Here is a 113025-nt window from a genome sequence, read left to right on the forward strand (position 1 = left end):
AGCATTTGCCGGCATGGTCGAGGCGGCGACGGCATGACCATCGGCGCCCCACTCCATGCCGGAGTCTTCGAAGGTGCGGGCGCTGCCGCCCAGGAACAGATGCTCGCGCACACCCAGGGCAGCCATCGCCTCGGCGATCTCTGATTCCCGCACGCGGGCCAGCCCTGCCCGATTTCCCTCAAGACCTTTGAGGTCGGCGGGAATCACCTCACCGTCCTCACCTCGTGTGGCGCTCAGGACCGTGACCTGCGCCCCCTCGCCGACCAATGCGGCGATCGTTCCTCCGGTCGTGATCGTCTCATCGTCGGGATGAGCGTGCACGAAGAGGATGCGGGGTACGACGGTCATGGGGTCCTGAGCGCTCGAGGTCATACTGTGCTGTTCGAACTCACGCGTTCTGTTTACGCATCTTGGCGTAGGTCTTCGCGCGTTCCTTCGGGTCGAGTTCCAGCTTGCGGATGCGCACTGTACCCGGCGTGACCTCGACGCATTCGTCCTCACGGGCGAATTCGAGGCTTTCCTCGAGTGTCAGTCTGCGGGGCGGAACGAGGTTTTCGAAGGAGTCCGCCGAGGCTGAACGCATGTTCGTCAGCTTCTTCTCCTTCGTGATGTTGACGTCCATGTCATCGGCGCGAGAGTTCTCGCCGACGATCTGGCCGGTGTAGACCTCAGAGGTGGGCTGAACGAAGAAGCTGCCGCGTTCCTGCAGGTTGATCATCGCGTACGGTGTCACAGAGCCGGGACGGTCGGCGACGAGGGATCCGTTGGTCCGGAACTCGATGTTGCCGGCCCAGGGGCCGTATCCGGCTGAGAAGGAGTTCGCGATGCCGGTTCCGCGGGTCTCGGTGAGGAACCGGGTGCGGAATCCGATGAGGCCACGTGCGGGGACGGTGAATTCCATCCGGACCCAGCCGGTGCCGTGGTTGGTCATGGTCGACATGACACCCTTGCGGCTGGCCAGGAGCTGAGTGACGGCGCCGAGGTAGTCCTCAGGAACGTCGATCTGGAGCTCTTCGAAGGGCTCGTGGACCTTGCCGTCTACCTTCTTGGTGACGACCTGCGGCTTGCCGACGGTGAGCTCGAAGCCCTCACGACGCATCTGCTCGACGAGGATGGCCAGCGCGAGCTCGCCACGTCCCTGGACTTCCCAGGCGTCGGGACGCTCAGTGGGAAGGACCTTGAGGGACACGTTGCCGACGAGTTCCTGGTCGAGGCGGTCCTTGACCATGCGCGCGGTGACCTTGGTGCCCTTTTCGCGACCCGCCAGCGGCGAGGTGTTGATGCCGACGGTCATCGAGATCGCGGGATCGTCGATGGTGATCGCAGGCAGGGGCTTCGGGTTGTTCAAGTCGGTGAGCGTGTCACCGATCATGATGTCGGGGATGCCTGCCACTGCGACGATGTCGCCGGCAGACGCCTCGGTGGCCGGCACCCGATCCAGGCCCTGGGTCTCCAGGAGTTCGGTGATCTTGACCGAGCTGATGTCATCGCCACGAGCCCAGGCGACCTGCTGGCCCTTGCGCAGGGTGCCGCCGAAGATGCGCAGCAGAGCAAGACGGCCCAGGAACGGCGAAGCGTCGAGGTTGGTGACGTGTGCCTGAAGGATGTCGTCATCGTTGATCTCCGGAGCCGGAATGGTCTCGAGGATCGTCTTGAACAGCGGCTCCAGGTCCGGATTGGACGGGGCCTCACCATCGGCAGGCTGTTCGAGCGAAGCGGCGCCGACCTTGGCGGCGGCGAAGACTGTGGGCACGTCGAGCACCGAGTCGACGTCGAGATCGGGGACTTCATCCGCAAGGTCGGAGGCGAGACCGAGGAGCAGGTCCTGGGCCTCTTCGACGACTCCGTCGATGCGAGCATCGGCACGGTCGGTCTTGTTGATCAGGAGGATGACCGGCAGCTTCGCGGCCAGCGCCTTACGCAGCACGAAGCGGGTCTGGGGCAGAGGGCCCTCGGATGCGTCAACAAGGAGGACGACTCCGTCGACCATGGATAGGCCGCGTTCGACCTCTCCCCCGAAGTCAGCGTGACCCGGCGTGTCGATGACGTTGATGACGATGGGATCGTCACCGGCTGAGGGTCCGTTGTAGAGAACCGAGGTGTTCTTCGCGAGAATGGTGATGCCCTTCTCGCGTTCGAGGTCGCCGGAGTCCATGACGCGTTCAGCAAAATCACCGTGTTCGCTGAACACACCTGTCTGGCGAAGCATGGCGTCGACCAGAGTGGTCTTGCCGTGGTCGACGTGGGCGACGATTGCGACGTTGCGACGGTTTTCCCGACGCGTGATGGCTTCAGTCATCAAGAACCTTATGAGCTAGAGAGATTGGTCCGGTGCGGACCCAACAGACCATTATACGGCCACACACTTACCGGAAATGACAGGTGGTGTTCAAAAACGGCTGAGAGGAATCCGAATGTGAATGCATTCGGTGGCCGCAGTGTCGAGTGAGTATCCGCTCGAAAGCGAATCCGACCCGTCCGCTGCGACCACCGAGTGGTCGCGCTGGCCGCTGTGCTGACCGGAGATCAGGCGTTGGCCGTGGCTTCTAGGACAGCGTCCCTGGCTTCACGACGCTTGCGCTGTTCGCGCGGATCCGGGACCGGCACCGCGGACAGCAGCCGCTGGGTGTAGGGATGGACGGGGTTGGCGACGACCTGCGAGCTCTTCCCGATCTCCACGAGGTAACCGTGACGCATCACTGCGATACGCGAGGCGATGCGTTCGATGACGGCCAGGTCGTGGCTGATGAACAGGCAGGCGAATCCGTACTCCTGCTGCAGCCCCTCGAACAGGTCGAGGACCTTCGCCTGGACCGAGACGTCGAGTGCCGAAGTCGGCTCATCGGCGATGAGCAGCTTCGGCCGCAGCGTCAGTGCTCGGGCGATGCCGATCCGCTGTCGCTGACCGCCCGAGAGTTCGTGCGGATAGCGGTTGCGCATCGATGTCGGCAGCTCCACCGCGGTGAGCAGCTCTTCGACGCTCTTGCTCAGCGCCGGTCCCTTCATCCCCTCGTGCAGATACAGAGGTTCGCCGATGGACTCGCCCACTGGCAGGCGTGGGTTGAGCGAGGAACCGGGATCCTGGAACACGATCCCGACTTCCTTGCGCAGCGGTCGCAGCTGCTTGTTGCTCAGGCCCTTGATGCTCGTGCCGTTGACGACCATATCGCCTTCGACAGTGGGCAGAAGACCCAATGCGGCACGACCGATAGTGGTCTTGCCCGACCCGGATTCTCCGACCAGTCCCACGACCTCTCCAGGAGCGACCATCAGGTTGATGTGATGGGCGGCACGGAACGCCTTCTTCCGTCCGATCGCCGGATACTCGATCGCGGCATCGCGCAGCTGCAGTGCGGAGGGCTGCGAGAAGTCAGCCTGAGATCCCGGATGGTAGTACGTCTCCGTCGAGTCCATCTCGATGTCGTCGTGGTCCTGCTCGGGCTGTCCGGCCGCCTCCGCGGCCTCGGCCAGACCCGAGACTCGGTCTGCTCCGCCCTCGGTCACCATGGGACTGAGAGTCGCATTCGGCGGGTGAGCCCCGTCATCGTTGCTGCCCGCCGTGACGTCATCGGCGGTGCCGTGGGAGGCTTCCCTCTCGTGCACGACCGTCGAGTCCTCGACGTTGGCGAGATCGGCCCCGAAAGCTTCTCCCTCAATGGCTGTGCCAAGGTGAGGCACGGCTTCGAGGAGCTGTCTCGTGTACGGGTGCTGCGGATTGTAGAAGATCTCTTCCGCATTGCCAGATTCGACGACGCGACCCGCCTTCATCACAATCATGCGGTCGGCCATATCGGCGACCACACCCATGTCGTGGGTGATGAGGATGATGCCGGCGTCGAGCTTCGACTTCAGCTCACGCATGAGTTTGAGGATCTCAGCCTGGACCGTGACGTCCAGTGCCGTGGTCGGCTCATCGGCGATGAGCAGCTTGGGCTGGCACGCCAGAGCCTGAGCGATCATGATGCGCTGGCGCTGTCCGCCCGAGAGCTGGTGCGGGAACGAGTGGAAACGCTCCTCCGGGTCCGGGATCTCGACGAGACGCATCAGTTCGAGAGCGCGCTCCTTGGCCTCAGTGGGGCCCACGTCCAGGTGCACACGCAGTGTCTCCACGATCTGGAAACCTGCCGTGTAGACCGGGTTGAGCGCCGTCATGGGCTCTTGGAAGATGACGGAGATCTCGTTTCCTCGGATCTGCTGCATCTTCTCCGGCGGCATGCCGATGAGTTCGGTGCCGCCCATCTTGGCCGAGCCGGTGGCCCGTCCGTTGCTGGGCAGCAGGCCGAGCAGTGACATGCTCGACTGCGATTTGCCGGACCCGGATTCTCCGACGATTGCGAGCACTTCACCGGCGTTGACCGTGTAGTTGAGTTCCTCAGCGGCCATCCACCATTCGTCGTTGACCCAGAAGTTCACTCCCAGGTCTTTGACATCGAGGACCGGTGATTTGGCTGTGCTTGTCTGTTCAGTCATCACTTCGCCTCCTCTTTCTGCGTCGTGTTCGCGACCTTCTTCTGGGTCATGCGCTCGGCCTTCTTCATCTTCCTCCAGCTGGGAATGGTCTTCATCCGCGGGTCGAACGCGTCGCGCAGACCGTCGCCGATGAAGTTCACGCACAGAGCAATGACGATGATGAACAGACCGGGCCACCAGAACAGCCACGGACGTGTGGCGAAGGAGGTCTGGTATTCGCTGATGAGCTGGCCCAACGAGATTCCAGGTGATTGGATGCCGAAGCCGAGGTAGCTGAGTGCCGCTTCGAGCACGATCGCCTGGCTCATCACCAGCGTTGTGTTGACGATGATGACGCCCATGGCATTGGGCAGCATGTGTTTGAACATGATACGGAAGTCGCTGGCTCCGGCCACACGAGCCGAGTCCACGAACTCTCGTTCACGCAATGACATGAAGTCACCGCGCACCAGTCGTGCCAGGCCCGTCCATAGAATTGCGCCGAGGGCCAAGCCCAGCAGCGGTCCGTTCGCGCCGCCGACCATCTTGCCGAGGATCGAACCGATGACGATGACGGGCAGGATGATGAAGCCGTCTGTGATGCGCATCAGCAGGGAGTCGATCCATCCGCGGTAGTAACCGGCGACTGCACCCACGATCGTGCCGATGACAAGGCAGACCAGGCCGATGATGACCATGACGATGATGGAGATCTGCGTCCCCTTCATCACACGCGCGAAATTGTCGCGACCGATTTCGTCCTGTCCGAAGGGGTGTTGGCCCAAGGAGAAGAAGTTCGAGAACGACCACGTGGGCGCGCCTCCCGGATTGACGACCGGTCCCGAAGCTGTGTGGTTGAAGATCCACCAGCCTGGCACCGGGCCGAAGCCCACCGATGAGAAGGCGAAGAGGGCGACGAATGCGAATACGCCGATGCTGATCATCGCGCCCTTGTGGCGGAGGAATTTCCGGAAGACGATCTTGCCCTGGGACAGACCTTCGGTTTCCTTGGCTTCGATCGCGTTGTCCCCGACGTCGTCGGGCGCGAGAGCATTTTCGTTGTCGTTGTTGGTACTCATGCGTTCACTCGGATTCTGGGGTCGAGGACTGCGTAGAGGAAGTCCGCGACGAGGTTGGCGATGATGGCGAGCAGGCCCGTGATGAGGATGTAGGCCATGATCGGATCGAGTTCGGACTGTCTCATCGAATCGATGAAGAGTTTGCCCATGCCGTTCCAGCCGAAGATCGTCTCAGTGATCACGGCACCGCCGATCATCGTGATGATGTCGACGGGGATGATCGATGCCAACGGCAGCAGAGCATTGCGCAGTGCATGGCGCATGACGACAGTTCGTTCGTTGAGCCCCTTGGCCCGTGCCGTGCGGATGTAGTCCTGACCCATGACCTCGAGCATCGAACCGCGTGTGTAGCGGGTGTACGAAGCAAAGGAGATGAGGATCAGTGCGATCGACGGCAGGAGGAGGTGGGTGAACGTGTCCAGGTTCGCTATCCAGAAGTCACCCTCGAGGTTCGGCGTCGATGCGCCGATCGTCGCGATCGGTCGATTGTTGATCGCAGGCTGGTCGGAGTAGTCGCCCCAACCCTGCAGCACACGGTCGGCAAAGATGAGCACAGCGATGATGACACCGGTGAAGAAGGTGGTGCGCACCGTGTCCCAGGGATCGGGTCCGCGGAACGCCAGACCCACGCCGACGGCCACACCGATCGTCACGATCAGGAGTCCGAACATCCACAGCCAGTTCATCTCCTGGTAGTAGAAGAGGTATTGCAGCGGCATATACAGCAGAGCCCCGATGACAGCCATCGCCAACGATGCATAGAGCACTCGCTTGTTCTTCAGACCTGTCGACAGGAAGGTCATGACCACAGCTGCACCGAGGCCGATGACGACGACTCCCACGATGCCGATGCTCGGCTGCTGCAGCCAACCGCTGGCAAGGATGTAGTAGATCGTCACGAAGGTGATGACCGTGGCTGCGAGGAAGGTGATGAGTCTGCGTCTGCGGCTGCCTCCCAAGGCACCCATCCAGAACAGTCCCAGCGCAACGCAGACGAGGATGATCGGCACCCAGCTGCTCAGCGTCGGATCGTTGATGAAGTTGTTGATCTCGATCGCGCCGTACTGCTTGAGCAGAACCGCAACCCAGAACACAGGCAGCGAGTACAGGAGGAACGAGACGAAGGTGATGAAGTAGTCGAAGCCCGAGTACTGGCGAATCGCCGAGACCATGCCGACAGCGATGCCGAGCACGATGGCCACAATTGTCGAAGCGGTGATGAGCTTGACCGTATTGACGATCGCTCCCTGCAGCTGAGAGGTGACCTCTTGGCCGGACTTCCAGGCGATGCCGAAATCGCATTGCCCGACCACACAGCCGCCCACGCCAGCCAGCCACTTGAAGTAGCGCACGATCGCAGGAGTGTCGAGGTCAAGCAGTCGGCGACGGGACTCGTAGAGTGACTCGATATTGGGAGATGTGCTCGAACGCAGGTCCCAGAAGAAGTCGAGGGCGACGTTGAGCAGGAGGTAGAGGACGAAGGTCACGACCAGGAGCACGAGTGCTGTCGAGAGGAGTCGTCTGAGGATGAATCTTGTCATTGGGTGGTGTCCGTTTCAATCTTCCGAAAACGCCGCTGTGGGGATCACAGAGTGATCCCCACAGCAGCTGGGGGTGAAGGAGAACCGACCGCGTCAGTCGCGGATCAGTTGGTCTCCCACTCCCAGTAGTTCCAGAACATGGTCGGTGACACGGCCGTGGACTTCACGTTCTTGACCTTGTCACGGTAGATCGTCAACTCAGGGAACTGGAAAATCGGTGCGCCGAAGGCGTCCTCGCTCAGCTGCTTCTCCATGTCGACGAGCAGCTTCTCCTGCTCGTCTTCCTTGGACACGAGCAGCTTGTCGAGGATCTTGTCCATCTTCTTGCTCGAGTAGCCGCCGTAGTTGTTCTGCGCGCCGGTGCGGAAGTTCGCATCGTTCTCGGTGACTCCGGTACCTTCCGACTGCCAGCCGAACAGCGAGACATCGTAGGTGCCGTCGCCGAGGCGGGTGCCCCAGTTGACGTCTCCGACGTCTTCGATCTTGAAGCCGGCCTTCTCAGCCGATTCCTTGATGAGCTGGAACTCCTGCTGACGACGCGAGTTCGTGTTGTCGTACATCACGCGGACCTTGGGTGCATCGGCGCCGGCCTCTTTGAGAAGCTTCTTGGCTGCGGCGATGTCGACGTCGGTGGCGTCGGCAACACCGTTCTCCTTGGTGATCGCGTCGTACATCGGCGAGCCGGGAACCTGCGAGTATGAATCGCGGGTGACGGCCTTGTCGTTGAGCGGCTTGATGATCTTGTCGACGATGTCCTTACGAGGAACGGTCTTGAGGAACGCCTGACGAACCTTCTTCGCCTTCTCCTTATCGCCGCCATGGGCCTCTGGGTCGAAGGGACCCTTGTTGTCGAAGGTGAAGTCGACGTGCTCGTAGGTTGCGCCGTCGGCCGCATCGACGCTCACACCGTCAAGGTCTTCAGCAGCGGAGAGGACGTCGGCCGTGGCCTGTGGCTGGGTCATGTCGACTTCGCCGTTTTCGATCGCCTGGATCATGGCCATCGGGTCGCCGTTGTAGCGAACCGTGACGGTGTCGACCTTCGGCTTGATCGGTCCCGTGTATTTGTCATCGAGTTCGAGAGTGACGTACTGGCCCTCTTTGAAGTCAGTCATCTTGTACGGACCGTTGTGGACGAGGAGATCCTTGTCCTTGGGCATCGAGGTGAAGTCGAAGCCCGTGTTCCAAGTATTCGAGATCTTGGACAGCTTCTTGGTGTCCTTGTCCTTGATCGCCTTGAGGATCGCCTGCTTGCCCTTTTCGGGATCGTCGACGCCCAGGGCCTTCTTGGCCACGATATGAGCAGGGAGTCCGACGCCGTCGGCACCTGTGCCGAATTCGGTCTGCCAGTCGGCATAGGGCTTGGAGTAGGAGAGAGTAATCTCCTTACCGTCTTCCGAGATCTCCGGGAAGTCCTTGACCAGTGCCGAACCGGCAGTGGACGAGTCGAAGTAGACCGTCTTCGCGTCGTTTTCCTTGACCGAACCGTCGTCAGCGTTGTTCTGCTCGACGGTGTTGAAGTTGGCCGAGGTGCCGGCCCAGGTCAGAGCCAAGTCGGCCGCATCGACCGGAGTGCCATCGGACCATTTGGCATCGTCGTTGAAGGTGTACTTGACCTTCAGCGGGTCTTCTGAGACTTGCTCGACCTTGCCCAGAGATCCGTCTTGGACCTCGAGTTCACCGTCGTAGTATCCGAAGTTGTCATTCATCATGTAGGTGAGAATGGCGTTCGATGTGGCGTTGCCGTTGGCCGTCAATGTGTTCATCGACCGGAAGGATTCGTTCCATCCGATGTTGATGCTTGATTTCTCTGACGACTTCTCATCGTCTCCGCCGCCGGGGGGTGTGCACGCAGTGAGCACCATTGCTGCTGCGGCAACTGAGGCTCCGGCCGCGAGGAAGCGCTTATTCACGTTCTCTCCTTGTTGTCATGAGGCTGTTTCGCCCGTGTAGCCACGCCCACAATCCGGGGCGTGATGCGCTCGATCACTCCCTGGTCGGGAGTGTGACCGCGTTCATGTTTTTCACATGGAATTCCTCAAAGTTAATTCACGCGACACTGTGACAGAGTCCACATGCTGAGCATATTTCACAATCGTTACTGTTTCGAGACCAAGGAAACATGCACGCAACCTGCAGTCTCAGTGGATAGGATGTTCAGGTGGTGAACAGTGAGATGGATCGCAATTCAGGGAACAATCAACCGACGATCGTGCGGACGACGAGCTCCACAGTGCTCTTCATCGTCATCGCGGGGCTCTGCGTGATCGGCTTGGGCTCAATCATCGTCGGAGACTTCACAATACGAGGCCTGGCCGTGGCGGGAATCCCGGTCGCCATCATCACCGTCGTCTACGCCCTCTACCGGTTTCCTCGCGTCGAGCTCAGGCACAAGGAGATCGCACTGATCAATCCCATGCAGTCCACACACATCCCGTGGAACCTCGTCGACGGGTTCGACATCCACTTCGGACTCGGGGTGCGCACCCATGAGAAGGTCTACTCGTCGTGGCCCTTGGCCGGCAGGGGTAAGAAGATGGAGAAGGACGAACACGGCATCCGCAGGCTGATGGACAATCCGAATCCCGCTGTCGATACCGTGCTCGACCGCTACTCCGGCCTCAGCGACGAGGAGCTGGCGAACCCTCGCGGCGAACGCACCATCACAACTTCGTGGAATTTCGGTATCATCGCCGCACTTGTGACTGCCATCATCTGGGCAGGCATCGGCTTCGCCGCCCTGCCCAGCTGATCACCAGCCGCGTTCGCGCCATTCGCTCAGCTTCGGGCGTTCTTCGCCCAGCGTCGTGGAATCACCATGTCCGGGCAGCACCTTCGTCTCATCGGGCAGCTGGTCGAAGACCCGCTCCTCCAGATCGTCCATCAGGGAGGTGAAGTCCTCTGTGCTCCAGGTCTTGCCGGGTCCACCGGGGAACAGCGAATCTCCTGAGAAGAGGATCGTCTCTCCCCCGTCGCGCAGCAGCAGGGCGATCGATCCCGGCGTGTGACCGCGGAGGACGATCGCCTGCAGGACGAAGCCGCCGAAGTCTCCGACGTCGAGGTGGTCGACCGTTCGCGTGATCTCTACGCCCTCAGCCGCTGTGATCGCCTCCGCATCATCGCTGCCTGCGATCGTCATCGCATCGGGGAACTCCGCCGAGGTGGCCGGAAGAGCCCGAATATGATCCCAGTGCTGGTGTGTGGTGATGATCGCGTGCAGCTCAGGATCTGCCGAGGTGTCCTCGGTCCCCGAGGCGATGAGATCCTTGATCGCCTCAGCATCGTCGGCTGCGTCGATGAGGACCTGGGACCCTGATTCCTTGGCCGTGATCAGGTAGACGTTGTTCGCCATCTCGGACACTGCGATGCTGCGGATGACGACGTGTTCGGTTTCGATAGTGTTCGTCATTGTCGGTTCACCATGCTCCTCTTGTGTACTGCGGTGGATACGGTCCCGGTTCGACTCCGAGATCGTGGGCTGCTCGCTGCGGCCAGGCCGGTTCGCGCAGTGCCGCCCGGGCCAGGAAGATCGCGTCGGCCTGTTCCGAGGCTAGGATCGTCTCCGCCTGTCCAGGATCGGTGATGAGGCCGACGCTGCCTGTTCTCACACCTTCTGCGCGGATCGCCGCCGACAGCGGCACCTGGTATCCGGGGCCGACGGGAACCTTGACCGGGAAGTTGCCTCCGGAGGAGACATCGATGAGGTCGACACCGCGTTCCTTGAGGTCACGGGAGACCACGACGGCCTCGGCGATGTCGAAGCCGCCTTCACGCCATTCGCTGGCAGAGAGACGGACGAATACGGGCACCTCCTCGCCCACGGCCGCGCGCACGGCCTGGTAGGTCTCGGTCAGCATTCGCGAACGTCCGGCGAGGTCGCCGCCGTACTCATCGCTGCGTTCATTCGACAGCGGAGACAGGAACGAATGGAGCAGGTAGCCGTGGGCGGCGTGGAGTTCGACGAGGTCGAACCCGGCATGGATGGCTCGGACAGCGGCCGCGGCGAAGGCATCGACCACCTCGGCGATGTCGTCCTTCGTCATCTCCTGCGGCGCGTCGTATCCGGGATAGGCGATGGCGCTGGCACCGAGGGTGGGCCAACCGCCCTCGGATTCGGGGACGCTGCCCCGAGGGTTGCCCTCGAAAGGACGGTAGGTGCTGGCCTTGCGGCCCGCGTGTGCCAGCTGCACACCGATGCGACTGCCCTGCGAATGGACGAAATCGGTGATCGAGGACCAGGCTTCTGCCTGATCGTCATTCCAGATGCCGGCATCTTGAGGTGAGATTCGTCCCTCGGGGAGGACAGCAGAGGCCTCGGTGAGGATGAGCCCGAACCCGCCCTGGGCACGCGCGCCCAGGTGAACGAGATGCCAGGTGCTGGGCATCCCATCTTCGGACTCGCAGGAGTACTGGCACATCGGGGCGAGCCAGATGCGGTTGGCGATCTCAGTTCCGCGCATTGTCATGGGTGAGAAGAGTTGAGTCATGCCACCAGTCTGCCAAGATTTCTCGTCGTTCAGAGCACGATGTTGAATACTGGTACGGCCAAGACATACACCGTGACCGTGATGAGGACGATTCCGATGACATTGAGCCACAGTCCGCCTTTGACCATCTGCGCCACCGTCACATATCCCGAACCGTAGGCCACGGCGTTCGGCGGTGTCGCAACGGGAAGCATGAATGCGCATGTCGCGGCCAGAGCCACCGGAATCGTCAGCAGCAACGGATCGAGGTCAAGTCCCAGCGCCACCCCGCCGACGACGGGAACGAAGGTGGCCGCGGTCGCGGTATTCGAGGTCAGCTCCGTGAGGAACAGGATGATCAAGGCGAAGATCGCAACGACGAAGACTGTGGGCAGGACTCCCAATCCGCTCGTGGACTTGCCGATCCACTCAGTCAGTCCCGAGGAGGAGAACTGCCCGGACAGGGCCAAACCACCGCCGAAGAGGAGGAGCACACCCCAGGGCAGCTTCTCGGCAGTGTCCCAGTCGAGGAGGCGGACTCCGCGATTGGCTCCGCCGGGAATGAGGAAGAGGAGGAGACCGATGACCATCGCGATGCCCTCATCGCTGATCGGTGGCTCCTCGAAGATCAGCGGCAGGGAGATCCAGCTGACTGCGGCGAGGACGAACATGCCCAGCACCAGCTTTTCCCCGGTCGACATCGGACCGAGCTTCTGCAATTCCTCACGGATGAGTTCCCGACCGCCGGGGATCTCATCGATCTCAGGCTTGAACAACACTTTGACCAGAAGGAACCAGGCGATGACCATCATCACGACCGCTAGAGGGACCCCGACGAGCATCCACTGGCCGAAGCCGATGGAGATGTCGTGGTTGTCCTTGAGGTAGCCGACGAGGAAGAGGTTCGGCGGTGTGCCGATAATGGTGCCGAGGGACCCGATTGATGCCGAATAGGCGATGCCCAGCATGAGTGCTGTGCCGAAGTTGGACTTCACCACTGCGTCGAGCCCGGTGTCGTCCTGACTGTCGTCCGAGTCCGCGGCGTCGGTGCCCGAAGCGTCGGTGACGGCTCCTCCGATGACCTTGCTCACGATCATCAGGACGGAGATTCCGATGGGCAGCATCATCACCGCCGTCGCCGTGTTCGATACCCACATGGAGACGAAGCCGGTGGCGATCATGAACCCGGCGATCATCGGTCCCGGCTTGTTGCCCATGACGGACAGCGTGATGAGGGCGATTCGCCGGTGCAGGTTCCATCGTTGCATGGCCAGGGCGATGAGGAATCCACCGAGGAACAGGAAGATGATCGGGTTGCCGTAGGACGCACCGACGGTGTCCATCTCGACCTCGGTGCCGAAGACGGGAAAGGCCACGAGCGGCAGCAGAGAGGTAGCCGCGATCGGCAGCGCCTCGGTCATCCACCACACAGCCATCAACACGGCGACAGCAGCTGTCAGCTTCGCGCCGTGCTCGACCCCGTCGGGCATGATCGCATAGACGAGGGTCGACAGGATGAGCCCGAGCAGGAACCCAGTCCAGCGAATGCGCACCGCCTGCTTGGACAACCCAGGGGCCCTCTCACCCGGTGAGAGTTCATTGAGCTCGACGGAGTTGTCGGTTCGTGAGTGCTGTTCCTGAGTCATCTGCGCTCCTCATTGAGCAAGATCGGATGCTGTGGACTACATCTACACCCTACTCAAGAACGCCTCGATGTGGTCGAAGACGATGTCGGGATGTTCGGCCATCGGCAGATGAGCCGCATCAGGGATGACGACCATCGCTGAGTCGGCCACCTGTGCCGACAGCTCGGTCATGGCCTCGGGGGTGCAGCCCGGATCCTGTGATCCGGCGATGAACAGGGTCGGCGTGGTCACGGCCTCAAGGCGCCCAGTCACGTCGTATTGCGTCACAGCCCTTGCACAGGCGATATAGGCAGCATCATCGATCATTGCCAGGTCCGTGAGGATGGCCGGTCCCGATGCGATGTCCTCGGTGAGGAAACCGGCGGCGAACCACCGGTCGGCGGTGTCGTCGAGCTGGCCGCGGGTGCCGTCCTCGGCGACGTCCTTGATTCGCTCGGCCCAGGATTCGTCGGTGCCGAACTTCGTCGCCGTCGCACAAGCCACAAGACCGGTCAGCGAGTCAGGGTGTTCGAGTGCCAACGTCAGTCCGATGCCGCCCGAGATCGAGACACCGCAGTAGGTGAACTTCTCCACGCCCAGTTCAGCCAGGCTGGTCACGAGCCCGGCTGCGAGATCGGAGACCGTGAAGTCCGCGCCGTCATCGGTTCGAGGAAGTGTGTGACCGGGAAGATCGCTGAGGTAGATCTGGTAGTCATCGGCGAATCTGGCCGCGACCGCGGCCCAGAGGGAGACCCTGGTGCCGAGGGCGTTTCCGAATACGATGGCCGGTGAACCCGGATTGTCATTGAGGGGGTGGACTGCAATGCGCAAGAGTGCTCCTAGCGAGGTTCGAGATCAGATGAGATGTTCGAGGTCAGGAGTGCTGTTGGAAGGTCAGGAGACCACCGCACTCAGCCTACCGCCCGAGTACTGGAGATAACAGCGTGGGCACAGTGATTCATAGGTCACCGCATTGCCGTCGATGGCCACCTGGTCACCGTCGAAGATGAATTGGCCGTCGACGAGCCGTCCGTTGAACATCGCCTTGCGTCCGCAGCGGCAGATCGTCTTGAGCTCTTCCAAGGTGTGAGCAATCTCAAGTAGTCGGGCAGAGCCGGGAAAGGCCTTGGTCCGGAAATCGGTCCTGATTCCGTAGCACATCACCGGCACCGAGGCGTTGGTGGCGATGCGCATGAGCGAATCCACCTGGAGCGGTTCGAGGAACTGAGCTTCGTCGATGAGCAGGCAGGCCACGCGGGCCTTAGGCGTGTCGATGGATTCGAGCAGAGCATCATGATCGACGTAGTCAGCGTGCTCACGGTAGATGGTCTCAACGTCGGAGCCTGCGGGGATGAGGAAGTCGACTTCTCTGGTCACACCGAGGCGGGAGACGATCTCACCGGCACCCTTCGTATCGATGTGGGGTTTGGCCAGCAGAACTCGCTGGCCGCGTTCCTCGTAGTTGAAGGCGGCCTGCAGCAGGGCGGTCGATTTTCCGGAATTCATCGCCCCGTAACGGAAGTAGAGCTTGGCCACCGTCGTCCTCTCACTGGTGTTCGTAATGATTTCTCAACTGTTCGTGATCATTGTCTAGTTGTGTGTGACGAAACAGAACCCTACCGGGAAGCTGAGCACAACCGGGGCAACGGTAGGATGGGGTGGTCAAACCCCAAGACGATGTGGAGTAGTCCATCACCATGGCCAAAATCATTTATACGCGCACCGATGAAGCGCCTCTCCTGGCGACGTACTCGCTCAAGCCGATCATCGAAGCATTCGCCACCTCAGCGGGCGTCGAGGTCGAGACCCGAGACATCTCCCTGGCCGCGCGTGTACTGGCACAGTTCACCGATCGCCTTCCTGCAGACCAGCAGGTCGCTGATTCTCTGTCGGAACTGGGCGATCTGGCCAAGAAGCCAGAAGCCAACATCATCAAGCTGCCCAACATCTCGGCTTCCGTCCCCCAGCTCAAGGCCACCATCGCCGAGCTCCAGTCCCAGGGCTATGAACTGCCCGACTACCCGGACGAGCCGTCGACCGATGATGAGCGCGATGCCAAGGCTCGCTATGACAAGGCCAAGGGCTCAGCAGTCAACCCGGTCCTGCGTGAGGGCAACTCCGATCGTCGCGCACCACAGGCAGTGAAGAACTTCGCGAAGGCCCACCCTCATTCGATGGGTGAGTGGTCTTCTGATTCGAAGACCAATGTCGCCACCATGGCCGCCGGGGACTTCCGTGACAATGAGAAGTCCGTTGTCATCCCGGCCGATGACACCCTGCAGATCCGTCTGCGTCCCGCCTCGGGCGAAACCGTCGTGCTCAAGGAATCGCTGCCGGTCCTCGCCGACGAAGTCATCGACGCCACCAAGATGGATGTGGCTGAACTCCACAAGTTCCTCAAGGCCCAGATCGCACGGGCCAAGGACGAAGGCATCCTGTTCTCCGTCCACCTCAAGGCCACCATGATGAAGGTCTCCGACCCGATCCTCTTCGGTCACGTCATCGAGGCGTTCTTCCCCGAGGTCTACGCCGAATACGGTGCAGCCCTCGCCGAGGCGGGTCTGACCTCGGACAACGGACTGGCCGCCATCCTCGGCGGGCTCGACGCTCTCCCGGCCGACGTGGCCGAGGGCGTCAAGGCCGGTATCGAGAAGGGCATCGCCGAAGGCCCCTCCCTGGCGATGGTGAATTCCGATAAGGGAATCACCAACCTGCACGTGCCCTCCGACGTCATCGTCGATGCCTCAATGCCGGCGATGATCCGCGTGGGCGGCAAGATGTGGAACAAGGACGACGCGACCCAGGACGCCCTGGCCGTCATCCCCGACTCCTCCTACGCCGGTGTCTACCAGACCGTGGTCGAGGACTGCCGTGCCAACGGCGCCTTCGATCCGACCACGATGGGCACCGTTCCCAACGTCGGACTCATGGCCCAGAAGGCCGAAGAGTACGGCAGCCACGACAAGACCTTCGAGATCGCCCAGGACGGCGTCGTCGAGGTCGTCAACTCCGCCGGCGAGGTCATTCTGTCCCATAGTGTCGCCGCCGGTGACATCTGGCGTGCCTGCCAGACCAAGGACATCCCGGTCCGTGACTGGGTCAAGCTTGCTGTGACCCGTGCCCGCCTCTCCGACACCCCTGCCGTGTTCTGGCTCGACGAGACCCGCGCCCACGACCGCAACCTGCGGGCCAAGGTCGAGGCGTACCTCGGTGACCACGACACCGAGGGCCTTGATATCCGCATCATGAACCCGGTCGAGGCGACTCAGTTCTCGATTGATCGCATTCGCCAGGGCAAGGACACCATCTCGGTGACCGGCAACGTGCTGCGCGACTACAACACCGACCTGTTCCCGATCCTGGAGCTGGGCACCTCGGCGAAGATGCTCTCCGTGGTTCCGCTCATCGCCGGTGGCGGCCTGTTCGAGACGGGTGCCGGCGGTTCGGCCCCGAAGCACGTCCAGCAGCTGGTCGAGGAGAACCACCTCCGCTGGGATTCGCTCGGCGAGTTCCTCGCCTTGGCCGAATCCTTCCGCCACGAGTTCAACGTCCACGGCAACGCCCGTGCCGGTGTTCTCGCCGACACCCTCGACGCAGCAACCGGCAAGTTCCTCGAAGAGAACAAGTCGCCCTCACGCAAGGTCGGCGAGATCGACAATCGCGGCAGCCACTTCTACCTCACCCTCTACTGGGCGCAGAACCTGGCCCAGCAGACCACGGACGAGCCTCTGGCCGAGGCCATCAAGCCTGTTGCCGAAGCTCTCGAGACCAACGCCGATAAGATCTCGGCCGAACTCCTCGAAGTCCAGGGAAGCCCTGCCGACCTGGGTGGCTACTACTACCCGGAGGAGGCCAAGCTCGACTCGGTCATGCGGCCTTCGGCTACGCTCAATGAGATCATCTCCACCCTGAGCGCAAAGGTCTGATCTGACTTCTTCAGGTCAGACGCAGCAACACCTCACTCATGCGCCCATCAGCGACTATGATGGGCGCATGAGTACTCAAGACCCACGTGGCGAATCACAGACGCCCGACGAGCTGCTGGCCGAGACGCAGTCCGTGCTCGGCGACGAGGATCCGGCGACCGGCAGCACCCGCGAGGTCGCACCGACTCAGCAGGTTGATCCGACACAGCGCATCGAATCCGAGCAGCAGACCGAACCGGCGCAGCGCGAGGACCCGACTCCTGCGGGCAAGGAAGCCGAACTGGCACAGCTCAAGGGCGGCTCCGGCATGTCGGCGGGAATGTGGGCATCCCTCATCCTCGGCGCCGTCATCGTCGTGCTCCTGCTCATCTTCATCCTGCAGAACAACGTCCCCGCCGACTTCCGGTACTTCGGTTGGCAGTTCCAACTGCCCCTCGGCGTTGCCATGCTCTTCGCCGCGATCGGCGGAATCTTCATCGCCGGCATCATCGGATCCGTGCGCATCTTCGTGCTCAACCGCAAGCTGAAGAAGATCTCGAAGGCTCTGGGCCGCTGATACATGGAGTCCCACCCCGGTTTCACACTCCTGCCCACCCAACTCGATTCGACCATCGTCCTCGCCGACACTGACGCCGAGGCCGAATGGGCGCGCATCGATCTCTCGTCGCTGACGAAGCAGGAAATGAATTATGCGACGGAATTCGAACCCGATGCCGCGGCCACCTGGGCTGCAGGTCGAGTCATCCTCCGTCATGTCCTCGGCACACACCTGGACCGCGACCCTGCCGACATCGAGATTCGCCTCGACTCGGCCGGCAAACCGCGAGTTGAGGAATGCGAATTCTCCGTGACTCGGGCCAGGCGCTTGGTTCTCGTCGCCGTCGCCGACGATCCCATCGGGGTCGACCTCGAAGCTGTGCCCGAGCATGCGGTTGCCGCCGAGGCGATGGCATTGCTTCACCCGAAGGAGCGAGTCGAACTCGAGCAGGTCGCAGCCTCCGATCTGGCAACAGACTTCGTGCGCGTGTGGGCCCGGAAAGAAGCCTTCCTCAAGGCTCTGAGCACTGGCCTGGCACGCGACCCTGGGATGGACTACATCGGCGCCGGGGCGTCACCCAGCTCTCCGCACCCCGACGTCGAGATCTTCGACCTGGAGTCAGGCCTGCCCGCGGGCTACCACGCCGCCATCGCGTTCAACCGCTGACGGTCACTCGCTGAGGGTCACACGCGGTCAGCCGCGTTCTCAGTGCCAGACGGTTTCAGTCACTCGCTGCGCCTTGTGGCAGCACCGGAAGCCTCGTCCTCGGCGAAATCGGGGCCATTGGCCCCGGTGGTGAACACGACGGCAATGGCCAACGAGCCGAGCGCCGTGTAGCCGAGCCAGACGAAGCCTGCCGCCGAGCTGCCGACGAGGGCGAGGATCACGGCGATGATCGTCGAGACCACCCAGAGCGAATCGAATATCGCCAGGTACTTCACATGGCTCTTCTCACCCTTGCGGGCGCCGTAGGAGATCTCCGTGGCAGCGCTGAGGAAGAGCAGGACGATCGCCGTGATCGCCAGCCACCTGGGCGCGAGCAGGAATGACTCGACCGCGGGAAGAAACGCCCAGAGTGCGACCGCGACGAGCAGTTTGAAGACGCCATCGGCGACGAAACCGAATTTCATCATTCCCCGATCCTACTCAACCACTCCTGCCGGATCATCTCTCGTCGGCCTCACCCAGTAGCGACTGCGCCGTCTCCAACGCCTGGTGCAGCACGGCGGCTTCGACGTTCGAGTGGGCGATGACGATACCGTGCCTGACGTCACTGTCCGCACTCCATCCGGCTGCCAGCGAAGCCACAAGGATCCCTCGCTCTGCCAGGTCGGTGCGAAGCTGTGCCGCGGTGGCCTCTCCTGTCTCGATGACGAGGGTTCGACCTTCGTGGACGAGACCGGGAATCGAACCGACCTGAGCAAGGACCGCCTCGGCGGCTCTGAGCCTGCGCCGACCACGCGAGATTCTGCGCCGCAGCCCTCCCGAACTCAGATACGACGCGATCGCTGTCTGCATGACCGGTGAGAACGCCGGGCCCAAGGCAGTGCGCATGATGCTCAATCGGCGGCCGAGCTCCCCGTGGGCGATGATGTACCCGGTGGACACGGCAGAGGTCAGCAAAGTTGAGAACGTGCCGATGTGGACCACCTGTGCCGGAGCGTCGGTGGACACCGCGAGATCGTAGAGGGTGGGCACCACTGTGCGGGCATAGCGGGCTTCGCTGTCGTAGTCGTCTTCGATGACGATGACGCCGGTCGCCTGTGCCCATTCCAGGAGTCTGACCCGTCGGTCGATGGGCATGGTGGTCCCATGCGGGAACTGGTGGTTGGGAGTCACGACGACCGCGCCGAGGTAGCCAGCGGTGCCTTCAGGCAGCTGTGTCGTGTCGATCGGCTTGAGATCGCGATCCGACATGGCCTGACGCAGTCCCGGAAATCCGGGGTTCTCGACGCCGATCGCACCCTCGACTCCCGTCGTGATGAGCAGGCGGAGCCCATCCCGGGATCCGCTGGTGAGGATGATGTCATCGGGGTCGACGCTCATCCCCCGCGTCAGGCGCAGGTGGTCGGCGATCGCCCATCTGGTCTGCGGCTGACCCAAGGGATCGATCGGACCCGGATCGATGTCGAGCGAATCACGCCATGCTCTGCGAAACGCGGGTTCCTGCAGCGGGTTGTCTCCGCCGAATCCGGGACGCAGGTCGACGAAGCTGCGCAGCCTGCGTCGTGGAACCTGCGGTGGGCGCAAACGCGGGTTGCGTGTGCGCGCGGTGTTCGGCAGCTCCGGGTTCACCCGTGTGGCTGAGCGTTCGGCCGTGGTGAGGAACCCTTCGACGACGAGTTGGGCGTACGCGGTTTCGACTGTCCCACGCGAGACATCGAGGTAGGCGGCCAGACGCCTGCTGGCAGGCACCGGCTCTCCGGGTCGAACCGCTCCGGCGGCGATGAGTCGTCTGATCTCCGCCACCAGCTGATCAGGCAGCGGCGTCGGCACATCCCGGTCGATGTCGATGGGCAGTGCGATCCCGTCGGCCCGGGGCAGGACTGTGTCCGGCGGTGCATCATCGGAGTGCGTCGGCTGAGTTGGAGGCATGCATCGATCATACTGGCCTAAAACTTTTCATGTTTTCTGGCACTCCTGGTAAGCCACTTGGGGATCTAGTGTTGTGGTGAACGGCCGTTCTCACCGATCAACTCGCCCATCACATCGGGCTCACCGCAAACTGAAAGCACGACAATGACACAGACACAGACCCTGCTCAACACCGGCCTGGCCCAGATGCTCAAGGGCGGCGTCATCATGGACGTCGTCAACGAAGAGCAGGCACGCATCGCGGAGGCAGCCGGAGCCTCGGCCGTCATGGCGCTCGAACGTGTGCCCGCCGACATCCGCGCTCAAGGCGGAGTGGCCCGAATGAGCGACCCCGACCTCATCGACGGCATCACCGCTGCCGTGTCGATCCCGGTCATGGCCAAGGCCCGTATCGGGCATTTCGTGGAAGCTCAGATCCTCGAGACTCTCGGTGTGGACTACATCGACGAATCCGAGGTCCTCTCCCCCGCAGACTTCGTCAATCACATCGACAAGTCCGTGTTCAAGGTTCCCTTCGTCTGTGGTGCGACCAACCTCGGCGAGGCTCTGCGGCGCATCACAGAGGGCGCGTCGATGATCCGTTCCAAGGGTGAGGCAGGCACCGGTGACGTCTCCGAGGCGATGCGCCACCTGCGGACCATCAACTCCGAGATCAGAGCCCTGGGCGCCAAGAGCGAGGACGAGCTCTATGTCGCGGCCAAGGAGCACGCGGCCCCGTACCACCTGATCAAGCAGGTCGCCGACCTGGGCCGACTGCCCGTCGTGACCTTCGTCGCCGGCGGCATCGCCACTCCGGCGGATGCTGCCATGATGATGCAGCTGGGCGCCGACGGCGTCTTCGTCGGATCCGGCATCTTCAAGTCCGGAAACCCCGAGGCCCGTGCCAAGGCCATCGTCGAGGCGACCACCCACTTCGACGATCCGATCGCCGTGGCGAAGGCCTCACGTGGGCTCGGCGATGCGATGGTCGGCATCAACGTCGCAGATGTTCCAGCACCCCACCGCCTGGCGGAGCGCGGCTGGTGAGAGTCGGCGTCCTCAGCCTCCAGGGAGCCTTCCGAGAACACCTCGGTGTCCTCGACTCCCTGGGGGCCGACTCCTGCAAGGTCACCAGACCCGAGCACCTTGAGAACATCGATTCCATCATCCTGCCCGGCGGTGAGTCATCGGCCATGGTGCGCATCGCCGCCACGACTGAGCTCTTCCCCGCACTCGGAGAGAAGATCAGTGCTGGACTGCCGGTCTTCGGCACGTGCGCCGGGCTCATTCTTCTCGCGGATCGACTCACGGATGCTTCGTTGGACGGTTTCGACCGCCTCGGCGGGCTTGATGTGACTGTGGCTCGCAACGCCTACGGCAGGCAGCGGGAATCCTTCCGTGCACCAGTTCAGGTCACCGGCCTCGACGGCGCATTCGACGCGACATTCATCCGGGCCCCGCAGATTCTGGATCTGGGGACCGGTGTCGACGTACTCAGCGAATACGCCGAGGTTCCCGTGCTGGTGCGGCAGGGAAATATCTGGGGCGGCAGCTTCCATCCGGAGCTTGGGACGGATCTGAGGATCCACGAAGAATTCCTGCACAGCCTCGGCGCGACCGTGTAAAGATTGAACCATGACGAATGAGACGCTGCAGAAACTCAAGTCCGGATACACCTTCGATGCGCAGACCTTGGATCTGGGGGTGGCGCTGAACGAGGACGGCCCCGACAAGGACACGCCCATCTCGATCCCTCTGTCGATGCTCAACCGGCACGGACTTGTTGCCGGCGCCACCGGCACCGGTAAGACGGTGACCCTTCAGGTCCTGGCCGAGCAGCTCTCTCGCGCTGGTGTTCCCGTCTTCGCGTCCGACATCAAGGGCGACCTGTCGGGAATCGGTGCGGCGGGCCAGGCTTCTGACAAGCTGAACACACGACTCGAGGCCTCGGGCCAGGAGTGGAAGTCATCGGCCAACCCCACCGAGTTCTACACGTTGGGAGATTCGGGACTGGGAACTCCGCTGCGGGCCACCGTCACCTCATTCGGACCGATCCTGCTCTCGAAGGTCCTCGAGCTCAACGACACCCAGGAATCGGTGCTCTCACTGGTCTTCCACTATGCCGACACTGCCGGTCTCGCGCTGCTCGATCTCTCTGACCTACGCGCGGTGCTGAACTTCCTCACCTCCGATGAGGGCAAGGCCGATTTGGAAGACATAGGTGGGGCGTCGAAGGCCACCGTCGGTGTCATCCTGCGAAAGATCTCCGAGCTCTCTGCTCAGGGCGGCGATGTGTTCTTCGGCGAACCCGAATTCGACACCGCCGATCTGCTGCGCCTTGACGACAACGGGGCTGGAATCGTCTCTGTCCTCGAGCTCCAGAAGCTCAATCAGTCCCCTGCGCTCTTCTCCACGTTCCTGATGTGGCTGTTGGCCGACCTGTTCCAGGATCTGCCAGAGGTCGGCGATGCCGACAAGCCCTCACTTGTGTTCTTCTTCGACGAGGCGCACCTGCTCTTCGCCGATGCCTCGAAGGCGTTTCTGCAGTCGGTGACGCAGACTGTGCGTCTTATCCGTTCGAAGGGCGTCGGGGTCTTCTTCGTCACGCAGACTCCGAAGGACGTCCCCGATGATGTGCTGGCCCAGTTGGGTTCGCGCATTCAGCATCAGCTGCGGGCGCATACTCCCAACGATGCCAAAGCGCTGAAGTCGACTGTGCAGACGTTCCCGAAGTCCGACTACGATCTCGAGGAGCTGCTCACTTCGCTGGGTATCGGCGAGGCGATCGTGACGGTGATGGACCCGGAGGGTGCTCCCACGCCCGTGGCTCCGACGAGGATGCGTGCACCCGAGTCGCAGATGGGACCGATGTCCGAGGATGAGATCAAGGCCGCTGTTGCGGCTTCTCCGCAGCATGAGAAGTACGGCACTGCCATCGACAATGAGTCTGCTCGCGAGATCCTCACGAAGCGCCTGGAGGCAGGTTCTGAGGCCCATGACGAGGAGCAGGTGGCCACGGACAAGGTTGCGTTCCCGGAGGACTCGCAGGGCTCCCGGTCGGGGTCAGGTTCGCGGTCGTCTTCGGGGTCGAAGCAGAAGGAGGACGACAGCATGTTCTCAAAGGTCGTGAAGTCCTCGGCGTTCAAGCAGTTCACTCGCACTGCGGTCCGAGAGATCACACGCGGAATCTTCGGCACCTCCCGTCGTCGCCGCTAGTTCGGCGCTAAGACCGCCAGCGAGGTCGTCCCGGCGCGCAGGTCCAGCCGGCGGCAGTCACCGATGAGGTCACCATCGAGCTGGACCGGGGCCGGAGCCTCAAGGCGGATGCTGAGTTCAGTTCCTCGCCAGTAGTGCATCGAGGGGTGAGATGCCGGTCGGCGGTTCACACTGGCCCAGCCGATCTGCGCCCATTCGACGAGGCGGTCACCGGGTTGTGTCGACCTCAGCTCTACAGCGAGAAATTCGAACTTACCTGCGCCCACCTCGGCGTGGTCGAATACCGGGATTGGTCCGGCAGGTCGAGAAGTCTTCGCTGCCATCACCGACCACACCTCGGTGACGGTCGTGCCCTCGAACTGTGGGCTGGCCGGGTGTGGGTCCTTGAGTCGGGCCTTGATCAGTGGGGTGAAGAGCGCCCGGCTGGCACCGTAGGCATAGCCGAGAACTCCCAACCTGAGGGCCGCCGGCAATCGCGCGTTCTCGGATATTGCGATCGCATCTCCCCCGATTCCTGCCAATGACACGAAGTGCTCACGGCGTGAACCAGTCGAGGTGAAACAGTCTGCTTCGTTCACGGGAACGTGGCAGACGGGCATCGACCGGGACCCCAAATGCATGTCGGCCAGCTTCAGCGCATACCCCGCCGATCGGATTCCGATGTGCTTGGACAGGACATTCGCAGTTCCGGTCGGAATGATGAGCACGGGCACCCGCGCGGCGGCCAGCACTGGAGCACTGGCTCGCAGTGTGCCATCACCTCCGAGCACGACGATGAGGTTCGCACCCCAGTCAAGCAGTTGCGAGGTCTGCTCGGTCCCCGGCCACTGCGGTGTAGTTGTTGCGCTGCGATACGTGATCCGTTCCCGTTTGAGGACCTCGACGAGTCGAGCGTAGGCCCGCATGGTTCGTGCGTGCTTCGGGTTGGCGAGGACTCCGACCTTCATCGCAGCCTCAGGCGAAGGCCGGATGAGAGGCGGCAACAGACTCGGCGCGGTCATAGTCGACAGCTTGGTTGTCGAAGGGCTCGATGATCAGACGTGGTCCGGTCTTGCGCGGTGAACGCTTCCACGTTGCCCGTGCCTTGGTGCCGTCGATGAGGGTGTTCTTGAACATGCCGTTGCCGCCGGGGACGACGAGCTTCTCATGCGCCGGATCCAATGTGGCACTGCGGTCCTTGTAGCCGAGGATGATCTCGTCGAATCCGGGCAGCAGCAGGAGTTCGTTCGCCTGTGACTGGGTCTCGTGCAGGCGATCGTCCAATTCGGGCGATTGGTAGTGCTCTCGGTCCTCGATGCTGACCTCGATGATCTCGCCGTCGGCGACGGCTGCGGCGATGGCTTTGCGCACCGGGGTCTTGGGCAGTCCCGTCCACCGTGCGGCATCGTCGATCGTCACGGGCCCATGGCTGAGGACGTAGCGTCGCATCCATTCGTGCAGAGCGGCCTCAGCGTCGAGTTCGACAGGGTTCGGGATCCATTGGTCGGTGAGGACGTATTTCATATCGTCTTTGCCTTCGACCATCGGTCCCTGGGCGATGATGTTGCGCAGTGCCAGGGTGGTGATGAGGTAGCGTTCGTGCCCGTATTCCTTGCCTGCCTGTAGGGGTGCGAAGGCATCGAGCAGTTCCTGGCGAGTGAGGGGCCCGCGGGCACGGATCGCCTCTTCGGCCAACTGCGCTGCGGCGTCGACCATGGCATCGTCGATGCCGAAGACCTCTCGCCGCTTCGCCACGGCTTTCAAGGTCCGCTGTCCGGTCAGCCCGAGAATCCATCCGAGATCTGCAGCTGCGGCCAGGTGGATCGTTCCTCGCTGCGTCCATGTGCGGATGATGTGCCCGGAATCCATCGCCTCACGGACGGCAGCGACCGAGGTTCCTGTGCGCAGCGCGATTGAGACCAGTGCACCACCGAGCGCCTGAGCTTGGACGCACCCGAGATCTCGGACCACCGACTGTGCCGTGACGTTGTCCGACCGTGCAGAATCGATGAGTCCCTGGGAGATCAGACGGGCGGCTGAGACCTGGTGTGAGTCCATGTGCCCACGATAGTCCACGGCACTGACGCGACCCGGAGCTGGATCACCCGAGGATGTCGATGAGTCCGGGCACAGGCACCCGCGGCAGTGCGCCGGAGGTCGTGAACCGTCCCCAGATTCTGCGCAGCTCCGGACCGGCGATCTGCGCCGATTCGCCGTAGTCGAGGAAACTGTCATGCCAGACGTCGCCCGGGAACAGCAGAGGAAGGTCCCCGGAGTGTGCTGCGTCGAAGAAGCTGCCATCGCCGCGGGAGACGATGAGGAGGCGTGTGCCTTGGCCGCCTGCCATGCGGTGCCGATCGTAGAATTCTTTGGCTGCACGAGTGTAGACCGCCGAGGTGATTCCGGAGATCAGCGATTCGAGCATCGGGGAGGTCAGGTGCCGATTATGGAGTCGACGGAAGGCCGGGACGAAACCAGCGAAGAAGGCGATCTCGCGTTCGGTGCGGGTCATGAGCACGTCGTATTTGCGTGCGGCTTCTGACCATGCGGCGTCGGTGTCGGATTTCGCCGGCAGCGGGTAAGCGCCGTAATGGACGCCGAAGCACATACCGGCGTGCAGTCCACCGACCAATGCCGCCCTGTGCACTTCGTCCTGTGCGGCGAGGATGTCGTCGACGCTGGCGTCGGGGTCGATCTTCTCTGCGACCTTCGCCATGGCCCAGTTCATCGGTTCGGTGCCACCGGCGAGTCCCAGTGGCGCCGAGGCCAGGATCACGCGGTGGAAGAGGTCATCGGTCGCCTCGGCGATCATCAGGTGCGCGCAGGCGTCAGCACCCGCGCTCTGCCCTGCGATCGTGACATTGTGCGGGTCTCCCCCGAAGGCCGCAATGTTGCGCTGGACCCAGCGCAGAGCCGAGATCTGGTCGAGGAGGCCGAGATTGGAATGTTCAGGTTTGCCCGTTCCCAAGAATCCCAAAACGCCGAGGCGATAGGTGACCGAGACGACGATGATGTTCTGTTCCTCGACGAGGGTATGCGGATCGTAGATCTCCGCATCCCCGGCGCCAGCGACATAAGCACCGCCGTGGATCCACACGAGCACAGGCAGCGTTGAGTGGTCTTCGTCTGTGTCCACGGGAGTTGTCACGCTCACCCGCAGACAGTCTTCACTGGTGGGCAGGCCGCCGAGCTGGTCAAAGGTCATTCCCGCGTTCGGGTCGCGCCGGTACTGCGGACTTCCGGGACCGGGCTCTCTGCCATCGATGACGTCTGCGGGCGGTTCATCGACGGGATGGGCGAAACGCCGCGCGCGGGCATACCGGATGCCCCGAGCGCGGATCACGTTGCCGTCGACGTAGGCTCGGACCCGACCGCACGGGGCATCGACGTCCCGCCAGGCGTTCATCATGGCCTGCAGCTTATTTGGAGGCGACGACCGGGGGCTCGGCCGACCAGGGGAAGACGATCCACTGATCCGTGCGCTTCCAAACGAAGTCCGGGTCGATGATGGATGCTGACTTTGCGTAGATCACTGCGGACTGGGCTTCGGCGCCGTGCTTCTTCAGCAATTCGAGGACCAGCGCGAGGGTGCGCCCTGAGTCTGCGACGTCGTCGACGACGAGCAGCTTCTTTCCTCTGATGGCCTCGATGTCGAGCATCGGTGCCAAGAGAATCGGATCGGGCAGAGTCTCATGGACATCGGTGTAGAACTCGACGTTGATGGCGTCGGAGAGCTTGAGGCCGAGTGCATAGGCCAGTGCACCGGCTGGCAGCAGGCCGCCACGGGCGATTGCGATGACGATCTCGGGGTCGTAGTCGGAGTCGGCGATGGTCTGCGCCATCTCCCTGGCCGACGTACCGAATGTGTCCCACGTGAGGATCTCTTTGTCGTTGAGATCGGTCGAATCGGCGTGGTATGCCTGGCCCATGAAGACTCCTAGTGAATGCCCGTTGTTTTCCCGAGCTTCAAGGATACGTGGTCACCGACTCAGCGCAGAAACGTCTCGAAGGCAGCCGTTTCCTGGACGAGGTTGACACTGCGCTCAGGCAGCGGATCGTTCACCCAGTACTGACCGGTGTGCCCATCGCGACTCAGGTATCTGTAATCGATGAGTTCCCGACGCAGTCGTGCAAAATCCGGATGGAAGGCTTCGAGGATCGAGTTGACGTCCTTCTCACGGTAGATCCGGTCGGTCTCGAACACTCTGAGAATCTCCAACAGGATGACGACGAGCGCCTTGCGCTTCGAAGGGATGGACACCAGGCGGCCATCGCTCATGAACGTTCTCACCGTTTTGGCCCTGAAGGCTTCTGCCGTGGGATCTGTCGGCGGTGATTCGCTGTGGCTCTGATGCTCGTGGACTCGGCCCTCCAGCAGTGCAGCGCGGGCGGAGGTGAAGTTCTCCCCCGTTGAACTCATGCGCTGACGAACGAGATGTTTGAAGTCTTTGTGCTTGGTCATGGCGTTTGATCCTCAACAACCAAGTCTCCCCCAGCACGAAACCTGGTCTGGAGATCACCGTGACAGGTTCGTCCGAGGATTCTCTCCCCTTCACCGGATGGTCAGTGAGCTGGGATCACGACCGAGGTTGGGCGATGGATGCGCCGCTGCCAACAGTATAGACACAGTTCGTTGGTGACGCCGATCAGTCGATGGCATCGAGGTAGACCCAGCGTCCGGCCCTGCGAACGAATGAGGAGTTCTCCTCAAGTGTGTGTTCGCCGAGGTGGTCTCTGCAGGTGACGCGAAAGTGCACCGTTCCCGTTTCCTCGGATTCCGATCCGCCTGTCGTGCCGATGATCTTCAGGCTCAACCAGGTGGTGTCGGTGTCGAGCCCGATGTCGGCCGGCCTGGTCTTGGCGTGCCAGGTGCGGAAGAGGTGGTCTTCGTTTCCGCGGGCGAATGCGGTGTAGCGGGAGCGCATGAGTGCCTCAGTAGTCGTTGGCCATGCCTGTCCGTCCAAGGCGGGACGGCAGCAATCGTCATAGTCGGCGCCGGGCGGCATTCCAGAACAAGGGCAGATCATGACTCGATGGTATCTCTGAGGTGCTTGCGGGCCGGTTACATGCCACTATGGACGCATGAGTTCAGTTTTCCTCTCCGGCAACTCCGATGCCGACGCCCTCCTTGCCGATGACCCTTTCGCCCTGCTGATGGGAATGCTGCTGGACCAGCAGGTGCCGATGGAGGTGGCGTTCGCTGGGCCTGCGAAGCTTGCTGAGCGTCTGGGCAAGCTCGATGTGGTCGAGATTGCTGAGATGAATCCGGATGAGTTCCTGGAGAAGTTCTCGATCAAACCGGCGGTGCATCGTTTCCCGAAGTCGATGGCCACAAGGGTGCAGAAGCTCGCAGCGGAGATCGTCGACGAATACGATGGCGACACTTCAGCTATCTGGACATCCGGAGATCCGACTGGCCCCGAAGTTCTCAAACGCCTGAAGAAGCTGCCTGGCTTCGGCGATCAGAAGGCGAAGATCTTCCTCGCACTCCTCGGCAAGCAGTTCGATTTCAACGCTGATGGATGGCGAGAGGCAGCTGGTGACTACGGTGATGAAAACAGCCGTCGTTCAATCGCCGATGTGGTCAATGAGGACACCTTGCTGGAAGTCCGCGCGTTCAAAAAGCAGCAGAAGGCCGCCGCGAAAGCCGCTAAGAAGTAAGTCCACTCACTTCCGGGCAAGTTATCCACAGATTCAACTTCGCCTGTTCTCAAAGTCACGGTTCTCGCATAATGTAGAGATTCCGGGCGCGATTCGTACATCTGCGCCGGAGTTCTCGACCACAGAGGCGTGGAATGAAGACTGGATATGGCGGACGTATCCGCTATCGAACGACGACAGCACTGACGTTGGCAGCGGCCCTTGCACTGCCCCTCGTACTCTCAGGATGCGAAGACCATTCCCCAGTCGCCGCACCGACATCGACACTGCCTGCCAAGGATTCTTCCCCGGTAACTGATCCGCAGCCGACGATCCCCGCGTACGAGACCGAACTCGATTTGAGCCCCGAGGAGACGGAAGCCGTTGAAGGTGCGTTGGTGGCGTTCGAAGGGTACATCGCCACCATCAACCGTGTGTTTTCTTCTGGCGGGAAAGACAATAAGAACACAGATAAATTCGCCCGCGATGGCTCACTAAAATCACTCGAAACCGAAGCCCAGACTATGCGCTCCAAAGACCAATACATGGCGGGAAACTACAAATTCTATGATGTCCAAATTGAGTCCGTTGCCTTACCTGATAGTGATTCCGACGATGACGCCGTAACTATCCTGTTCTGTACCCGAGACTCAGACTGGAGCGTGGTTAATCAGGGAGAGCCGCTTCCTTCGGTCTCGCCAAAGGGAATCACGATGCAACATGTAGTCACCAAAGTAGAGGGCGAGTGGAAAGTTGCGAATCAATATCTGCGGAGCAAAGAGTGCGCAGACGCCTAGAGAATACACAACTAATCATCTTCAGCGCAGTTATCTTCTTATCCATAGTTGTGCCGTTTCCTGTTTTCGCAGCCGGCCCGGACTGCGGTTCAATGGCAGGGCGCGACTGTAGTGTCGTTGAGCCACCTCCGCCGCCCGGCCCTGCCCCTGGCCCCGCAGGCGGGTCCGATGGCGGAGGTAGCGGTGGAGGAGGCGGGTCCGACGGCGGAGGTGGAGGCGGCGGCTCCGGAGGCGGCGGTAACGGTGGCGGAGGTTCTGACAGCGGGGGCTCCGGCGGCGGAGGCGGTCAACCCGATTGTGTCCTCGAAGAGGTCGGTCATATCTGTGCGAACCTTCCAGGTCCAGGCCCCGGCCCTGGCCCGGGTGGCGGTGGAGGCGGTGCTCCTGTCAGGCCCGAGCCACCCACCCGTATTCCTGAGTCTCAGTTCCAGACCTTCGACATTCCGGCCCCAACGATTCATGCCTGGCCAAAGGATTGGGCCGTCATCGGCAAGCCCGCTGCCTTCTGGACGGATGCCGACACCAGCTACATCGACATGACCCTGCTGACCTATGCAGTCACGGTGAAGGTCACCCCTGAAAAGTACTACTGGGACTTCGGCGACGACACCGGCGGCACCACATCGAAGACAGGGGCGAAGCCACGGCCAGGCGACGAACCGCAGATTGGTCATGACTATCAGAAGACCGGAACGAAAACTGTCGGCATGACCGCGACGTTCAGCGGCGAATTCTCCGTCGACGGTGGCCCATGGCTGCCCATCGACGGTTTCGCACACGTGGCAAGCAACGACATCTCCATCGATGTCTATCGCTTCCACCGCTACCTCGTTGATGAGGATTGCTACATGAACCCGCGGGGACCTGACTGCAATTGACCCTCCGCTCACAGTGGCATCGAATTCTTCACTGCTCGGAATCACCATCCGCGGCACTGGCCCGAAGGCAGGAATGGCAGGAACCTGAAACAATGGCAATATGGTGTGCCGCATTTCGGAGTTGCTGGTCGACTCCCATTGGCCGATCGTCATCATCGGCGCAGGTCAGGCTGGCCTTTCGGCTGCCCACTATCTCTGGCGCGACGGACTGGTGCCCGGCAAGGACTTCATCGTCCTCGATGCCGGTGCCGGCCCCGGCGGCGCGTGGCGTGAACGGTGGGATTCCCTGACACTGGGGTCGACGAACCATGTGGCAGACCTTCCGGGGTTCCCACTGGGCACACCGGATCCCTCAATACCAGCCTCGGCGGTGGTCTCCGACTACTACTCGCGTTTCGAACGCGAACTCGAACTCTGCGTCGTCCGCCCCGCCGAGGTGGTCACCGTGAAATCACCCACCCCCGGTTCCGGCCCCCTGAAAATCACCTCGAAAATCGACGGTGAACGTGTTGAGCTCACGAGCCGGTACCTGATCAATGCGACCGGTACATGGACTCATCCCTATGTTCCGTTCGTCCCCGGCATCGCCGAGTTCGAAGGCCGCCAACTTCACACCGCAAACTTCCGCGACGTCGAGGACTTCCGGGGCCTGAGGACTTTGGTCGTCGGCGGCGGCATCTCGGCAACCCAGTTCCTGCTCGAACTCGCGAAAGTCACCGAAACGCTGTGGGCCACGCGTCGGCCCCCGAACTTCACCTCACGAGAATTCGACGGCAGCTGGGGCCTCGAAGTCGAACGCGCTGTGCGTTCCCGGACCTTGGCCGGCCTCGCCCCTGCCAGCGTGGTTCGCACCACGGGCCTGCCCATACGAAAGGATTTCCGATACGGCGTCGAATCTGGGGTCCTCGTCTCACGCGGAATGTTCGATGCGGTGCTGCCTCACGGTGTCCACTTCCCCGGGCGAGCCGCCGAGGATCAGACGACTTCGGAGGGTCTTGGGCCCTCGGCAAGCGATCACTTGGCGATGCCGGAGTCATGGCAGCCTTTCGAACATGAACGTGTCGAAGAGATCGATGTCATCTTCTGGAACACCGGCTTCCGGGCCGCTCTCAACCATTTGGCACCGCTGCGCCTGCGCACACCAGATGGAGGAATCTCGATGGAAACCGAAGTCTCGGTCAAGAACGACCGACGGGTCTTTCTCGTCGGATACGGCTCGGCGAGTTCAACTGTCGGTGCCACCCGTGCGGGACGGATCGCGGCCAGAGAGCTGCTCAAACGCCGCAAAGGAGCACAGCCCACACGTACTTATGAGAGTGCTGGCGATTCCAGGATCTGATCGGCGAAGCTGACGGTCGGCAGCATCTGCGCGAATTGCGCGGCGGTGGCTTGGTCACTTGACACCGTGACCATCTCGACGCTGAGCTTGTACAGTCGACCGTTGTCCGAGATCCCGGCGATGGCTCCATAGAGCACGGACTCGGTTTCATCGATGGCCCTGATCTCCTGGCGAGCGAGCAGCCCGTGGACCGTCCAGTACGCACCACCGGGCACTGTCCCGGACTTCTCTTCCAGAATGCTTGATCGCGATTCCCCGAAGGTCTGTTCCTGTGCCGTATCGATGATGCTCTGGGCCGTTTCGTCGTCCGCTTCATAGCAGTTGACGGTGATGATGGCACCGTTATCGCGGCTGTAGAGCTGATAGCTGTCGTAGGCGAGGTCGCCGTTCCATTCGCTGTCCATGGCCATCTGCACCTTGATCGGGCATTCGGGACCCAGATCGACCGTCACCTGAGCCATTCCCGCAGGAATTGCAGGGGCATCGGACTCCTGGTGCGCCTCTCCTTCGGACCCATCGTCGATGCCGACGCTGACCGGACGCGAATCGCCCTCGTCTGTGCTCACACGCAGAGCTGAGCACCCGGAGAGGGACAGGCCCAACACCATCAAACTTGCCAGGAGGAGACTCCGATACATGGGCCCGCTTTCCAATTGTGGAGCGGCGCTCTTTCAACAGCGCCCCTCATATCGTACCCATCGCGACCCCAGCCTGCTCTGGCACAAGTGCCGCGCGGGGCTTAGCCTTGGACTATGACTGAGCTTCCGATCTTCGACGACGATGATGTCAATCGCCTCCTGTGCATCGTTGCCCACCCCGATGACATGGAATACGGTGCCTCAGCGGCTGTGGCCAAATGGACCGACCAGGGAAAGTCCGTGTCCTATCTGCTTCTGACTCGAGGTGAAGCCGGAATCCGCGAAATGTCCCCTGAGAAGGTTGTTCCTCTACGGGAAGGTGAGCAGCGACAGGCGTGCACGATCGTCGGAGTAGAGGATCTTGAGATCCTCGACTTCCCCGACGGTCTTCTCGAGCCCAGCGTCGAGCTCCGGCATGCGATCGCGAAGAAGATCCGCCAATTCAAACCCGATGCCGTAATGGTGACCAACTGGGAACTCAAGATGCCGTGGGGCCTGAACCACGTCGACCATCGGGCGGCCGGCATCGCCACGATCGATGCCATCCGTGATGCCGACAACCCGTGGGTCTTCACCGACCTCAAGGACGACGGACTCGAAGCATGGAAGGCCGACAAGCTGTTGGTCAACGGGGCTGATCCCACCCATGCGGTGGTCCTCGACGACGAACACGTCGACCGGGCCGTGCGCTCCTTGGAGGCTCATGCCGTCTATCTCGAGGCCTTGCCCGACCATCCACTGCCCTCAGACATGATCCCCGGAATCGCCTCAGAAGCCGGAACACGGGCAGGCGTGAAATACGCGCTGCCCGTGCAGGTATTCGACATGTAGCACCCGGCGCCCCAAAGCGGCGACCGGATCCGACACACTCAGGCGCTGAGTGCGGCGACCGCCGAGTCGTAATCCGGTTCGGTGCCGATCTCGTCGACCAGCTGCTTGTGGATGACAGTTCCCTTTTCGTCGAGGACGACGACTGAGCGGGCCAGCAGTCCGGCCAGGGGTCCGTCGACCATGGTCACACCGAACTCCTTGCCGAAGGCGCTGCGGAACCCGGATGCGGCGACAACGTTCTCAATGCCTTCGGCACCGCAGAAACGGGCCTGTGCGAAGGGCAGGTCATTGGACACACACAGCACCGTGGTGTTCTCCAGGCTCGCGGCGAGTTCGTTGAACTTGCGCACCGAGGCCGCACAGACACCGGTGTCCACGCTCGGGAAGATGTTGAGGACAACCCGCTTGCCCGTTGTGTCGGCGGAGTTGACTTCGCCGAGGTCGTTGCCCACGAGGCTGAATGCTGGTGCCTGTGCGCCCTTCTCGGGGAGCTCGCCTACGGTCTTGACCGGTGTGCCCTGGAATGCTGTTTTCGCCATGCTTCTCGCTCGCTTTCTATCGTGATCGTTGCTGTCGGTTCCCACCCTACGTGAGTTCACCGACACGACAATCGCCCTTTCAGATCCGACGTCGGCGGGCGAACCAGACCAATCCCGCTCCGAGTGCGATGATGGCTGCTGCAATCCCGATCGACGTCCCCAGTTCCGCGCCCGTGCGTGGCAGATCGCCGCCGGCATTCGCATTCCCACTGCTGTTGGAAGAGTCGGATCCCTTGGCATTGTCCGTGCCACTGTCAGAATCCGATCCGTTCGCCGAGGTGGTCCCATCGTCGGCATCGACCGTGGCGTCAGCGTCGACCGTGGCGTCATCGTCGACCGTGGCGTCATCGTCGACCGTGGAATTCGCGCCGTCGTTGGCGGCAGCGGTATCGTCGCCGTTGGCACTGTCCGTGCCGTCTGCTCCATCGGCGTTGCCGCCGTCGGAGGTCCCCTCGGCTTCTGCCTGGGCATCAGCTTCGTTTTCTGCCGCAGCTTCGGATGACGCTTCGTCATCGTCGCCTGGGTCCTGCGTCGTCGTGACGACCTGCCAGTTCTCATCGTAGAATTCCGTGGGATCGACAACCTCGTTGTCTTTGACCCAGTCGATGAGGCTCTGACGGACCTCGACCTGTTCGTTGTAGACCTCCTTCAGGTCACCGACCGGGTAGTCGCCGCCTCCGGACTGACGGTAGTTGTTGATCGCGAGGATGAATGTGTCATCATCGCCGACAGTATTTCCCTCTTTGTCGGTCAGGTTCTCGATGCGTTCGCCCACCGGCTTGGACACGTTGATGTCGTAGTCGATGCCCGAGAGCGCGTCGTAGTTGTAGTCAGGAATCGGCCGGTCGAGGCCTTCGTCGATGGCGTTGGTTCCGTCGACCGGGTCGAAGTCTGCGCCCTCTTCTGTCTGCTTGAAGTAGCGAGCGGAGAACTCGAGGTAGTCGCGCAGCTGCGAACCATTGACCTCGACTCCGCCGAGGGTGTTGTCGAAGACGTAGAGCCCGGCGACGTCGCGGATGGTGATGTCCCCGGCCGGGAACTTCGCTGTGCGACTGAATGGTGAGGCCTGCGAAATGACGGGCACGTCTTTGTATTCGGTGTCTGCCAACGCGGTCTCTACCGTCTCGGACTGCACCTTTGAGATGAAGTCAAGGATCGCCGTGTCCTCATAGTACGAGGTCTCGGCGCTCATGGTCTCAGTCACTGAGCCGATCTTCGTGTTGACGTAGTCGACGGTCTTCTTATGCTGGGAATCGATGAGATCTTTGATCTCCGGATCCTCAGCGACATCACCCTGCGTGGCAAGTGGTATGACTTCGGGTTCGGCACTCCCCCAGTCGATCCCCATGTCTTCGAGATTGATGGGCAGGTCCACCTCGGAAACGGACCGCGCCCAGTAGTTGGGCTGGGTGATGAGCGCCTTTGTCCCGTCTTCGCGTGACACGACCTGACTCGGTTCATCCTGATGGGTGTGACCAGCGACGAGCACATCGACTCCGGGGACCTTCGCGACAGAGGTACTGACGTTCTCCTGCAGCTTCGAGGGGTCCCAGGTCTGGCCTTCGGGGTCCTTGCCCGAGTGTGAGAGTACGACGACGATATCTGCCCCAGCGTCCTTCATCTCCGGAACGTACTTCTTCGCAGTCTCGACGGGGTCATCGAAGTGGACCTTGCCGGAGAGCTTGTTCTTATCCCAGATCCGACTTCCTGGGGTCGTCACGCCCAGCACGCCGATGGTGATCTCCTGACCGGAGACGTTCTTCTTCACGAGCGTGTAGGGATCGAGGTGGGGCTGATCGTCGTCGTCATTGATGACGTTCGCGCCCAGGACGGGGAAGTCGACCTGTTCTTTGTACTTGGCGAGCAGGTCGAGGCCGTAATTGAACTCGTGGTTGCCCACGACCTGTGCGTCATAGCCGACATGGTTAAAGGTCTTGGCCATCGGATGCGTGTCACCAGTTTCGGTGATGCGCTCCTGTTGCGCGTAGTAGTAAGTCAATGGGGTGCCCTGGATCGTGTCACCGTTGTCGACGAGCAGCACGGAATCCTCACCCTTGGCCTCTTTGACATCCTTGATCAGGGTGGAGGCACGCGACATGCCGAGTTCTTCCCCGTCGGGGTAGGGCGCATTGGCGAAGTAGTCCCAGTTGAGGACGTGACCGTGGACATCGGTCGTCGCCAACAGGGTGAGTTCGCCCGTGGCCGCTGCCTGTTCCTTGTCCGGAGGCCCGCTCCCCAACCCCGTCGCCGAGGCGGCTGCTGGGCCTGCAACGATGAGTGTCAGTGCCAAAGTGGACGAGGCCAAGCTTCGCAAGCGCATAAGTCTCCAGATGTCGTTGTGATTCAGATCTCCCACTCTAATCTGAATTTCGACGAACCTGAGCAAATCCTGAGCGAAATCTGCACAAACTATGTTGTCTCTACTGTTCGACGAGGTTGTCCTTGGCGGCCTTCGACGCGAACTTGGACTCGATGACGATGAGGACAACCACTATTGCAGCACCGATGACGGCGAGAATGATCGGGGCAGCGATCGGGTCGAAGGGCGCGAGCAGACCTCCGGCTTCCGCATCGGATTGCCACGGCCACAGGGCTCTCAGGGAGCCGAGCATCAGGCCCGCCATCGCGACCAGAGTCCACCATCGGTGATTGTGCAGTAAGTAGCGCAGGATGTTGACGAACAATGCCAGGCCGAGGATCGCGCCGAGTCCGAATACAGCGATGTAGACGAGGTCGCGCTCGTCGACCGCGCGCAGCGTGGTGGCGTAGAGGCCGACTGCGAGGAGGAAGAACGATCCCGATACGCCGGGAACGACCAGAGCGCAGATGGCGATTGAGGCGACGAAGAAGACCGCAATGAGTGGTGGGTTCTCAACGTCTGAACCTCCTGCCAGTCCGGTCATCCAGAAGGCGAGAGCTGCAGCGGCGAGAAAGACGAGAATACCCAGCAGCAGAGATTGCCCGCTGCGCGCCGGCAGCATGCGCAATGGGACGCAGATGCTGGCAGCGACGAGTCCGAAGAACAGCCCCTTTGCAAGTTCTGGGTTGGCTGTGACGAAGCCTTCCATCACTCCAGCGATGCTGAGGACTGCTGTCGCCATGCCCAGGAGGACTGGGATGACGAGGAACCAGTCTGTGCGGCGCAGTTCTGCGCGGGCGCCGTTCCACCGGTCAGGGCCGGTGATCACAGTCTTAGCCGCCTTGACCACGTGGGCGGCCGAGTCGATGAGCTGGTCGTAGACTCCGGTCACGAGAGCAATCGTTCCGCCGGAGACCCCGGGGACGAGCTCGGCGGAGCCGATCAGGAAACCGCGGAGCAGATCGAGGGGAATCAGAGCTTTGGAACGGGTGGTCTTCACGGAAGCGGCCGCCTCGGAGCTGGAGTTAGTCATAGTTCCTTCAGCCTACGAGACTCACACTCCCAGGTGCCAACAATAGGCTCGATATCACCGTCGTGGCGTCTTAGTCGCCGGTGTCCCCGTCGATGCTTTCGCGGATGAGATCGGCGTGGCCGACGTGTCGAGCGTATTCTTCGATCATATGGATGAGCACCCACCGGACGTTGAACCGCTCGCCCGCGGACGGTTTACGTGCCATGAGCGTATCCAAGTCATCGATGCCGGCGAGGATTTCCCGCGACTGGTCACAGGCCTTGGCATGCAGCCTCAATAGGTAGTCGGGCGTGTCCTCGGCTGCGCTCTCGAAGTCCCAGTCGGGATCGGCCTTCCAGTCAATGCTCGCCCACGGTTCGGAGAGTTCCTGGTCAAGGATGTCTTCGACGAACCATGATTCTTCGACCAGGCTGAGGTGCTTGATGATCCCGCCCAGAGTCAGCGGCGATGCACCGACCCGACGGTTGAGGTCGGCCGAGGCCAGCCCTTCGACCTTTCTGCGCAGCACCGCACGATAGTAGTCGAGGAACTCTTCCAACCCCTGTCGCTCCCTCGGTGCTTCGGCCGGGTCTGCTGGCCGCGGGCTCGAGGTCATATTTCGCCTTCTTCAGTCGGTGTCTTCCGACCGATGTCGAAGACATTTCCTTCGGGGTCTTTCAGCGTGGTCCATTCGATGCCGAACTCGGCAAACGATTCAACTTTCTCGGCCCCCAATGCCACCGCACGGTCGACATCGGCGGGATAGTTCGGGTCATCGAGATCGATGTGTAAGGGGTTCTTTCCCTCGCCACGTTCCTCGACCTTGAGGAAGAGCATGCCGGGAGTCGTCGATTCGCCACTGTGGACGCCGCCGATGCTGGCGACGAATTCGTTTGCGCCGTCATCGAGTTCGGCGTTGAGGAGTTCGGCCCAGAATATCGACTGGGATTCGACATCTTTGCAGTCGAAGGTGATGCTCAGCGAGGACAGAGACGCCATGGCTGGTGGTCCTTTCATAATGATGCCTGTTTGACCTCACACTCTAGACGCAGGCTCTGACTCGGCGCGGGCCTCCTGCCATAATTCAGCTCTCAACCTCGCGGCTGTCGTGCCAGCTGCCGGGACTGGGCGACCAATCGGCCAGCGGAGTCCCAGAGCTCACAATCCTCTTCGAACATGCCGCCGGCGATGTTGCGCGTGTACAGCTTCGCCCTGATCCAGCCTGGCGCTGGAACGGCACGCAGATGAGCGGTGAGCTCCATGGTCGGGGCCCAGTTGAAGCGGCCCAGATCGAACATCACCGGTGGGAACGCGTCAAGGAATGCCAGCAGCGCCAGCGAGTCTGGTTCGGTCCCGTCAGCCAAGCGGATCCACCCCTGGAGCAGACCGCGGCCACTGGGCCGACCGGCGGCGAAACCGGCGGTCTCGGGATCAAGTCTCATATCGTAGCGTTTGACCAAGGGGGCGGACTTGACGAAGTCTCCGGGTGCCTCGGCGACGCTGATGCACTGATCCGGGTCCGGCAGCTCTGGCGGGCTGGCTGTGGTCGCGACATCGTCAGGCAGATCAGCGAGGCTGCCCATCGTCGCCAGGGCGGTGATCGTCGGTGCCTCGTTCTGGGACAGGTCAACGGCGAAGGTGGCACTGGATCGGCCCTCGCGGATGAGTCGCGTCGCGATGTCGGCTCGGCCGCCCTGGCTGGGACCCAGGTAGTAGGTCGAGAGCACCAATGAGTCGGGAGCCTTCGGGCTGTTGTTCCGCAGTGCCTGCGCGATGACGCTGAGGAGATATCCTCCGTTGACCGCGCCGGCGACACTCCACTCTCCGTCGAGCTCAGCGCTGAAGCTGGTTTCCGACTCGCGTTTGACTGCAATGGCGGAGGCGAACTCGCTCATGGGAGATTCGCTCGGATTCTTCTGACTCATGTGACACACATTACCAAGGACTGAACAATCGTCCGGTCAGTGCCGTTTGTTGACCTGTCGTTCGTTCCCGCGGCGGTAGTTGCCGGTGACACGAGCAAGCAGCTGCTGATCGGATTCGTCGCTGGCACCAAGCTTGGGGATCAATGCAGACGCCTTCTTGCCGCCAAGTTCCACTACGGTTCGGCCGTTGCGCGTAATGATGAGCATGCTGGACTTCGTGATGCGGTAGTCGAATGGGTCATCATCGAGGCTCAATGCTCTCGCTCCCCCTCATCGCGCATCCGATTAGCCTGGTGACCATGAGCATATCCTTGTCACGCCTCGATCCCAATGGCGTCGATCGTTCCGGACTCATCGATTTCTTCACCAGCAATGATTTTCCCTTCCACGTCCGCCCTGAGCGATGGACTGCTGCCGGGGTCGAAGAGCGGATTGAGTCGGGTGCTTTTCGCAGTGATGACTACGACACTTTCTGGCTCCAGCATGAACAGTTGGGCAGCCTCGGCATAGTGCGGCTCGAAGACCTCACTGATGACACACCCATGTTCGACCTGCGGCTGGCAACGGAGCTTCGCGGACAGGGACTCGGCACCGAGTGCTTGCGCGCCATCACCGATCATGTGTTAATGACTATGGACGTCGATCGGTTCGAAGGCAATACTCGCGATGACAATATCGCTATGCGTTCGACCTTCATCCGCGCAGGCTGGTCGAAGGAAGCACACTATCGACGGGCGTGGCCCGTGGCGGGTCGAACGCCTAGAGACTCGGTCGCCTATGCCATTCTGCGCGAGGAATGGAAGTCTGGGGCGGGCATCAATGTTCATTGGCACGACCTCCCAATGTTCACTCCCCAGCTCGAGGACGGGGTCGAGTACGCGTCGAATTCAGTGCCTGGGGCCACCGAGCTGATCGAGCTCTATCGTTCGGTGGGATGGTCCACGTATACACAAAACCCGGTGTCCCTCCATAAGAGTGTGCTGTCTTCGGCTCATGTCGTATCCGCTCGGCGTGATGGCGAGCTCATCGGCCTGGCACGTGTCATCAGTGATTTCGGTTCGGTCATGTACTTACAGGATGTGCTCGTCCACCCAGTTCACCAGCGCCGAGGTATCGGCCGGCAGCTCGTCACCCGTGCCCTGACACCGTAGTTCTGACTATGAGAAGAGTGCCCCTGATCGGAAGACCAGGGGCACTCTCATGAACTCTCAGACGATCATTAGCTGATCGGTTGAGCTATGTTCAGTTCTTCTTGTTCCGACGCATGGTCAGAACGACTGCGGCTCCACCAACAACGAGGAGTCCGGCACCGGCAGTAAGGCCGGTCAGTTCAGCACCGGTGCGAGGCAGATCAGATCCACCGTCTCCACCGTCACCGTCGTCGCTTCCGCCGCCGTTGCCATCTTCATCGGCAACCACGGTGAATGAACCGGCAAGTGCCTTCTCGTCATCCGTGTCGTTGGCTCCGGTCACCTGCACGTCGTACTTGCCCAGGTAGGCCGAAGGATCGGAGGCGTTGGTTCCGTAGATCGAGAAGGCGGCGACGCCGTTCTCGTTCGCGGTCTCGTCGAGAGTGATGCCCTTGACATTCTTCGGACCAGCGACAACCTCGAGGGAGACGTTTTCGCCCTCTTCGAAGCCCTCGACTGTGATCTGCACGCCCTTGTCCTTCTTCACGAAGTCAGAAGCAGCAACTTCCTTGGGCTCGATGGAGATCTTGCGCTCGGCCGGAGCCTCGCCGTCCTTCGATCCGTCGGAATCAGCGTTGGATTCTGCATTCTTGGCGTCAGCAGCTGCACCAGCGTCTGCCTCCGCGCCTGCGTCAGCTTCGGCACCAGCATCGGCCTCGGCGCCAGCGTCGGCTTCTGCGCCCGCATCGGCAGCGGCGGCTGCACCGTCGGTGTCGGCGTTTGCTTCGTCAGCAGCAGCTTCCACGGTGACGGTGAACTCAGTTGGGTCCGAAGTTCCGGCATCGGTGGTAGCGGTAGCCGTGTATGCGTACTCGCCAGCTTCTGACGGTGCTTCTGCAGTGAAGTTTCCGTCGGCGTCAGCGGTGACAGTTACAGTGCCTTCTGCTGCGGCCTGAGCCTGGATTGCTGACTGTTCGCCGTTGGCGGCGACAGGCTTCCAATCAAGCTTCACCTTGGCGTTGGCTTCGGTCTTACCGGTGATCTGGCCGCCTTCGTCAACCTTCTGATCGTCGACTGCTGGCGCTTCAGGTGCGTCCGGAGCGTCGGCATCGGCGTTTGCGTCGTCACCGTCAGCGGCGGCAGCTGCATCTGCATCCTTCGCGTCAGCGCCTGCATCGGCATCAGCTTCAGCCTTCGCGTCGTCGCCATCGGCAGCTGCTGAGGCTTCTGCGTCCTTGGCATCAGCGTCGGCTGCAGCTGTTGCGTCAGCATCCTTCGCGTCAGCACCAGCGTCCGCGTCGGCGTCCTTGACATCCGCGCCTGCATCAGCATTCGCGTCGTCGTCGCCTGGAGGCTCTTCATTCGGATCAGTCAGCTGGAAGTCGACATTCGCTTCCACAAGCGAGTGATCAAGGTCTGCTACCCAGCCAAACTGTGTGGTCGAGTCCAGCGGTCCGCCACCGGAAATAACACCAACAGCGGTGTCGCCCTGGAATACAGCGCCGCCCGAGTCGCCCGGCTGAGAGAAGGGCTTATCCTTGGGCGAAGTCACTGCGAAACCGTGTACGAAGTAGCCGCTAATGTTGGCGTATTCGAACTTGGCGTTGTACTCGGCGTCGACCTCGCCTTCAGTCAAGCCTGTGGTGCGACCTGACTTCTGGACCTTGCCGTCCGCGTGAGAACCAACCTTGGTGATGTCAGTCGCGAGACTCTTCGAAAGATCGTCGTCGCCCGCACTCTTCCAGTCGGTCACGCCGTTCTTGACGTTGTACTTTTCTTCATCAACGTTGATCACTGCGAAGTCGATGTCGCTGCTCTGCGCCGTGGACGGATCTTCTGAAGTGTCGTGCTGACCACTCTTGCCGAAGCTGGTGAATCCCCACTTGCCAAGGACACCAATTCCACTCAGCGCAGATTGCTCTGAACCGTTCGCGGGAGCCGTCGACGGCGCCTCAGTATCGTTGACGGTGCTGTCTCCGGTAATCGCCCCGGTAGCCTCGTCAATGATCTTTGAACAGTGACCCGCGGTCAGTACAACAGGGTTTCCGTCGCCGTCCCAGCCGGAGAATCCAGTCGAGCAGACCCCGCTGGCTGTGCTGCCTTCTCCAACCGTGTATCCAGCGCCACCGACGATGTCATTGCCGGCGTACGCTTTGAGTTCCTTGATGCCCTCTGTGAAGTTGACATTGTCATACTTCTTCTCGAGATCCATCATCTCTGGTGTCTTCTTCTCGACACCGAGGTTGAGCTCTCCGCCCTTTGCACCGTAGGCATTCACACCTTCGATGTCAGACAGTGCCTTCTGCACCTGAGTATCGTTCTGCACATCCAGCTTCTGCGGACCATCGGCCAGCGCAGGGGATGCGACGAACGCACTGCCGAGACCGAGCGCCGCTGCGGCGGTCAGTGCCAGCGAACTCTGCACGAGTTTCTTCTGCATACGTTTCCGTTTCTCTTATCAGGAGGTTGCGATATCACAACTTGATGACCTTGGTCACGATAAGGTTACGACCTGCATACAGCGACTACCAAGAAAGTAGACCGCAATCTGTGAACTAAATGAACGAAACAACAGATGTTGCTGAAATGATTTGCTGAACCATTGGGCGGCTAGTTCTCCCCAGGCTTCCTTTGGTCTAGCCGCAGACAGACGAGCGCCCCCGGTCCGCAGACCAGGGGCGCTCGAGTGAACTCTCAGACGATCATGTGCTGACCGTGTGAGTCATATTCAGTTCTTCTTGTTCCGACGCATCGTCAGAACGACTGCAGCTCCACCAACAACGAGGAGTCCGGCACCGGCAGCAAGGCCGGTCAGTTCAGCACCGGTGCGAGGCAGATCAGATCCACCGTCTCCACCGTCACCATTGTCGCCGTCATCTTTGTTTCCATTGTCGCCGTCATCGCCGCCGTCGTTTCCGCCGCCGCCGTTGCCGTCTTCATCTTCGACAACGTTGAAGGAGCCGGCAAGAGCCTTCTCTTCATCGGTGTCGTTGGCTCCGGTCACGTTCACGTCGTACTTGCCGAGGTAGACCGAAGGATCGGCTTCGCTCGTGCCGTAGATCGAGAACGCAGCTGCACCGTTTTCGTTGGCGGTCTCGTCGAGGGTGATGCCTTCGACGTTCTCGGGACCGGAAGCGACCTTGAGGGACACCTTCTCTCCCTCGTCGAAGCCCTTGACCGTGACGGTCACGCCCTTGTCTTCCTTCACGAAGTCAGAAGCGGCGATTTCCTTGGGGTCAACGTTGATCTCGCGCTCGGCTGGAGCAGGAGTCTCGGTCTCTTCCTTTTCAACTGTGACCTGGAATTCGGCAGGCTTGGATTCCACGCCGTCCACGGTGGCAGTTGCGGTGAAGTCGTATTCGCCCTCGGCTTTAGGGCCTTCGACCGTGAAGTTGCCGTCCTTGTCGGCCTTGACCGTCTCGGATCCGTCTTCAGCGGCCTGGGTGCCCTTGGCAGCTTCCCACTTGACCTCAACCTCGGCGCCGGCCTTGGCCTTACCGGTCACATCGCCCGTGGGCTCAATGGTCTGGTCTTCAGCCTTGGGTGCTGCTGGGGTCTCAGGGGTGGGGGTTTCGTCGCCTGGCTTCTCGACCTGGAAGTCGACACCGGACTGCTCGAGCGAGTAGTCGAGGTCGGCAACCCAGCCAAACTGGCTGCCGTCGGCAGCAGGTCCGCCACCGGAGATGACACCGACTGCGGTATCACCCTGGAAGACGGCGCCACCGGAGTCGCCCGGCTGCGAGAAGGGATCGGACTCAGGTGAGGTCACACCGAAGCCGTGAACCCAACGTCCACCCACGTTCGAGTACTCAAATGGGTACTCTTCGAACGGAATGACGTCGCCTTCGGTCAGGCCAGTCGTGCGGCCGGACTTCTCGACGGTCGTCTCTTTGTGTGCCCCAACGCCGGTGATGTCTGTGGCGAGGCTCGTGGACAGATCGTCGGAGTCTGCGCTCTTCCAATCAGTGACGCCGTTCTTGACGTTGTACTTGTCCTTGTCAACGTTGATCACAGCAAAGTCGATGTCGGTGGGCTTCGGCTCGCTCCAGTCGTCGCTGGGTCCCTCGAGGAGATCGCCGCTGCCGTAGCTGTGGTAGCCCCACTCTCCCACGGTGCCGATTGTGGAAGGCTGGAATCCTTCGCCGCCATTGGCTTCTGCGATTGAAGGCTTCTCAGTGTCGCCGACCTTGGTGTCGCCGGTGATCTCGCCGGTGCTTTCGATGACCTTCGAGCAGTGTCCTGCGGTCAGCACGACGGGGTTGCCCTCGCCGTCCCAGCCGGAGAAACCGGTGGAGCAAACGCCGTTGCCTGCGGGCGAGTTGGCCAGGTAGCCGGCGCCGCCGACGAGGTCCTTCTTGGCGTAAGGCTTGAGTTCCTTGATGCCGTCCACAACGTGGATGTTGTCGAACTTCTCTTCAAGGTCTTTGATTTCGTCGGTCTTCTTCTCAACACCGAGGTTGAGCTTTCCGTCCTTGGCACCGTAGGCGTTGACGCCTGAGAGGCCGGACAGTGCCTTCTGCACCTGGGCGTCGTTCTGCACATCCAGCTTCTGCGGGGCGTTGTCGGCCATGGCAGGGGATGCGACGAACGCACTGCCGAGACCGAGCGCCGCAGCGGCGGTCAGTGCCAGCGAACTCTGCACGAGTTTCTTCTGCATACTCTTTGGTTCCCTTGATCGGATTCACTGTTGCGTTTGCCTGTGCCCTCTTCGACCCGCAGCTCAACAATCGCGCGGACGTTTCTGAGAACAGTCTTTCAACCACGTGAAAGATTACGGTTTGGCAACGATGAGACGCAAGCACAATGCGCGTTGATGGTGAACACAACTTACAAAACCTGAATTGACACCCAACTCGCCGTCTTCTCCATGATGCGCTCAAGGCTGGCCGTTATGATCGGTGCATGCTCAATCTCACTGAAAACAGACCTTCAGCTACGTTCAGACGTGTGATCGGAGTTGCTGTTCTCGGCCTCGTCCTCCCCCTTGCCGCGTGCGGGACAGGCTCCGAACCCAGCGAACCGACCAGCTCCGCACCCACAGAAACCAACACGCCCTCGGATTCGGCCGACTCCGCGGCCCTTGATCCCACCGGAAAATGGACCTCTCCTGAAGCTGGAGATCCGTATCTCGAGTTTTCCGAAGACGGACAGGTCAAGGGAACCGATGGCTGCAATGCAATCAAGACAACGTGGGAAGTCGATGGGGACAAGATTCTCATCTCCTCATTCACCACGACCCAGAAAGCATGTGCAGGCGTGGACACATGGCTGTCCAAAGCATCGTCGGCAACTGTCGAAGGCAACGTCATGAAGATCGCCGACGCCAGCGGGAAAGTCGTCGGCGGGCTGGAGAAGGAAGACAAATGACCAATTCAGTCAACGGCAAGTGGATCAGCACAAAGGACGGGTCCTCCGCGTTCCTCCAATTCGAGGAGGACGGAACGTTGACCGGCAGCGATGGCGGAAACCGGATCTCGACCACCTGGGGAGCGGAAGAGCCAGGAGCGGTCGTCAAACCCTTCGCCACCACACAGCGTGCCGTCATGGGGATGGAAGCCTGGGTGGGACGGGTTCACCGGGTTGAGGCCGAAGGTGACGTACTCACCGTTTTCGATCACAGCGGCAACCATCTCGGCGTGCTGAATCGCGCCGCCGCTTCAGACGAATCCGACGAAGGACGTTAAATGGCCGGCGGTCTGTTCGCACTCCTCGATGACGTAGCGGCACTCGTCAGACTCTCGGCAGCGAGCCTCGACGATGTCGCCGCAGGTGCTTCCCGGGCGGGAGTGAAAGCCGCCGGCGTCGTCGTCGACGATGCTGCGGTGACTCCGAAATTCGTTGAGGGCGTCGACCCGAAACGGGAGCTGCCGATCATCAAGCGCATCGCCTTCGGTTCGCTGATCAACAAGATCCTCATCATCTTGCCGATCATCCTGCTGCTCAGCGAGTTCGTCCCTTGGCTGCTGACTCCCCTGCTGATGGTGGGCGGCACCTATCTGTGCTTCGAGGGTGCGGAGAAGATCTTCGAGAAGTTCGGGTGGGTCGAGCACCATGAAGAGCCGAAGAAGGAGTCCAAGCACGGTAAGAAGGATGACGGCAACGCCGAGAAGAAGATCGTGCGTTCGGCCATCACCACTGACTTCGTACTCAGCTGCGAAATCATGGTCATCGCCCTCAACGAGGTGGCCAGCGAGGAGCTGCTCCCACGGGCCATCATCCTCGTCGTCGTGGCCCTGGCCATCACCGTCGGTGTCTACGGTTCTGTGGCTCTCATCGTCAAGATGGACGACATCGGCCTGCACATGGCGCAGAAGGAGAAGCCGAGCACGCAGAAGTTCGGCCGGTTCCTCGTCAAGGCCATGCCCAAGCTCCTCGGAGGCCTGTCAGTCATCGGCACCTTCGCCATGCTGTGGGTCGGTGGACACATAATTCTTGTCGGTACTGACGAGCTCGGATTCCATGCCCTCTACGATTTCGTCCACCACCTCGAAGAGCCAGTGGCCGCGATCGCCGGAGTCGGCGGATTCCTCGGCTGGTTGGTCAACACGTTCTTCTCACTCATCCTCGGCGCCGTCTGGGGAGGAATCGTGGCTGGTATCGCTATCGGCTTCACCGCTTTGCTGAAGTCGGGGAACAAGAACGACAAGGACACAGCCACCGCTTCGAAGGACGACGAAACGCCTGCTGAGACGGTTCCGGCTGACAGGTCAGCAGATCCATCCTCGAGCGCGGACACGTCCTCAACAGCCGATCACGGGGCAGGACCTAAGCCGAACTACGCACCGAGGCGGAGCAAAGGTCCGTTCGAAAGCTGAGTCCTATCTCCTCAGCACGACGAACTTTCGGTCGGACCGAGCATGTGTCGGACCGAGCATGTGTCGGACAGGGGGTCAGTCTGGAATCGCGGCTCAGCGGTCTGCGAAGGTCTTCTTCGGTTTGCCGGGAACGATCATGGGTGCACCGGTGACAGGGTCATCGATGACGGTGCACTCGATGCCGAAGACCTGGTGAACCAGTTCTGTCGTGATGATCTGGGCCGGTGCGCCCTGGGCCACGATCGCGCCGTTCTTCATCGCGATGATCTCATCGGCGTAGCGGCAGGCCTGGTTGAGGTCGTGTAGGACTGCGACAAGGGTGTGGCCGTGTTCGTGATTCAGCTGAGCGAACAGGTCGAGGAGGTCGATCTGGAAGGCCAGATCCAGGAACGTCGTGGGCTCGTCGAGAAGCATCAGAGGCGTCTCCTGCGCCAGGACCATCGCCACCCAGACTCGTTGCCGCTGGCCCCCGGAGAGCTCGTCGACCTGGCGGGAGGAGAGCTCTTCGGTGTTCGTTGCACGCAGTGCCGTCAGCACGGCGACCTCATCCTGCTCAGTCCACTGCTTGAGGAACGACTGATGTGGGTGACGTCCGCGAGCCACGAGCTCTGCCACAGTGATGCCGTCGGGTGCGATCGAGGTCTGTGGGAGGAGCCCCAAGCGCTTGGCGATCTGCTTCGTCTTCAACTTCGCGATGTTTCCACCGTCGAGGAGCACCGTGCCCTTCGTCGGCGTCATCAGCCTGGCCAGTGCCCGCAGCAGAGTCGACTTGCCGCAGGCATTGGGGCCGACGATGACGGTGAACTTGCCCGGTGCGATCTCCACGTCGAGGTCGGCGATGACGTGCCGCTGGTCGTAGGCGAGATCGAGATTGCGGGCGGCCAGCGGAGCCGGAGCCGACGCTGCTGTGTCCGTTGACGTCGTGTCGGTCGTGTCCGGCGTCGCGTCAGTCGTATCAGGTGTGATGCTCATTGTGCCTTCCGAGCTTCTTGGATGAGGAGCCAGATCAGGTAGATGCCGCCGATGCACACGGTGACGACTCCGACGGGAAGTTGAGTCTCGCCCAAGGCATGCTGGGCGATGAGGTCGGCAGCGACGAGCAGAAGTGCTCCGACCGCCGCAGCTGAAAGCAGGCTGGTGCCCTGGGATTTCGCGATTCTGCGTCCGATCTGCGGGGCGGCAAGTGCGACGAAGGCGATCGGTCCCGCGGCGGCGGTGACGACGGCGACGAGAGCTACGGCCACCAGGATGAGACCGGCGCGGACCGGTTCATTGCGCACGCCGAGCGCCTTGGCGGTGTCATCGCCGAGCTCCAGGGTTCCCAGACCACGTGAGAAGAGCCCACATCCCAGCCCCAACAGTACCGTGCCGATGGCGGCCGGAAGCAGGGTCGACCAGCCCATGCCGTTGAGTGTTCCAGCACCCCAAGTGGCTGCGGCCATGGCGAGGTCGAGGTCAGCGCGCATGATCAGCCAGGTGTTGAAGGCGTTGAGCATGGCGGTCAGTGCGATGCCGACGATGATGAGGCGGAAGCCTTGGACGCCGCCCTTCCACGTCAGAAGGTAGACCACGATGGCGGTGAGGAGGCCGCCGATGATCGCGCCGAAGGCGGTGGAGACGAAGCTGGAGCCGAAGACAATGATGGTGACGATGCCGCCGGTGTAGGCACCGGTGGAGAAGCCGATGATGTCGGGGCTGCCCAGCGGGTTGCGGGTCAGTGATTGGAATACCGCACCCGAGATGCCCAGGCCGGCGCCGAGGACGATTCCGGCGATGATGCGCGGTGCCCGCCATTCGGCGACGACGGTGTTGACGATGCGTCTGTCGGCCTGGCCGAACAGCCCCTGGAAGACTTCGCCCGGGGTCAATGAGAACTCGCCGAGCAGCAGCCCCAGGAATCCGCAGCCCAGGGCCAGGAGAGTGACGATGCCGGCTGTGACGACGACGCGCAGATCGATGCGGAAGCCGAAGGCTCGCAGCATGGGGCGACCGAAGTTGATCCGCTCCCCCGGCAGAACGCGGTGTCCCGGAACTAGCACAGGGGCTTCACCGATCGGTGAGTTCGATGTCTTCACAGTCCGCTCGCCTTCTTTCTGCGAACGAGGGCGATGAGCACCGGCGCGCCGACGAAGGCGGTGACGACGCCGACCTGGAGTTCACCCGGTTTCATCACCACGCGTCCGAGCACATCGGAGACGAGGAGCAGGATGGGCGAGAGGATGACGGAGTAGCTGAGGATCCATCTCTGGTCGGGACCGACGATCCAACGGGCGATATGGGGAATCATGAGTCCGATGAAGCCGATGGGCCCGGCGGCAGCGGTGGCGCCGCCGGCGAGGAGGGTGACGGCGAGAATGGTGATGATGCGGGTGCGGTTGACCGAGGTGCCGAGGCTGGCGGCCAGATCGTCGCCGAGTGCCACCGCGTTGAGCGAGTGGGCCAGGAACAGCGCGAGTACGATGCCGACGATGGTGAAAGGGGCGACCGCTGAGACCGTGTCGAACCCGCGGCCGGCGATGGCTCCGACGTCCCAGGCGCGGAAGGCATCGAAGGCTCGTTCGTTCGTAAGCAGGATTCCTTTGGTCAGCCCGGTCAACACTGCGGCGACCGCGACTCCGGCCAAGGTCAGGCGTATCGGATCGACGCTGCGGTTCCTGCCCGAGGAACCGATGATGTACACACCGGTCGTGGCCACGAGGGCACCGAGGAAAGCGAACCAGATGTAGCCGTTGATCGACGTGATTCCGAAGAACCCGATGCCGACGGCCACTGCGAAGGAGGCCCCGGCGTTGACGCCGAGGATGCCCGGATCGGCCAGAGGGTTGCGGGTCAGCGCCTGGATGAGCCCGCCGGCCAATCCCAGCCCCATGCCGACGAGGATGCCGAGCACGGTCCGCGGGAAGCGCAGTTCGAGGACGACCAGCTGGTCGTCGCTGCCGCTGGGGTTGAAGAACGCTCCGAGGACCTCCGAGATCGGCATGTCCCGGGTGCCGATAGCCAGCGATGCCAGCACCACGACAACCAAGGCCAGAATCGCGATGACGAGCCCGACGGTTCTTCTGATCTTCAGCGCCCGACTCGCCTTCCGACCGTTCACCTCAGACGGATTCGCCGAGGCGGTGGTGGCGAGACCGGTCATCGGAGGGTTCCTTAGCATCGACTAATTAAGGGCAGGCTAACCACAATCTAGTCGAAAAAGTCGGCTCATCCAAACGATTTCCCGATCACTGACCTGTGATCTTGCCGATCCTCTCGGACGTCTGACGCTGAATCCGCGACAGCATGCCGCTCATCCCCCGCAGCCGCAACGGGCTCACGATCTCCGTCATCGACAGCCGCAGAGGCAGGTCAGACGGGATGGACAGGACCACCTCGGCGGTCTGGCCATTGAGACCTTCGTGGAGGATCCCGGCGAAGCCACGTGTCGTGGGCGCCTCGGGAGGCGCTGAGAAATGCAGCTTCACGATCGCGGCATCGCCCTGCTCGGGGTTCTCGACCTCGGTGACGAGGAAGATCGGCGACTGGCATTCGGGCACCGGCTCGAGCAGTTCTGGATGATCGGAGTAGCGCTGCGGCACCTCGGGCAGCTCCGAGGCGAATTCGAGCAGCAGCTGCAGCCGATCACCGGTTTCGGTCTCGGCGAAGTCCTCGACGATCTCGACCAGACTCTCCGGCAGATCGGAATTGTCGGCCATCGCGGCGTCTGTATCGGCAGTCATCAGCGGCTGGGCACCTCGCCGGCCTCTGATCCGGTGACGATGGGAACGCCGACGACATTGCCCCACTCGGTCCAGGAACCGTCGTAGTTGCGGACGTTGGTGTAGCCCAACAGGTGCTGAAGCACGAACCAGGTGTGGCTGGAGCGCTCGCCGATGCGGCAGTAGGCGATGACTTCATCGGCGGTGCCGAGCCCGGCCTCGTCGGTGTAGATGGCCTTGAGCTCCTCGGCTGATTTGAAGGTGCCGTCTTCGTTTGCGGCCTTCGCCCATGGCACCGATGCTGCAGTGGGGATGTGTCCTCCGCGCAGTGCGCCCTCTTCGGGGTAGGCGGGCATGTGGGTGCGCTCTCCGCTGTATTCCTCGGGGCTGCGCACATCGATGAGGGGACGCTTGCCCAGGCTGTCTCTGACCTCGGGCAGGAACGCACGCAGGGTTGAGTCGTCACGGTCGATGACCGGGTATTCGGTCGGTTCCCGGCGTGGCTTCTCCGTGGACAGTTCGCGTTCCTCGGCCTGCCACTTGGAGCGGCCGCCGTCCATGAGGCGGACGTCTTCGTGTCCGAACAGCGAGAAGACCCACAGCGCGTAGGCGGCCCACCAGTTGAATTTGTCGCCGTAGAAGACGATCGTGTCCTCACGCGAGATGCCCTTCGCGGACATGAGGGCGGCAAAGCCCTCACCGTCGACGTAGTCACGCGTCACGGTGTCGTTGAGTTCGGTGTGCCAGTCGACCTTCACCGCGCCGGGGATGTGCCCGGTCTCATAGAGGAGGACGTCCTCGTCGCTTTCGACGATGACCAGTCCGGGTTCACCGGCATGCTCGGCCACCCATTCAGTGCTGACCAGTCGTGATCCGTCTGCGTAGTCGGCGAATTTGGCCGTGGTATCGGCCGGGATCGCTGTGCTCACTCGTTCCTCCTCGTGAAGATTGTGATGGTGTGGCTCAATGGATCTCTGTGTGGCTCAACGCCACTGCCCACCAGCATATTCCTCACCAAGACTGTCCCGATTTCGGGGTCTCACAGGTGAGATCGGGGCACCCCAGGTGAGTTCGCGGCGTCACGTGCGTGCGAGGAATGCCTGCAGGGAGGAGATGAACGTCTTCGGCTTCTCGGAGTGGACCCAGTGGCCTGATCCCTTGACGGTGAGCAGGGTTGCGCGGGGGAAGAGGGAGCGCATGAGAGGCAGTTCCTCACGGGAGACGTAGTCCGATGTCTCACCGGCGATCCAGAGCACCGGGCCGTCGAAGGTCGCCTCCCCCGTCTCGGGGAAGTCTCCGATCGCGGGCAGGCTCTCATGAAGCAGGGTGAGGTTGGGTTGCCAGGCGTACCCCGCCGAGGTGGTCCGCAGGTTCTGCAGCAGGAACCCCCTGATCGTGTCCTCTGGGATCTTCTCCTGCAGAGCTTCATCCGCAGCGGTGCGCGACTCGATCTCGTTGAGATCGAGTTCGGCGAGGCTCGAGAGCAGATGTTCGAAGACGCCGAGGGACCCGCCTGCAGTGGGGGCGATGTCGACGACGACGAGGTGGTCGATGAGTTCCGGATGGCGCAGGGCCAGGATCATGGCGACCTTGCCGCCCAGGGAATGACCGACCAGGTGCACGGGCAGATCTTCGGGATCGGTCACCTCGGCGATCATCGCGGCCACGGAGTCGGCCATGCCCACGTAGCTGAAATCCTCGGTCCAGTCCGAATCACCGTGGTTGGGCAGGTCGACGAGGAGGCTCGAGTAGTCGGGCTCGAGGGCTTTGGCGATGGAGGTGAAGTTCTTGCCGCGGCCGAAGAGTCCGTGGAGGAACACGATGCGCTCTCCGGCGCTGCCGACGAGTCTGCTGGCGATATCAGTCACGCCTCCAGCCTACCCGGCACGTCTCACCAGGTCATGTGCTGTCGGTGGCCGCCTGCTCCAGGGCCTGCAGCGATTGGTCGAGATAGTCGGGGCTGACAACGGGGAAGCCGCCGAATGCGTCTCGGATCTCCTGTGTTGTGCGTGACCAGTCATAGGTCAGTGTCACCTCGGTGCCGGTGTCCTTCTCGTCGAGGTCATAGCGCCAGCGCCAACCGCCGGGGGCCACATGACCGCTCTCATCGGCTTGTCCGGGATCCCATGCGATCGCGTGATCGGGTTCGAACGTTGTCACGGTGTTGTCGATCCGGTAGTCACCGCTGGCTTCATCGAAGCGCATATTCATGGAGAAGATCTGTCCGGTGGCCGTGATCGGCGTCGGATCAATGGCGCCTCGCACCCAGTCCGTGGGTTCGGTGTCCCGGTGCCGAGCCGGATCAGCCAACACGGTGAAGATCGTATGGGCAGGGGCGTCGATCGTGCGGGTGGCGATGATGTGCTCGTTCGGGTATTTCGCTGCTTCAGCCATCTGATCAGCCTATTCACCGGACTGCGGCATGGGAAGAGATACTCACAGGTAGGCTGAGTCCATGCACTTCTCCGATTACGACACACGACTGGCCGGGTACGCGGTGATCGTCAACCAGGACCGGGAAATCCTTCTCAGCTGGTTCAACGGCGGCAACGAACCGGCCCATGCGCTGTGGACTCTGCCCGGCGGTGGAATCGAGTTCCACGAGAGCATCGAGGCAGGCACGATCCGGGAGATCAAAGAGGAGACGGGCTTCGACGCCGAGCTGGTCCGGCCGCTGACGACACACACCTTCACTGAGAATCGCAGCAATTCCGCACGCCGCAGATCGGTCTCGCGTCCGTTCAAGGGAGTCCGCGTCGTCTATGAGGCTCATATCACCGGAGGCATGCTGGGGACTCTCGAGATCGACGGCACCACGGACCGCGCCGAATGGTTGGCCATCGACTCTCTGGCAGACGTGCGGCACGCCCGCATCATCGATATCGGTCTTGATGCGTGGCGTGCCGCAGTGTGAGGAAGCGTGACGGCCTTGTGAGTGCGAGAGCTGCTTGAGTGCGGCCGCTACTTCAGAGCATCCGCGACGAGCTCGGGCATCTTCTCCGCGGCGAACGACGCGGAGAGCACCGAGTTGAGTGAGAATGCCTGCCTCACGTCGTTGAGGTCCTCGGTCAGCACCAGGCTGTGCCCGTCCTCGACAGCTGGGATGCGCTTGAAGGCAGCGTCCTCGGTGACTTCGGCGTCGGGGATGTAGATCGGGAAGGCCACGAGCAGGTCCGCGTCGAGATCATCGAGTTTCTCTTCGGACACGGTGGCGGTGAAGCCCGAGGGCTTGAGGGCTGCGACCTTCTCGGACTGCTTGAATCCGAGCTGTTCCATGAACTGGACTCGCTCCGACCCTTCGACGTAGGCTCCCCAACCTTCCGAGGTCTTCGCGGCCACGCTCACGGACTTCCCGTCGAACTCCGGATGGGCCTCACGAGCGGCCTCATACTTCTTGTCGAGATCCTTCAGCACCTTCTTGCCTTCGTCTTCCTTACCCAGGGCCTGGGAGACGAGGTCGACCTGCTGGTCCATGGTCGTCAGGTAGTTGTCTCCGCCTTCAGGCGCTCCCACAGTTGGGGCGATCTCTGAGAGTCGGTCATAGCGCTCCTGCTCACCGGAGCTCTTCGTATCGAGGATGAGGTCAGGTTCGAGAGCTGCGATCTTCTCGAAATCGGGCTCCATCGTCTCGATGATCTCCGGGGCTTGGTCGTAGAGGTCCTCGGCCCAGGGGCCGACGCCCTTGCCGCCGAACTCCACCCAGTCGGAGGCTCCGACCGGCTGCACACCGAGTGCCAACGCGGTTTCCGCGTCTCCCCATCCCAGCGCCACGACCTTCTGCGGGTCCTTCGGGACCTCGACGGAGCCGAACTTGGTGTCGATGCTGATACCGGAGGCCGCTTCCTTCTCACCACCGCCGCCGCCACAGGCAGCGAGCAGGAGTACGGAGGCGAGCATGGGGGCGAGAATTCTGCGCATGAGATCCTTCTTCGTGAGTTAGGCAAGCCTAGCTTAACGTATGCAAGAAGACTTCTGCGACAGCCAGGCGCAGCGGACCACAGTGACGGTCAGTCGAAACTGCCCGATTCCCGCTCGGGCCTGATCTCGAGTCCTTCGACGTCCATCTCAACGAGACCCACCGTGCGTGAGCGACGTCCGGTGACCAGTCGGTGGATGAGCCACAGCAGCAGGAAGGCGGGCAGTCCGATGTAGGCGGAGGCAACTTCGAGGACCCGTCCCTCGACGATGGCTTGGACGTTCTGGCCGATGATGACGATGACCAGCATGACCAGCGCGATGATCGGTCCGATCGGGAACAGCGGAGCCCGATACGGCAGATCCGCGAGGTCTCGGCCTTGTTTGACGTAGGCACGGCGGAACCGGAAATGGCACCAGGCGATGCCGACCCAGACGATGAATCCGGAGAGCCCGGAGACGTTGATCAGCCACGTGTAGGCCCCACCGTCACCCATCACCTCGGAGAGGAATCCGAACAGCCCGATGACCGCGGTGGCCAGCAGGGCCATGACGGGAACTCCACGTTCGTTGAGTCGGGCGAACAGCCTCGGCGCGGTTCCCTCCTTGGCCATTGCGTAGAGCATGCGGGTCGAGGCGTAGAGGCCGGAGTTGCCGGCCGAGAGGATTGCGGTGAGAATGACGGCGTTCATCACGGATGCGGCCACGGCGATGCCGGCGCGCTCGAAGACAAGGGTGAAGGGCGAGGCCGTGACGTCCTCGTTGTTGGCAGAGGCCAGCAGCGAGGGGTCCGAATAGGGCAAGAGGAAGCCGATGATGATGATTGCGCCGATGTAGAAGAGCATGATGCGCCAGAACACGGTGCGGATGGCCCGGGGCATATCGCGGCGCGGGTTGGCTGACTCGCCTGCGGTCACACCGACGAGCTCGGTGCCCTGGAAGGAGAAGCCGGCGATCATGAACACGCTGATGATCGAGACCCAGCCGCCCACGAATGGCGCTTCGCCTCTCGTCCAGTTGCTCATACCCGGTGATTGCCCACCGATGATGCCTGCGATCATGAGCACGCCGAGGACGAGGAAGGTGAGGACAGCGGTGACCTTGATGGCTGCGAACCAGAATTCGCCTTCCCCGAAGGCCTTGGCCGAAAGGAAGTTGAGTCCGGAGAGAAGGGCCAGGAAGATCGCGGCCCAGACCCAGGAGGGGACGTCCGGCAGCCAGAAGGACATGATGACCCCGGCCGCGACAAGTTCGGCTGCGAGTGTGATGGCCCAGTTGAACCAGTAGTTCCAGCCCATGGCGAAGCCGAATGAGGGGCTGACGTATTTCGAGCCGTAGGTGTGGAAGGAACCGGCCACGGGCAGATGTGTCGACATCTCGCCCAGGGACTGCATGACGAAGAGGACCATGATGCCGATCGCAGCGTAGGCCAGAAGTGCGCCGCCGGGTCCGGCCTGGGAGATCGTGCCGCCGGATCCGAGGAAGAGTCCGGTGCCGATGGCACCGCCGATGGCGATCATCTGCAGGTGACGTGACTTCAGCCCCCGTTTGAGTTCGCGGTTCTCCCTCACCGAGGCGGCTGTTTCGTTCATCGTGTCCCTTGACTGTCGTGCGACCGGTGTCCCGTTCGGGCCCCGGCCATTCTTACCACATTCAGATGTCGGTGCTGCGCACTTCGTCCGGTCTGGCCGGGTGTTTGAGGAGGTCGATAATCGGTGCCAATGCAGTCTTGACGCTTACCAGCTTAAAGATCAGGTCTCGCAGACCGGCGACGGCCCGCGGCAGGTAGAACATGAATCGTGCCAGTTCACGAGAGGTTGACTGCGCCTGTTCGACCCTGGGCCGCTGGGCGGCCTCGAAGCGAGTCAGTGCCTCGGGCAGCCGCTCCGGTGAGGTGGATTCGAGGGATGCTGCGAGCATCCGGGCAGACTCCATCGACATTCCGGCGCCGATTCCGGCTGTGGGGAGGAAACCTGCCGCGGCATCTCCGAGGAGGACCGTGGTGCCCGTGGCCCACTGGCAGCTGCGGAAGTCTCGCAGTGCCCAGAAATACGGATCCTCGGCCTCAGCGACGGCGGTCAGTGCTGCGTCGATCCGGGGACTCACGGTGGTGAGCTGGCTGCGAACCTCGTTAACGAAGCGTCTGGCGCCGAGTGGTTCCCGCGAATCTGGAGCGCCGAGGAAGATTCCGATCCTGTCCTTGACCGGGTAGGCACCGAGGAAGAATCCCTCGCCCCAGAGTTCGTCGACCTGGTCGGTGTCAGCATCTGCCGGTGCCCAGGCAACCCACCCGCCCCATGCCGTGTCGACAGAGCTCTCGGCTGATCCGCCTGGCACGAGGCGTCTGCTGTGGGAGTTCAGACCGTCGGCGATGATGACGAGGTCGAATTCCGCACCGTGCAGATAATGGTCCTCGCTGTGGACCCCGGTGGACACTTCCACCCGTGCCGGTCGAGGGCCGGCGTCAGCGGCAGGGTCGAGTGCGGCAAGGGAAACCAGCGATGAGTCGAAGGCCACGGGGCAGGTCTCGGTCGAGAGGACGGCGAGGAGCTCTCCCCTGGCAATTCCTCTGTATTGCCCATAGCGGGCCAGCAGACTGCCCAGACGGTCCTCGCGCAGCGTTTCGCCTGTATGGGCGTGGAATGCGTACCGGTCGATGGCCACGCTGTTCTCTTGGTACTGCTCGCGGACGCCGAGATCATCGAAGACCGGGTCGACCATCGGCATGAGAGCGAGCATGTATCCGGCATGATCGTCATCGGTCATCGTCTCGGAATCTCGCGAACGCTCGATGAGCACGGGATGTCTGCCCTGCCTGCGCAGCAGTTGGGCGACCGCGACTCCGGCGATTCCGGCACCCACGACGAGAATGCGCAGATCCTCTGTCTTCGCGGCCTCATACTGCTCATCGAAGGGCACGTGCGTGATCATGACATCTCCTCGCGTCGTCATCTCCTGCAGCTGGTCCCTGCAGCTGGTCCCTGTCTGCGCGATGTCTTCGCGGTCAGCATGCGCAGAGTGGACTAGGTGGTCCAATCACGGTAGCATTGACTGGACCACCTGGTCCAGAGATTGTGAGGAAGAGATCGTGTCAGCTTCTGCATTCGCACGTATGCCGAGCGCCAAGGGGCAGGCGCTGATCTTCGCTGCCGCCGAGGAATTCGCCTCCCGCCCCTTCGAACAGGCCTCCCTCAACAGCATCATCTCCGCAGCTTCGATGAGCAAGAGCTCCTTCTATCACGTCATCGACTCCAAGGAATCCTTGTTGTCACTGGTCGTCGATGAGCTTCGCGAATTGGCGAGGAGAGAATGGACTCCGCCGGACCCGAGCAGCTTCGCCTCAGACTTCTGGAAGACTGCCGCACACGCGTTCGACGATGCCCTGCGTGTCTGGCCGCAGGTTCGGGCAATCGAACTGCTGTGGCGGATCGTGCATGAAAATCGTGCCGATCCCGGGGTCACCAGCCTTGAGAGCAGCTACCAGAAGTGGATTTCGTCGGTGCTGGAGATCGGCAGGGAGGCCGGTGCCATCGATGCGGACTGCCCGGCAGACCTCCAGGCCCTGGCGGCCGCGACCATGCTGAGGGCCTTCGACGACTGGGCGCTGCAGCAGACCGACACCGACAGCCGGACGGGCAGCGACCTCGAGGCCGCCGCCGGTCAGCAGTTCCGTCTGCTCAAGCGCCTCCTCCAGGTGTGAGGCGCTCGCCCGGGACGTCGTTGGGCAAACCGGGAGCTGTCGGCAGCCCCCTGGCCAGCTGCGGTCCGAGGTCGGAGATGTTCCGGGCGCCCATCAGTCCCATGGCAGTCAGTATCTCTGCCCGGATCAGGTCGATGGCCTTCTCTACGCCCCGCTGCCCGCCGGCCATCAGTCCGTAGAGGTAGGCCCGGCCGACGAGCACGAAGTCCGCTCCGGCACACAGAGCGGCCACGACGTCGGTTCCGGACATGATTCCGGAGTCGAGGATGAGTTCCATGTCCTCGCCCACGGCCGCTCGTACCTCCGCCAGTGCGGTCAGGGAGTCAGGTGCGCGATCGAGTTGGCGTCCTCCGTGGTTGGACACGACCAGGCCGTCGGCGCCGATGGACCGGGCCCTGTCGGCGTCTTCGGCGGTGAGGACTCCCTTGACGAAGAGCTTGCCCTTCCACTGCTGCCGGATCCATCTGAGGTCTTCGAGGTCAAGTGTCGGATCGAACATGGTCCGCGTCATCTCCGCCAGGGACTGAGAGGTGTTCGACAAGGAGGCATATTTCGGGGGCTCGGTGGTGAGGAAGTTGAACCACCAGCCGGGCCGGTAGGAGGCATCGAGAATCGTCTTCAGGGTCAGCTTCGGTGGGATTGAGAGCCCATTGCGGTTATCTCGCAGGCGCTGGCCTGTGATCGGAGTGTCGACTGTGACGAGCAGGGTCTCGTACCCGCTGGCTTGGGCTCGCTGAAGCAGGTCGAGGCTGCGCTCACGGTCCTTCCACAGGTAGAGCTGGAACCAACGGGTGGATCCCGGTGCCGCCTGGGCGACCTCTTCGATTGACCGTGTGCCCATCGTTGACAGCGAGAAGGGAATGCCTGCCTTTGTCGCCGCGCGGACTCCCCCGACCTCACCTTCGGAATGCATCATCCGTGTGTAGCCTGTCGGGGCGATGCCGAATGGCAGTGCTGTGTTCTGACCGGCGATCGTCGTCGATGTGTTCGGGGCGTCGACTCCGTGCAGGATCCGTGGGAGGAGTTCGACGTCGGCGAAGACCTGACGGTTCTTGCGCAGCGTGTGCTCATCGAGCGCGCCGCCGTCGACGTAGTCGAAGGGTGCCGTGGGGGTGACCCGCTTCGCGATGCGACGCAGGTCCCAGATGTCGGCAGCGGAGTCGAGTCGCGCACCCACCCTGTCGAGCCTGGGCAGGCTGAACTGCAGGAGAGGGGCGAGTTCCTTCACGTCGGGCAGCTGCCGTTTCATCGTTCTCCTCGTCTTCGACACTGAATCTCATCGGCTTCGAGACGCCTGCGAGCACTGTGAGCCTCTGGCGCTCCTAGTATCCTTGGCCGTCCCTGAGCTGTGAGTCTAGCGAGAGGGCCGTGTTCCCTGGAACTGGGATCACCATGAGAGATATTCCCATTTATTTCTCTATGTGGGCTTATCGTTTAGACTATTCCCATGTCCGACTCCGCCGTTCCTGTGCCTGATTCTGCCGTTCCCGTGCCCGCAGCGCAGGCAGAAACCAGACCGTGGCGCCAGGAGTTCCGCGGCGGCACGATCGATGACAGAAAATTCGCCGAGGTGTCCGTCTCCATTCCGGCCCGCATCGGCTCAGTCGAACTGCGCCTGCCCTCCGAGCTCGCCGCACGCTCAGAAACCGCGGTCCGCGCGATCTCCCGGCTCGATGCCGAGCACGGTCGCACCCTGATCCCACTGTCGTACCTGCTGCTGCGCAGCGAATCGATCGCCTCATCGAAGATCGAAGCCGAAGAGGCCCCCATCGACGACTTCGTCCGAGCCCTCCACGGTGCGAAGTCCAATTCTTCGGCCACTGCGATGGCCGCTGCAACGGGCGCGCTGGATCTGCTGACATCGGGAGCGATCAGTGCCGACTCGGTCTCTCGCGCCCATCGGCTGCTGCTCAAGGACGATGCCGGCGAGGCTCATCTGGCGGGCCGACATCGGCCGATGCAGAACTGGATCGGCGGCTCCGACCATTCGCCCCGTGGCGCGCTCTACGTTCCCCCACCCCCGGAACTCGTCCCCGAGCTCATGGACGATCTGCTGACCTTCGCCGGCCGCGTTGACATTCCCACGATCGCGCAGGCCGCCATCGCCCATTCGCAGTTCGAAGCGATCCATCCCTTCACCGACGGCAACGGTCGGATCGGACGAGCCTTGGCGGCTGGGATCCTCCACTCACGCGGCGTCACGACCGGGATCACCGTTCCCCTGGCTGCCGCCTTGGTCGAGGTTCGCAACCGCTACTTCGCCGCGCTGAATTCCTATCACTCAGGCGACGCCGGACCGGTCATATCGCTGTGGTCGACGTCATCGGTGATCGCGGCGGAGGAAGCTCAGCTGACCGCGCATCGGCTGGCTGGACTGCCTGATGAGTGGGCCGACCTCCTCGGCCATCCACGTGAGCACAGCGCCGCAGCCAGGATCCTGAGCTACCTCGCATCGGACCCGGTGTTCACGATCGACGACCTTGAGGACTCATTGAAACTCTCCAGCTCCTCGGCGAACAGGGCGGTCTCCGCGCTGATGGAAGCCGGGGTCCTGCGCGGTCTGACCAGTCGCAAGCGCAATCAGATCTGGGGTGCTGGCGATGTGCTGGCCGAGCTCGAGGACCTCAATCTGCGCATCGGTGCCCGAGCCCGTTCCGAACTCTGAGAACCTTGGTCTCCGTCGGCTCAGGACTGATCGAGGTAGTGCAGGACCGCCGCGACCCTCCGGCTCGTGGTCTCCCCTGCGTGCAGCCTGAACTTGTCGAAGATCGAACTGATGGCCTTCTCCACGGAGCTGATGGACACGTAGAGTCGTTCGGCTATACCGCGATTCGACAGCCCCTCAGCCATGGCCTGAAGGACCTCGTTCTCACGAGGGGTGAGCGCTGACAGGGAGTTCTGTTTCTCGGACGAGCTCAGCAGCTGCCGGACGACCTCGGGGTCGATGACGGTTCCGCCCTCCGCTATCCGATTGACGGACTCGAGGAAGCGGTCGATGTCGGTGACCCGGTTCTTCAGCAGGTAGCCGACTCCCACGGTCTCGGTGCTCAGCAGCTCGGTCGCATATTCGCGCAGAACGTATTGGCTGAGTACAAGGACTCCGATGTCCGGGAAGCGGCGCTTGATCTCCAGCGCGGCCTCGAGTCCTTCTGTGGTGTGGGTCGGTGGCATCCTGACGTCGACGATCGCCAAGTTCGGGCGCTGAGTCGCGACCGCGGTCAGAAGCTGCTGCCCGTCATCGACAGAGGCCACAACTGCGATGCCCTCGTCTTCGAGCAGGCTGCGCACCCCCTCGCGCAACAGCACCGAGTCATCGGCCAAGGCGACTCTCATCGGGCCGACGCTCAGGGGTTCGGCGCTGGATTCAGGCATGCCAGGTTCAGACATAGGGGATCTCCGCTCTCACTGTGGTTCCGACATTCTCTGTGCTCTCAATCGTCATCGTCCCGTCCAGTGCTCCGACCCGACGCGACAGTCCCTTCAGCCCGCTGCCGGCAGGGTCGGCTCCCCCGGTGCCGTCATCGACCACCTCGGCAATGAGCTTCTGTTCATCGGCGACCACGCTGATTCGAATCGTCGACGCATTCGCGTGCTTGACCACATTGGTCACCGCCTCCCGGACGACGAAGTACGCAGCGGATTCACTGGCCTGCGATACCCGGCGGGTGGGGACGGCGGTGAGGGTGACCGGGATCGGGCAGTGATCGGCTACCCGGTGGAGGACGGTGCCCAGACCGTGTTCGTCCAGTGCTGTGGGATAGACCCGCCAGGCGACCTCGCGCATCTCATCGATGAGATCCTGGGACTGCACGAGAGCGTCGTCGAGGAGGGCGCTGACCTTGTCCTGATCCTTCGCTCGTTGGGCACGTGCGATGAGCACGGACAGAGACACGACATTCTGCTGCACTCCGTCGTGGAGGTCCCGCTCGATCCGGCGCCGCTCCTCGTCGATGGCCATGACCACACCGTGACGGGTCATGAGAAGTTGGGTGATGCGGGTGTGGGGCGCGTTGGGGCGGCTGGTCTCGGTGAACCTGGAGTCGATTCTGCCGTGCAGCCAATTGGCGAACTCGGCGAGGACGATGACCCCGATGAGGTTCGCGGCTCCATAGAGCACTCCGACGAACAGCGTCGGCTGGTTGATGGTCCAGAAGTCGAAGCCGATGGTGATGCTGCCGCCGATGAACAGTCCCTGGATGAGCGAGCCGATGGTGACGAGCAGGAAACCCGTGAGCAGATTGAGCACTGGAATGGCGATGAGGCCGGCGACCACACCGTTGAGGACGAAGAAGCCGCGCTTCATCGGGTCCGAAATCGGGTCCGAACCCATGAGGATGCCGAATCCCCGCTCCTGCCGGGAACGTTCCCAGGCCAGGACCCTCCGGCTCAGTCGCGAGGCCGGGGTGGGGATCGCGGCGAGCAGCAGCGGAAGGCACAGCAGCACGCCCCACAGGATGCCCAGCACCGAGGCACTCCAACGTGTGACGAACATGCGGGATTCTCGGGGAATCCGCGCGGTCAGCGACGTCGGCCAGGGCATAGGTCGATCGTAGCAACGCCGGGCGCGAAGTCCCATGGGTCCGACCGCAGTCTCCGTTTCCGGTTTTCCGCATTGTCACTCCGGGCTCCTGCAGGCGAGACTGCTCTTCGCCGCGTTCCGAGCTCGCCTGTCGGTCAATAGCGTGGATGAGTATGGACTTCGCTTTCGACATCCTCGCCGCAACGCTCGAATCGCCGTGGGTGTACCTCCTCGTCTTCGTCATCGCCGGCCTCGACTCCCTGTTCCCGATCGTGCCCTCCGAAACGGTTCTCATCACCGCGGCGGCCTATGCGGCCACCGGAACACCGAACCCCGGCGGACTCCTGCTGGCCGGAGCAGTCGGTGCCCTCACCGGTGACTTCGCCGCCCACCTTGTCGGGCGCGGGGGTGGGGCGTTGGCGTCTCGGTGGACCCGGCGTCCGCGTGCACGTCGGCTCCTCGAACGCACCGAGGAGATATTCGCCCGCCGAGGCGGCGCTGTGCTCATCGCGGGACGTTTCGTTCCCGGCGGACGCACGGCCACCACCGTGACCTCGGGGATGCTGAAGTATCCGGTCCCTCGATTTCTCGCCTTCGATGCGACAGGGTGCCTGGCCTGGGCGCTGTATTCGACGGGCATCGGTCTGCTCGGCGGTGTGCTGTTCGAGGACCAGCCGCTGCTCGGGGTGGGATTGGGCATCGGCATCGCACTCACCATCACCGGTGTTGCTGAACTCACGCGCAGACTTCTGGCCAGGAGGAAAGCCCGATCAGAGGGGGATCGAACGGCACACCGAGACTCTGCAGATTGGACAGTCCCAGCCGTTGACGTGGCATCATGAATGGGATGTCTCAAGGTCTCGTGTGGTATGTCAGCTATGGGTCGAACATGCATCGTGACAGGCTCGCCTGTTACCTGCAGGGCGGCCGTCCCCCAGGTGCGTTCGTCACCTATCCCGGCGCTCGGGACTCCGCTCCGCCGCTGGCAGAGATAGGCATCGAACTTCCCGGATCCATCTACTTCGCCGGCACCTCCACCGTGTGGGGCGGCGGAGGAATGGCCTTCTATGACCATCACGTACCAGGCCCCACACCGGCCAAGGCATATCTCATCACGGCCCAGCAGTTCGCCGATGTCGCCGATCAGGAGATGAACCGGCCGCCTTCATCGGACAACCCGCTGGAGACACTGGCCTGCGAACTTCCCGTCGGCTCCGCCCACTCGGTGGGGCCAGGCGGATACGAGACCCTTCTGGTTCTCGACCGCGCAGATTCGATCCCGATGGTGACGTTCACAGCTCCGCACGGATCGGATGCAGTCACCCACACCATCCCCGGTGAACCGTACCTGACGATGCTGCGCCTCGGCGTCGAAGAGGTCAGTTCTGTCTCGACCGTCGGTTCAGTTTCGACGCTCAACTCTGTCGCAGCGACTCCCCCGCCCGCAGCTGCACAAGTGTGAGGTCGAGCAGGGGTGTCTGCACACCGAGGTCAGCGGCTGTTCGCGCGAGGTGGCCGAGGATGTGCTCGGTTTCGCTGGGCAGACCCGAGGTCACATCGCGATAGAGCGATGAGGTGAATGACGAGCCCTCGGCGGTGAGCATGGCCAGAGTCATGTCCCTGACCTCGGCCGAGACCGGGTGTCCCCCGGCGCTCGCAACGGCTTCGAGCTCGTCGACGATTCCCACGATGTGCGATTGTCCGCCAGCCGCCATGATCGCTCCGACCGGGGCCCGGAACAGGCAGGTGACGACTCCTGCCGCGGCGATGAAGATCCACTTCTCCCACAGGGCGTCCGTGATGTTCTCAAGGATCTGCAGTCTGTAGCCGGGAACGTCAAGAGCCTCGACGATGGGATCGGGGACGACTCCCCCGTCGAGGTCGCCGATGGTCATGATAGCCAGGTCGGTCATCTGGTGGATGGCTCCGTCCTTGATCGTTCCGACGATCTTGACCAGACCGCCCAGAACCTGGCCGGGGAATTCCTCGACCAATCGCTCGATCTGAGCCATGCCGTTGAGGAACGGAATGATCAGGGTCTGCTCCCCCACTGCGGGTCTGATGTCGTCGATGATCGATTCCAAGCCGTTGGCCTTGACCGCGACGATCACGAGGTCGAAGGGAGTCGAATCCTGGCGATCGGCAGCGGCGGAGTCGGCAGCTGCCGGATCAGCCTGGGCGAGGTCGGCGGCGGTGAGGACGGGGATGTGATTCGTCCGGTCCTCACCGGGGGCGACGAATCGCAGGCCGTTGGCACGCATCGTCTGCGCTCGTGCCTCGCGGACGAGGAACGTGACATCGCGATCTGCTTCGAACAGGCGGGTGCCGAACGCCCCGCCGGTCGCGCCGGCTCCGGCGATGAGTATCTTCACTGTGTGCTCTCCCATGTCAGATAGATTCCTTTGCTGTTGCGCCGCGCGCTGTCACAATGCCTGTTTGAGTTCCGCAGCCGCGGCCGCGGGGTCCTCTGCTGCGGTCACCGCACGGACGACGACGATGCGCTGCGCACCGGCGGCTCTTACCTCCGTGAGGCGCTCGACGGCCGAGATCCCGCCGATCGCGAACCAGGGCTTGGACGCGCTGGAGGCGAGCGCGCGCAGGGGGTCGGTGCCGATGGCTGGTCTGCCGGGTTTGGTAGGGGTCTCCCACACGGGACCCAAGCAGAAATAATCGATCTCGGGATCCGCCTCGGCGGCATCGGCCTGGGCAATGGAATGGGTCGAGCGGCCCAGGATCACATCCGGGCCGAGGACCGCGCGGGCCTGTTCGCTGGTGAGGTCGCCCTGGCCGACGTGGAAGACATCGGCGCCGACGAGGAGGGCCACATCCGCGCGGTCGTTGACGGAGAAGAGCTTCTGGTGCCGGTGGGCTGCGTCCCTGAGCACCTCGAGTGCTTCGATCTCGGCCCGGGCTTCGAGGCCCTTGTCGCGCAGCTGGATGATGTCGACGCCACCGGCGTAGGCGGCATCGAGGAACTCTGGGAGATCGCCCTGCACGCTGCGGGAATCGGTGCAGACATAGAGCCTAGCCGTGCGCAGCCGGTCAAGACGTGTGCCCCTGTCTGTGGCTGTATCCGTGTCTTGGAGTGCGGCGTCCATTGTCATATCTGCGGCCATGCTCCTAGAGTAGAGGAGTTCGCGGGAGCCTCATAAAGGGGCTGAGAGGGCTTTGTGCCGACCGTTCAACCTGATGCGGATCATGCCGCCGGAGGGAGCAGCACGTGCACGTCATCGTTGTGGGAGCTGGAATCATCGGCTTGTCCACCGCCTGGAATCTGCGCCGACGCGGCGTGCGCGTCACTATCGTCGATCCTGCCCCTGCCATGGGTGCCTCCCATGCGGCGGCGGGAATGCTGGCCCCGGCCGCCGAGGTGGTGTGGGGGCAGTCGCCCCTGTATCCGCTCATGCGTGCCTCGGCGGACCTCTACCCGGACTTCGCCGCCGAGCTGACTGCCGCCTCGGGCCATGACCTGGGACACTCGAGCACCGAGACCCTCGTGTGTGCCGGTGACCGGGCCGACCTCGCCTCCCTGCGTGAGCTCATGAACCTGCAGTCCTCTGCCGGTTTCGACGTCTCCCTCATCGCGGGCTCCCGGGCCCGTGACCTGGAACCGTCCCTGGCACCCGGGGTGTGCGGAGCCGTCACGATCCCCGGAGATCATTCGATCGATCCCCGTCGAGTCACCGGTGCACTGACAGCCGTCCTCGGTGATGACATCGTCCGGGCCTGCGTCACGGGTCTGCTCAAGGCAGCAGGGCGCACTGTGGGCGTCGAGCTCGACAATGGGACGAGGTTAACTGCTGATCAGGTCATCGTCGCCGCTGGCGCTTCGTGCAATGACATCGTGGGGGTACCGACGCTGCCTCTGCGCCAAGTATGGGGTGAGGTGATCAGACTCCGGGCGCCGAAGGCCCTGGCCCCACTGCTGACGCGCACGATCCGCGGTCTGGTCAATGCTCGGCCCGTCTACATCGTGCCTCGTCCCGATGGCGAACTCGTCCTCGGGGCCACGAGCCGTGAGGACGGCCGGTCGGGAACCAACGCCGGCGGAGTCCACCAGCTGCTTCGTGATGCAGAGCGCCTCGTCCCGGCCATCCTCGACTGCGAGATCACCGACATCACCACCCGCGCCAGACCGGGCTCACCCGATGACGTGCCGATCATCGGACGCATCGATCCCGGCTGTGTGGTGTCCACCGGCTTCTTCCGGCACGGCATTCTCCTCGCCCCGCTGGGTGCAGGCCTCACCGCCGACCTTGCCACCAGAGCCGACACCTCATGGGCGCCATCGGGGTCACTGGAAGCAGTGGGACCGGAACGCTTCGATTCAGAGCACCCACCGGCGGACACACAGGACGCTCAGCAGCACACCGTTTCGATTCAGCAACCAGCAGGGAGTCATCCGTGACCGACACCATCACCATCACGCTCAACGGCGAGCGCCACGCACTCGCCGGTCCCACCACAGCCAAGGACCTCATCTCCGGCATCGTCGACAAGGAGATCGGCACCGACGGCACCCCCGTCGACGGCAGTCGCCTGGGCATCGCGCTCGCCGTCGACGGTGAGGTCATCAGGCGCGGACAGTGGTCGGGCTTCACCCTGGCCGAGGGCCACAGCGTCGACATCGTCACCGCAGTGCAGGGAGGCTGATATGACCTGGAACGTCGACGAAGTGACTCTGAACTCCCGGCTCGTCATGGGCACCGGCGGCGCAAGTTCGCTGAGCATCCTCGAACAGGCGCTGGAAGCATCGGGCACAGAACTCACGACCGTAGCACTGCGCCGCTACGACGGCACTGCCCAGGACTCGGTGTTCGCCCTGCTGCAGCGTCTGGGTATCCGCATCCTGCCCAATACGGCTGGATGCTACACGGCCAGGGATGCTGTGCTGACTGCCCGATTGGCCAGGGAAGCTCTCGAGACGAACTGGGTCAAGCTCGAGGTCATCGCCGATGAAGAGACCTTGCTGCCCGATCCGGTGGAGCTGTTCCGGGCCGCGGAGGAGCTCGTGCTCGACGGCTTCACGGTCTTCGCCTACACGAACGACGATCCGGCCCTGGCCAAGAGGCTCGAGGATGCCGGGGTTGCTGTGGTCATGCCTGCCGGTGCTCCGATCGGCAGCGGGCTGGGTATCCTCAACCCGCACAACATCGAGACGATCGTCAGCCGCGCCCAGGTGCCTGTGATCCTCGATGCCGGAATCGGCACCGCCTCTGATGCGGCTTCGGCGATGGAGCTCGGCTGCACCGCCGTCCTGTTGGCCTCCGCGGTGACCCGGGCACATGATGCCAGCGCCATGGCCCGGGCGATGTCCCTTGCCGTGGAGTCCGGTCATCTGGCTGCCCATGCCGGGCGCATCCCCAAGCGACCGTTGGCCCTGGCCTCATCGACCTTCGACGGGATGGTGACCCCGAGATGAGCGAGGCGAACAATCCGGGCCCGCTGGTCGAACCGAGTGATTCTCTGAGCCCGCGGGAACTTGAACACTACGCCAGGCATCTGAGCCTGCCCGGAATCGGGGTCGAAGGACAACGCCGGTTACGGGCCGCCTCGGCGCTGGTCATCGGTGCTGGAGGGCTGGGCGCCCCGGTTCTGCACTACCTGGCCGCAGCCGGGATCGGATCGATCACGATCATCGACGACGATGTGGTCGAAGCCTCGAACCTGCAGCGCCAGGTCCTCCACCGCGACGCTGATATCGGGCGGGCCAAGGTCGATTCCGCCCGTGACGCCCTGCTGCGCCTCGATCCGCTGCTCGAGGTTCACGCTATTGCGGACCGGTTGAGTCCCGACAATGTGCTCGAGCTGTTCGGTTCCCATGATCTGGTCCTCGACGGTGCGGACAACTTCGCGACCCGCTACCTGTCCAATGATGCGGCCGAACTCACCGGCACCCCACTGATCTGGGGCACGATCTTTCGCTTCGCCGGTCAGGTGAGCACCTTCGTTCCCGGGCACGGGCCGATGCTGCGCGACCTGTTTCCCGACATCCCCGAGGCCGATTCCGTGCCCAACTGCGCCGAAGGCGGTGTCCTCGGGGTGCTGTGCGGCACCATCGGTTCGGCGATGGCCACGGAGGCGGTGAAACTCATCTGCGGCATCGGCACTCCCCTGATCGGTCGCCTGCTGCGCTATGACGCACTGGAGTCCGACTACTCCACGCTGAGGTTCTCACCGGACCCTGATCGCGAACCTGTCACCGACCTCGCCGAGGTGGCAGTGGCCTGCGCAGCTGCCCGTACAGAAGGAGACGATGACGGTGCAGATCGGGAGGACGAGATCAGGGTCGATGAGTATCTGGCTGATCCTTCCTCCGCCCTCCTCATCGATGTGCGGGCCGATTGGGAGCGCCAGCTGGCATCGATACCCGGATCCGTCCACCTGCCGCTGGGTGCGCTGCAGGTCGAGGGGTGGGCCTCGGTGGAAGCTCTTGTCACGCAGCTGCCTCACGAGGTCGTCATCCACTGCAAGTCAGGGGCCCGCTCCGCTCAGGCCGTACAGCTTCTGCGCGATGCGGCACCCGAGTCCGTGCGTCTGCGGTCCCTGGCCGGCGGCATCGATGCGTGGTCGGCCTCAGGGCATGAGACGGTTCAGTCGTCTGGCCAGACCGCGGTGCCCGGCTCTCATCACACGTGAGTGCATCCACGTTGCCACGGGACGCAGCATGCGAATCGACGAGCGCGAAGTGGTCACACACCACACGGAGCTGATCGTGGTGATCGGGCCCGTCTGCTCCAAGGTCCACTCACCGATCCCTCTCAGATCACCGGTGGCTAAGAACGAGACGAAGCGCGGCGGGCCTGTGTCCTGAAGTTCGATTCCGAATCTCAAGGAGACACCGATCGGGCTCTGCACCTGAATGTCGGCGCGGCTGCCGGGCACGATCCTGTCATCGGCGGGGACCGCCACGGGCAGACCCGGCCACCACTGCGGCCACGACTCGACATCGGAGAGCACGGACCACACCTCTGTCGGACTGGCATCGACCCTCCACGTGCTTTCGAAATGGAAGGGGGCTGACTCACCGGCGTGCGGTCGCACGTGCTGATGAGTCTGCTGCCCGTATTCGTGCGTCATGGGTCTCCCGATGGTTGTGAGTCGACGGGCGCTGATTCGCCCGTTCTGACTCGACGGTAGTGTGGACAGCGTGATTGAGGAAGGTTTCACCAGCTCCCGCCGACCATCGCCCTTAGGCGGACGAAAGCCGACGAAGGACGACCTCGCTGCGTTCGCCACTGACAATCCCGACGCCATCGATGACGTTCTCCCCGGGCGCCCGGGTGAACTCTCGATGCTCATCGTCGGAATCAACCCGGGCCTGTGGACGGCCGCGGTCAATGCACCCTTCGCCCGACCGGGCAACCGCTTCTGGCCGTCTCTGCATCAGGCAGGTCTGACCGATCACCTCGTCGACGCTTCCCTGGGCCTGGCCGTCGAGGACGAGGCACAGCTGCTGGCACGCGGCATCGGCATCACCAATCTCGTGGGACGGGCCACAGCCCGGGCCGATGAGCTGGACAAGGACGAACTGCGCGAGGGTGCGGCCAGACTTGTCCGCCGACTCGACGACATCCGCCCCAAGGTAGTCGCAGTCGCTGGGATCACATCGTTCCGGATCGGATATTCGCAGCCCAAGGCCCACCTCGGCGAGCAGGACACGTCTCTCATCGATGGCTGGCCCGAGGACATCAACCTTCACGTCGTACCTCAGCCCAGCGGTCTCAATGCCCATTATCAGGTTCCGGACTTGGCCCGGATCTGGCGTGAGGTGTGGGAGAGCATCGAGGACTGAGCAGCTGCTCTGATGCGGTCGTGACCGATTGCGTCTAGTGCGGTGGAGCGAAATGCTCCCGACAACGTGCGACATAGGATTCGAGGCCCCCGACATGGCTGGCATCGATGTCTGTGGCACTCGGTTCCGAGGCGTCGACACTGAGCCCGGGGGTGCCCACACGTTGGTGGAAGACGGCATCCCTGCCGCAGATCGTGCACACAGCGGTGAGTTTGAGAACGTCCTCGGCCACGGCCATGAATGTCGGCATCGGTTCGAAGGGGCCGCCGTCGAACGTCACGCACAGGCCTTCGACGATGACTGCAGCACCACGTTCCACGAGGTCGAATACGGTCGGTACCAGGTCAGGTCCGAAGAATTGGGCCTCGTCGATGGCCACCAGATCATAGTCCTCGGCGCGAGCGACCGCGGCGAGGGACTCGACGTCACCGACGGGTACCGCAGGAATGTTGATCCCGTCGTGAGAGGTGATCGTCGACAGATCGGACCGTGTGTCGAGAGAGTGGCTGAGGACGAGCACATTGACCCCGGCGATCTTTGCTCGCCGGACGCGGCGCATGAGTTCCTCGGATTTGCCTGAGAACATGGGGCCGGCAATGACGTCGAGACGCCCTGCCGGCGAAGGCGAAGCAACTGGGTTCAAAGGCATGGCGCCAGCCTACGCCGCGATGTTCCGTCCTGACAGTGCCCAGCTGTCGTGATGGTGCTCAGGATGCGGCACTGGGGTGCACAGGATGCGGCGATGGTCAGTCGTCGACGGTGACCTTCTTCGATTCGACGTCGACGGATACCTCGATCTCCTCCCCCTTGTCATCGAAATCGAACTGGTATTCGATACGGTTGTCGTCGGATTCGAGCTTCCATCCGTCGAGTCGGCCCGAGCCCTTGCCCTGAGCAAGCTTGAGCGCCTCGTCGAAGGTCATCGGGTCATTCAGGTCGATGGCCTGCTCTTTGTCGTCCGAGGAGTCCTTCTCCGTGTCGACGACTTCACCGGTCTCAGCATCGATCTCGATATCGAAGTCGGTGGAGCCGGCGATGACCTTGACCTCGTACTGCCAGGCCTTGTCGCGTTCGTCGAAGTCGAGTTCGATGCCGTGTACGGTGCCGTCCTTCGCTTCCTTCTTCGCCGTGGCAATAGCATCCTCGGGTGCCACTGATGGTGATTCCCTGCTCAGATCAGCATCAGCGGCCAACCCCGAGGAGCTGGTTGTCGTCGAGCCCTGCGACTTCGTGTCTTCAGCGCCGCTATCGCTGCCGGCATCGTCATCGCCTGCTTCAGCGTCGTCTGATTCGTCGTCGTCAGAGTCGTTCTGGGCCTCAGGTGACTCTGAGGTTTTGCCCTCGGTCTCCGAAGCCTGACCATCACCTGAGTCCCCACTTGAACAGCCGGTGAGGGCGAAGGCGAAGATCATGGTTCCTGCAGCGGCTCGCGTGGCCCATCTCTGTGTCTTCATGCTCTCAACGGTAACAAGGAGGTGCGCCCGCTGCCCCCTTGCTAAGAGGATTCTCATCCTGGTCAGCGCCCTAGTCAGTCGAGGCAGAACTCGTTTCCCTCGGGATCGGCCATGACGATGAATCCTGTCTCCATCGGCGGGTTGGGATCGACCCGTTCGAGACGCTGTGCGCCCAGCTCCTGCAGACGCTGACATTCGACTTCCAACGCCTGCATCCGTTCGCTGTTCTGCAGCCCGGGGGCAGCACGCACATCGAGATGGACTCTGTTCTTGACGATCTTGTCCTCGGGCACTATCTGGAAGAACACTCGGGGGCCGCGTCCGTGCGGATCCTCGATCGCGGCGCGGAAGTCCTCCGGCTTCAAGTCGATGCCCAGCCCCGCGACGAATTCCCTCCACGCGACAAAAGGATCGTCACCGGCGCTGAGGCTGACTCCGGGAGGGCCAGGGATGACGTATCCGAGCGTCCCTGCCCAGAAAGTGGCTTGCCCGATCGGGTCGTGACAATCGAAAGTGATCTGCACTGCGCGGGTCATGATGTCTCCTCATTGAGATCGTTCAATCAAGGGTACCCGTTTCTGCTCCGTGGTCACTGCCCCGTTCGGCCATCGATGCACTCCCGGAGAAGGTCAGCATGCCCGCGATGCCTGGCGTACTCCTCGATCCGATGGATTTGGAGTTCCCTCACCGCTATCTGCGATTCGCCGAGGCGGGCTCCCAGATCTGTGTGCTTGGCAACCTCGGAATCGGTGGTCACCTGCTCCGCTTCGAGATCTGCCAAGGTTGTCGCCAGCATGTCGTCATCGGCCGTTGAAACGTCGAATGCCGCATCGAGGCCACCATAGAGTGAGGGCCGGTGCTCGTCCTCTGTGATCCAGTTGCACCAGTCACGTTCGACTTCAGCCATGTGCCTGAGCAGCCCCAGGAGCGACATCGTCGACGGCGGAACCGAGCGTGTGGCCAGTTGTTTCGCATCGAGCTCGGCGCATTTCATCCGCAGGGTGAAACGGTAGTCCCGGATGAACTCGAGCTGAGTCTCGGCTTCGCCGTCGGGACTCGTGCCGTCGGTATTGCGTGGATCGCCATCGGGGTCCACCCACATGTCGGGATAGACGGTGGCCTTGGTCCATCTGTTCGGGATTGTGGACATATAGGCATTCTGCTCGCCCGCCGCCCCTTTGACCAGGGATCAGCAGAAACCTGTCCCCGGGTGTGTGTCGAGGATCGGCAGGCTGATGTCACCCGTCAGGAGGAGAGAGACCACTGTTCGGGCAGCGGGAACAGGCTCGGCACGTCCTCGCGGATGGTTCGGCCGAAGGCCAGTGCCCCGCCGAAGAGCTTTTCGATGGCATTGACAGAGTGCAGGACCCGATCCCTGGACAGCGGGGGCAGGAGCTCACCGTGCTTGAGGTAGCCCTTCAACGATCCGGTCGCCGCCATTTTCAGGCCGAGGCGTCCGGCGATCAGCCAGGTGATGCATTCGGCTTCGAAGCAGGACTGTCGTCCATCGATGTCCGTCTCACTGGCAGCAATCCCCAATTTCGGGAAAGCTCCGAGGTGTCCGGCATAGACCAGTGCGAGCTCATCGAGCACATGCTTCAACATCACAGTGGGACTCTGCGTCTTCGGCAGACCGGCGAGGTCCAGCCCCTTTCGGTGCAGGACGTCCATGACGAGACGATGCCCGTCCCACGTCGGTGCCCCAACTGCCTTGAAGGGGTTGAGTGCGGCATCGGGGACCGGAGGCCCGTGGGTGTCCTCGACATCGTAGACGAAGCGAACCGGAGCGAAGGGGTGAAGCACGATCAATGCCACGGCTTCGTCTGTGAGGAGCCTGCCGAACTTCTGCCGCCATGCGTGCTCTGTCTCGACGAATATCGCTCCGGCATTCTGCTGCGCGATGAGAGCCGCGTTGAACGCGGCGACCTGGGGAAAACGGCGGACGAAGCCGAGCAGCTCGTCCCATGGCATCACGGATCTGTGACTGCCGACTTCGGCGTACAGTGCATCAAACGAATTCACGTTCTTATCCATGACCTCACGCTACGACTCGGCGCTGACATGGCCGAGGCAGTCGCAATCACCTGCGGATATATGGTCAAGCAGCGCTGGTCCCGCCTAGCATCGAGTCAGGGGCGAGCAGCGAGTTCGGCGCCGCGAGTCGCAGTCCACACTCTTTGAGTCCAGGAGGACGATATGACCGATGACGACCACAACCTGACGATCCGCATCGGACATGACGAACTCGTCATCCGGCAGCGCTATCAGGTGCTGAGCATCGTCAACGATGTTCTCATCGGCAGCTGGTTCCTCATCGGCAGTTTCATGTTCTTCTCCGAGGCGTGGGTGTTCACGGGAACCTGCCTCTTCGTCCTCGGCAGCGTTGAGATGCTCATCCGGCCAGTCATCCGCTTGATCAGGCATGTGCATCTGCAGAAGATCCACGGGCCACAAGCCCCGACCACGGATGCCACGTACGACTTCTGAGCGGATCACCTGAAGCGGCCTCAACCGGCCGCTCCCCTGCACTGCTCGTCCTGATTCACCCGCCCCTCGTCCAGAAGCAGGATGCGATCGCCTGTCGTTGCGGCCCAGTGGCGGTCATGGGTGGTGGCCAGGACGGATCCACCACGGCGGCGGAAATCCTTGGTGAACATGTTCAGTCTGTCGATGGCCTTGCGGTCTCTGCCCAGAGTCGGTTCGTCGAGGAGGAGAATCCGAGGGCTCAAGATGAGCGCCGAGGCCATCACCAGATCCTTGCGGAGGTCGATGCTCAGATCATAGGGATGAGTCTCGCTGAAAGAATCCAACCCAGTCCTCGCCAACGCCGAGGTGACCGCCTCCTGTCGGCGAGTGCGGATCGTTGCCCTGTCGCGGCGTCTGTGCGCGGGTAGCGGCACTGCGTGCATGAGCTCTTCGCGCACGGTCGCAGCGGAAAGCTGACTGCCCGGGTCCTGTCCCACCCAGCCGAGGTGCTGTGCTCGTTCATGGGCAGGAGCCTCGCCGAGGCTGATCGGAGGTCCGTTGCCATCGACGGTGATCGTGCCCGATGTTCTGGCCCCGGCTCCGAGTAGACCAACGAGACTGTGCAAGAGGGTGGACTTCCCTGCACCGTTGGATCCCATGATCGACACGATCTCACCTGATGCGAGATCGAGATCGATGTCGGTCAGAACGGAGACCCCAGCGCGGGCGACGCTCAGCCCGCGCACCGACAGTGCGACAGAAGCCGGGGCCGACTCTCCGGCAGCTTCAGAGCGGTCCGTCCAGCGTGACTCAAATGACTGATATGGCTCACAGGACTGGTGTGGCTCACGTGGCTCTCCTTGCCCACGTGGTCGAGTGTCCCAGATCCCTTGTCGTTCAAGTTCGCTGGCTGAGGGGCGGATGCCGGTCCTGATCAGTCGACCGGATTCCAGGATGCTCACCTGGTCACAGGCTTCGGCCACCTCGTCGAATTGATGTGCGGTAATGAGGACCGCACCTCCAGCGTCGCAGAAGGCCCGAAGCGCTGCGCCGAGGCGCCGCCGAGTCTCCGGGTCCAGGGACAGCGAGGGCTGGTCGAGGACCAGCAATGATGGATTCCCGGTGAGCAGTCCCGCCAGTGCGACGAGTTGGCGCTGACCACCGGAGAGAGTGTCGAGGCGTCGCCGCCACAGTTCGTCGATGCCCAGTGAGTCAAGGGCCTGGTGTGCGCGCCTCTCGACCGCTGAGACCTCGTCCCCGTGCAGCCGCCCGGACAGCTGAACCTCATCGGCGACGAGGCTCGTCATTCCACTCAGCTGCGCCTCGGGGTCATCGCCGAGCATCACCGCAGTCCCCGCGACGCGGATGTGCCCGACGCTGGTTCCACGTTCGGACAACAACCCTGTGATCAGCCGACCCAGGGTGGACGTACCCGCGCCCACCTCGCCGAGGATCGCATGCATCTGCCCGGGGGCCAGGCGGAGGTCGATGTCGGTCAGTGTCGCGACCGCACCGTTGCGGTAGGTGAAGCCGGCGCCGGTGAGTTCGAGAAGCATGGTCTCAGCCACCCCAGATCATCTGGTCGGCAGTGGGCAGAGGCAGGACATCGGCCACGGAGCACACGACGAGGACGCAGGTGAGGAGGGGAACGCCTCGGCGCAGCAACCATTGGCTCGGGCCGTCGTGGTGATCCTGCAATGACGTCACCTGCGTTGATTCTCCGAGACCGCGTTGTTCGAGCACCTCGTGACGCTGTTCGACCTCGATGAGGATGGAGGTGAACAGGCCGGTGACGATGCTCGGCAGCAGCCGGGTGCGGATCACCCAACTGCTCATGTCCCAACCGCGACTGGCACGGGCCTCGATCATCTGCTGAGTGCGGGTGCGCATGAGTGGGATGAGGCCGATCGCCGAAGCGCAGATATAGGCCACCGAGGAGGGCAGCCGCAAGGCCTGCAGCCCGTCATACAGGCGAGCCGAGTCGACTCCGAGTCCGAAGAATGCGCACAGGGACACGAGCGCACTGACCCGCAGCCAGATCTGAGCGGCGATCGCCAGTCCTTCGACGGTGAGCTGGGCGGGACCGTATTGCCACAGCACGGTCACCTCGGCACCGGGGTAGAAGAGTCCCTGCACGACGCTGAGGACGATCAGCGTCGGCAGGCACAGCACGCCGACGCCGATCGCCCAGGTGCGCAGCCTCACTGCGGGTGAGATTACCGCGGCGATGAGCGTGGCGGAGATGATGGCAATGGGCACGACCGGGGACGGGATGCCGAAGACGAGCAGCAGAGAGCATACGAGGATGATGATCTCGGTGGCTGGATGCCAACGGTGTGTGGCCTGCTGCTCCCGGTCGAGAACAGTCGAGGTCATTCAGCCGACCTGCGCCGGCGTGCGCGAATTGTCCGAATTGCGGGAACTGCGCGAAAGACTGTGGTCGGTGAACGGATACCTGTCGAGAATTCGCCGTGGCAGGGTGCGCACGACCACATAGGCCAGGGCGAAGATGAGTGCCTTGTCGATGATGTCGGAGAACAGGCTCTGCGCCAATGTCGCGTTGAGCATCTCGAGGCCAGCTGCCTGCAGGACGGCGACGACGCCGCCGGTGCCCGAGCCCAGACCGCCGCCGAAGACGTAGGCAGCCACAGGAGCGCCGAGTGCTCCGGCAGGGATTCCTGCAAGAGCGCCGATGATGACGGCGAACCAGGGAGTGCGGAAGGCACCGAGCCGTGCCGCCCACCCTGCGGCTGCACCGATGAAGGCCGCCCCGGAGCTGAAGGCGATGACGCTGGGGCTCAGGGTGACTCCCCAGATGAGGTTGGAGATGATGCCGGTGAACGCTCCGGCTGCAGGACCGGCGAGGACGCCGATCATCACGGTCCCGATCGAGTCGAGGTAGAGCGGGATGGGGGTGACATTGCCGACGACATGGCCGATGACGATATTGGCGGCGATGGCGACGGGGATGAGCGCGAGGATGCTGCGCGGGATGAGCGGCAGTGTGCCGGCGGCGAGGAGGACTCCCCCGAGCAGGTATCCGAGCATGACCCACAGGGTCGTATGTCCCAAGTTCGTGCCGAGGTTGGCCGGTTGCGTCAGGAGGACCGCGATATATGTGCCGAGGATGACGATGGTGCCGAGGAAGGTCAGTGCGAGAGGAAGCGCGTGGCTCTGGTGACTCTTAGTGCCGTGACTCTCAGTGCTCTGGTTTTGTGCGGGACCGACGGTGTGTGCCGGCCCCTGCCCAGACTGTCTTGGTTTCGTGGTCATGATGGGGTCCTTTGCTCAGTGTCTCGCCGAGGTGGTCGAGGAAGGTCTGCGCGTCGATCGTGCGGATGATCTCGGCATTGACGCCCTTCCCCCACCGTCCCAGCCAATCGGCGACGGTTTCGCCACGTGTGAGTTTACCGGTGAGTTCGACGTCGACGGGCGCACAGATCGTCGTGGCCCACGGCAGTGTGCCTCGAGTTCCGTTCGCAATGGGTTCGTCGCTGCCCGCCGAGGTGGTTGTGATCTCGTCGCTGCGTGCCCATTCGAGGGCGCAGGCGAGGACGAAGGGGTCATGGATGTGGGCGATGTAGCCCAGACCGTCCCATTCGTGGAACTCGAAGTAGAAGCGGAGGGCTTCGGCCATCTGGGCCAGCCAGTTGCCCCATCTCTCACCAGCACCAGACGATTCCCCCGTCTCGTCCTGCGGCTCCAGTGCCGCGTCGAGGATCGTTCTCAACCGTGCGGGAGTCATCTCAAGAGCCTCGGTGGCTTCGATCGGGGCGATCACCGGCAGAGCCCGAAGAGCGCCCTCGCGGTGAGCGTGGTCGAAGGCGGCGATGACGCTCGCTGTCGACTCGGGGTCGAAGGTGACGTTCCATTCGGTGGTCGGATGGGTGTTGCCGCGATAGTTGAAGGCACCGCCCATGATGAAGAGTCGTCTCATCAGGTTGGGCAGTTCGGGTTCGATGGCAATGGCCAGGGCAAGGTTCGTCGACGGTCCGATGACAACGCCGATGAGCTGCCCGGGGTGAGACCGTGCGGCTTCGACCCAGGCCTGAGCGGCACTGATGGTGCTGGCCGGTGTCGCCGGTTGTGGAAGCCGCGCATATCCGGCACCGGTGGGTCCGTGGGTGAGGTCGGCGTACTCGGGCTCGGCAATAGGCGACATCGCAGAGTATCCATCGGTGCCTTCGGTCGGCCAAGCTGAGGGGAACTCGCTTCCCGGGTGAATGGGTATCTCCGTCCGTCCGGCAAGTTCAAGCCAGCCTTGAGCGTTGGCGCACACCTGGGCGGTGGACACGTTGCCGCCTGAGGCTGCGATGCCGATGATGTCGACATCGTCTTGGCACAGCAGATATCCGAGGGCGATGGCGTCGTCGATTCCGGGATCACAGTCGAGGAACAGCGGCAGGCGTAGAGGCATGTGTCCTATTCTGCCGGAATCCAATCGCCCTGCTTCTCACCACCGACTCATTCGCACCCAGTTCGGGCAGGGCTGCGTCGAGCCTCGACGCACGAACTGGCAGCACAGGTAGAAGATCTTCGCGGGTGGCTCGTTGATGCCGAATTCCTCACGCAGGTCGACCGGCTCTTGGGATTCGAACCCTGTGCCGATGGCTTCCCCGAATGAGGCCCCGGTGATCCACGGTCGTGATGCGAACGTGTATGCGTTGTTGAATACCTCGCAGTCGCAGCAGCAGGCGCCCATGCTTCCCAAGCGTTCCATCAGCGCTGTGGCCCGAGGAGCTGTTCGGTCCCGAAATGTCAGGGCGAAGCGATGTGTTCCGTCGCAACCGAATTCTCCGAGCTGGCGAAAGACGTAGCAGACCAAGCATTCGCCTGCCCTCGGCGTGAGGATGCGAGCTGAGGCTGCATCGACGATCGTTCTGACTTCTGATTCCATGGTGTCTTTGTCCATGCGTCAACGATTCCAGACGGCACTGACATGAACTGATGGCAAAGTCGACCTCTGCACTATATGTGTCCTATTCCTGCTGATGAGGGACCCGAACGGTCGTGTGCGCATAGACTCGAGCCCATGAGCATTCTTGTCATCGGTGAGGCTCTCATCGACATCGTCAGCTCGGCCGGATCACCGGATCGGTATGCTCCGGGCGGGGCGCCGGCGAATGTCGCTCTCGGCCTGGGGCGCCTCGGTGCCGATGCCGAGCTGCTCACCGATGTCGGAGATGACTTTCACGGTGGGTTCCTTCTGGCTCACCTGCGGGAGTCGCACGTCCGTGTGCATGCACGCCCGACCGGCTCGACCTCGACGGCACGAGCGCTGCTGTCAGCGGACGGCTCTGCCGAATACGAGTTCTCACTGCGCTGGGACCCCGATGCATCGCTGGTCGACAGCGGCGACTGGGCGGCAATCCATGTCGGTTCGATCGCAGCATTCCTCTCCCCCGGTGCCGCCGCCGTCGATTCTCTTCTCCAGCGCAGACGAGACTCCTCGGCATTACTGAGCTTCGACCCCAACATCCGGCCTTCCATCGTCGGGGACCGAGAACAGGCACTGGCTCGGTTCGAGTCTCTCGCCTCACGGGTTGATGTCGTCAAGCTCAGCGATGTCGACGCGGATTGGCTCTATCCCGGTCAGAGTGCCGATGCCCAGATCGGTCGGATCCTTCACCTCGGGGCCAAACTGGTCGCACTCACCTGCGGATCGGAGGACTCGATCCTCTCGACCGCCTCGGCGAGGGTGAGGGTTCCGGCAGAAGCAGTGAAGGTGAGGGACACGATCGGTGCCGGAGATACCTTCATGGCCTCCCTTGTGCACGACCTGCAGGGCGCCCGTCCACGACTCCAGGACATGAACGAAGATGCGCTCACACACCTCGGCGAGAATGCCTCACGTCGGGCGGCGATCACCGTCAGCCGTGCTGGAGCGGACCTGCCCTGGGCCGGCGGCGAAGGTGCCTAGCTGCTCGAGGGCGATTCGGTGACCATTTCGACTGCCCTCGATCATGCCGGTTCCGACGAACGACACAACCTGGTCGACGATCGTCACCGACGTCCCCGCGGGGACGTCGGTGAAGGACCAAGTGATCAGTCCCGTGGCAAGGAGTTCGCCCCCGCGCCACACTGTGTCGGTGTGGACGGCGAATGTCTCCTCTTCGACGCGGACGTAGTCGATGGCCGCATTGAACTCGAGCACTTCGGGGATCCCACACCGATATCGAGCGCTGCCGCCCGTACGGAAGTCGTCGTAGTCATAGATGAGGCCATCACCATCGGGCACGCTCCACTCCTGCCTGGCTTCGGTGTCGGCGAAAGCCTCCCAGACGTCCCCGCGGGGACGTGCGATCTCCGTGCTCAGTCGACTGGTGTCGGTCATGGGGTTCATTGCAGACTCACTCACCGGAGAACACGATTCGATTGCCGTCGGGGTCAGCGATCTGCAGTATCCGCTGACCACCGCCCGGCTGCAGCCCGCCATGGTCGATGCCGGCGGCGGACAGTCGATCGGCAAGTGCATCGAGGTCCGACTCTCCGATGACCGCGGTCGAGTAGCCGGCGCGCTTCGGCTCGGTCCAGACCTGGAGTCCGAACTCGCTTCCGAAATGCCATTCGAGCAGTCCCGGCATCGGCGCGACATCAGGGTCTCGCTCGAAGACCGTCGAGTACCAGCCGTGCGCCTGGTCCTGATCATTGACGGTGATGCTGGCCATCAGTCCGGTGAACATGATCGCTCCTGTGAGATCGATGAGTGGGTTCAACATCCACAGCAATTGCATTCTGCAATCACTTACTCCATAGAAGCACACAGCCGCGGTGCTGACAAGGTCCTCTTCGCACTCACGTGCCAAATGGCGCCAGTGAGAACCGGCCCCAGGCGAGGAATGCAAAAGCCAGCAGATAGACCGTGTCGCCGACCATCAGGCCCCATTCGCTGCGCCGGAATCTCGTCGTTGCCGCCCCTGCCATCACCAGCATCAGACCACATGCGGCCAGTGGAGACAGAACGGGGAAGATGCCGACAAGTGGAGGCAGGACGAGGCCGATCACGCCGATGATCTTGATCGTTCCAATCGCCTTGACGTGCCTCGATCCGAAGTCATCGACCCAGTGCTGGCTGCGGGCCAGCGAACGGTAGCGTTCCTTGGTCAGAATGATCTGAGCGGCGCCGCCGATTCCGAATGCGACCGCCAGCATGCCGGCAAGAATCCACAGTACGATATTCATCATCACGTTCCTTCGTGTTCGTATGTGCCCGTTCGGGCCTTCACCCTGATGACGCAGCGCGGCGCAGAAAGGTAACAGCCATCGAGGAATCTCTTTTGGCCTCGGACTTCGAATTCCATCGACCGCGGCTCACCGCACTCGCAGCGAAGGTGCTCGAATCGGGCACCGACGCAGAGGATGCCGTGCAGGAGGCGTGGATCCGACTGAACAGACAGGACCCTGAGGACGTCGACAACCTCGGCGGCTGGCTCACCCGGGTCGTCGGACGCATCTGTCTCGATGTCCTGCGCCGTCGCAGGAGTCGCGGTGAATCGTCTCTTGATGCCTGGATATCCGAAGCCGTCATCACCGACGACGAGGACGACCCGGAAGACTCCGCAGTCCGGTCGGACTCACTTGGCCCCGCGATGATGATTGTGCTCGATTCACTGCAGCCAGAAGAGCGTTTCGCCTTCGTCCTTCACGACCTGTTCGCAGTTCCGTTCGTCGAGATCTCCACGATCATCGGTCGATCAAGCGCGGCCGCGAAGATGGCGGCCAGCCGTGCTCGTCGCAAGATCAAAGATGTCCCCGCCCCCAGCGGCGACCTGACAAAGAGGCGCGCAGCCGTCGATGCATTCCTTATCGCTGCACGAGACGGTGACTTCGACGCCCTGCTGCATGTTCTCGATCCGAGCGTCACCTGGCATCGCTGCACGGCGCATGGCCACACAGTTCAGCTGGGGGCAAACGACGTGCTGGCTGCAGTCAGACGTGGGGATCCGGAGAGGATCGAGGCTCGTCGGGTCGGCGTCAACGGTGAACCCGGCATCCTCGTATCGACGGCGAGCGGCCGCACATTGGGACTCATGGCATGCACAGTCTCTGACGGCAAGCTGATCGAGATCGTCTCGATCATCGCTCACAGGGAGTTGGATCACCTAGCGCTGCCCCCTCGCGGCACACCTCCCGGCTCCCACCTCAGATGACGCTGCGGGCAGTCTCACCGAATCGACTCCCTCATCACGTCTCTCCGAGAGCAGCCTCGTACTCGGCCTGCAGACGCTCCGAGGCCCGTGGCCGAGGAGATTCAGGACGCGCAACGCCGAGGTGGGCCTCCCGCAGTTCGTCCATGAGATCGTCGACCAGCTCGGGCGACTCAGCGAGAATTCGGGCTCTCACTGTCAGCTCGTGAGAGGTCGGACGATGGTTCATTCCCCAGGCGCCGAGGGCGACCATGACCGGCACCACTTGGATTCCCGCCTCGGTGAGGGAATAGGCGGCCTTTTGGCCGCGCACCGTGTCGGCCCGGGTCAGCAATCCCTCGTCGACCAGCTTCTTCAGGCGACTGGCGAGCATATTCGAGGCGATTGACTCGTCGTTGAGGGTAAGGAGCTCGCGGAAATGGCGGCGATTGCCGAACACGATGTCGCGGAGCACGATGAGACTCCAGGAATCACCGAGGACTTCGACGGCCGCGTTGATCGCGCAGCCCGAGCGCGGTTCGCTTCGCAATTCATCCTCCCAAGTGGTTGCAATCGGCAATCACTACATTCTACGCTTGACTCACTCATCGCTGACTATCACATCGGAGTGATCATGGTTCGAGTACGCGTACACAGTCAATTCGTCTCACTGGACGGCTACTCCGCCGGCGACTATGTGACGTTCGACGAGCCGATCGGCGGTGCCCAAGCACTTTTCGGCTGGTTCGACGGACAGGGAATCGAAGGGATCGGCGGCGTCGATGGGCCCGTCACACTTGATCGCGCGCTGTTCGCAATGTGGGGACAGGGCATCGGCGCCGAGATTATGGGTCGGAGGAAGTTCGGGCCGCAGGAGGGACCATGGCGCGATGATGGTTGGCGCGGCTGGTGGGGCGAGGAACCGCCCTTCAAGACCCCGTGCTTCGTCCTCACCCACCATCCGAAGGAGGCGATGGCGTTTCCCAACGGGACGAGCTTCCATTTCGTCGATGACACTCCCGAGGCGGTACTGGAGCAGGCGATCAACGCCGCGAACGGCCTCGACGTGCGCATCGGCGGTGGTCCGTCGACCATTCGCCAGTTCCTCGCCGCTGACCTCATCGACTTCATGGCCGTGGCGATCGTTCCGATCACGTTGGGCACGGGTGTTTCGCTGTGGGATGGCATCAGCGGCATCGAGGACCGCTTCACGATCGAGACGATCGGCTCGTCGAGTGGTCTGACCCACCAACTCTGGAACAGGAAAGATCGAGGGTGAAGACGTCGTAAGCACGCCAATGGGGAGACCGAACGCTCAGTTCGATCTCCCCATCTGTGTGACGCGAAATACGTGTGTCGCGACGTCTTACTTCACAGCCTCGGCGATCGGAGTGTCACCGTCATAGAAGTTCACGGTCTCTCGCTTCGCGGCATCGTTGGCGATGACATGGGTCATCACATCGGCGACGAGTTCACGTGAGGTCACTCGCGTGTCACTGTCCGGGGTCGTGCCATCGACGTCACCGGCGCCATCGGCCAGCAGCACGCTGCCCGTCGACGGCTCCGAGGTCAGACCGCCGGGCCCGAGGATCGTGTAATTCAGGGAGCTTGCACGCAGGTGCTCATCTGCTCCGTGCTTCGCTTCAACGTAAGGGTAGAACGAGCTCTCCGGGTCGACCCGGTCGAGGTCGACGCCCGCACTGGCATAGGACACGATGACGTAGCGATCGACTCCTGCTTGTGCGCTGGCGTCGATGGAGCGTTTCGCTGCCTCAAGATCCACAGCGCGGGTCCGGTCAGGATTGCCGCCACCGGCACCTGCCGAGAAGACCACGGCCTTTGCTCCGGTGAAGAGCTCCGCGAGCTTGCCGGTGTCGGCCGATTCGATGTCGAGAACGACGGCGTTCGCGCCTGCAGCCTCCACCTCGGCGGTCTGATCCGGATTGCGGATGACGGAATCCACCGAGTATCCGGCTTCCTTCAGCTTCGGTGCGGCCATGAGGGCGATCTTTCCGTGGCCTCCGAGAATGACTACGCGGTCTGCATCAGACATGTGCTTCTCCTTTGTCGGTGTGCTGGTGGCGCTGACACTGGGCACAGCCCCAAATGACTGCGATTTATTCCACAACGGGTATTCTCATTGCCATGTCGAGGCCCCCGAATACCGCTGCTGCTCTGCATGCGATGGATCGTGGGCGAAGTGTCGTCGTGGGAACATCTTCCCGAAGACTCGTCATCATTCTGTGCATAGCGCTCGCAACCGGTGCAGTGCTCGTCGGTCTCGCGTTCCTCATCGTAACGAGCAGTCTTGATCAGAATGTCAGTTGGATGCTCTTCGCATTCAATCCGCGAATGTGGGCGATCGCCATCGGCCTCATCGGCTGCATCGTCGTGGCTCCGATCGTCGTTGCCGTTCGCCTCCGCCGGGCAGATGCGCTCGTGGTCTCAGGTGCCGGTCTCATAGAGTCCCACCGCGGGGTGGTTCTGCCGGCGACGTTTGTGTCGTGGAATGAGATCGAACGGATCTCCCTCGACACGGCCACCCCGAGACCAGGACCCAAATACGTCGTCTACTACCTGACTCGAGGCTCCGTCCAGCGACGTGGCCGCACAGGTCCCTTCGCCCGACGAATCATGCTCCGCACCGGCTTTGAGCTTTCACACCGGCAGCTGTTCGAACTCCTCTCCGGCGCGCACACACGCTATGCGAAGCAGATCCGATGATGCTGACTCTTTCAGGCACAGTCGGTCTGCCTTCGCCTCCGGCGAACAAAGTCCTCTAACGTAGAGGGCATGCTTCGACGCCTTGCTGCCCGCGCCTTCTGGACATTCAGCCGCTGGAAGCTGGTCACCCAGCCCGCCCCGAACCGACCCACTGTACTCATCGGTGCCCCTCACACATCCAATTGGGACTTCGTCCTCATGCTCTCGATCGCCTGGACTCAGCGAATCGAGGTGCACTGGCTGGGCAAGCACAGCCTCTTCAAGGGGTGGCGCAATCCGATCATGCGCGGGCTCGGCGGAATTCCCGTCGACCGTTCAGATCCCAGCCGCATTGTCGCCGAGGTGATCGAACGTGTCCACGCTGGTGAAGTCTTCGGCCTGGTCGTCACCCCTGATGGAACCCGCGGTGGCCACACCCACTGGAAGTCAGGTTTCTACCGAATCGCCCAGAAGACCGGCATGCCGGTCACACTCGGCTACGTCGATCGGACCACGATGACCACCGGGCTCGGACCCACGATCGACATCACCGGTGACATCTCTGCCGACATGGATCGAGTCCGCGCCTTCTACGCCGATAAGTCAGGCATTCGGCCCGAAAAACAGGTCGTGCCGCGGCTGCGAGAGGAGACTGAACTCGATGGATGACCTGCGTGTACCCGCCGGTCCTGGGATTCTTCAGGGTCTCGTGGTGCCATCGAGTGAACTGGCGGAGCAGTTCTCACGGTCGTCAGGTCCCGGTGGACAGCATGTCAACACCTCAGATTCCCGGGTGCAGCTGAGCGTGGACTTGGGGTCGACGACCGTGCTGAGCGAGTCGCAGCGCAATCGTGTGCTTCAGCGACTTGCGGCGCGGCTTTCGGGCACTGTGCTCACGGTCAGTTCCGAACAGCAGCGCTCTCAGCTGCGCAACCGCAACGTCGCACGAGAACGGCTGGCCGAATTGCTGCGCGAAGCGCTCGCCCCACCTGTGGAACGTCGGGCGACGAAGCCATCGAGGAACTCCCGCCGTCGACGCGTCCGAGCAGAGCTCCTGCGCTCCGAGATCAAACGCAATCGCAGACGACCGAGGCTCGACTGAGGTGCGCGCCTGAACCTGGCGCGTGCAGACGACAGAACCTCATTGCCGCATGACATGGATGGCAATGAAGAGCACAATGGGGCATATGAACAGCATTGAGATTCTCACCGATGTGGCTCAGCGCCCTGTCGACGCAGCCAAGCGCCTGCCGGCCCTCACTGCCGAACAGCTCAACTCCCACCCCGGCGACCATCCCAATTCGATTGCATGGCTACTCTGGCACAGCGGACGCGAGGTCGATGTCCAGCTCTCTGACCTCACCGGTGACGAGCAGGTGTGGGGGCAGTTCCGTGAACGCTTCGGGTTGGGAGAATCCGGTGATGCAGTCGGTCTCGGGCACACGCCGGAGCAGGCGGCTGAGATCAAAGTCGATGATCAGCAGCTGCTCGTCGACTATGTGGAAGCCACGCTCAGCGCGCTGGGTCGCTACGTCAGCGAACTCTCGGAGACCGATCTCGATGACGTGATCGACGAGAATTGGACTCCCCCGGTCACCCGCGGAGTACGACTGACTTCGATCGTCGACGATGCCGCCGTTCACGTCGGTCAGGCCGCCTTCGCTGCAGGAGCTCTCAACCAGTCACACTGACTCATTCACACTGACTACTGAGGAAGTTCAAACGAAACTCTGACGTTGGTATACTGGCGCACAGCACCGACTGAACTTCAATCCGTCTGCGCAATGACGCAATGACGAAAGGCACACTTGATGAGTCCCGTCCTCCTGATGGTGATCGGTCTCGCGATCCTGGCACTCGGATACCTTGTGTATTCGAAGTACCTCGCGAAACGCGTCTATCGCCTGAATGACGAATTCCGCACACCCTCTCACGAACTCAGAGACGGGGTCGACTACGTCCCGACGAACAAATTCATCCTCTGGGGCCACCACTTCACCTCGGTTGCGGGCGCCGCACCCATCGTCGGTCCGGCCGTCGCGCTGATCTGGGGCTGGGTACCCGCGTTCCTCTGGGTCACACTAGGCACTGTCTTCTTCGCCGGTATGCACGACTTCGGTGCGCTATGGGCGTCGGTTCGAAACAAGGGCCAGTCGATCGGTGCGCTGTCCGGCCGCTACATCGGCAAACGCGGCGCCGGCCTGTTCCTGATCGTGATCTTCATTCTGCTGCTGATGGTGATCGCAGCATTCGCCGTTGTCATCACCGGACTGCTCATCTCCACTCCGACCGCGGTCATTCCGACTTGGGGCGCGATCGGCGTCGCACTGCTCGTCGGCGTAGCCGTATACCGCCTGCGCATGCCGTTGGTGGCGGTGACCATCGTCGGCGTCATCGCTCTCTACGGTCTCATCGTCCTCGGCGATGCTGTACCCGTCGTCCTGCCGGAGACCTTCCTCGGCATGACGCCGACCGTCTTCTGGATCCTCACGCTGTTCATCTACGGAGCGTTCGCGTCTCTGCTGCCGGTGTGGGTGCTTCTGCAGCCGCGCGACTACATCAACGGCGTGCAGCTGTTCATCGGCCTCATCCTTCTCTACGGGGCTGTGGTTATCGGCATGTTCGTCGCCGACGGTGCCCACGACATCGTGACTCCTGCCATCAACATGAATGTTCCGGAGGGCACCCCCAGCATCGTGCCGCTGCTATTCGTCACAATCGCCTGTGGCGCTATCTCAGGTTTCCACGGCATGGTCTCCTCCGGAACCAGCTCCAAACAGCTGGACAAGGAGACTGATTCCCGATTCGTCGGGTACTTCGGTGCGGTTGGTGAGGGACTCCTAGCACTGGGAACGATCATCGCGATCTCCGCCGGACTTCGCACCGTTGCTGAGTGGCAAGAGCTTTACAGCAAGTTCGGTGAAGCCGGTGTGCAGTCGTTCGTCCAAGGCGGCGGCATGCTCATGGAATCAGGTCTGGGCCTGCCTGCGTCATTGAGCACCACCGTTCTCGCCACGATGGCAGTGTTGTTTGCCGCAACTTCGCTCGACACCGGATTCCGTCTGATGCGATTCGTCGTCCAAGAGATGGGCGAACGCGTCAACCTCAGGATCGGCAAATACACGGCGACAGGAGTCGTCGTCGTGCTGGGCATGGGCCTCACATTCTCACAGGGACTGGGAGGAGAAGGCGGTCTGCGCATCTGGCCGCTCTTCGGTACGACCAATCAGCTGATGGCATCGTTGACGTTGATGATCCTCGCGGTCATGCTCATCCGAAAGCGGCGCAACCCGTGGCCGGCGCTCATACCGTTGGCCATCGTATTCGTCATGTCGTTCTGGGCCGCGATCGACCAGCTCTTCAGTTTCGCAACACCGGGAAGCGCGGACTGGCTGCTCTTCGCGATCGACTGCATCATCATCGTCAGCAGCGTGTTCGTAGCGATCGAAGGCATCAGAGCGATCATCCGAGCTCGATCGGAGCCGCCGGAGCCCGAGGACGCCGATGAGAAGATCGAAGCCGTACGCGAAGAGGTCTGATCATTGCCCGATGAAAGCGGTATGTACGCGGCCCAGCGTTGGACGAGTGAGTTCGCCCAGCGCTGGGCCGCGTTCCGCGACGGCTTGGACGAGTTCTACAAAGGACCATACCGTCAGATGTTTGCCCGGGAGAAACAGAGTGAGGACGACTTCTTCACGCTGATCGTTCTGGGCGAAGCACTAGGTGTACCGGATCCCGCCGCCTACTACACGGCGGAGTTCCTCCCCAGCCTCTACCAGGACTTCCACGCCTGGCACCGCCGCATGGGCATGCCCGACTCACCTCTGGACCACATCGCATGCTGTTGAACTCGATAGACGGCCTTCGTGTCGTCTTCGTCGGAGGAAAGGGCGGCGTCGGCAAGACCACGGTAGCCTCGTCCCTGGCTGTCGCGCACGCGCTCAAGGGACAGCGCGTCCTCGTCGTCTCCACGGATCCGGCCCACAACCTCGGGCATCTCTGGGACCGTGAGGTCGGCGATGCGCCCGAGCGGCTGATTGCCTTCACTGACGCATCCGACGGACTCGTCGATGGAATGGAGATCGATCCGAAGGCCACACTCGAACGCCACCTGGCTTCCGTCGAACGCATGATGAGGCGGATGTTGCCCGAACGCATGCGTCCCCATGCGCAGCGTCATCTGGCCCTGGCGCGGGAAGCTCCTGGCAGCTTCGAATCAGCGGTTCTCGAACGAGTGGCCGACGCAGTCGCACTGGGGATAGACGAGTACGACCTCGTCGTCTTCGACACTGCTCCAACCGGCCACACACTCAGGCTCCTCACACTGCCTGCGCAGCTGACGACTTGGACCGAATCACTTTTGAAGAATCGTGATCGCTCAGAACGCTACTCGGCAGCAATGCGCAGCATCGCGGGCACGTCCGGCGCTGATCCCGCCGCCGAGGCTGACGCTGAGCTCCGTCGCACGCTCATTCGCCGCAGAGACCGCTTCGAGAATCTGCGAAAGGTCGTCACTGACCGTTCGCGCACCGGATTCCTCGTCGTATTCACTCCCGAGAGGATGCCGGTTGCGGAGACCTTGGAGTTGGCAGAGTCTCTCAAGGCCATCGATGTACCGTTGGCGGCGCTCGTCGCCAATCGGCGTTCCCCCTCTGACGCGGGGCAACTGCTCAAGGATCGCCGTGACGCGGAGGACTCCCAGGTTGAAAGGGTGCGGTTGATGCTGCCCGACATCCCTCTGTCCGAGCTCCCACTGATGCCAGGAGAACTGGTTGGACACCAGGCTCTCACAGACTTCGCACGACTGCTGTCCTGAATATGCTCACGCCTCAGGGGTGTCCTTGATTGCGCGGAACGCCGGTTCCGGGATGGCTCGGCTATAGTCGAGGGGGAGCTGACTCTGGTTCCCCAACGATGGGAGGCCGGATGACCGGCACCGCTCAACCGACCACTGCCGACTCCACCGCCTCGGCGAATGATAGGACGCCCACCAGCGGTCTTCTCACTCTGGGCCTACTTGCCGGTTCTTCGATGGAGAACGAACGGCGACTCCCGATTCACCCTCATCACCTCGATCGCATCGACCCCGAGGTACGAGCTGAAATGATCGTCGAACGCGGCTATGCTGAGGATTTCCAGCTGGAGCCCGGCTACATCGAGTCTCGTGTCGGACGAGTCGCGGAACGCTCCGAAGTCATCGAGTCCGCTGAGGTCCTCCTACTGCCGAAACCGCAGGCGGCAGACGTGGAGGCGATTCCCGAAGGCCGCGTTCTGTGGGGCTGGCCGCACTGCGTGCAGGATGAGGCGATGGCGCAGACCGCTATTGATCGTCGGCTCACTCTCATCGCCTTCGAAGCGATGAACCATTGGACTCGGCAGGGAGACTTCAGCCTGCACGTATTTCACAAGAACAACGAGCTCGCCGGCTACTGTTCTGTCCAGCACGCATTGAGCCTTCGCGGCTCGACCGGTGATTATGGTCCCCGAATGAGTGCGGTCGTCATCGGCTTCGGTGCCACCGCGCGCGGTGCTGTCACTGCGCTGAAGGCCCAGGGGATCTACGATATCCAGGTCCTCACGCAGAGAGGGGCCTCAGCTGTGGGTTCACCGATTCACAGCGCACATATCACCCAGCTCAACACCGGCGACGGTCCGACCCACCTGTCGACGGTGGTCACGGACGAGGGCGACGTGCTCCTCCCGACCTTCCTCGCCTCACACGACATCGTGCTCAACTGCACGCTCCAAGATGTCTCCGCACCGATGACCTACCTGCGCACAGAGGACCTGAAGGAGTTCGCTCCCGGCAGCCTCATCATCGATGTCTCATGCGATGAGGGCATGGGCTTCGAATGGGCGACGCCCACAGGCTTCGAGAATCCGATGTTCACAGTCGGACAAGGTGTCAACTACTACGCCGTCGACCACACCCCGTCATACCTGTGGAACTCCGCGACCTGGGAGATCAGCGAAGCGATCTTGCCTTATCTGAGCACGGTTCTGGAGGGACCGGATGCTTGGGCACAGGTCCCCACCATCTCCCGAGCGATCGAGATCCAGAACGGTGAGGTCAAGAATCCGAGCATCTTGAGTTTTCAGAACCGGGAATCTGGGTACCCGTACACCCGCATCGCCGAGGTGAGCTGAGTCCGCAAGCTCGGGCTTGACTGATTCACGTGGTCGGTCTCAGGCTCTCCACAATTGCCCTCGCCCCCTGCTCCCCTGCCTTCGTCGGCAGGAGGGCATAGACGTGCAGCTGGCCTTCGCCTTCGTGCCACTCCACTGGCACTCCGGCGTCACGGGCTTTGTCCCTCAGCACATGCGCGTCCGGGTTGAGCACGTCTCGTGTTCCGGCGAGGATCGTCAGCGGTCCAAGCCCGACCATGTCGCCGAACAGGGGGCTGACCACCGGATCGACAATTTCATCGTCACCGCTCCATTCCTCGCCCAAGATTCGCCCACCGGGGCGGCCCAGCCAGGGGGCGAAGGGCTGGACCACGTCGATCTGCGGATTTTTCCACGTCAGGTCCAAAGCCGGTGCCAACAGCATCGTGGTCGGCAGTTTCACTCCCTCGTCACGAAGCCACAGTGCCGCAGAAAGCGAAATCTGACCACCGGCGGAATCTCCAGCCAGTCGCAACTGTTGACCGGAGGCGAGTACGGCGCGAGAGGTCCACGACGCCGTCGCGGACCTCTCGCGCGGTGCCGAAGGGCAGCAGCGGGTAGATCGGCACGATGACGCGCTGATTCGTCTCTCGAGCAATACGGGCGATGAGCGTCCAATGCTGGGGAGCGATTTCGTTGACCCAGCCTCCACCGTGGACGTAGACAACAACAGACTTCGGCCGTGTCTTGTGGCCGGCGGGAGCCGATGGTTCAACGTCATAGACCGGCCATCCGTTCGGATCGGGCAGCCGACGGTCCACTCGTACGCCTTCCAAGCGTGAGGGCGGACCGTAGGAGGCAGGCCGGAGAAAGCGCTCGCCGATGCGTCGGCGCGCTCCTTCTTCGGTCACGAACGGACGATTCGCGCCGGTGGCCTTGAGATAGACCGGGACGAGCGACTCGGGAAGCAGTATGCGCAAGGGATTCCTTTCGGGTTCAGAGGCCGAGCATACTGTTCGCGATGTCGCCGGCCGCCCATTCCGGTATCTGTGTCCCCATCTCCTCAAGGATCAGCAGCTGCGCTTCAGGGATCTCTGCGGCAAGCGTTTCACCGTTGCCGACGGGAAAGAAGGGGTCGGCTCGACCATGGACGATCAGACTCGGTATTCGCAGGTCACCGAGGCGCTCTCGCCAGCGTGGTGAGCAGTCGATCCGGGAGAAGGTCATGCCCAACTGGTTCGCCTGGTGGACCGAGGCCCCCGATGTCGGAGTTCGGTCCCAGATCCGAGCTGCGATCTCGAGCGCCTGTGCGGGATCGTTGCCCAGAATGGCGGCGCTGCCAGCTGCATACTCGGCTACGGCTCGGCGGTTCGTCCACTCAGGCTGAAGTCTCGAGAACACGGCAGACATCACCGTCTGATCATGGTCCGGCAGGTCATCATCGACAGGGCCAGGCGCAACCGGTCGGGTACTCACCAGCGTCAGTGCCGAAAATGACTCCGGATGATCCAGCGCAGCAACTTGGGCGATCATGCCTCCGACACCGTGCCCGCCGAGATGGGCGGACTCCGCGCCGAGAGCTGTGACGAGGTCCGCGGCATCATCGGCAAGATCGCGCAGGTCGTACGTCGGGTTCTCCGGGTCTTTGGTGGTTGAAGCACCCGAATCACGCAGGTCGTACCGAACGATTCTGCGCCCGCCCTCGGCCACCCGTTCGCAGAGCGAGTCGGGCCACGACAACAGAGTGGTTCCGCCGGCGAGCAGCACAAGGGGGTCCTCTTCGCGGCCGAAGCTCTCTACACCGAGGTCGACGCCGTTCACTCTGATGGTGGCCATACGGCAGGATAGCACTGCGTTCGCTCATGAACGCTCAACAGTGATTGCGTCAGCTTCTGTTGTCGAACAGCCACCCGAAACCGATTCTCACGCTGAGTCGCCGAGGTGCTTGCCGAGCCTGCACCGCCAGGTTATCGAAGCTGTTCCGATAGGTAGGCCTCTGCGATGCTGAGGTGCCCCTGGCTGCCGATGGAGTTCTTCGCTTTCTGCGAGTAGGCGTGGTTCGCGAGTGGAATCTGCACCGTCTCGACGTCGACTCCACGGTCTCGGGCCGCGTCGACCCACGCGAATTGGTCAGCAGGGATGATGACGTCATCACGCATCGCGGTCATCACGAGTGTCGGCGGGGCCGCAGCAGTGAGGTGCGCGGAGGAATTCACCGCAGCGTAGCGTTTCGGGAATTCCTTGGGGGTGCCACCCGTGTAGCTGGTCGCAAATATGCGCGAGCCTGTGCCCGCGCCCGGGCCAGCAGGCGCGTTGTCGTAGAGGCCCGTCACGTCGAACGCGGGATAGTCGGCGACAACCGCAGCGGGAACGGGGACGTTCCCACCACACGACGACTCGGCGGTGCCGTCCGCTGCGGCGCCGGCGGTGTTGGCGACCAGGTTTCCGCCTGAGCTCTCACCCCAGAACGCGAGACGATCCATATCTGCACCGAGCGTGTCGGCGTGGTCCTGAATCCAGCTCGCGGCGCACGCAACCTGCGAGGGCGCACTCTGCCAAGTCTCGTTGTCCTTGGTGGCAAGTTCGTATTCGACCGCCACTACCAAGTAGCCGTGGTCAGCCAGGGTGCGAAGCTCTGAGCTCACTGCATTTGGCTTACCCGCAATCCAGCCGCCACCGTGGACGGCCATGATGGTCGGTGTCGAGCGCTTCACATTCTTCGGCTCGTAGATCGAGAGGGAGAGGTCATCCCCCTCGCTGGTCTTGTCGTACACCTCCTGGCGGTCGGGCGACGCCGCGTCCATTGCGGAGAGCCCGAACGTCGCGGTGAAGAGATTGACCGATCCGCCGGCCGAGGTGATGGCGCCGACGAGAACGACAACCACAGCGATGTTAGCGACCGCGCCGATCCCGCCGAGCCCTGTCGTGACTGCACCTGTGCGCCGACGCCCCCTGCGCATAGCGACGATACCGACGACGAGCACGATCAGTCCTGCCAGAGCCGCTATCGGCGCCACGGTGGGCGCGAACCGAGCCGCAACCGTGCTGAATGGCCCAAGTCCGGGAACCAGTGATGCGAGTCCGAAGATCGCTGCAATCACGCCCAGTATGAGCGCGAGGACGAGGACCATTACCCGGAATACCTTCGCGACGCCCCCTCTTTCCGAGTGCGATAGCGAGCTCGTGCTGTTGGTCATCTTCTATCCTCAACTTTCGATCTTTCAGGTTGACATTCCACCTGCATCAGATCTCACCGTTGCGATCATATGCTGACGCCAGGGGTCACTCTAGCGCAGGGCATGATCCGGTCAGGTGAGCAATCGCCCTTGCGCGCGAGCATCATTGACGCAGACAGCATTCTCGGAGCTAGCCCAGCAGGTCGAGACCGAAACCTGTGATGACGGCCCGCACTTCTTCGAGGTAACGGCGCGCTTGCTCGGTGAGCGGGATCCCGGAATGGTCGATCCAGCCGATCTCGATACGTTCTTCGGCGTCGAGCGGAATCGCGACGATCTCTGGATCGAGGTCATCGCTGATGATGCCCGTCGAGATCGTGTAGCCGTCGAGCCCGATCATGAGATTGAAGATCGTCGCACGGTCGGAGACCCGGATCTCCCGCTTGCTCGACAAAGTCGACAGGATCTCCTCGGCGAAGTAGAACGAGTTGTTCGCTCCCTGATCGAAGGTGAGCCGTGGCACGTCGGCGAGATCGTCGAGGGTGACGCGATCTCGGGCGGCAAGCGGGTTCTTCCGGGAGATGAAGATGTGCGGGACTGCAACGAAAAGCGGGTGAAAGACAAGCCCGGAGTCCCGCAGCAGTTTGTCGATGACCTTCTGATTGAAGTCGTTCCGGTAGAGAATGCCGAGCTCGCTGCGGAGCGTGCGAACATCTTCGATGATGTCCCAGGTGCGAGTCTCTCGCAGCGAGAACTCATACTCGGCCGCATCGCTGGCCTTGACCATCCGCACGAACGCATCAACGACAAACGAGTAGTGCTGCGCCGATACCCCGAGTAGACGTCGCGACGGGGGCCGACCGAGATAGTGCTGCTCGAGGAGCTCCGCCTGCTCAACGACTTGCCTCGCATAACCGAGGAACTCCGCACCATCAACAGTGAGTGTCACCCCGCGGGCGGATCGGAAGAGCAACGCCCGACCCACCCGGGTCTCAAGATCCTTCATAGCTGCAGACATCGTCGGCTGGGAGACATAGAGCAGATCAGCAGCGGCCGTGATCGAACCCTCCGCCGCGACCTCGATGAAGTAGTGGAGCTGCAGCAGCGTGATGCTTCTCAATCCTCGGGACATAGATAAAGACTATATGAATCCATAGTTGCGCCAAGTTACCCGATATCCGCCAGTTGCCTGCAGGATTGTTTCGAAGACCTCCGCAAGGCCGAGCCCGGCCGATCAATTACGGAATTGGACGTCCATGACAACCGAGTTCACATTCAGCATCACCACCACCCGATTCGACGAGCACTACTCGCCATCGGATAGTTCACGGGCCACGACGAACTTCGCGAACCTCGCCAGGGGCGAGCACCGTCAGCAGAACCTCCGCAACACCCTGACGACCATCAATCGCCGCTTCAATGACCTCGCCCACTGGGACAACCCCGATCGGGACCGCTACACCGTCGACCTCGAGATCGTCTCCGGGGAGCTCCAGTTCAGGGCTGCAGGCGGCGATCAGGAATTCCCATTGCTCGAGGTTCTGGATATCCAGATCCTCGATCGAAAGACTGGTGACCGCCACCCCGGGATCGTGGGAAACAACTTCTCGTCCTACGTCCGCGATTTCGATTTCAGCGTACGACTTCCAGCAGTCAACGATGCAGCGAGCGAATTCACCGTCCCCGACGACTTCGGCGATCTGCACGGCAAACTGTTCCAGCACTTCCTCGATTCCGCAGCGTATCGGGAACGCTTCCAGATAGCCCCTGTGGTCTGCATCAGTGTGTCGACGAGTAAGACCTACCATCGGACCAAGAACCACCATCCGATTCTCGGCGTGGAGTATCAGCAAGACGAGTATTCGCTGACCGACGACTACTTCGGAAAGATGGGGCTGCGGGTGAGATACTTCATGCCGCCCGGCAGTGTCGCGCCGCTGGCATTCTATTTCCGCGGAGACCTGCTCAACGACTATTCCAATCTGCAGCTCATCGGCACGATCAGCACGATGGAGACCTTCCAAAGAATCTATCGACCGGAGATCTACAACGCACACGTTGCCGCCGAAGAGACCTACCGACCGACGCTGAAACGGCAGGACTTCTCGGAGACTTCGATCGCCTACGATCGCGCCGAACGCAGTCAGCTCGCAATCAAGCAGGGGAAGTACACGGCAGAGGCTTTCGTCAACCCACACCGGGAAATGCTCGAACAGTGGGCCGCCGACTATCCCGTTCCAGCTGCATGACCACAGGAGAAGAATCGATGACGCCGACACTATTGCCCACTTCGATCGTCGGCAGTCTGCCGAAACCGTCGTGGCTCGCACAGCCTGAGACCCTCTGGTCACCGTGGAACCTGCAGGGCGATGCCTTGGCCGAGGGCGGGCGCGATGCACTGCGTATCGCAGTCCACGAGCAGACCAACCGCGGCATCGATATCGTCAGCGACGGGGAGCAGACCCGACAGCACTTCGTCACCACATTCATCGAACACCTCAACGGTGTTGATTTCGAGAAGCGGGAGACGGTTCGAATCCGCGATCGCTATGACGCAAGCGTGCCGACCGTGGTCGGCGCCGTGAGCCGTGAGAAACCGGTGTTCGCCGACGACGCGAAGTTCCTCCGGCAGCAGACCGACCAACCGATCAAATGGGCGCTCCCGGGCCCGATGACTATGATCGACACGCTCTACGACGGCTATTACAAGAGTCGCGAGAAATTGGCCTGGGAGTTCGCCGCAGTCCTCAACCAGGAAGCGCGGGACCTGGAAGCAGCCGGAGTGGACATCATCCAGTTCGACGAGCCCGCCTTCAATGTCTTTTTCGACGAGATGAAGGACTGGGGAATTGCCACGCTGGAGAGAGCTGCGGAAGGACTGCGCGCAGAAACCGCCGTGCACATCTGCTACGGCTACGGGATCACAGCCAACAATGACTGGAAGGCAACCCTCGGGTCCGAATGGCGCCAGTACGAGGAATCATTCCCGCTCCTGCAGCAGTCGACCATCGACATCGTCTCACTGGAGTGCCATAACTCCCGTGTCCCGGTGGACCTCATCGAGCTCATCCGCGGCAAAAAGGTCATGCTCGGGGCCATCGACGTGGCGAATGAGACCATCGAGACTCCGGAGGAAGTTGCCGACACCCTGCGCAAAGCACTCAAATTCGTCGACTCGGACAAGCTCATCCCAAGCACGAACTGCGGCATGGCACCGTTCTCGCGGGATGTTGCCCTCGGGAAGTTGAGCGTGCTGAGCGCGGGAACGAGCATCGTTCGGGAGGAGCTCACCGCGGCCCGGGCCTGACCCCTGGCTGCACAGACATCGCGTGCACCCGCAGGCCCGTCTCTTCCCACACTTCTCGCACGGCCGCATCGCTAGGGGTCTCACCCTGCCCAGTCGATCCGGCGGGAATCTGGACGCCCGTAATCTCCATCGGGGCGTCACCATGGGTGAGCACAAAGATCTGTTCCTCATGCGCTACTTATGCAACGACCTTGCCGATCACACGACGTGGCGGCAACTCGATCACGCGACAGCCAGAGGCATGATCGCAGCAACCTTCTCGCCCAGAGCACGACGCCCCAGGCGCAGCTCATAGTTCGACTGCAAGTTCATCCAGAACTCTTCCGAAGTCCCAAAATAGCGCGCGAGCCGGATCGAAGTGTCAGCCGTGATGCCCCGCTGACCATGAACGATCTCGTTGATCCGGCGCGGTGGCACACCGATGGACACGGCCAGCTTGTTCTGCGTGATCCCGAAGCCCTCGATGAAATCCTCCATCAGGATCTCTCCCGGGTGGATCGGCTCGATCAGGTCGCTCTCAGTGGTAGTCGACGAGGTCGACATTGTCCGTACCTCCCTCTCTCCAGACGAAGCAGAGTCGCCATTGCTCGTTGACGCGGATGCTGTACTGCCCGCGTCGGGCGCCGACCAGACGCTCCAGGCGGTTGCCTGGCGGGACCCTGAGGTCCTCGACATCCTTCGCCGCATGGCTCAGCTCGAGCTTCCGCAAGGTCGCCCTCTGCACCGTCCGGTCGACGCGCTTGGCGTACTGCTCATGCCAGATGCGCTCGGTGTCCTTGCTGCCGAACGATCTGATCACTACACCAGTGCATGACGGACACCGTCATTAACGCTATACGTTAAACCGGAACTCCACCACGTCGCCACGCTTTCGTACATTAGGATGCATGCGGTCACCTCTGGCGCTTTAACCTACCTGGGACTGAATCAGTCGGATCATCACACCCAGGATACCTCGCGAAAGAAGCTCAGTCCCGAAGAGGACTGGACGAGTCAGTCCCTAGCTGCGTAAGCAACCGCAGCGCCGTTCGCCCACGTTCGCTCAGGTGCGCCACCTGCCAACGGACCTCTTCCTGCGCCGCAGCATCAACGTCGAACAACGGAAGCACGCGTTCGGCGCATTACGACGCCCAACGCGCTACCACCCGTCGGTCTGAATTACTCGGCGTTTGAATTGATGCCGCGAGCTAAGCCTGCCACACGTAGGCTGGTGCAAGTCCTGCACTTTTCAGACTCTAGGTCCTACACGCGGCTGCACATTGAAGCGGAATTCGACCAAGTTGTCGCACAGAACAATCTCTTCTTGATCACTCCGGTGGAGACGATGGACCATACTTGAGCCATGATTGCGCCCACAGGTGAGAAGCTCAATGTCCTCTCGCAGTTCTATGCGGTAGTGCTTAACCACCGGATGGGATCGGGGCAGCGGGTCCGATGGTCGCCCACACATGACGCATGGACGAGTAGCAGAGACTACACCCGATACCTCGGCGAGCCTTGGCGCAGCGAGCCTGGCGAGGCGTTTGGCGAGGCCGACGCACCATACACGGATGAACTCGTTGCAGCTCTTGTAGTTGCAGAACCCGTCGTAGCTCGTGAACGGGGTCGGTCCTACTGCGAATACTGTTTCAGCGATGAGGCGCAAGCCCACTTCATTGCACCGAATGTCACTGGCGAGCCCACCCTCTACTGCGTCCAGTCCCCCGCTTATAGCGTTGTCGAGTCGTCTGGTGGCAACGGGAGGGTGAAGCATTGGGGCTCTCCGTTCGGCTGCCAGTCAGTCGAACACCACATCCCATCTGGCGGCTATAGCCGTGACCCATACATTGGTCCGGTCGCTGCGTATGTGTACGGCCGACCTCTTCCCGCAGACGAAGTGATCAATCGAGAATGGTGCTCTCGTTGTGTCGGCGCAGCACACAACGTCCGCAATAATTCCGCAGCCTCTGGCGACGATGAACTGGAGTGGGCACGTGAGCAAACGCAAACCGACGTACGCTATCTGTCGCGTCGGATGCTCGATCACTACGGCGGCTAAGGCTCAATAGACGACTAGCCACGCCCATCCCAGCTATCGCCCACGGCGAGGATGACACTCTGCGCGAGCTTCACACGTTGAAGCGGAACTCCGTTATTCGTTGAGCCGGACCACCGTATTCAGGCACCTAGAGACATCTGGGCCTCAAGCCGCCTGCGCCGACGGACCGAGGTCGCCGTCTTTACCCTTTGCCTTCGAGTCTCAGCCAGATTCTGTTGACTGGGTCCGAGCGCGGCTGATCATCTCGATGACCGGCCACGTCACCAGGCGCAGACAGAACCACCAAATGTAGAGCGCCGAGTAGCTCCACCCCGAGTTATCATCGAGAAGGCCGTGCGCGACATCGTTGCGCAGGTTCGGACCACCTTGGACGACCAACATTGCCTTCATTTCCATGACCATCCCTGCACCAAAGACGTCCTCGGTCTCGGTCATGTCGAGAAGCGCGTTCAAGCTCTTCTCACTCTCTATGCCGTGCTCATCGACGAACAGCGTGTGCACATCGTGCCGCCTCAGCATGACCCGCACGACCTGCTCCAACTGCGGGACCAGAACAGAGACCGCAGACCCGTAGTTTCCGCCCAAGCCGAGCGCCAGCCCGTCGCCCCACAACGTCTCATGCCCCTCGGGTACCGTGGGCGACTCCACGCACAGCGAGATCATGTACTGCCGACTGAACCGGTGCTCAGTAGTCAGGATCTCTTGCGCAGGCTGGATCATGCCCTTTCCGAGCAACTGGGAATGAAAGAACACCGTCCGGACCATCTCGGCCCACACCGCGTCCTCATCGGCCTGGCCAGAAGACCCGGGCCTCGATGCAATCTTCCGGAAGTCAGAGGAAAACGTAGAGGAACCAAAGATGTGGCTGATGCTGCCCTCCAGCATCTTCGCGGCGTTCTCGCGCGTACTGGCTTCGTCTAGCGGCGGTGCGAGCGCCGCAAATGTAGCGAGCGCGTCGAACTTGTCCGCGTGACCCGAGACTTGCGACCGGGCGTAGGACACGGCGTCAGTCAGATCAACCGGGTCCGACTGGATACGCATCATCTGCTCCATCGACGACTCCCGGCTCTCACGCAGCCGAATGCGGAGGTCGCCGATGAGTTCGTCGAGTCCGTTCTCGAGCCGGTAGGAACGCGGGACGGTTCGGAGGACTGCGATGGCCTTCTCCAGGAAATGGCCCTCGACCAGCGCGCCCGCCTTCGGGTCCGTCTGAATGCGGGAGTCGGCTTCTGCGATGTAGGTCCGCGCAACGCGCTCGGTCGCAGAGTTCGCCGCCGCCGCGTCCGAACCACCAAGCCATGCGAGCGCCTCACGCTCGAGATGGCGTGACAGGCGAGGAGTTACGAACGACGCCTGTGCCGCGAGCGCGAACAGCGCTTCGCGCACCTCAGCGCGCCCGGCAGCGTCGACACGACCGTGCTGGCGCAAGGTTTCCGCGAATCCCACTGTTTTGAAGTTGTCCGTCACCTGGCGGGCCAGGATCTGAGCCTTCAGCACGCCCGACATTTCCTGCACCCGGGCCTTGCCGTTCGCGCCGCTCCGCGCTGCAAGCGCGAAGGCCCGAACCCACGCGTCCTTCCCCACACTGAACCAGACATAGTCCGTCAGCGGCGCGGCCCGGTAGGCGTCGATGGCCCGGTCCAACATCGCGATGTCCGACCGGTCCCCGTAGAACCAGGCGACATCAGCGACCCGAGCCCGAAGATCATCACGTTCGATTAGCGGAGCGATACGTGTAAGCAACGCTACCTGGTCAGCATCAAAGTCCGCCGGTACCACCGTCCGCTTGCCATCGAACTGCATCGCGGGTGTGAACGGCTTTAGCCAGTCATCAACATTCAGCATCGCCGACGACACCGCCGCCAACACCCGCAGCACTAGTTCGTGAAGCCCCCTGACAGCCGGATCGGCAGCCGCCCGCTCAAGATGCGTTGACAACAACTCTGGCGGCTCATAGGTGCCGTCACGCGCCGCCGCCGCCAGCACGTCCTCCCACCACGTCGGGTCGATCGCGTCGCTCACCGAATCTCCCATGCTCATCCGCCACACTCCTCTACCAGAACATTATTGCCGACGAAGCTAGTCCGAGCCTTCTGAGTCGTCATGTCCTCTCCGCACTTCCCCTCGTATCCTGTCGGCCCTCGCGTCCCTTGGGCACGAACAGCGGCTCACCGTCGAAGTCCATGTTGATGAGTCCTCCCATCGGTTTGATGTTGACCAGATCCGGTTCGGGCAGATTGACAGGGACGTACGGCTCGTCCTCGGGGTGGTGAAAGACGTACTCCCTGGCCGACTCCGCGGTTTGCAGATTGAACAGTTTCTCCATTGCTGTGGTCCCGGGCTGGATTCGGTCGATCCGTCCGGCAAGCACCATCTCGCGGAGTTGCTGGACACGCGGATCGTCCGCTCCGCCACCGTCCAGCGTCGCCATGGGATCACTCATGAGCAGCCCCAACTTGCGCGTGAGCGGGAACGTGACTCCCCCTGCCGTCGCGAAGCCGACTCCCTCCCACGGCTCGTCGTCCGGTCGTCGCACCAGACTGACAGGAGCATCCGATGTGATGAGGGATCGTCGGTCGAAGCGAACTAGAGCCCAGGGGCGGGTAGCAAGATAGGACGTCAGCTCGATCGCCGTCTCGACTGCGTTCTGAATGTGAGCCAGGTTGGAGAATCCGATCGGCGGCCCACCGGGCTGGGTGGCCTCGTCCCAGATTCGATCCTCTTGCTCAGGCGTCGGGTCGAATCCGAGATTGTCCCGGATCCAGACACCGACGTTCTTGCGGCCACCGGCACCCACCTCCAGCCGGACCATGGTCGCCCAGATATGCTCGGTCGTCCTCCGGGTATCCGGCCCGCGCACGCTCTGCAACGCCGTGTAGTGGGAGAAGGCCCACCTATTCTCCTCGGAGGGAGGAAACTCGCCGTTGGCGAAGCCCCTGATGATGCCGAGGGCCCGGCCCTCGAGCTCGCTCAGCGCCTTCTCGAACGCATCCGGCTCATCGAACTCACCGACCGTGTGGAAGTGGTTCTGCGCAGCCACGTTCTTCACGCTCGGCGTGTACGGCTGCCGGGAGCGGTCGAGGGGCACAACCCTGAGGCGCGCTTGGTCCGTCGCGAAGCCTCGAAGGTACCCCTGCGGAACATAGTGATGGAGCTTCGCTGTGCACTTCTTGCCGGTCATGCGCGCACCATCACTACGGTCGCACCTGAATCGCCCTCACCGATGTGGCTCCCCCTACGTCGCGCATCTGCGGACCTCTTCGATTTCAATTGCAGACCCCTTCGTCATGACGACAGTCGTCCCGACGGGACCGACAGTCTGAGCGACAAGCGGAAGGAACAGCTCTCTTCCATCCTGTATGAACCAATTATGGTCGGATTCGCCCATATGCTTTAGGGACTGGCGCACATCCAAGACCAGTGCGTTGCCGATCGAAGATGGGAGCCCGGTGGGCGCAGACCTGTTCATCTCGTACGCCTGGACGTCCGACAAGCGCCGAGAGTGGGTACGCCTGCTCGCGGCGCAGCTCAAGGCACTGGGGTTCGATGTACTCATCGACGCCGACGTCGACTACGGCGATGACCTCAACGGCTTCATGCGTCGTGTCGGCGAATCCAGACGCGTGCTGCTCGTGACCGACCGTAACTACGTCGAGCGTGCCGACACCATGCCAGATTCCGGGGTAGGTAAGGAGAACCGCTGGATCGCCGAGCAGTACGCGGACCACGAGGCCGCCTGGCTGTCCGCACTCTTCATCGACAACCATGGATGCACGTTGCCTGCATGGCTTGACGGTCATATGCCCAAGGGATTCGACTTCAACCACTCCCCCGGCAGTCAGCAGCAGTTCCCCGGAGCCGAGCAGATCGAGGATCTGTGGCGCTGGATCACTGGCCTCGCCGCTAACCGCGACAGCGCGACGCCGATCGCGACGCTCCGCGAGCGAGCCACGCGCCTCGAGCAGCAAGACTTGCGCACCAATGCGTCGAAATGGCGCAGTCCTGATCTCGAAGGCGAAGCGCATTTCGAGTACCGCGATGCGACCCACAACACTTTCACTTGGGGCTTCGGCGATGCGGAGTTTGGCTTAAACGTCAGCGGGTGCGGGAATGACTCTGTGTACGTGTATCAGGACGGAATTAAGGCCGTCGGCGTGATCCAAACCGAGCAGACGGAGGACACCGGACTTGCTCATCACCTGACGCCAGGTCGGGCAGTGACTCCCCGCGTTGGCCAGAGCCTCGTGCTGATGAACGAACACGGCCGACTGGCTGTCGTCGACATCATCAAGGTCCAGCGTGAAGACACTAGCGGTCACGAGTACGTCGCCCCGTTCGTCGAGTTCCGCTGGCGGGTCATCGAGTCGTCCTGAGCCTCGCTCCGCCTATGCGCGGAAACCACGGAGGACTCCCGTGGAGGCGCGGTTGATCATCCCCTCCACAGTGTTCCCACACGCACTCGCGAGTCTCGTCAAGATTCAAACAGTCGTCGGACAAGGACGCGCCCCGTCAGTCTCGTAGCCAGATGTCAGTTTGAAAATCTAAATTCCATCGTATCCCCACGGTTTCGTACATCTGCCAACCGCGCCGAGGGCAAAAACGAGACCCGGGAACCCTGGCAACGCTCACCTACAAAAGAGCGCCGAGCCATTCATTGCCAGTCTCGAAAAGCCATCAAGCCACTCCCCCGGCGCGGTCGGTGGTCCCTGCGCCGCGCATCGCGCTGAGTGCCGACAAACTAAATATGTACTCCAGTGTGACGAAGCCAACATTATAATGTCAGGTAGGGCCGCGATGCTGCTCAGGTCGCCTCCCCGTTTTGGTCCGCGCGTCATTAATATCAATGGGGGAAATGTGGAAATAGAGTCAATCATCGTCCAGGCCGACTACTGTTTCGGAGAGAAGCCTCTACGGCTCAACGACCTCAAGAAGGTCAACTTTATTTTCGCCCCTAATGGCGCAGGGAAGTCAACAATCTCAAATATGTTGGCTCAACAGCCAGCCGATGTGACTATGAGGGCAACCTGGGAAGTGGCCGCCACAGATCTCCCTATACGTGTGTTCAACGAGGCTTACCGCTCACGAGTCCTTACAGAGCGCGTGAACGGCATATTCACCATCGGCGACAAATCCGCGGAGATCAACGATCAGATCACTACCTTAGAAGACGAAAATCGGGGACGCGAAAAGAACCGCGACACGTGGCAGACTTCAATTGGTTCGGACTCCAGCCCGAATGACACGCATGGGCTACTTGGACAGATAGAAAGCGCACGGCTTGCGGCGCGAAGCTTGGTCTTCAGCGCCCACAAAGACATTGACGAATCTGTACTCCCCATAGTCTTCGCAGGATTCCGCGGCAATCAAGACAAGTTCTTTGAAGAGGCATGCGGGCGGTTCGGCAAATCGGAGTCCTCGGACTCCAATGCCGGCTGGAAGGCAATCAAAACTCGAGCCCGAACTCTGAGCGGCGACAAAAAGAAGCGCTCGAGACTTCCCGCCATTAAAACGCAGAGTTTGATACCACCTGAGGATGTCGCCGAGGTCGGAAGTAAAAGCCCCCACGGCGGCGGCGGCGAGTTCGCAAAACTTATACAGCATCTTCACAATGAAGACTGGGTGAGCAAAGGGCGAGACTACATTGGCAGGGCGCTGGGGAAGTGCCCGTTTTGTCAAAACCAGGCACCGGTCGATCTTGAGAGTGAACTAGCAAAATATTTCGAGGGCGGGTTCGACGCCGCACTTGAACGCTCGACCAGAATTGCAAGCGAGGTGAAAATCTGCGCTGAGACACTCGAAGTAGAGATCTCTGCCGTAGAAGCCGCAATCAGCGGGCAGTCGGACCTCGATGAAGAGCAATTCAGCACGTCGATTTCTCACGTCCGCGAGGCAGCGAGGCTTCTCTCCTCTCAACTTCGTGAGAGAAGTGCACACCCGACAAGTCCGTTTGACGTCTCGGACGTAAATATAGTGGTCGCGGAGCTTTCGGAGCTCGTCACAGCCGAAAATGAGAGAATCGACCAACATAACCAGATCGTTGAGAATTTCGTAGCAGAGCGTAAGAAACTCGTCGACGATGGCTGGTCCGCGTTCCTGTCCGGTACCGCCGTTAGTATCGAACTAAAGAGGTTCAAGGGGATCGAATCGAAGAAGAAGCAGGCGATCGCCGACCTAAGAACCAAGATCGCGGAAAGCGAACAACAAGACAAGGTCTCGAATCAGAAGATGGGTACCCTTCGAAATTCCATTTCAAATACTGCCGAGGTGGCCGAGAGGATCAATAAGCTCCTAGTAGCGATGGGATTCCACCGCTTCAGCCTAACCAACGTCGACGAATCCAATGGTGGCTACCGCATTGTCCGCGAAGACGGCACCCAGGCATTTGAATCGCTTTCTGAGGGCGAGAAGTCTTTCATTTGCTTCGCCTACTTTTGGGAGTCGCTTTTCGGTAGCGCAGTGGCCAGTGGAGCACCCGAAAATGTAGTGGCTGTAATCGACGATCCGATCTCGAGCCTAGACAGCGATGCCCTTTTCATGATCGCCGCATACATCCGTGACGCCGCCAAGCGGGCTACAAAAGGAGACACCAACCTCCGCCAACTCATAGTCTTGACTCACAACACTCAATTCCATCATGAAGCAGCCTATACCTCGGCTAGGTCTCCGAAAGATCGCCGGTACTTCCGGCTGGTGAAGGACCTGAGCGGGCTCACCACAGTTCGTGACGACGAAAATAGATCCAAGATCCGTGGCAGCTACGCGCTCCTATGGCATTCGGTTGTGGAAGCCGCTCGCGTCGAAGATGAATCTGACTTGGTCCGTGTGGGCGTATTCAACATTGTCAGGCGGATCCTCGAAGGCTATTTCAAGACGATCGGGGATGTAAAAGATTTTGAACGACCCAGCAATGTATCGCCCACCGAAGAAAGAATGGTCTCCCAATTTCACGTATGGGCCAACTCAGGGTCGCACACCATTGCGGACGACATAGACCAGACGATCGACGTCGGACGGACCAAAGACTTCCTCAGGCAGTTCCAGCAATTCTTCGACATACAGGGGCATGGGGCTCACTTCAACATGATGGTGGCAGCAAGTGAGGGTGCAGATCTGTTGGAGCCGGGCAAGCTTTTCGCTCGGTTGTGAAAGCTCTGACCTGTTGCATGGACTATGGGAGCAGGCCATGTCGGCCAGTGGGAGACTGGCTATGTTCCAACGGAGCCTAGTTGTCGGCGACGCAATTGGCACGCCCTCAGGTATTGCTTCGGGCTATGGCCCATAGAAATCCTCCCGTGCTACGCGTCTCCTGGCACGGAACTTCCAACAACGGCGTAGACTTGTTATCACTACATCCCCCACGCCTCTCTTCGATGCGCACTTGGGGGATTTTCTCTACCGAGGTCTCTACTCCAAGAAGAATAGTGATTCACTTCTGTCGTCGGATGACCGAGACAGGAGGCATGACTACCATCGGCGAAGAAACCTTGCTTCGTCGAACCAATCTGTTCGAACCGCACCCGCGCACTGGCGGTGACTCTAATGCACGGGCCGCATGGAGTTTCAGCTCAAAGACAGCGTGCATTCAACAGCTCTGGCAGATCAGCCGAGGCTGGGACGAGATCCATAGCCGGCTTGAGAATGCGAACGACCGCTATTTTATAGTGATCCGGACAGAGATCTGCACGAAGAACCCAAACATCTCGAAGCGAAGCATCAGTTCCACAAGGCCCAGCACATTTGTGCTCATCGCGAGCTAAGCGACTCTCGCGTTCCTGACGACACCGAGTCCTCACGTTGAGCAAGACACTCGAGGACCACCTCGCCCAACAACCCGTGGACCGAACGCGGGTCGAAGAGAACAATCGGCAGATGCTAGCAACGGTACGCGGCCATCGGCTGCGCGGACTTCGCGAAGAGATCGGCCTGACTCGTCTTCTCATGTCCACACAGGGCTGCGGCTACAAGATCAAGTCTCGAACGGGTCCTGTAAACCATTTGTTGCGAACGTTAGGCATAAGCGCGAATCGTTACGGACGAGTCAAAAGTTGTAGAGCCTCGACTTCCAACTGCTTGGCCAGAGCGTCGATCGAATCCAAACTGAGATTGCGCTCCCCACGCTCGATCCCGGCGAGATATCGAGTCGACACTCCGAGCTCCTCGGCGAAAGCTTCCTGCGACAGACGTCGTCCGAGCCGCACATCGCGTACACGCGATCCGAGCACTGTCTTAAGCTTTTCTGCCACCTAACCAGCCTCTAAGCTGGAAGTCATTAGTTCCAGGAAGTTATAGCTTCCAGTTACGTCTCGCAAGAAGACCCTGTTCAACACCAGACCGTGGCCATAGCCAACAACCGGGAGGGAGGCCGTGGTGGCCATGCCCAAATCACCACAGGCCCCCAATGGCAATCAAGAAAGCAGCCTCAATGCCGGGAATATAGACGCTCGGCAATTTGTCCGGCAAAGATCCCACGAGCTGGCGCTGCTCGTTGAATCCTGGGAAATCGCGTCCGACGCGAAACGTCGAACGTGGATCGACCTTGACCTTTACCAGCCGTACGAGGCGTTCGCATCAGGCGAACCCTGTCGCGAATGCGACCGTCCCCTTCTCGACAAGCCATCTATGAACGATCAAGCCGGTACTAGCGCTGCAATCAACGCCGATAACGCCGACTTCCGTTCCAAACACGAGGATTGCCACCTTGGCTTTTGGAACATCGAGAAATGCAGCGTAGAACATTGTCATAGGTGCTGCCCTCCCCTGCCCCTGAGTCCGGACCAACGTGATTTTCTGCGGGATTTGTTGGGCGGGCCTCCCACACCGCGCGTCACCTGGCAACTAAAGATGACCTGCGGGCATGTAGAGCGTTCGGTTGCCGGAAGCAACCCACCATCGACGGCTCGGTGCTCGGAGTGTTCCGTCACGCGCGGCGTAGAAGCAGCTGCTCGAGACGTCTCCGAGGAGGCGAGCGACGCCAATGCAAGCGATCTCGACAAAGATGCCCTCGTGAATCCTCCGTGTCAGCTACTCACCGACGAACAATGGAAACTGGTCAAGCCCATCGTAGAATCTGACATTGCGCGCGGACGCGGACGACCGAGGGTAGACGCTCGAACGGTTGTGGATGCGATCCTGCACCGAGAACACACGGGTATCACATGGCGGGAACTCCCGGTCTCGCTCGGATCGTGGCAGACAGCGGCACGGCGACATCGGCAGCTGACGGCTGATGGAAAGTGGGAAGAGATCCTACGCGCGCTCACAAAGAGCAACGCTGCAGAATGAGCCATCGACGATCTGACGCCCTGAATCAGTCACATGGCGAGTGCCCGAATTTTGAAACAGGTCGAATTTTGAGTCAGCGGCATCAGCCAAAACGAGGTCCAGAACGAGTTTGATTCCCGTACCAACGGTTTCATGCGCATCCGAATTCGGCGAACGTGCAACGACGGAGAGTCAACGGCACAGTTTGCCTCGAGACGCCGGCGGAAACCAGCAAAACCCCGAGATCATCGGATTTTGAGATGAGCTGCAAATGTAGAACCGGAACGCGAGTACCCAGCTCCACGGTAGCCAAAATGTAAAATCCCTGGTCAGAGCCTTATTTATACATTAAAGCGGAACTCAACGACGTCGCCGTCGACCATCACGTATTCTTTGCCTTCCATCCGGACCTTGCCGGCTGATTTGGCTGCGGACATCGAGCCGTTGGCGTCGAGGTCGTCGAAGGAGACGACCTCAGCCTTGATGAAGCCCTTCTGAAAGTCCGTGTGAATAACGCCGGCAGCTTCGGGGGCGGTTGCGCCCTTCGGAATCGTCCAGGCACGGGATTCCTTGGGGCCGGCCGTCAGGTAGGTCTGCAGGCCCAGAGTGTCGAATCCGACGCGTGCCAGCTTGTCCAGTCCGGCTTCTTCCTGGCCGGTGGATTCCAGCATCTCAAGGGCTTCCTCTTCGTCGAGCTCGGCGAGCTCCGACTCGAACTTGGCGTCAAGGAAGATCGCTTCGACAGGTGCCACCAGGGCACGCATCTCTGCTTTCTTCTCCTCGTCAGCCAGCACATCGTCATCGACGTTGAAGACGTAGAGGAACGGCTTGACGGTCATCAGCTGAAGTTCGCGCAATTCCGTGACATCGAACTTGTCGGCCTGCATCGCCTGGTAAAGAGTCTTTCCGCTCTCGAGTATCTCAACAGCGGAGTCGATCGAGCTCAGCTGCTCAGCCGGGGCTCGCTTGCCCTTCACTTCCTTTTCGATCCGCGGCCGCGCCTTTTCCAAGGTCTGGAGATCGGCGAGGATGAGCTCGGTGTTGATGGTATCGATGTCATCAGCGGGGCTGATCTTGCCTTCGACGTGGATCACGTCGTCATCGACGAAACCGCGAATGACCTGGCAGATCGCTTCAGCCTCGCGGATGTTGGCCAGGAACTGATTGCCAAGACCCTCACCTTCGGATGCGCCGCGGACGATGCCGGCGATATCGACGAAGTCGACTGTTGCGTTGAGGATTCGCTCCGAGCTGAAGATCTCTGCCAATCGAGTCAGGCGCGCGTCGGGCAACGGCACCACGCCCACGTTTGGTTCGATCGTCGCGAACGGGTAGTTCGCCGCGAGAACTTGGTTCTTGGTCAATGCATTAAACATGGTCGACTTGCCGACATTGGGCAGTCCCACGATTCCGATAGTTAGAGCCACGGTAGCTAAGTCTATCCCGGCGCCGAGGTGCGGGTCTAAATCTCGTGTCAGTGCCGTCTGTCACGCTTAAGTCATGAATTCTTTCCCCGCCACCGGAGTGATCGTCGTCCTCATCCTGGCGATCGCCATCAGCGTCGTCCTCGGCTTCCTCCTCGGACGCGCGCACACGCGTTCTCGCTATATCGAGCGACTCACGAGAGCGGAGACGACGTCTCGGATCCTCACCAGCCGGACAGAGGATCTGGAAGCCGATGCGCAGATGGCCGGAGAGATCACCGCGGCCATCGGTCCGTTGGCGGCAAGTGTCAATCACCTGCAGGAGAACCTTCAGTCCCAGGACCGAACACAGCTGGAACAGATTACGCGCCTCAATACGCAGATCGGGCACCTGAGCCAACAGAACCTCAGACTGCAGGAGTCCACCGGATCACTGGCAAGCGCGCTGAACTCGACGACTCAGCGTGGAGACTGGGGCGAGGTCCAGCTCAAACGCATCGTCGAATATGCAGGCCTCCTCCCCCACGTGGATTTCGAGACTCAGGTCAGCAGTATGCGTGATGGCAAACGCCATCGCCCCGACATGACCGTGAACCTACCCGGCGGCGGAACGATCATCATCGACGCCAAAACCCCACTGTCTGCCCGGATGGACAGTTCTGACTCCAACGCAGATGATCATGCTCGCGCACTGCTGCGACACATCGATTCGCTGGCATCCAAGGAGTATTGGAAGTCCTTCGACTCGGCCCCGGACTTCGTTGTCTGCTTCGTCCCCACGGACGGGCTGCTGTCCTCGGCCGCGTCCACCTATCCGAAGATGATTGATCATGCTCTCGGCAAGAACGTCGTGCTCGCTTCCCCCGCCACGCTTCTGGTTCTGCTCAAGACCGTGGCGCTCAATTGGCGACAGGCGGACATGAGCACGTCCGCGGCGGAGGTGCTCAAACTCGGCACCGAACTCTACGAACGCATCGGCACTCTGGTCACGCACGTGACGCGGATGGGATCGAGTCTGGATCGATCGGTTGAGGACTACAATCGTTTCGTCTCTTCACTGGAGTCGCGGTTCCTCGTCACTGCCCGAAAATTTCCGAACACGGGAATCGTTGCCACCGAACTCGATGCAGTTGCTGAGCTCGACTCACGCAGCCGCGGAGTCAGTGCTGAAGAACTCACACGGCCAAGCACCGCGGGACAGGATCCATTCGCAGCACAGGATCCCACTGATCTGAGACGTCGCCATACGGGCTCCGACTAGACCAGAGACCGATCAGATCAGGTCGTGATCCCGGTCAGCACCATCACGTTTGTTCGATGTCTTCTTCCCGGCGGCCTTGAGATCCTTGCGCAGTTCGCGCGGCAGGGAGAACATGATGTCTTCCTCCGCTGTGACGATTTCCTCGACCGAGCCGAAGCCGTACTCGGCCAACAGTTCGAGAAGGTCCTGGACCAGTCCTTCCGGCACGCTCGCTCCTGAGGTCACGCCGACCGTTGCGACATCATGGAACCAGGATTCGTCGACCTCTCGAGCGAAATCGACGCGACGTGCGTCCTTGGCCCCGTGCTCCAGAGCAACTTCGACCAGACGCACGGAATTCGACGAATTAGCTGAGCCGACAACCAGAACCAGATCGGACTGCGGGGCGATCTTCTTCACGGCCACCTGCCGGTTCGAGGTGGCATAGCAGATGTCATCGCTTGGAGGGTCCTGCAGGTGGGGGAACCGTTCGCGCAGGATGTTGACCGTCTCCATCGTCTCGTCGACACTCAACGTCGTCTGTGAGAGCCAGACCAGGCTCTCTGCACCGCCGATCTCGACAGTCTTGGCTTCCTCAGGGTTCTGGATCAGCGTGATGTCGTCGGGAGCCTCTCCCATCGTGCCTTCTACCTCTTCGTGACCTGCGTGGCCGACCAGAAGAATTCGGTAACCGTCACGGGCGAATCGAACTGCCTCGCGGTGGACCTTCGTCACCAGTGGGCATGTGGCATCGATCGTGGACAGCTCACGAGCGGCCGCCTCGGCGTGCACCGCAGGAGACACA

General features: G+C 61.9%; 118 protein-coding genes and 1 riboswitch (2 of these 119 only partly in view). Of the genes, 44 read left to right on the plus strand and 74 right to left on the minus strand.

Translation table 11 applies throughout. The features are described from left to right. The 6 genes from HU144_RS14150 to HU144_RS14175 form a co-directional block, all read right to left on the minus strand. Positions 1-348, minus strand: the 5' end (the start) of a protein-coding gene (locus HU144_RS14150; protein WP_235351853.1) for a PIG-L family deacetylase. Its footprint begins 1005 nt before the window's first position; 348 of the gene's 1353 nt are visible here — the first part of the coding sequence; it begins with the start codon at positions 346-348; its stop codon lies beyond the left edge, outside the window. 40 nt (positions 349-388) lie between these two features. After that, complete coding sequence (gene typA / locus HU144_RS14155) at positions 389-2299, minus strand: translational GTPase TypA (protein ID WP_235351854.1); 1911 nt, start codon at positions 2297-2299, stop codon at positions 389-391. Between the two features lie 227 nt (positions 2300-2526). After that, positions 2527-4470: an ABC transporter ATP-binding protein gene (locus HU144_RS14160; protein WP_235351855.1), complete on the minus strand. Its 1944-nt coding sequence runs from the start codon at positions 4468-4470 to the stop codon at positions 2527-2529. Further along, a complete protein-coding gene (locus HU144_RS14165; RefSeq protein ID WP_198395453.1) occupies positions 4470-5528 on the minus strand; it encodes an ABC transporter permease in 1059 nt (352 codons plus the stop codon). The genes HU144_RS14160 and HU144_RS14165 overlap by 1 nt, the downstream gene beginning before the upstream one ends. Further along, positions 5525-7069 (minus strand): ABC transporter permease, encoded by a 1545-nt coding sequence (locus HU144_RS14170; RefSeq protein ID WP_198395452.1) that lies wholly within the window; start codon positions 7067-7069, stop codon positions 5525-5527. The genes HU144_RS14165 and HU144_RS14170 overlap by 4 nt, the downstream gene beginning before the upstream one ends. Positions 7070-7173: 104 nt before the next feature. Then, entirely contained in the window at positions 7174-8979 is a 1806-nt protein-coding gene (locus tag HU144_RS14175) for an ABC transporter family substrate-binding protein (protein WP_235351856.1), read from the minus strand. A 248-nt stretch (positions 8980-9227) separates the two neighbouring features. Here HU144_RS14175 and HU144_RS14180 point away from each other — a divergent pair, with 248 nt between their 5' ends. Continuing rightward, complete coding sequence (locus HU144_RS14180; RefSeq protein WP_235351857.1) at positions 9228-9818, plus strand: hypothetical protein; 591 nt, start codon at positions 9228-9230, stop codon at positions 9816-9818. Here the strand turns inward: HU144_RS14180 and HU144_RS14185 are convergent, their stop codons facing one another. The 5 genes from HU144_RS14185 to HU144_RS14205 form a co-directional block, all read right to left on the minus strand. Beyond that, a complete protein-coding gene (locus HU144_RS14185; RefSeq protein WP_235351858.1) occupies positions 9819-10475 on the minus strand; it encodes an MBL fold metallo-hydrolase in 657 nt (218 codons plus the stop codon). It lies immediately after the preceding gene. 7 nt (positions 10476-10482) lie between these two features. Continuing rightward, positions 10483-11553: an NADH:flavin oxidoreductase/NADH oxidase gene (locus HU144_RS14190; RefSeq protein ID WP_235351859.1), complete on the minus strand. Its 1071-nt coding sequence runs from the start codon at positions 11551-11553 to the stop codon at positions 10483-10485. Positions 11554-11582: 29 nt separating this feature from the next. Further along, positions 11583-13178 (minus strand): SLC13 family permease, encoded by a 1596-nt coding sequence (locus HU144_RS14195; protein WP_235351860.1) that lies wholly within the window; start codon positions 13176-13178, stop codon positions 11583-11585. 42 nt (positions 13179-13220) lie between these two features. Further along, positions 13221-13988: an alpha/beta fold hydrolase gene (locus HU144_RS14200; RefSeq protein WP_235351861.1), complete on the minus strand. Its 768-nt coding sequence runs from the start codon at positions 13986-13988 to the stop codon at positions 13221-13223. A gap of 63 nt (positions 13989-14051) precedes the next feature. Then, positions 14052-14693 (minus strand): thymidine kinase, encoded by a 642-nt coding sequence (locus tag HU144_RS14205; protein ID WP_096162928.1) that lies wholly within the window; start codon positions 14691-14693, stop codon positions 14052-14054. A gap of 161 nt (positions 14694-14854) precedes the next feature. On the opposite strand from HU144_RS14205, the gene HU144_RS14210 reads away from it, so the two are divergent. The 3 genes from HU144_RS14210 to HU144_RS14220 all read left to right on the plus strand — a co-directional run bounded on the left by HU144_RS14210 (position 14855) and on the right by HU144_RS14220 (position 18287). Continuing rightward, positions 14855-17083: an NADP-dependent isocitrate dehydrogenase gene (locus HU144_RS14210; protein ID WP_235351862.1), complete on the plus strand. Its 2229-nt coding sequence runs from the start codon at positions 14855-14857 to the stop codon at positions 17081-17083. 67 nt (positions 17084-17150) lie between these two features. After that, entirely contained in the window at positions 17151-17639 is a 489-nt protein-coding gene (locus HU144_RS14215) for a LapA family protein (protein ID WP_235351863.1), read from the plus strand. Positions 17640-17642: 3 nt separating this feature from the next. Next, the gene (locus HU144_RS14220) at positions 17643-18287 is read left to right on the plus strand and encodes a 4'-phosphopantetheinyl transferase family protein (protein WP_235351864.1); all 645 of its coding nucleotides are present in this window, start codon (positions 17643-17645) and stop codon (positions 18285-18287) included. A 59-nt stretch (positions 18288-18346) separates the two neighbouring features. Here the strand turns inward: HU144_RS14220 and HU144_RS14225 are convergent, their stop codons facing one another. Both HU144_RS14225 and pdxR read right to left on the minus strand, forming a co-directional pair. Continuing rightward, positions 18347-18754: a hypothetical protein gene (locus tag HU144_RS14225; RefSeq protein WP_235351865.1), complete on the minus strand. Its 408-nt coding sequence runs from the start codon at positions 18752-18754 to the stop codon at positions 18347-18349. Between the two features lie 31 nt (positions 18755-18785). Then, complete coding sequence (pdxR, locus tag HU144_RS14230; protein WP_096146849.1) at positions 18786-20216, minus strand: MocR-like pyridoxine biosynthesis transcription factor PdxR; 1431 nt, start codon at positions 20214-20216, stop codon at positions 18786-18788. A 144-nt stretch (positions 20217-20360) separates the two neighbouring features. Between pdxR and pdxS the strand changes: the two genes are divergently transcribed. From pdxS to HU144_RS14245, 3 genes are read left to right on the plus strand one after another with little or no spacing between them, the layout of a single operon-like run. Beyond that, complete coding sequence (pdxS, locus tag HU144_RS14235) at positions 20361-21242, plus strand: pyridoxal 5'-phosphate synthase lyase subunit PdxS (protein ID WP_235351866.1); 882 nt, start codon at positions 20361-20363, stop codon at positions 21240-21242. Beyond that, complete coding sequence (gene pdxT / locus HU144_RS14240; RefSeq protein WP_235351867.1) at positions 21239-21820, plus strand: pyridoxal 5'-phosphate synthase glutaminase subunit PdxT; 582 nt, start codon at positions 21239-21241, stop codon at positions 21818-21820. Before pdxS ends, pdxT begins: the two co-directional genes overlap by 4 nt. Before the next feature lie 10 nt (positions 21821-21830). Continuing rightward, positions 21831-23411 carry a helicase HerA-like domain-containing protein gene (locus HU144_RS14245; protein ID WP_235351868.1) on the plus strand — a complete coding sequence of 527 codons (1581 nt, stop codon included), beginning with the start codon at positions 21831-21833 and terminating at the stop codon, positions 23409-23411. Here HU144_RS14245 and HU144_RS14250 read toward each other — a convergent pair. From HU144_RS14250 to HU144_RS14275, 6 genes are all read right to left on the minus strand, one after another. After that, positions 23408-24412 (minus strand): diacylglycerol/lipid kinase family protein, encoded by a 1005-nt coding sequence (locus tag HU144_RS14250; protein ID WP_235351869.1) that lies wholly within the window; start codon positions 24410-24412, stop codon positions 23408-23410. The two genes, HU144_RS14245 and HU144_RS14250, sit on opposite strands and share 4 nt — an antisense overlap. Further along, complete coding sequence (locus HU144_RS14255) at positions 24366-25448, minus strand: winged helix DNA-binding domain-containing protein (protein WP_235351870.1); 1083 nt, start codon at positions 25446-25448, stop codon at positions 24366-24368. Before HU144_RS14255 ends, HU144_RS14250 begins: the two co-directional genes overlap by 47 nt. 43 nt (positions 25449-25491) lie before the next feature. Then, complete coding sequence (locus tag HU144_RS14260; RefSeq protein WP_235351871.1) at positions 25492-26799, minus strand: carboxylesterase family protein; 1308 nt, start codon at positions 26797-26799, stop codon at positions 25492-25494. Between the two features lie 10 nt (positions 26800-26809). Further along, entirely contained in the window at positions 26810-27319 is a 510-nt protein-coding gene (locus HU144_RS14265; protein WP_198395436.1) for a phosphoribosyltransferase, read from the minus strand. Between the two features lie 59 nt (positions 27320-27378). Next, entirely contained in the window at positions 27379-27852 is a 474-nt protein-coding gene (locus HU144_RS14270) for a DUF2087 domain-containing protein (protein WP_235351872.1), read from the minus strand. A 184-nt stretch (positions 27853-28036) separates the two neighbouring features. Continuing rightward, positions 28037-28417: a YchJ family protein gene (locus HU144_RS14275; RefSeq protein WP_328284298.1), complete on the minus strand. Its 381-nt coding sequence runs from the start codon at positions 28415-28417 to the stop codon at positions 28037-28039. A gap of 55 nt (positions 28418-28472) precedes the next feature. Here HU144_RS14275 and HU144_RS14280 point away from each other — a divergent pair, with 55 nt between their 5' ends. Both HU144_RS14280 and HU144_RS14285 read left to right on the plus strand, forming a co-directional pair. Then, complete coding sequence (locus tag HU144_RS14280) at positions 28473-29051, plus strand: HhH-GPD-type base excision DNA repair protein (RefSeq protein WP_235351874.1); 579 nt, start codon at positions 28473-28475, stop codon at positions 29049-29051. Positions 29052-29185: 134 nt separating this feature from the next. After that, entirely contained in the window at positions 29186-29827 is a 642-nt protein-coding gene (locus HU144_RS14285) for a hypothetical protein (protein ID WP_235351875.1), read from the plus strand. An 89-nt stretch (positions 29828-29916) separates the two neighbouring features. On the opposite strand, the gene HU144_RS19280 is transcribed toward HU144_RS14285, so the two are convergent. Then, positions 29917-30147, minus strand: a complete 231-nt coding sequence (locus HU144_RS19280) for a hypothetical protein (RefSeq protein WP_268825919.1) — start codon at positions 30145-30147, stop codon at positions 29917-29919. A gap of 216 nt (positions 30148-30363) precedes the next feature. On the opposite strand from HU144_RS19280, the gene HU144_RS14295 reads away from it, so the two are divergent. Continuing rightward, complete coding sequence (locus HU144_RS14295) at positions 30364-30705, plus strand: hypothetical protein (RefSeq protein WP_009885028.1); 342 nt, start codon at positions 30364-30366, stop codon at positions 30703-30705. Between the two features lie 100 nt (positions 30706-30805). Further along, entirely contained in the window at positions 30806-32044 is a 1239-nt protein-coding gene (locus tag HU144_RS14300; protein WP_009885029.1) for an NAD(P)-binding domain-containing protein, read from the plus strand. On the opposite strand, the gene HU144_RS14305 is transcribed toward HU144_RS14300, so the two are convergent. Continuing rightward, positions 32014-32610, minus strand: a complete 597-nt coding sequence (locus tag HU144_RS14305) for a hypothetical protein (protein WP_235351876.1) — start codon at positions 32608-32610, stop codon at positions 32014-32016. The genes HU144_RS14300 and HU144_RS14305 overlap by 31 nt on opposite strands. Positions 32611-32796: 186 nt before the next feature. On the opposite strand from HU144_RS14305, the gene HU144_RS14310 reads away from it, so the two are divergent. Further along, positions 32797-33513, plus strand: a complete 717-nt coding sequence (locus tag HU144_RS14310) for a PIG-L deacetylase family protein (RefSeq protein WP_235351877.1) — start codon at positions 32797-32799, stop codon at positions 33511-33513. 38 nt (positions 33514-33551) lie between these two features. On the opposite strand, the gene tpx is transcribed toward HU144_RS14310, so the two are convergent. The 7 genes from tpx to HU144_RS14345 all read right to left on the minus strand — a co-directional run bounded on the left by tpx (position 33552) and on the right by HU144_RS14345 (position 39603). Further along, positions 33552-34052, minus strand: a complete 501-nt coding sequence (gene tpx, locus HU144_RS14315; protein WP_235351878.1) for a thiol peroxidase — start codon at positions 34050-34052, stop codon at positions 33552-33554. Positions 34053-34131: 79 nt separating this feature from the next. Next, positions 34132-36372 (minus strand): bifunctional metallophosphatase/5'-nucleotidase, encoded by a 2241-nt coding sequence (locus HU144_RS14320; RefSeq protein ID WP_235351879.1) that lies wholly within the window; start codon positions 36370-36372, stop codon positions 34132-34134. Positions 36373-36472: 100 nt separating this feature from the next. Further along, positions 36473-37444: a DUF368 domain-containing protein gene (locus HU144_RS14325; RefSeq protein ID WP_235351880.1), complete on the minus strand. Its 972-nt coding sequence runs from the start codon at positions 37442-37444 to the stop codon at positions 36473-36475. A gap of 70 nt (positions 37445-37514) precedes the next feature. Then, positions 37515-38039, minus strand: a complete 525-nt coding sequence (locus tag HU144_RS14330; RefSeq protein ID WP_235351881.1) for a DinB family protein — start codon at positions 38037-38039, stop codon at positions 37515-37517. Next, complete coding sequence (locus tag HU144_RS14335; protein WP_235351882.1) at positions 38036-38422, minus strand: VOC family protein; 387 nt, start codon at positions 38420-38422, stop codon at positions 38036-38038. Before HU144_RS14335 ends, HU144_RS14330 begins: the two co-directional genes overlap by 4 nt. Positions 38423-38514: 92 nt before the next feature. After that, entirely contained in the window at positions 38515-39348 is an 834-nt protein-coding gene (locus HU144_RS14340; RefSeq protein WP_235351883.1) for a thioesterase family protein, read from the minus strand. Positions 39349-39384: 36 nt separating this feature from the next. Further along, positions 39385-39603: a hypothetical protein gene (locus HU144_RS14345; protein ID WP_235351884.1), complete on the minus strand. Its 219-nt coding sequence runs from the start codon at positions 39601-39603 to the stop codon at positions 39385-39387. Positions 39604-39647: 44 nt separating this feature from the next. Between HU144_RS14345 and HU144_RS19475 the strand changes: the two genes are divergently transcribed. Beyond that, a complete protein-coding gene (locus tag HU144_RS19475) occupies positions 39648-40499 on the plus strand; it encodes a GNAT family N-acetyltransferase (protein ID WP_328284299.1) in 852 nt (283 codons plus the stop codon). 91 nt (positions 40500-40590) lie between these two features. On the opposite strand, the gene HU144_RS14360 is transcribed toward HU144_RS19475, so the two are convergent. Further along, the gene (locus HU144_RS14360; protein WP_235351885.1) at positions 40591-42918 is read right to left on the minus strand and encodes an LPXTG cell wall anchor domain-containing protein; all 2328 of its coding nucleotides are present in this window, start codon (positions 42916-42918) and stop codon (positions 40591-40593) included. 288 nt (positions 42919-43206) lie between these two features. Further along, positions 43207-45135: an LPXTG cell wall anchor domain-containing protein gene (locus tag HU144_RS14365; RefSeq protein ID WP_235351886.1), complete on the minus strand. Its 1929-nt coding sequence runs from the start codon at positions 45133-45135 to the stop codon at positions 43207-43209. A gap of 290 nt (positions 45136-45425) precedes the next feature. Here HU144_RS14365 and HU144_RS14370 point away from each other — a divergent pair, with 290 nt between their 5' ends. From HU144_RS14370 to HU144_RS14380, 3 genes are read left to right on the plus strand one after another with little or no spacing between them, the layout of a single operon-like run. Further along, positions 45426-45845 carry an META domain-containing protein gene (locus HU144_RS14370; protein WP_235351887.1) on the plus strand — a complete coding sequence of 140 codons (420 nt, stop codon included), beginning with the start codon at positions 45426-45428 and terminating at the stop codon, positions 45843-45845. Continuing rightward, positions 45842-46162, plus strand: a complete 321-nt coding sequence (locus HU144_RS14375; protein WP_198395417.1) for an META domain-containing protein — start codon at positions 45842-45844, stop codon at positions 46160-46162. Before HU144_RS14370 ends, HU144_RS14375 begins: the two co-directional genes overlap by 4 nt. After that, positions 46163-47293 (plus strand): DUF808 domain-containing protein, encoded by a 1131-nt coding sequence (locus HU144_RS14380; RefSeq protein WP_235351888.1) that lies wholly within the window; start codon positions 46163-46165, stop codon positions 47291-47293. It abuts the gene before it with no gap. A 93-nt stretch (positions 47294-47386) separates the two neighbouring features. On the opposite strand, the gene HU144_RS14385 is transcribed toward HU144_RS14380, so the two are convergent. The 7 genes from HU144_RS14385 to HU144_RS14415 form a co-directional block, all read right to left on the minus strand. Then, complete coding sequence (locus HU144_RS14385; RefSeq protein WP_235351889.1) at positions 47387-48265, minus strand: ABC transporter ATP-binding protein; 879 nt, start codon at positions 48263-48265, stop codon at positions 47387-47389. Beyond that, a complete protein-coding gene (locus HU144_RS14390; protein WP_235351890.1) occupies positions 48262-49368 on the minus strand; it encodes a FecCD family ABC transporter permease in 1107 nt (368 codons plus the stop codon). The genes HU144_RS14385 and HU144_RS14390 overlap by 4 nt, the downstream gene beginning before the upstream one ends. After that, positions 49365-50432 carry an iron chelate uptake ABC transporter family permease subunit gene (locus HU144_RS14395; RefSeq protein WP_235351891.1) on the minus strand — a complete coding sequence of 356 codons (1068 nt, stop codon included), beginning with the start codon at positions 50430-50432 and terminating at the stop codon, positions 49365-49367. The genes HU144_RS14390 and HU144_RS14395 overlap by 4 nt, the downstream gene beginning before the upstream one ends. Positions 50433-50517: 85 nt before the next feature. Continuing rightward, positions 50518-51012, minus strand: a complete 495-nt coding sequence (locus tag HU144_RS14400; protein ID WP_235351892.1) for a SufE family protein — start codon at positions 51010-51012, stop codon at positions 50518-50520. Then, positions 51012-51920: a sulfurtransferase gene (locus HU144_RS14405; RefSeq protein ID WP_235351893.1), complete on the minus strand. Its 909-nt coding sequence runs from the start codon at positions 51918-51920 to the stop codon at positions 51012-51014. The genes HU144_RS14400 and HU144_RS14405 overlap by 1 nt, the downstream gene beginning before the upstream one ends. 150 nt (positions 51921-52070) lie before the next feature. Further along, positions 52071-52859 (minus strand): alpha/beta fold hydrolase, encoded by a 789-nt coding sequence (locus HU144_RS14410; RefSeq protein ID WP_235351894.1) that lies wholly within the window; start codon positions 52857-52859, stop codon positions 52071-52073. Positions 52860-52890: 31 nt separating this feature from the next. Further along, on the minus strand, positions 52891-53385 hold the full coding sequence (locus HU144_RS14415) for an SRPBCC domain-containing protein (RefSeq protein WP_235351895.1): 495 nt from the start codon (positions 53383-53385) through the stop codon (positions 52891-52893). Positions 53386-53446: 61 nt separating this feature from the next. Here HU144_RS14415 and HU144_RS14420 point away from each other — a divergent pair, with 61 nt between their 5' ends. Further along, the gene (locus tag HU144_RS14420) at positions 53447-53905 is read left to right on the plus strand and encodes an NUDIX hydrolase (RefSeq protein WP_235351896.1); all 459 of its coding nucleotides are present in this window, start codon (positions 53447-53449) and stop codon (positions 53903-53905) included. Positions 53906-53952: 47 nt separating this feature from the next. Here HU144_RS14420 and HU144_RS14425 read toward each other — a convergent pair whose 3' ends face one another. From HU144_RS14425 to HU144_RS14435, 3 genes are all read right to left on the minus strand, one after another. Further along, entirely contained in the window at positions 53953-54909 is a 957-nt protein-coding gene (locus HU144_RS14425) for an iron-siderophore ABC transporter substrate-binding protein (protein ID WP_235351897.1), read from the minus strand. Positions 54910-54998: 89 nt separating this feature from the next. Beyond that, positions 54999-56498: an amino acid permease gene (locus tag HU144_RS14430; RefSeq protein ID WP_235351898.1), complete on the minus strand. Its 1500-nt coding sequence runs from the start codon at positions 56496-56498 to the stop codon at positions 54999-55001. Between the two features lie 61 nt (positions 56499-56559). After that, on the minus strand, positions 56560-57837 hold the full coding sequence (locus HU144_RS14435; RefSeq protein ID WP_235351899.1) for an FAD-dependent oxidoreductase: 1278 nt from the start codon (positions 57835-57837) through the stop codon (positions 56560-56562). Positions 57838-57994: 157 nt separating this feature from the next. Between HU144_RS14435 and HU144_RS14440 the strand changes: the two genes are divergently transcribed. Next, complete coding sequence (locus tag HU144_RS14440) at positions 57995-58606, plus strand: TetR/AcrR family transcriptional regulator (RefSeq protein WP_235351900.1); 612 nt, start codon at positions 57995-57997, stop codon at positions 58604-58606. Here the strand turns inward: HU144_RS14440 and HU144_RS14445 are convergent. Next, positions 58584-59855, minus strand: coding sequence for an alpha-hydroxy acid oxidase (locus HU144_RS14445; RefSeq protein WP_235351901.1), 1272 nt, complete (start codon positions 59853-59855; stop codon positions 58584-58586). The genes HU144_RS14440 and HU144_RS14445 overlap by 23 nt on opposite strands. Before the next feature lie 198 nt (positions 59856-60053). On the opposite strand from HU144_RS14445, the gene HU144_RS14450 reads away from it, so the two are divergent. Then, on the plus strand, positions 60054-61271 hold the full coding sequence (locus tag HU144_RS14450) for a Fic family protein (RefSeq protein ID WP_235351902.1): 1218 nt from the start codon (positions 60054-60056) through the stop codon (positions 61269-61271). A gap of 20 nt (positions 61272-61291) precedes the next feature. Here the strand turns inward: HU144_RS14450 and HU144_RS14455 are convergent, their stop codons facing one another. Together HU144_RS14455 and HU144_RS14460 are read right to left on the minus strand one after the other, a co-directional pair. Then, complete coding sequence (locus tag HU144_RS14455; RefSeq protein ID WP_268825922.1) at positions 61292-61978, minus strand: response regulator transcription factor; 687 nt, start codon at positions 61976-61978, stop codon at positions 61292-61294. Between the two features lie 7 nt (positions 61979-61985). Continuing rightward, positions 61986-63146 carry a sensor histidine kinase gene (locus HU144_RS14460; protein WP_235351903.1) on the minus strand — a complete coding sequence of 387 codons (1161 nt, stop codon included), beginning with the start codon at positions 63144-63146 and terminating at the stop codon, positions 61986-61988. A gap of 152 nt (positions 63147-63298) precedes the next feature. On the opposite strand from HU144_RS14460, the gene HU144_RS14465 reads away from it, so the two are divergent. Then, on the plus strand, positions 63299-63967 hold the full coding sequence (locus HU144_RS14465) for a DedA family protein (protein WP_235351904.1): 669 nt from the start codon (positions 63299-63301) through the stop codon (positions 63965-63967). Positions 63968-63972: 5 nt separating this feature from the next. Beyond that, on the plus strand, positions 63973-64587 hold the full coding sequence (locus HU144_RS14470; protein ID WP_235351905.1) for a histone deacetylase: 615 nt from the start codon (positions 63973-63975) through the stop codon (positions 64585-64587). On the opposite strand, the gene HU144_RS14475 is transcribed toward HU144_RS14470, so the two are convergent. Together HU144_RS14475 and thiE are read right to left on the minus strand one after the other, a co-directional pair. Next, on the minus strand, positions 64541-65512 hold the full coding sequence (locus HU144_RS14475; protein WP_235351906.1) for a ketopantoate reductase family protein: 972 nt from the start codon (positions 65510-65512) through the stop codon (positions 64541-64543). The genes HU144_RS14470 and HU144_RS14475 overlap by 47 nt on opposite strands. A gap of 36 nt (positions 65513-65548) precedes the next feature. Further along, positions 65549-66229, minus strand: coding sequence for a thiamine phosphate synthase (gene thiE / locus HU144_RS14480; RefSeq protein ID WP_235352712.1), 681 nt, complete (start codon positions 66227-66229; stop codon positions 65549-65551). 23 nt (positions 66230-66252) lie between these two features. After that, positions 66253-66356: riboswitch (TPP riboswitch) on the plus strand. On the opposite strand from thiE, the gene thiO reads away from it, so the two are divergent. The 4 genes from thiO to moeB all read left to right on the plus strand — a co-directional run bounded on the left by thiO (position 66346) and on the right by moeB (position 69764). Then, positions 66346-67533 carry a glycine oxidase ThiO gene (gene thiO / locus HU144_RS14485; RefSeq protein ID WP_235351907.1) on the plus strand — a complete coding sequence of 396 codons (1188 nt, stop codon included), beginning with the start codon at positions 66346-66348 and terminating at the stop codon, positions 67531-67533. It overlaps the preceding riboswitch by 11 nt. Next, positions 67530-67778: a sulfur carrier protein ThiS gene (gene thiS, locus HU144_RS14490; protein ID WP_235351908.1), complete on the plus strand. Its 249-nt coding sequence runs from the start codon at positions 67530-67532 to the stop codon at positions 67776-67778. The genes thiO and thiS overlap by 4 nt, the downstream gene beginning before the upstream one ends. 1 nt (position 67779) lies before the next feature. Next, positions 67780-68547 carry a thiazole synthase gene (locus HU144_RS14495; RefSeq protein ID WP_235351909.1) on the plus strand — a complete coding sequence of 256 codons (768 nt, stop codon included), beginning with the start codon at positions 67780-67782 and terminating at the stop codon, positions 68545-68547. Continuing rightward, positions 68544-69764 (plus strand): molybdopterin-synthase adenylyltransferase MoeB, encoded by a 1221-nt coding sequence (gene moeB / locus HU144_RS14500; protein WP_235351910.1) that lies wholly within the window; start codon positions 68544-68546, stop codon positions 69762-69764. The genes HU144_RS14495 and moeB overlap by 4 nt, the downstream gene beginning before the upstream one ends. Here the strand turns inward: moeB and HU144_RS14505 are convergent. Further along, positions 69702-70205: an SRPBCC family protein gene (locus HU144_RS14505; RefSeq protein WP_235351911.1), complete on the minus strand. Its 504-nt coding sequence runs from the start codon at positions 70203-70205 to the stop codon at positions 69702-69704. The two genes, moeB and HU144_RS14505, sit on opposite strands and share 63 nt — an antisense overlap. A 70-nt stretch (positions 70206-70275) precedes the next feature. Here HU144_RS14505 and HU144_RS14510 point away from each other — a divergent pair, with 70 nt between their 5' ends. Next, positions 70276-70920 (plus strand): mismatch-specific DNA-glycosylase, encoded by a 645-nt coding sequence (locus HU144_RS14510; protein ID WP_235351912.1) that lies wholly within the window; start codon positions 70276-70278, stop codon positions 70918-70920. 34 nt (positions 70921-70954) lie between these two features. Here the strand turns inward: HU144_RS14510 and HU144_RS14515 are convergent, their stop codons facing one another. From HU144_RS14515 to HU144_RS14535, 5 genes are all read right to left on the minus strand, one after another. Beyond that, the gene (locus tag HU144_RS14515; protein WP_235351913.1) at positions 70955-71569 is read right to left on the minus strand and encodes a thymidine kinase; all 615 of its coding nucleotides are present in this window, start codon (positions 71567-71569) and stop codon (positions 70955-70957) included. 97 nt (positions 71570-71666) lie between these two features. Then, complete coding sequence (locus HU144_RS14520) at positions 71667-72374, minus strand: PepSY domain-containing protein (protein WP_235351914.1); 708 nt, start codon at positions 72372-72374, stop codon at positions 71667-71669. Positions 72375-72448: 74 nt separating this feature from the next. Continuing rightward, positions 72449-72910, minus strand: coding sequence for a VOC family protein (locus HU144_RS14525; RefSeq protein ID WP_235351915.1), 462 nt, complete (start codon positions 72908-72910; stop codon positions 72449-72451). A gap of 53 nt (positions 72911-72963) precedes the next feature. Further along, positions 72964-73524 carry a mycothiol transferase gene (locus HU144_RS14530; protein WP_235351916.1) on the minus strand — a complete coding sequence of 187 codons (561 nt, stop codon included), beginning with the start codon at positions 73522-73524 and terminating at the stop codon, positions 72964-72966. 95 nt (positions 73525-73619) lie between these two features. Next, a complete protein-coding gene (locus tag HU144_RS14535) occupies positions 73620-74408 on the minus strand; it encodes a hypothetical protein (RefSeq protein WP_235351917.1) in 789 nt (262 codons plus the stop codon). 162 nt (positions 74409-74570) lie between these two features. Between HU144_RS14535 and HU144_RS14540 the strand changes: the two genes are divergently transcribed. Beyond that, a complete protein-coding gene (locus tag HU144_RS14540) occupies positions 74571-74861 on the plus strand; it encodes a YrhK family protein (RefSeq protein WP_235351918.1) in 291 nt (96 codons plus the stop codon). Between the two features lie 20 nt (positions 74862-74881). On the opposite strand, the gene HU144_RS14545 is transcribed toward HU144_RS14540, so the two are convergent. Genes HU144_RS14545 through HU144_RS14565 form a run of 5 tightly spaced genes read right to left on the minus strand, consistent with a single transcriptional unit; the run spans position 74882 to position 79752 of the window. Next, the gene (locus HU144_RS14545) at positions 74882-76408 is read right to left on the minus strand and encodes an ABC transporter ATP-binding protein (RefSeq protein WP_235351919.1); all 1527 of its coding nucleotides are present in this window, start codon (positions 76406-76408) and stop codon (positions 74882-74884) included. Beyond that, positions 76401-77216, minus strand: coding sequence for an energy-coupling factor transporter transmembrane component T family protein (locus tag HU144_RS14550; RefSeq protein ID WP_235351920.1), 816 nt, complete (start codon positions 77214-77216; stop codon positions 76401-76403). The genes HU144_RS14545 and HU144_RS14550 overlap by 8 nt, the downstream gene beginning before the upstream one ends. Beyond that, entirely contained in the window at positions 77217-78113 is an 897-nt protein-coding gene (locus HU144_RS14555) for a histidine kinase (protein ID WP_235351921.1), read from the minus strand. Continuing rightward, positions 78040-79257 carry a nucleoside hydrolase gene (locus HU144_RS14560; protein ID WP_235351922.1) on the minus strand — a complete coding sequence of 406 codons (1218 nt, stop codon included), beginning with the start codon at positions 79255-79257 and terminating at the stop codon, positions 78040-78042. Before HU144_RS14560 ends, HU144_RS14555 begins: the two co-directional genes overlap by 74 nt. A gap of 36 nt (positions 79258-79293) precedes the next feature. Next, the gene (locus HU144_RS14565; RefSeq protein ID WP_235351923.1) at positions 79294-79752 is read right to left on the minus strand and encodes a DUF2695 domain-containing protein; all 459 of its coding nucleotides are present in this window, start codon (positions 79750-79752) and stop codon (positions 79294-79296) included. 120 nt (positions 79753-79872) lie between these two features. Between HU144_RS14565 and HU144_RS14570 the strand changes: the two genes are divergently transcribed. Continuing rightward, the gene (locus HU144_RS14570; RefSeq protein WP_235351924.1) at positions 79873-80760 is read left to right on the plus strand and encodes a carbohydrate kinase family protein; all 888 of its coding nucleotides are present in this window, start codon (positions 79873-79875) and stop codon (positions 80758-80760) included. Here HU144_RS14570 and HU144_RS14575 read toward each other — a convergent pair. From HU144_RS14575 to HU144_RS14585, 3 genes are all read right to left on the minus strand, one after another. Next, on the minus strand, positions 80689-81174 hold the full coding sequence (locus tag HU144_RS14575; protein WP_235351925.1) for an SRPBCC domain-containing protein: 486 nt from the start codon (positions 81172-81174) through the stop codon (positions 80689-80691). The two genes, HU144_RS14570 and HU144_RS14575, sit on opposite strands and share 72 nt — an antisense overlap. Before the next feature lie 16 nt (positions 81175-81190). Beyond that, positions 81191-81559, minus strand: a complete 369-nt coding sequence (locus tag HU144_RS14580; RefSeq protein WP_235351926.1) for a VOC family protein — start codon at positions 81557-81559, stop codon at positions 81191-81193. 76 nt (positions 81560-81635) lie between these two features. After that, a complete protein-coding gene (locus HU144_RS14585) occupies positions 81636-82025 on the minus strand; it encodes a DoxX family protein (protein WP_235351927.1) in 390 nt (129 codons plus the stop codon). A gap of 92 nt (positions 82026-82117) precedes the next feature. On the opposite strand from HU144_RS14585, the gene HU144_RS14590 reads away from it, so the two are divergent. After that, positions 82118-82990: a sigma-70 family RNA polymerase sigma factor gene (locus HU144_RS14590; protein ID WP_235351928.1), complete on the plus strand. Its 873-nt coding sequence runs from the start codon at positions 82118-82120 to the stop codon at positions 82988-82990. A 34-nt stretch (positions 82991-83024) separates the two neighbouring features. Here HU144_RS14590 and HU144_RS14595 read toward each other — a convergent pair whose 3' ends face one another. Further along, complete coding sequence (locus HU144_RS14595) at positions 83025-83546, minus strand: winged helix-turn-helix transcriptional regulator (protein ID WP_235351929.1); 522 nt, start codon at positions 83544-83546, stop codon at positions 83025-83027. A 54-nt stretch (positions 83547-83600) separates the two neighbouring features. Here HU144_RS14595 and HU144_RS14600 point away from each other — a divergent pair, with 54 nt between their 5' ends. Then, the gene (locus tag HU144_RS14600; RefSeq protein ID WP_235351930.1) at positions 83601-84245 is read left to right on the plus strand and encodes a dihydrofolate reductase family protein; all 645 of its coding nucleotides are present in this window, start codon (positions 83601-83603) and stop codon (positions 84243-84245) included. Between the two features lie 87 nt (positions 84246-84332). Here the strand turns inward: HU144_RS14600 and HU144_RS14605 are convergent, their stop codons facing one another. Beyond that, positions 84333-85019, minus strand: coding sequence for an SDR family oxidoreductase (locus tag HU144_RS14605; protein WP_235351931.1), 687 nt, complete (start codon positions 85017-85019; stop codon positions 84333-84335). Between the two features lie 92 nt (positions 85020-85111). Here HU144_RS14605 and HU144_RS14610 point away from each other — a divergent pair, with 92 nt between their 5' ends. From HU144_RS14610 to HU144_RS14645, 8 genes are all read left to right on the plus strand, one after another. Next, positions 85112-85690 carry a hypothetical protein gene (locus tag HU144_RS14610; RefSeq protein WP_235351932.1) on the plus strand — a complete coding sequence of 193 codons (579 nt, stop codon included), beginning with the start codon at positions 85112-85114 and terminating at the stop codon, positions 85688-85690. A gap of 69 nt (positions 85691-85759) precedes the next feature. Further along, positions 85760-86338, plus strand: coding sequence for a 1-acyl-sn-glycerol-3-phosphate acyltransferase (locus HU144_RS14615; RefSeq protein WP_204233889.1), 579 nt, complete (start codon positions 85760-85762; stop codon positions 86336-86338). After that, positions 86331-86771 carry an alternative ribosome rescue aminoacyl-tRNA hydrolase ArfB gene (gene arfB / locus HU144_RS14620; RefSeq protein WP_235351933.1) on the plus strand — a complete coding sequence of 147 codons (441 nt, stop codon included), beginning with the start codon at positions 86331-86333 and terminating at the stop codon, positions 86769-86771. The genes HU144_RS14615 and arfB overlap by 8 nt, the downstream gene beginning before the upstream one ends. Positions 86772-86856: 85 nt before the next feature. Then, complete coding sequence (locus tag HU144_RS14625) at positions 86857-87360, plus strand: mycothiol transferase (RefSeq protein WP_235351934.1); 504 nt, start codon at positions 86857-86859, stop codon at positions 87358-87360. A gap of 120 nt (positions 87361-87480) precedes the next feature. Further along, positions 87481-89208: a carbon starvation CstA family protein gene (locus tag HU144_RS14630; protein WP_235351935.1), complete on the plus strand. Its 1728-nt coding sequence runs from the start codon at positions 87481-87483 to the stop codon at positions 89206-89208. A gap of 3 nt (positions 89209-89211) precedes the next feature. Further along, a complete protein-coding gene (locus HU144_RS14635; RefSeq protein ID WP_395949342.1) occupies positions 89212-89517 on the plus strand; it encodes a cory-CC-star protein in 306 nt (101 codons plus the stop codon). After that, complete coding sequence (locus HU144_RS14640) at positions 89508-90485, plus strand: ArsA family ATPase (protein ID WP_235351936.1); 978 nt, start codon at positions 89508-89510, stop codon at positions 90483-90485. The genes HU144_RS14635 and HU144_RS14640 overlap by 10 nt, the downstream gene beginning before the upstream one ends. A 110-nt stretch (positions 90486-90595) precedes the next feature. Beyond that, positions 90596-91816, plus strand: a complete 1221-nt coding sequence (locus HU144_RS14645) for a N(5)-(carboxyethyl)ornithine synthase (protein ID WP_235351937.1) — start codon at positions 90596-90598, stop codon at positions 91814-91816. Between the two features lie 25 nt (positions 91817-91841). On the opposite strand, the gene HU144_RS19285 is transcribed toward HU144_RS14645, so the two are convergent. The 5 genes from HU144_RS19285 to HU144_RS14665 form a co-directional block, all read right to left on the minus strand. Next, positions 91842-92309 (minus strand): alpha/beta hydrolase fold domain-containing protein, encoded by a 468-nt coding sequence (locus HU144_RS19285; protein ID WP_268825924.1) that lies wholly within the window; start codon positions 92307-92309, stop codon positions 91842-91844. Then, entirely contained in the window at positions 92245-92754 is a 510-nt protein-coding gene (locus tag HU144_RS19290; RefSeq protein WP_268825925.1) for an alpha/beta hydrolase fold domain-containing protein, read from the minus strand. The genes HU144_RS19285 and HU144_RS19290 overlap by 65 nt, the downstream gene beginning before the upstream one ends. A 16-nt stretch (positions 92755-92770) precedes the next feature. Next, on the minus strand, positions 92771-93610 hold the full coding sequence (locus tag HU144_RS14655) for an alpha/beta fold hydrolase (RefSeq protein ID WP_235351938.1): 840 nt from the start codon (positions 93608-93610) through the stop codon (positions 92771-92773). 131 nt (positions 93611-93741) lie between these two features. Then, positions 93742-94971 carry an alpha/beta hydrolase gene (locus HU144_RS14660; RefSeq protein WP_235351939.1) on the minus strand — a complete coding sequence of 410 codons (1230 nt, stop codon included), beginning with the start codon at positions 94969-94971 and terminating at the stop codon, positions 93742-93744. A 169-nt stretch (positions 94972-95140) separates the two neighbouring features. Then, positions 95141-96082: a LysR family transcriptional regulator gene (locus HU144_RS14665; RefSeq protein ID WP_235351940.1), complete on the minus strand. Its 942-nt coding sequence runs from the start codon at positions 96080-96082 to the stop codon at positions 95141-95143. A 124-nt stretch (positions 96083-96206) separates the two neighbouring features. On the opposite strand from HU144_RS14665, the gene HU144_RS14670 reads away from it, so the two are divergent. After that, positions 96207-97199: a putative oxygenase MesX gene (locus HU144_RS14670; protein WP_235351941.1), complete on the plus strand. Its 993-nt coding sequence runs from the start codon at positions 96207-96209 to the stop codon at positions 97197-97199. A gap of 17 nt (positions 97200-97216) precedes the next feature. Then, positions 97217-98257: a methionine synthase gene (locus tag HU144_RS14675; RefSeq protein ID WP_235351942.1), complete on the plus strand. Its 1041-nt coding sequence runs from the start codon at positions 97217-97219 to the stop codon at positions 98255-98257. On the opposite strand, the gene HU144_RS19565 is transcribed toward HU144_RS14675, so the two are convergent. From HU144_RS19565 to HU144_RS14695, 5 genes are all read right to left on the minus strand, one after another. Then, positions 98238-98387, minus strand: a complete 150-nt coding sequence (locus tag HU144_RS19565) for an NUDIX domain-containing protein (protein WP_408610722.1) — start codon at positions 98385-98387, stop codon at positions 98238-98240. The two genes, HU144_RS14675 and HU144_RS19565, sit on opposite strands and share 20 nt — an antisense overlap. Positions 98388-98479: 92 nt before the next feature. Further along, positions 98480-98800: a HigA family addiction module antitoxin gene (locus tag HU144_RS14680; RefSeq protein WP_235351943.1), complete on the minus strand. Its 321-nt coding sequence runs from the start codon at positions 98798-98800 to the stop codon at positions 98480-98482. Beyond that, positions 98775-99056, minus strand: coding sequence for a type II toxin-antitoxin system RelE/ParE family toxin (locus HU144_RS14685; protein ID WP_235351944.1), 282 nt, complete (start codon positions 99054-99056; stop codon positions 98775-98777). Before HU144_RS14685 ends, HU144_RS14680 begins: the two co-directional genes overlap by 26 nt. A 1440-nt stretch (positions 99057-100496) precedes the next feature. Further along, the gene (locus HU144_RS14690; RefSeq protein ID WP_235351945.1) at positions 100497-102335 is read right to left on the minus strand and encodes a DUF4209 domain-containing protein; all 1839 of its coding nucleotides are present in this window, start codon (positions 102333-102335) and stop codon (positions 100497-100499) included. Between the two features lie 61 nt (positions 102336-102396). Continuing rightward, complete coding sequence (locus HU144_RS14695; RefSeq protein ID WP_235351946.1) at positions 102397-103476, minus strand: DUF4238 domain-containing protein; 1080 nt, start codon at positions 103474-103476, stop codon at positions 102397-102399. Between the two features lie 268 nt (positions 103477-103744). Between HU144_RS14695 and HU144_RS14700 the strand changes: the two genes are divergently transcribed. Both HU144_RS14700 and HU144_RS14705 read left to right on the plus strand, forming a co-directional pair. After that, on the plus strand, positions 103745-104668 hold the full coding sequence (locus HU144_RS14700) for a toll/interleukin-1 receptor domain-containing protein (protein ID WP_235351947.1): 924 nt from the start codon (positions 103745-103747) through the stop codon (positions 104666-104668). A gap of 481 nt (positions 104669-105149) precedes the next feature. After that, a complete protein-coding gene (locus HU144_RS14705; protein ID WP_235351948.1) occupies positions 105150-107441 on the plus strand; it encodes an AAA family ATPase in 2292 nt (763 codons plus the stop codon). 881 nt (positions 107442-108322) lie between these two features. On the opposite strand, the gene HU144_RS14710 is transcribed toward HU144_RS14705, so the two are convergent. Then, positions 108323-108538: a helix-turn-helix domain-containing protein gene (locus HU144_RS14710; protein WP_328284300.1), complete on the minus strand. Its 216-nt coding sequence runs from the start codon at positions 108536-108538 to the stop codon at positions 108323-108325. A 130-nt stretch (positions 108539-108668) separates the two neighbouring features. Between HU144_RS14710 and HU144_RS14715 the strand changes: the two genes are divergently transcribed. Further along, positions 108669-109577: a transposase gene (locus HU144_RS14715; RefSeq protein ID WP_235352714.1), complete on the plus strand. Its 909-nt coding sequence runs from the start codon at positions 108669-108671 to the stop codon at positions 109575-109577. A gap of 320 nt (positions 109578-109897) precedes the next feature. On the opposite strand, the gene ychF is transcribed toward HU144_RS14715, so the two are convergent. Continuing rightward, positions 109898-110983 carry a redox-regulated ATPase YchF gene (gene ychF / locus HU144_RS14720; protein ID WP_235351949.1) on the minus strand — a complete coding sequence of 362 codons (1086 nt, stop codon included), beginning with the start codon at positions 110981-110983 and terminating at the stop codon, positions 109898-109900. 73 nt (positions 110984-111056) lie between these two features. On the opposite strand from ychF, the gene HU144_RS14725 reads away from it, so the two are divergent. Then, the gene (locus HU144_RS14725) at positions 111057-112241 is read left to right on the plus strand and encodes a DNA recombination protein RmuC (RefSeq protein ID WP_235351950.1); all 1185 of its coding nucleotides are present in this window, start codon (positions 111057-111059) and stop codon (positions 112239-112241) included. Positions 112242-112253: 12 nt separating this feature from the next. On the opposite strand, the gene HU144_RS14730 is transcribed toward HU144_RS14725, so the two are convergent. After that, a protein-coding gene (locus tag HU144_RS14730; RefSeq protein WP_235351951.1) for a 4-hydroxy-3-methylbut-2-enyl diphosphate reductase crosses the window boundary here: on the minus strand, positions 112254-113025 show its 3' portion. The gene runs 287 nt beyond the window's last position; only the last 772 of its 1059 coding nucleotides appear in the window; its start codon lies off the right edge, out of view — the gene reads right to left on this strand; the stop codon is at positions 112254-112256.

Origin of the sequence: Brevibacterium sp. UCMA 11752 (genome assembly GCF_021532235.1) — a bacterium.
GTDB lineage: Bacteria > Actinomycetota > Actinomycetes > Actinomycetales > Brevibacteriaceae > Brevibacterium > Brevibacterium antiquum.

Excerpts from the sequence above, each read along its gene's own strand:
- typA (WP_235351854.1), bottom strand. The coding sequence starts at position 2,299 with ATGACTGAAGCCATCACGCGTCGGGAAAACCGTCGCAACGTCGCAATC.
- HU144_RS14160 (WP_235351855.1), bottom strand. The coding sequence starts at position 4,470 with ATGACTGAACAGACAAGCACAGCCAAATCACCGGTCCTCGATGTCAAA.
- HU144_RS14165 (WP_198395453.1), bottom strand. The coding sequence starts at position 5,528 with ATGAGTACCAACAACGACAACGAAAATGCTCTCGCGCCCGACGACGTC.
- HU144_RS14170 (WP_198395452.1), bottom strand. The coding sequence starts at position 7,069 with ATGACAAGATTCATCCTCAGACGACTCCTCTCGACAGCACTCGTGCTC.
- HU144_RS14185 (WP_235351858.1), bottom strand. The coding sequence starts at position 10,475 with ATGACGAACACTATCGAAACCGAACACGTCGTCATCCGCAGCATCGCA.
- HU144_RS14190 (WP_235351859.1), bottom strand. The coding sequence starts at position 11,553 with ATGACTCAACTCTTCTCACCCATGACAATGCGCGGAACTGAGATCGCC.
- HU144_RS14195 (WP_235351860.1), bottom strand. The coding sequence starts at position 13,178 with ATGACTCAGGAACAGCACTCACGAACCGACAACTCCGTCGAGCTCAAT.
- HU144_RS14210 (WP_235351862.1), top strand. The coding sequence starts at position 14,855 with ATGGCCAAAATCATTTATACGCGCACCGATGAAGCGCCTCTCCTGGCG.
- HU144_RS14215 (WP_235351863.1), top strand. The coding sequence starts at position 17,151 with ATGAGTACTCAAGACCCACGTGGCGAATCACAGACGCCCGACGAGCTG.
- HU144_RS14220 (WP_235351864.1), top strand. The coding sequence starts at position 17,643 with ATGGAGTCCCACCCCGGTTTCACACTCCTGCCCACCCAACTCGATTCG.
- HU144_RS14225 (WP_235351865.1), bottom strand. The coding sequence starts at position 18,754 with ATGATGAAATTCGGTTTCGTCGCCGATGGCGTCTTCAAACTGCTCGTC.
- pdxR (WP_096146849.1), bottom strand. The coding sequence starts at position 20,216 with ATGCCTCCAACTCAGCCGACGCACTCCGATGATGCACCGCCGGACACA.
- pdxS (WP_235351866.1), top strand. The coding sequence starts at position 20,361 with ATGACACAGACACAGACCCTGCTCAACACCGGCCTGGCCCAGATGCTC.
- HU144_RS14245 (WP_235351868.1), top strand. The coding sequence starts at position 21,831 with ATGACGAATGAGACGCTGCAGAAACTCAAGTCCGGATACACCTTCGAT.
- HU144_RS14250 (WP_235351869.1), bottom strand. The coding sequence starts at position 24,412 with ATGACCGCGCCGAGTCTGTTGCCGCCTCTCATCCGGCCTTCGCCTGAG.
- HU144_RS14255 (WP_235351870.1), bottom strand. The coding sequence starts at position 25,448 with ATGGACTCACACCAGGTCTCAGCCGCCCGTCTGATCTCCCAGGGACTC.
- HU144_RS14260 (WP_235351871.1), bottom strand. The coding sequence starts at position 26,799 with ATGATGAACGCCTGGCGGGACGTCGATGCCCCGTGCGGTCGGGTCCGA.
- HU144_RS14265 (WP_198395436.1), bottom strand. The coding sequence starts at position 27,319 with ATGGGCCAGGCATACCACGCCGATTCGACCGATCTCAACGACAAAGAG.
- HU144_RS14270 (WP_235351872.1), bottom strand. The coding sequence starts at position 27,852 with ATGACCAAGCACAAAGACTTCAAACATCTCGTTCGTCAGCGCATGAGT.
- HU144_RS14275 (WP_328284298.1), bottom strand. The coding sequence starts at position 28,417 with ATGATCTGCCCTTGTTCTGGAATGCCGCCCGGCGCCGACTATGACGAT.
- HU144_RS14280 (WP_235351874.1), top strand. The coding sequence starts at position 28,473 with ATGAGTTCAGTTTTCCTCTCCGGCAACTCCGATGCCGACGCCCTCCTT.
- HU144_RS14285 (WP_235351875.1), top strand. The coding sequence starts at position 29,186 with ATGAAGACTGGATATGGCGGACGTATCCGCTATCGAACGACGACAGCA.
- HU144_RS19280 (WP_268825919.1), bottom strand. The coding sequence starts at position 30,147 with ATGACCGACCTCTTCGAGGACACAATCGGGTTGACCGCCTCCGCCGCC.
- HU144_RS14295 (WP_009885028.1), top strand. The coding sequence starts at position 30,364 with ATGACCCTGCTGACCTATGCAGTCACGGTGAAGGTCACCCCTGAAAAG.
- HU144_RS14300 (WP_009885029.1), top strand. The coding sequence starts at position 30,806 with ATGGTGTGCCGCATTTCGGAGTTGCTGGTCGACTCCCATTGGCCGATC.
- HU144_RS14310 (WP_235351877.1), top strand. The coding sequence starts at position 32,797 with ATGACTGAGCTTCCGATCTTCGACGACGATGATGTCAATCGCCTCCTG.
- tpx (WP_235351878.1), bottom strand. The coding sequence starts at position 34,052 with ATGGCGAAAACAGCATTCCAGGGCACACCGGTCAAGACCGTAGGCGAG.
- HU144_RS14320 (WP_235351879.1), bottom strand. The coding sequence starts at position 36,372 with ATGCGCTTGCGAAGCTTGGCCTCGTCCACTTTGGCACTGACACTCATC.
- HU144_RS14325 (WP_235351880.1), bottom strand. The coding sequence starts at position 37,444 with ATGACTAACTCCAGCTCCGAGGCGGCCGCTTCCGTGAAGACCACCCGT.
- HU144_RS14330 (WP_235351881.1), bottom strand. The coding sequence starts at position 38,039 with ATGACCTCGAGCCCGCGGCCAGCAGACCCGGCCGAAGCACCGAGGGAG.
- HU144_RS14335 (WP_235351882.1), bottom strand. The coding sequence starts at position 38,422 with ATGGCGTCTCTGTCCTCGCTGAGCATCACCTTCGACTGCAAAGATGTC.
- HU144_RS14340 (WP_235351883.1), bottom strand. The coding sequence starts at position 39,348 with ATGAGTCAGAAGAATCCGAGCGAATCTCCCATGAGCGAGTTCGCCTCC.
- HU144_RS19475 (WP_328284299.1), top strand. The coding sequence starts at position 39,648 with ATGAGCATATCCTTGTCACGCCTCGATCCCAATGGCGTCGATCGTTCC.
- HU144_RS14360 (WP_235351885.1), bottom strand. The coding sequence starts at position 42,918 with ATGCAGAAGAAACTCGTGCAGAGTTCGCTGGCACTGACCGCCGCAGCG.
- HU144_RS14365 (WP_235351886.1), bottom strand. The coding sequence starts at position 45,135 with ATGCAGAAGAAACTCGTGCAGAGTTCGCTGGCACTGACCGCCGCTGCG.
- HU144_RS14375 (WP_198395417.1), top strand. The coding sequence starts at position 45,842 with ATGACCAATTCAGTCAACGGCAAGTGGATCAGCACAAAGGACGGGTCC.
- HU144_RS14380 (WP_235351888.1), top strand. The coding sequence starts at position 46,163 with ATGGCCGGCGGTCTGTTCGCACTCCTCGATGACGTAGCGGCACTCGTC.
- HU144_RS14385 (WP_235351889.1), bottom strand. The coding sequence starts at position 48,265 with ATGAGCATCACACCTGATACGACTGACGCGACGCCGGACACGACCGAC.
- HU144_RS14395 (WP_235351891.1), bottom strand. The coding sequence starts at position 50,432 with ATGACCGGTCTCGCCACCACCGCCTCGGCGAATCCGTCTGAGGTGAAC.
- HU144_RS14400 (WP_235351892.1), bottom strand. The coding sequence starts at position 51,012 with ATGACTGCCGATACAGACGCCGCGATGGCCGACAATTCCGATCTGCCG.
- HU144_RS14415 (WP_235351895.1), bottom strand. The coding sequence starts at position 53,385 with ATGGCTGAAGCAGCGAAATACCCGAACGAGCACATCATCGCCACCCGC.
- HU144_RS14420 (WP_235351896.1), top strand. The coding sequence starts at position 53,447 with ATGCACTTCTCCGATTACGACACACGACTGGCCGGGTACGCGGTGATC.
- HU144_RS14425 (WP_235351897.1), bottom strand. The coding sequence starts at position 54,909 with ATGCGCAGAATTCTCGCCCCCATGCTCGCCTCCGTACTCCTGCTCGCT.
- HU144_RS14430 (WP_235351898.1), bottom strand. The coding sequence starts at position 56,498 with ATGAACGAAACAGCCGCCTCGGTGAGGGAGAACCGCGAACTCAAACGG.
- HU144_RS14435 (WP_235351899.1), bottom strand. The coding sequence starts at position 57,837 with ATGATCACGCACGTGCCCTTCGATGAGCAGTATGAGGCCGCGAAGACA.
- HU144_RS14445 (WP_235351901.1), bottom strand. The coding sequence starts at position 59,855 with ATGAAACGGCAGCTGCCCGACGTGAAGGAACTCGCCCCTCTCCTGCAG.
- HU144_RS14450 (WP_235351902.1), top strand. The coding sequence starts at position 60,054 with ATGTCCGACTCCGCCGTTCCTGTGCCTGATTCTGCCGTTCCCGTGCCC.
- HU144_RS14455 (WP_268825922.1), bottom strand. The coding sequence starts at position 61,978 with ATGCCTGAATCCAGCGCCGAACCCCTGAGCGTCGGCCCGATGAGAGTC.
- HU144_RS14460 (WP_235351903.1), bottom strand. The coding sequence starts at position 63,146 with ATGCCCTGGCCGACGTCGCTGACCGCGCGGATTCCCCGAGAATCCCGC.
- HU144_RS14465 (WP_235351904.1), top strand. The coding sequence starts at position 63,299 with ATGGACTTCGCTTTCGACATCCTCGCCGCAACGCTCGAATCGCCGTGG.
- HU144_RS14470 (WP_235351905.1), top strand. The coding sequence starts at position 63,973 with ATGTCTCAAGGTCTCGTGTGGTATGTCAGCTATGGGTCGAACATGCAT.
- HU144_RS14475 (WP_235351906.1), bottom strand. The coding sequence starts at position 65,512 with ATGGGAGAGCACACAGTGAAGATACTCATCGCCGGAGCCGGCGCGACC.
- thiE (WP_235352712.1), bottom strand. The coding sequence starts at position 66,229 with ATGACAATGGACGCCGCACTCCAAGACACGGATACAGCCACAGACAGG.
- HU144_RS14495 (WP_235351909.1), top strand. The coding sequence starts at position 67,780 with ATGACCTGGAACGTCGACGAAGTGACTCTGAACTCCCGGCTCGTCATG.
- moeB (WP_235351910.1), top strand. The coding sequence starts at position 68,544 with ATGAGCGAGGCGAACAATCCGGGCCCGCTGGTCGAACCGAGTGATTCT.
- HU144_RS14505 (WP_235351911.1), bottom strand. The coding sequence starts at position 70,205 with ATGACGCACGAATACGGGCAGCAGACTCATCAGCACGTGCGACCGCAC.
- HU144_RS14515 (WP_235351913.1), bottom strand. The coding sequence starts at position 71,569 with ATGCCTTTGAACCCAGTTGCTTCGCCTTCGCCGGCAGGGCGTCTCGAC.
- HU144_RS14520 (WP_235351914.1), bottom strand. The coding sequence starts at position 72,374 with ATGAAGACACAGAGATGGGCCACGCGAGCCGCTGCAGGAACCATGATC.
- HU144_RS14525 (WP_235351915.1), bottom strand. The coding sequence starts at position 72,910 with ATGACCCGCGCAGTGCAGATCACTTTCGATTGTCACGACCCGATCGGG.
- HU144_RS14530 (WP_235351916.1), bottom strand. The coding sequence starts at position 73,524 with ATGTCCACAATCCCGAACAGATGGACCAAGGCCACCGTCTATCCCGAC.
- HU144_RS14535 (WP_235351917.1), bottom strand. The coding sequence starts at position 74,408 with ATGGATAAGAACGTGAATTCGTTTGATGCACTGTACGCCGAAGTCGGC.
- HU144_RS14540 (WP_235351918.1), top strand. The coding sequence starts at position 74,571 with ATGACCGATGACGACCACAACCTGACGATCCGCATCGGACATGACGAA.
- HU144_RS14550 (WP_235351920.1), bottom strand. The coding sequence starts at position 77,216 with ATGACCTCGACTGTTCTCGACCGGGAGCAGCAGGCCACACACCGTTGG.
- HU144_RS14555 (WP_235351921.1), bottom strand. The coding sequence starts at position 78,113 with ATGACCACGAAACCAAGACAGTCTGGGCAGGGGCCGGCACACACCGTC.
- HU144_RS14560 (WP_235351922.1), bottom strand. The coding sequence starts at position 79,257 with ATGCCTCTACGCCTGCCGCTGTTCCTCGACTGTGATCCCGGAATCGAC.
- HU144_RS14565 (WP_235351923.1), bottom strand. The coding sequence starts at position 79,752 with ATGGACAAAGACACCATGGAATCAGAAGTCAGAACGATCGTCGATGCA.
- HU144_RS14570 (WP_235351924.1), top strand. The coding sequence starts at position 79,873 with ATGAGCATTCTTGTCATCGGTGAGGCTCTCATCGACATCGTCAGCTCG.
- HU144_RS14575 (WP_235351925.1), bottom strand. The coding sequence starts at position 81,174 with ATGACCGACACCAGTCGACTGAGCACGGAGATCGCACGTCCCCGCGGG.
- HU144_RS14580 (WP_235351926.1), bottom strand. The coding sequence starts at position 81,559 with ATGTTGAACCCACTCATCGATCTCACAGGAGCGATCATGTTCACCGGA.
- HU144_RS14585 (WP_235351927.1), bottom strand. The coding sequence starts at position 82,025 with ATGATGAATATCGTACTGTGGATTCTTGCCGGCATGCTGGCGGTCGCA.
- HU144_RS14600 (WP_235351930.1), top strand. The coding sequence starts at position 83,601 with ATGGTTCGAGTACGCGTACACAGTCAATTCGTCTCACTGGACGGCTAC.
- HU144_RS14605 (WP_235351931.1), bottom strand. The coding sequence starts at position 85,019 with ATGTCTGATGCAGACCGCGTAGTCATTCTCGGAGGCCACGGAAAGATC.
- HU144_RS14610 (WP_235351932.1), top strand. The coding sequence starts at position 85,112 with ATGTCGAGGCCCCCGAATACCGCTGCTGCTCTGCATGCGATGGATCGT.
- HU144_RS14615 (WP_204233889.1), top strand. The coding sequence starts at position 85,760 with ATGCTTCGACGCCTTGCTGCCCGCGCCTTCTGGACATTCAGCCGCTGG.
- arfB (WP_235351933.1), top strand. The coding sequence starts at position 86,331 with ATGGATGACCTGCGTGTACCCGCCGGTCCTGGGATTCTTCAGGGTCTC.
- HU144_RS14625 (WP_235351934.1), top strand. The coding sequence starts at position 86,857 with ATGAACAGCATTGAGATTCTCACCGATGTGGCTCAGCGCCCTGTCGAC.
- HU144_RS14630 (WP_235351935.1), top strand. The coding sequence starts at position 87,481 with ATGAGTCCCGTCCTCCTGATGGTGATCGGTCTCGCGATCCTGGCACTC.
- HU144_RS14640 (WP_235351936.1), top strand. The coding sequence starts at position 89,508 with ATGCTGTTGAACTCGATAGACGGCCTTCGTGTCGTCTTCGTCGGAGGA.
- HU144_RS14645 (WP_235351937.1), top strand. The coding sequence starts at position 90,596 with ATGACCGGCACCGCTCAACCGACCACTGCCGACTCCACCGCCTCGGCG.
- HU144_RS14655 (WP_235351938.1), bottom strand. The coding sequence starts at position 93,610 with ATGGCCACCATCAGAGTGAACGGCGTCGACCTCGGTGTAGAGAGCTTC.
- HU144_RS14660 (WP_235351939.1), bottom strand. The coding sequence starts at position 94,971 with ATGACCAACAGCACGAGCTCGCTATCGCACTCGGAAAGAGGGGGCGTC.
- HU144_RS14665 (WP_235351940.1), bottom strand. The coding sequence starts at position 96,082 with ATGTCCCGAGGATTGAGAAGCATCACGCTGCTGCAGCTCCACTACTTC.
- HU144_RS14670 (WP_235351941.1), top strand. The coding sequence starts at position 96,207 with ATGACAACCGAGTTCACATTCAGCATCACCACCACCCGATTCGACGAG.
- HU144_RS14675 (WP_235351942.1), top strand. The coding sequence starts at position 97,217 with ATGACGCCGACACTATTGCCCACTTCGATCGTCGGCAGTCTGCCGAAA.
- HU144_RS19565 (WP_408610722.1), bottom strand. The coding sequence starts at position 98,387 with ATGGAGATTACGGGCGTCCAGATTCCCGCCGGATCGACTGGGCAGGGT.
- HU144_RS14680 (WP_235351943.1), bottom strand. The coding sequence starts at position 98,800 with ATGTCGACCTCGTCGACTACCACTGAGAGCGACCTGATCGAGCCGATC.
- HU144_RS14690 (WP_235351945.1), bottom strand. The coding sequence starts at position 102,335 with ATGAGCATGGGAGATTCGGTGAGCGACGCGATCGACCCGACGTGGTGG.
- HU144_RS14695 (WP_235351946.1), bottom strand. The coding sequence starts at position 103,476 with ATGACCGGCAAGAAGTGCACAGCGAAGCTCCATCACTATGTTCCGCAG.
- HU144_RS14715 (WP_235352714.1), top strand. The coding sequence starts at position 108,669 with ATGCCCAAATCACCACAGGCCCCCAATGGCAATCAAGAAAGCAGCCTC.
- HU144_RS14725 (WP_235351950.1), top strand. The coding sequence starts at position 111,057 with ATGAATTCTTTCCCCGCCACCGGAGTGATCGTCGTCCTCATCCTGGCG.